The sequence below is a fragment of the Paenibacillus sp. FSL R10-2796 genome (genome assembly GCF_037965315.1).
In the GTDB taxonomy this organism is placed as follows: domain Bacteria; phylum Bacillota; class Bacilli; order Paenibacillales; family Paenibacillaceae; genus Paenibacillus_AQ; species Paenibacillus_AQ odorifer.
This window is the reverse complement of the sequence record NZ_CP150178.1, coordinates 865,071-980,413: the sequence shown is the minus strand read 5'-3', so window position 1 is coordinate 980,413 and position 115,343 is coordinate 865,071. Positions and strand designations below refer to the sequence as shown.

92 protein-coding genes and 3 pseudogenes (2 of these 95 cut by a window edge) are annotated in these 115,343 nt (G+C 42.0%); 23 read left to right on the top strand and 72 right to left on the bottom strand.

The annotated features are described in order from the left end of the window. The 6 genes from arcC to NST58_RS04405 form a co-directional block, all read right to left on the bottom strand. Positions 1-93: the start of a carbamate kinase gene (arcC, locus tag NST58_RS04430; protein ID WP_076128616.1), read on the bottom strand. 858 nt of this gene lie to the left of the window's left edge; 93 of the gene's 951 nt are visible here — the first part of the coding sequence; the start codon lies at positions 91-93; its stop codon lies off the left edge, out of view. A 36-nt stretch (positions 94-129) separates the two neighbouring features. Further along, complete coding sequence (locus tag NST58_RS04425; protein WP_339246459.1) at positions 130-1,395, bottom strand: tetratricopeptide repeat protein; 1,266 nt, start codon at positions 1,393-1,395, stop codon at positions 130-132. Between the two features lie 34 nt (positions 1,396-1,429). Next, positions 1,430-2,971, bottom strand: a complete 1,542-nt coding sequence (locus NST58_RS04420; protein ID WP_036684876.1) for a hypothetical protein — start codon at positions 2,969-2,971, stop codon at positions 1,430-1,432. An 89-nt stretch (positions 2,972-3,060) separates the two neighbouring features. Beyond that, complete coding sequence (locus tag NST58_RS04415) at positions 3,061-4,491, bottom strand: DUF1116 domain-containing protein (protein ID WP_076098692.1); 1,431 nt, start codon at positions 4,489-4,491, stop codon at positions 3,061-3,063. Between the two features lies 1 nt (position 4,492). Next, positions 4,493-6,037, bottom strand: coding sequence for an acyl-CoA synthetase FdrA (fdrA, locus tag NST58_RS04410; protein ID WP_339171412.1), 1,545 nt, complete (start codon positions 6,035-6,037; stop codon positions 4,493-4,495). Positions 6,038-6,040: 3 nt separating this feature from the next. Further along, the gene (locus NST58_RS04405) at positions 6,041-6,751 is read right to left on the bottom strand and encodes a DUF2877 domain-containing protein (protein WP_339246456.1); all 711 of its coding nucleotides are present in this window, start codon (positions 6,749-6,751) and stop codon (positions 6,041-6,043) included. Between the two features lie 541 nt (positions 6,752-7,292). Here NST58_RS04405 and NST58_RS04400 point away from each other — a divergent pair. Further along, on the top strand, positions 7,293-8,990 hold the full coding sequence (locus tag NST58_RS04400) for a PucR family transcriptional regulator (RefSeq protein WP_076305179.1): 1,698 nt from the start codon (positions 7,293-7,295) through the stop codon (positions 8,988-8,990). A 57-nt stretch (positions 8,991-9,047) separates the two neighbouring features. On the opposite strand, the gene NST58_RS04395 is transcribed toward NST58_RS04400, so the two are convergent. From NST58_RS04395 to NST58_RS04365, 7 genes are all read right to left on the bottom strand, one after another. Beyond that, complete coding sequence (locus NST58_RS04395; protein ID WP_038574107.1) at positions 9,048-9,704, bottom strand: SprT family zinc-dependent metalloprotease; 657 nt, start codon at positions 9,702-9,704, stop codon at positions 9,048-9,050. Between the two features lie 80 nt (positions 9,705-9,784). Next, on the bottom strand, positions 9,785-11,158 hold the full coding sequence (locus tag NST58_RS04390) for a hypothetical protein (protein ID WP_339246454.1): 1,374 nt from the start codon (positions 11,156-11,158) through the stop codon (positions 9,785-9,787). Positions 11,159-11,323: 165 nt separating this feature from the next. Continuing rightward, positions 11,324-13,231 (bottom strand): flagellin, encoded by a 1,908-nt coding sequence (locus NST58_RS04385; RefSeq protein ID WP_076220375.1) that lies wholly within the window; start codon positions 13,229-13,231, stop codon positions 11,324-11,326. Between the two features lie 203 nt (positions 13,232-13,434). Next, positions 13,435-14,088, bottom strand: a complete 654-nt coding sequence (bshB2, locus tag NST58_RS04380) for a bacillithiol biosynthesis deacetylase BshB2 (protein ID WP_038574105.1) — start codon at positions 14,086-14,088, stop codon at positions 13,435-13,437. A 23-nt stretch (positions 14,089-14,111) separates the two neighbouring features. Next, positions 14,112-14,456, bottom strand: coding sequence for a YojF family protein (locus tag NST58_RS04375; RefSeq protein WP_076128602.1), 345 nt, complete (start codon positions 14,454-14,456; stop codon positions 14,112-14,114). 233 nt (positions 14,457-14,689) lie between these two features. Beyond that, positions 14,690-16,570: a PAS domain S-box protein gene (locus tag NST58_RS04370; RefSeq protein WP_312148542.1), complete on the bottom strand. Its 1,881-nt coding sequence runs from the start codon at positions 16,568-16,570 to the stop codon at positions 14,690-14,692. Between the two features lie 112 nt (positions 16,571-16,682). Continuing rightward, positions 16,683-18,380 (bottom strand): hypothetical protein, encoded by a 1,698-nt coding sequence (locus NST58_RS04365; protein ID WP_339246448.1) that lies wholly within the window; start codon positions 18,378-18,380, stop codon positions 16,683-16,685. A 152-nt stretch (positions 18,381-18,532) separates the two neighbouring features. Here NST58_RS04365 and NST58_RS04360 point away from each other — a divergent pair, with 152 nt between their 5' ends. Both NST58_RS04360 and NST58_RS04355 read left to right on the top strand, forming a co-directional pair. After that, on the top strand, positions 18,533-19,243 hold the full coding sequence (locus NST58_RS04360) for a hypothetical protein (protein ID WP_248549440.1): 711 nt from the start codon (positions 18,533-18,535) through the stop codon (positions 19,241-19,243). 95 nt (positions 19,244-19,338) lie between these two features. Next, on the top strand, positions 19,339-19,944 hold the full coding sequence (locus NST58_RS04355) for a hypothetical protein (RefSeq protein ID WP_139329906.1): 606 nt from the start codon (positions 19,339-19,341) through the stop codon (positions 19,942-19,944). 114 nt (positions 19,945-20,058) lie between these two features. Here NST58_RS04355 and NST58_RS04350 read toward each other — a convergent pair whose 3' ends face one another. After that, complete coding sequence (locus NST58_RS04350) at positions 20,059-20,508, bottom strand: VOC family protein (RefSeq protein ID WP_339246446.1); 450 nt, start codon at positions 20,506-20,508, stop codon at positions 20,059-20,061. Between the two features lie 100 nt (positions 20,509-20,608). Here NST58_RS04350 and NST58_RS04345 point away from each other — a divergent pair, with 100 nt between their 5' ends. After that, positions 20,609-21,547, top strand: a complete 939-nt coding sequence (locus tag NST58_RS04345) for a YafY family protein (protein WP_339246444.1) — start codon at positions 20,609-20,611, stop codon at positions 21,545-21,547. 44 nt (positions 21,548-21,591) lie between these two features. On the opposite strand, the gene NST58_RS04340 is transcribed toward NST58_RS04345, so the two are convergent. Continuing rightward, positions 21,592-22,029 (bottom strand): Lrp/AsnC family transcriptional regulator, encoded by a 438-nt coding sequence (locus NST58_RS04340; protein ID WP_076185110.1) that lies wholly within the window; start codon positions 22,027-22,029, stop codon positions 21,592-21,594. Positions 22,030-22,167: 138 nt separating this feature from the next. Between NST58_RS04340 and NST58_RS04335 the strand changes: the two genes are divergently transcribed. The 3 genes from NST58_RS04335 (at position 22,168) to NST58_RS04325 (ending at position 24,649) form a co-directional block, all read left to right on the top strand. Beyond that, the gene (locus NST58_RS04335; protein ID WP_076302910.1) at positions 22,168-22,752 is read left to right on the top strand and encodes a carbonic anhydrase; all 585 of its coding nucleotides are present in this window, start codon (positions 22,168-22,170) and stop codon (positions 22,750-22,752) included. Positions 22,753-22,791: 39 nt separating this feature from the next. Continuing rightward, on the top strand, positions 22,792-23,235 hold the full coding sequence (cynS, locus tag NST58_RS04330) for a cyanase (protein ID WP_076302909.1): 444 nt from the start codon (positions 22,792-22,794) through the stop codon (positions 23,233-23,235). A 100-nt stretch (positions 23,236-23,335) separates the two neighbouring features. After that, positions 23,336-24,649 (top strand): purine/pyrimidine permease, encoded by a 1,314-nt coding sequence (locus NST58_RS04325; RefSeq protein ID WP_339246441.1) that lies wholly within the window; start codon positions 23,336-23,338, stop codon positions 24,647-24,649. A gap of 2 nt (positions 24,650-24,651) precedes the next feature. On the opposite strand, the gene NST58_RS04320 is transcribed toward NST58_RS04325, so the two are convergent. Then, the gene (locus NST58_RS04320) at positions 24,652-25,326 is read right to left on the bottom strand and encodes a winged helix DNA-binding protein (protein ID WP_339246438.1); all 675 of its coding nucleotides are present in this window, start codon (positions 25,324-25,326) and stop codon (positions 24,652-24,654) included. A gap of 168 nt (positions 25,327-25,494) precedes the next feature. Here NST58_RS04320 and NST58_RS04315 point away from each other — a divergent pair, with 168 nt between their 5' ends. Beyond that, positions 25,495-26,118 carry an NAD(P)H-dependent oxidoreductase gene (locus NST58_RS04315; protein WP_339246435.1) on the top strand — a complete coding sequence of 208 codons (624 nt, stop codon included), beginning with the start codon at positions 25,495-25,497 and terminating at the stop codon, positions 26,116-26,118. A 20-nt stretch (positions 26,119-26,138) separates the two neighbouring features. Here the strand turns inward: NST58_RS04315 and NST58_RS04310 are convergent, their stop codons facing one another. From NST58_RS04310 to lpdA, 3 genes are read right to left on the bottom strand one after another with little or no spacing between them, the layout of a single operon-like run. After that, positions 26,139-27,290, bottom strand: a complete 1,152-nt coding sequence (locus NST58_RS04310; RefSeq protein ID WP_339246432.1) for an ABC transporter permease — start codon at positions 27,288-27,290, stop codon at positions 26,139-26,141. Beyond that, positions 27,274-27,903, bottom strand: coding sequence for an acetyl-CoA carboxylase biotin carboxyl carrier protein subunit (locus NST58_RS04305; protein ID WP_076308495.1), 630 nt, complete (start codon positions 27,901-27,903; stop codon positions 27,274-27,276). Before NST58_RS04305 ends, NST58_RS04310 begins: the two co-directional genes overlap by 17 nt. After that, positions 27,900-29,294 carry a dihydrolipoyl dehydrogenase gene (lpdA, locus tag NST58_RS04300; RefSeq protein WP_339246428.1) on the bottom strand — a complete coding sequence of 465 codons (1,395 nt, stop codon included), beginning with the start codon at positions 29,292-29,294 and terminating at the stop codon, positions 27,900-27,902. Before lpdA ends, NST58_RS04305 begins: the two co-directional genes overlap by 4 nt. 194 nt (positions 29,295-29,488) lie before the next feature. Between lpdA and NST58_RS04295 the strand changes: the two genes are divergently transcribed. Beyond that, positions 29,489-30,055, top strand: a complete 567-nt coding sequence (locus NST58_RS04295; protein WP_076185118.1) for a TetR/AcrR family transcriptional regulator — start codon at positions 29,489-29,491, stop codon at positions 30,053-30,055. 44 nt (positions 30,056-30,099) lie between these two features. On the opposite strand, the gene NST58_RS04290 is transcribed toward NST58_RS04295, so the two are convergent. After that, complete coding sequence (locus tag NST58_RS04290; RefSeq protein ID WP_076190110.1) at positions 30,100-30,942, bottom strand: aldo/keto reductase; 843 nt, start codon at positions 30,940-30,942, stop codon at positions 30,100-30,102. A gap of 223 nt (positions 30,943-31,165) precedes the next feature. On the opposite strand from NST58_RS04290, the gene NST58_RS04285 reads away from it, so the two are divergent. Both NST58_RS04285 and NST58_RS04280 read left to right on the top strand, forming a co-directional pair. Further along, entirely contained in the window at positions 31,166-32,155 is a 990-nt protein-coding gene (locus tag NST58_RS04285) for a DUF4003 family protein (RefSeq protein WP_339246423.1), read from the top strand. 21 nt (positions 32,156-32,176) lie between these two features. After that, entirely contained in the window at positions 32,177-32,623 is a 447-nt protein-coding gene (locus NST58_RS04280) for a GNAT family N-acetyltransferase (RefSeq protein ID WP_076190108.1), read from the top strand. Between the two features lie 1,489 nt (positions 32,624-34,112). On the opposite strand, the gene NST58_RS04275 is transcribed toward NST58_RS04280, so the two are convergent. Then, complete coding sequence (locus NST58_RS04275) at positions 34,113-36,758, bottom strand: FtsX-like permease family protein (RefSeq protein WP_339246420.1); 2,646 nt, start codon at positions 36,756-36,758, stop codon at positions 34,113-34,115. A 13-nt stretch (positions 36,759-36,771) separates the two neighbouring features. Then, complete coding sequence (locus NST58_RS04270; protein ID WP_036684849.1) at positions 36,772-37,473, bottom strand: ABC transporter ATP-binding protein; 702 nt, start codon at positions 37,471-37,473, stop codon at positions 36,772-36,774. Between the two features lie 274 nt (positions 37,474-37,747). On the opposite strand from NST58_RS04270, the gene NST58_RS04265 reads away from it, so the two are divergent. Together NST58_RS04265 and NST58_RS04260 are read left to right on the top strand one after the other, a co-directional pair. Continuing rightward, on the top strand, positions 37,748-39,523 hold the full coding sequence (locus NST58_RS04265; protein ID WP_339246417.1) for an ABC transporter ATP-binding protein: 1,776 nt from the start codon (positions 37,748-37,750) through the stop codon (positions 39,521-39,523). Further along, positions 39,510-41,285 carry an ABC transporter ATP-binding protein gene (locus NST58_RS04260; protein ID WP_036684845.1) on the top strand — a complete coding sequence of 592 codons (1,776 nt, stop codon included), beginning with the start codon at positions 39,510-39,512 and terminating at the stop codon, positions 41,283-41,285. The genes NST58_RS04265 and NST58_RS04260 overlap by 14 nt, the downstream gene beginning before the upstream one ends. Before the next feature lie 82 nt (positions 41,286-41,367). Here the strand turns inward: NST58_RS04260 and NST58_RS04255 are convergent, their stop codons facing one another. The 6 genes from NST58_RS04255 to NST58_RS04230 all read right to left on the bottom strand — a co-directional run bounded on the left by NST58_RS04255 (position 41,368) and on the right by NST58_RS04230 (position 50,076). Next, on the bottom strand, positions 41,368-44,733 hold the full coding sequence (locus tag NST58_RS04255) for a HEAT repeat domain-containing protein (protein ID WP_339246414.1): 3,366 nt from the start codon (positions 44,731-44,733) through the stop codon (positions 41,368-41,370). Positions 44,734-44,908: 175 nt separating this feature from the next. Continuing rightward, positions 44,909-45,661 (bottom strand): peroxide stress protein YaaA, encoded by a 753-nt coding sequence (yaaA, locus tag NST58_RS04250; RefSeq protein ID WP_076305248.1) that lies wholly within the window; start codon positions 45,659-45,661, stop codon positions 44,909-44,911. A 96-nt stretch (positions 45,662-45,757) separates the two neighbouring features. Beyond that, entirely contained in the window at positions 45,758-46,006 is a 249-nt protein-coding gene (locus NST58_RS04245; protein ID WP_076185123.1) for a hypothetical protein, read from the bottom strand. Between the two features lie 31 nt (positions 46,007-46,037). Continuing rightward, positions 46,038-47,594: a glycosyltransferase family 39 protein gene (locus NST58_RS04240; RefSeq protein ID WP_339246413.1), complete on the bottom strand. Its 1,557-nt coding sequence runs from the start codon at positions 47,592-47,594 to the stop codon at positions 46,038-46,040. Between the two features lie 672 nt (positions 47,595-48,266). Continuing rightward, positions 48,267-49,088, bottom strand: coding sequence for an aminoglycoside phosphotransferase family protein (locus NST58_RS04235; RefSeq protein WP_339189564.1), 822 nt, complete (start codon positions 49,086-49,088; stop codon positions 48,267-48,269). Positions 49,089-49,188: 100 nt separating this feature from the next. Continuing rightward, positions 49,189-50,076, bottom strand: a complete 888-nt coding sequence (locus NST58_RS04230; RefSeq protein WP_339246412.1) for a hypothetical protein — start codon at positions 50,074-50,076, stop codon at positions 49,189-49,191. Between the two features lie 483 nt (positions 50,077-50,559). Here NST58_RS04230 and NST58_RS04225 point away from each other — a divergent pair, with 483 nt between their 5' ends. Next, on the top strand, positions 50,560-52,083 hold the full coding sequence (locus NST58_RS04225; RefSeq protein ID WP_036684833.1) for a flavocytochrome c: 1,524 nt from the start codon (positions 50,560-50,562) through the stop codon (positions 52,081-52,083). Positions 52,084-52,165: 82 nt separating this feature from the next. Here NST58_RS04225 and gnpA read toward each other — a convergent pair whose 3' ends face one another. Further along, the gene (gnpA, locus tag NST58_RS04220) at positions 52,166-54,328 is read right to left on the bottom strand and encodes a 1,3-beta-galactosyl-N-acetylhexosamine phosphorylase (RefSeq protein ID WP_248549421.1); all 2,163 of its coding nucleotides are present in this window, start codon (positions 54,326-54,328) and stop codon (positions 52,166-52,168) included. A gap of 12 nt (positions 54,329-54,340) precedes the next feature. Next, positions 54,341-55,360 carry a glycoside hydrolase family 88 protein gene (locus tag NST58_RS04215; RefSeq protein ID WP_076128555.1) on the bottom strand — a complete coding sequence of 340 codons (1,020 nt, stop codon included), beginning with the start codon at positions 55,358-55,360 and terminating at the stop codon, positions 54,341-54,343. A 425-nt stretch (positions 55,361-55,785) separates the two neighbouring features. On the opposite strand from NST58_RS04215, the gene NST58_RS04210 reads away from it, so the two are divergent. Next, the gene (locus NST58_RS04210; protein ID WP_076128553.1) at positions 55,786-56,727 is read left to right on the top strand and encodes an AraC family transcriptional regulator; all 942 of its coding nucleotides are present in this window, start codon (positions 55,786-55,788) and stop codon (positions 56,725-56,727) included. Positions 56,728-56,749: 22 nt separating this feature from the next. On the opposite strand, the gene NST58_RS04205 is transcribed toward NST58_RS04210, so the two are convergent. From NST58_RS04205 to NST58_RS04190, 4 genes are all read right to left on the bottom strand, one after another. Further along, positions 56,750-57,508: a hypothetical protein gene (locus NST58_RS04205; protein WP_139330128.1), complete on the bottom strand. Its 759-nt coding sequence runs from the start codon at positions 57,506-57,508 to the stop codon at positions 56,750-56,752. Between the two features lie 252 nt (positions 57,509-57,760). After that, positions 57,761-58,483, bottom strand: coding sequence for an MBL fold metallo-hydrolase (locus NST58_RS04200; RefSeq protein ID WP_339246408.1), 723 nt, complete (start codon positions 58,481-58,483; stop codon positions 57,761-57,763). 113 nt (positions 58,484-58,596) lie between these two features. Further along, entirely contained in the window at positions 58,597-59,166 is a 570-nt protein-coding gene (locus NST58_RS04195; RefSeq protein WP_339246405.1) for a hypothetical protein, read from the bottom strand. Next, positions 59,148-59,513, bottom strand: a complete 366-nt coding sequence (locus NST58_RS04190) for a helix-turn-helix domain-containing protein (protein WP_076282561.1) — start codon at positions 59,511-59,513, stop codon at positions 59,148-59,150. Before NST58_RS04190 ends, NST58_RS04195 begins: the two co-directional genes overlap by 19 nt. A 191-nt stretch (positions 59,514-59,704) precedes the next feature. Here NST58_RS04190 and NST58_RS04185 point away from each other — a divergent pair, with 191 nt between their 5' ends. Beyond that, the gene (locus NST58_RS04185; RefSeq protein WP_076185134.1) at positions 59,705-60,238 is read left to right on the top strand and encodes an NAD(P)H-dependent oxidoreductase; all 534 of its coding nucleotides are present in this window, start codon (positions 59,705-59,707) and stop codon (positions 60,236-60,238) included. A 73-nt stretch (positions 60,239-60,311) separates the two neighbouring features. Here the strand turns inward: NST58_RS04185 and NST58_RS04180 are convergent, their stop codons facing one another. Together NST58_RS04180 and NST58_RS04175 are read right to left on the bottom strand one after the other, a co-directional pair. Further along, positions 60,312-61,478, bottom strand: a complete 1,167-nt coding sequence (locus NST58_RS04180) for a DUF4317 domain-containing protein (protein WP_339246404.1) — start codon at positions 61,476-61,478, stop codon at positions 60,312-60,314. Positions 61,479-61,680: 202 nt separating this feature from the next. Next, positions 61,681-63,213, bottom strand: a complete 1,533-nt coding sequence (locus NST58_RS04175; RefSeq protein ID WP_339246402.1) for an MFS transporter — start codon at positions 63,211-63,213, stop codon at positions 61,681-61,683. A gap of 249 nt (positions 63,214-63,462) precedes the next feature. Between NST58_RS04175 and NST58_RS04170 the strand changes: the two genes are divergently transcribed. Further along, positions 63,463-63,915 carry an Lrp/AsnC family transcriptional regulator gene (locus tag NST58_RS04170; RefSeq protein WP_076128537.1) on the top strand — a complete coding sequence of 151 codons (453 nt, stop codon included), beginning with the start codon at positions 63,463-63,465 and terminating at the stop codon, positions 63,913-63,915. A 162-nt stretch (positions 63,916-64,077) separates the two neighbouring features. Here NST58_RS04170 and NST58_RS04165 read toward each other — a convergent pair whose 3' ends face one another. Then, a complete protein-coding gene (locus NST58_RS04165) occupies positions 64,078-65,202 on the bottom strand; it encodes an FAD-binding oxidoreductase (RefSeq protein ID WP_076128535.1) in 1,125 nt (374 codons plus the stop codon). A 169-nt stretch (positions 65,203-65,371) separates the two neighbouring features. Between NST58_RS04165 and NST58_RS04160 the strand changes: the two genes are divergently transcribed. Together NST58_RS04160 and NST58_RS04155 are read left to right on the top strand one after the other, a co-directional pair. Beyond that, positions 65,372-66,559, top strand: a complete 1,188-nt coding sequence (locus tag NST58_RS04160; RefSeq protein ID WP_339246401.1) for an ABC transporter permease — start codon at positions 65,372-65,374, stop codon at positions 66,557-66,559. A gap of 46 nt (positions 66,560-66,605) precedes the next feature. Beyond that, on the top strand, positions 66,606-67,145 hold the full coding sequence (locus tag NST58_RS04155; protein WP_076128531.1) for a helix-turn-helix transcriptional regulator: 540 nt from the start codon (positions 66,606-66,608) through the stop codon (positions 67,143-67,145). Between the two features lie 80 nt (positions 67,146-67,225). On the opposite strand, the gene NST58_RS04150 is transcribed toward NST58_RS04155, so the two are convergent. The 18 genes from NST58_RS04150 to NST58_RS04065 form a co-directional block, all read right to left on the bottom strand. Continuing rightward, a complete protein-coding gene (locus tag NST58_RS04150; RefSeq protein ID WP_162164281.1) occupies positions 67,226-68,212 on the bottom strand; it encodes an iron ABC transporter permease in 987 nt (328 codons plus the stop codon). Further along, positions 68,212-69,252, bottom strand: coding sequence for an iron ABC transporter permease (locus NST58_RS04145; RefSeq protein WP_076276960.1), 1,041 nt, complete (start codon positions 69,250-69,252; stop codon positions 68,212-68,214). Before NST58_RS04145 ends, NST58_RS04150 begins: the two co-directional genes overlap by 1 nt. 70 nt (positions 69,253-69,322) lie before the next feature. Next, positions 69,323-70,144 (bottom strand): alpha/beta hydrolase-fold protein, encoded by an 822-nt coding sequence (locus tag NST58_RS04140; protein ID WP_339246399.1) that lies wholly within the window; start codon positions 70,142-70,144, stop codon positions 69,323-69,325. Further along, positions 70,141-71,157, bottom strand: coding sequence for an ABC transporter substrate-binding protein (locus NST58_RS04135; protein WP_339246396.1), 1,017 nt, complete (start codon positions 71,155-71,157; stop codon positions 70,141-70,143). Before NST58_RS04135 ends, NST58_RS04140 begins: the two co-directional genes overlap by 4 nt. A 112-nt stretch (positions 71,158-71,269) precedes the next feature. Then, positions 71,270-72,382 (bottom strand): helix-turn-helix domain-containing protein, encoded by a 1,113-nt coding sequence (locus NST58_RS04130; protein ID WP_339246393.1) that lies wholly within the window; start codon positions 72,380-72,382, stop codon positions 71,270-71,272. 213 nt (positions 72,383-72,595) lie between these two features. Beyond that, positions 72,596-73,453 (bottom strand): hypothetical protein, encoded by an 858-nt coding sequence (locus tag NST58_RS04125; protein ID WP_339246391.1) that lies wholly within the window; start codon positions 73,451-73,453, stop codon positions 72,596-72,598. Further along, positions 73,446-74,024: a sigma-70 family RNA polymerase sigma factor gene (locus NST58_RS04120; RefSeq protein ID WP_081383426.1), complete on the bottom strand. Its 579-nt coding sequence runs from the start codon at positions 74,022-74,024 to the stop codon at positions 73,446-73,448. The genes NST58_RS04125 and NST58_RS04120 overlap by 8 nt, the downstream gene beginning before the upstream one ends. Positions 74,025-74,306: 282 nt before the next feature. Next, positions 74,307-74,840 carry an NADPH-dependent FMN reductase gene (gene ssuE, locus NST58_RS04115; RefSeq protein ID WP_339246388.1) on the bottom strand — a complete coding sequence of 178 codons (534 nt, stop codon included), beginning with the start codon at positions 74,838-74,840 and terminating at the stop codon, positions 74,307-74,309. Further along, positions 74,840-76,198 carry an LLM class flavin-dependent oxidoreductase gene (locus NST58_RS04110; RefSeq protein WP_339246386.1) on the bottom strand — a complete coding sequence of 453 codons (1,359 nt, stop codon included), beginning with the start codon at positions 76,196-76,198 and terminating at the stop codon, positions 74,840-74,842. Before NST58_RS04110 ends, ssuE begins: the two co-directional genes overlap by 1 nt. A gap of 137 nt (positions 76,199-76,335) precedes the next feature. Continuing rightward, positions 76,336-77,343, bottom strand: a complete 1,008-nt coding sequence (locus NST58_RS04105) for an ABC transporter substrate-binding protein (RefSeq protein WP_339246383.1) — start codon at positions 77,341-77,343, stop codon at positions 76,336-76,338. A 153-nt stretch (positions 77,344-77,496) separates the two neighbouring features. Beyond that, entirely contained in the window at positions 77,497-78,267 is a 771-nt protein-coding gene (locus NST58_RS04100) for an ABC transporter permease (RefSeq protein ID WP_248549469.1), read from the bottom strand. 75 nt (positions 78,268-78,342) lie between these two features. Then, entirely contained in the window at positions 78,343-79,152 is an 810-nt protein-coding gene (locus NST58_RS04095; protein ID WP_339246381.1) for an ABC transporter ATP-binding protein, read from the bottom strand. 263 nt (positions 79,153-79,415) lie between these two features. Beyond that, positions 79,416-81,830, bottom strand: coding sequence for a restriction endonuclease-like protein (locus NST58_RS04090; RefSeq protein WP_339246378.1), 2,415 nt, complete (start codon positions 81,828-81,830; stop codon positions 79,416-79,418). Next, entirely contained in the window at positions 81,802-84,039 is a 2,238-nt protein-coding gene (locus NST58_RS04085) for a DUF3578 domain-containing protein (RefSeq protein WP_339246376.1), read from the bottom strand. Before NST58_RS04085 ends, NST58_RS04090 begins: the two co-directional genes overlap by 29 nt. Positions 84,040-84,137: 98 nt before the next feature. Further along, positions 84,138-84,257: an NERD domain-containing protein gene (locus NST58_RS04080; protein WP_081387522.1), complete on the bottom strand. Its 120-nt coding sequence runs from the start codon at positions 84,255-84,257 to the stop codon at positions 84,138-84,140. Between the two features lie 400 nt (positions 84,258-84,657). After that, the gene (locus NST58_RS04075; RefSeq protein ID WP_339246372.1) at positions 84,658-85,680 is read right to left on the bottom strand and encodes a restriction endonuclease; all 1,023 of its coding nucleotides are present in this window, start codon (positions 85,678-85,680) and stop codon (positions 84,658-84,660) included. Then, positions 85,677-86,366 (bottom strand): nuclease-related domain-containing protein, encoded by a 690-nt coding sequence (locus NST58_RS04070; RefSeq protein ID WP_076185150.1) that lies wholly within the window; start codon positions 86,364-86,366, stop codon positions 85,677-85,679. Before NST58_RS04070 ends, NST58_RS04075 begins: the two co-directional genes overlap by 4 nt. A gap of 247 nt (positions 86,367-86,613) precedes the next feature. Continuing rightward, on the bottom strand, positions 86,614-87,111 hold the full coding sequence (locus tag NST58_RS04065; protein WP_339246368.1) for a hypothetical protein: 498 nt from the start codon (positions 87,109-87,111) through the stop codon (positions 86,614-86,616). Between the two features lie 151 nt (positions 87,112-87,262). Here NST58_RS04065 and NST58_RS04060 point away from each other — a divergent pair, with 151 nt between their 5' ends. Beyond that, the gene (locus NST58_RS04060) at positions 87,263-87,508 is read left to right on the top strand and encodes a helix-turn-helix transcriptional regulator (RefSeq protein WP_076276950.1); all 246 of its coding nucleotides are present in this window, start codon (positions 87,263-87,265) and stop codon (positions 87,506-87,508) included. 458 nt (positions 87,509-87,966) lie between these two features. On the opposite strand, the gene scfB is transcribed toward NST58_RS04060, so the two are convergent. From scfB to NST58_RS04035, 5 genes and pseudogenes are all read right to left on the bottom strand, one after another. Then, the gene (gene scfB, locus NST58_RS04055) at positions 87,967-89,361 is read right to left on the bottom strand and encodes a thioether cross-link-forming SCIFF peptide maturase (protein ID WP_339246366.1); all 1,395 of its coding nucleotides are present in this window, start codon (positions 89,359-89,361) and stop codon (positions 87,967-87,969) included. 122 nt (positions 89,362-89,483) lie between these two features. Beyond that, on the bottom strand, positions 89,484-89,633 hold the full coding sequence (gene scfA, locus NST58_RS04050) for a six-cysteine ranthipeptide SCIFF (protein WP_076098734.1): 150 nt from the start codon (positions 89,631-89,633) through the stop codon (positions 89,484-89,486). Positions 89,634-90,024: 391 nt separating this feature from the next. Next, positions 90,025-90,400 (bottom strand): annotated as a pseudogene (locus tag NST58_RS04045) (hypothetical protein); the annotation flags it as partial. 52 nt (positions 90,401-90,452) lie between these two features. After that, positions 90,453-91,235 carry a response regulator gene (locus NST58_RS04040; RefSeq protein WP_036684791.1) on the bottom strand — a complete coding sequence of 261 codons (783 nt, stop codon included), beginning with the start codon at positions 91,233-91,235 and terminating at the stop codon, positions 90,453-90,455. Beyond that, positions 91,210-92,796: a histidine kinase gene (locus NST58_RS04035; protein WP_051491355.1), complete on the bottom strand. Its 1,587-nt coding sequence runs from the start codon at positions 92,794-92,796 to the stop codon at positions 91,210-91,212. The genes NST58_RS04040 and NST58_RS04035 overlap by 26 nt, the downstream gene beginning before the upstream one ends. 272 nt (positions 92,797-93,068) lie before the next feature. On the opposite strand from NST58_RS04035, the gene NST58_RS04030 reads away from it, so the two are divergent. Further along, entirely contained in the window at positions 93,069-94,859 is a 1,791-nt protein-coding gene (locus NST58_RS04030) for a flavocytochrome c (RefSeq protein ID WP_339246363.1), read from the top strand. Positions 94,860-95,031: 172 nt separating this feature from the next. On the opposite strand, the pseudogene NST58_RS04025 reads toward NST58_RS04030, so the two are convergent. Further along, positions 95,032-96,390: pseudogene (locus NST58_RS04025) on the bottom strand (IS3 family transposase). A 143-nt stretch (positions 96,391-96,533) separates the two neighbouring features. Next, positions 96,534-97,094, bottom strand: a complete 561-nt coding sequence (locus NST58_RS04020) for a hypothetical protein (protein ID WP_076282538.1) — start codon at positions 97,092-97,094, stop codon at positions 96,534-96,536. Positions 97,095-97,261: 167 nt separating this feature from the next. Here NST58_RS04020 and NST58_RS04015 point away from each other — a divergent pair, with 167 nt between their 5' ends. Then, a complete protein-coding gene (locus NST58_RS04015; RefSeq protein ID WP_339246360.1) occupies positions 97,262-98,074 on the top strand; it encodes a recombinase family protein in 813 nt (270 codons plus the stop codon). A 680-nt stretch (positions 98,075-98,754) separates the two neighbouring features. Here the strand turns inward: NST58_RS04015 and NST58_RS04010 are convergent. From NST58_RS04010 to NST58_RS04000, 3 genes are all read right to left on the bottom strand, one after another. Continuing rightward, positions 98,755-99,882: an ATP-binding domain-containing protein gene (locus NST58_RS04010; protein WP_339246357.1), complete on the bottom strand. Its 1,128-nt coding sequence runs from the start codon at positions 99,880-99,882 to the stop codon at positions 98,755-98,757. Then, positions 99,879-102,407 carry a DEAD/DEAH box helicase gene (locus tag NST58_RS04005; RefSeq protein ID WP_339246355.1) on the bottom strand — a complete coding sequence of 843 codons (2,529 nt, stop codon included), beginning with the start codon at positions 102,405-102,407 and terminating at the stop codon, positions 99,879-99,881. The genes NST58_RS04010 and NST58_RS04005 overlap by 4 nt, the downstream gene beginning before the upstream one ends. A gap of 1,395 nt (positions 102,408-103,802) precedes the next feature. After that, entirely contained in the window at positions 103,803-104,240 is a 438-nt protein-coding gene (locus NST58_RS04000; RefSeq protein WP_339246353.1) for a hypothetical protein, read from the bottom strand. Between the two features lie 163 nt (positions 104,241-104,403). Here NST58_RS04000 and NST58_RS03995 point away from each other — a divergent pair. Further along, positions 104,404-104,568, top strand: a pseudogene (locus NST58_RS03995) (IS5/IS1182 family transposase); the annotation flags it as partial. Positions 104,569-104,688: 120 nt separating this feature from the next. Here the strand turns inward: NST58_RS03995 and NST58_RS03990 are convergent. The 7 genes from NST58_RS03990 to NST58_RS03960 form a co-directional block, all read right to left on the bottom strand. Continuing rightward, positions 104,689-105,078 (bottom strand): SMI1/KNR4 family protein, encoded by a 390-nt coding sequence (locus NST58_RS03990; protein ID WP_339246350.1) that lies wholly within the window; start codon positions 105,076-105,078, stop codon positions 104,689-104,691. Positions 105,079-105,094: 16 nt separating this feature from the next. Further along, positions 105,095-105,802: an HNH/ENDO VII family nuclease gene (locus tag NST58_RS03985; protein ID WP_339246347.1), complete on the bottom strand. Its 708-nt coding sequence runs from the start codon at positions 105,800-105,802 to the stop codon at positions 105,095-105,097. A gap of 2 nt (positions 105,803-105,804) precedes the next feature. Then, positions 105,805-108,942, bottom strand: a complete 3,138-nt coding sequence (locus tag NST58_RS03980; protein ID WP_339246344.1) for a DUF87 domain-containing protein — start codon at positions 108,940-108,942, stop codon at positions 105,805-105,807. After that, positions 108,939-109,589 (bottom strand): hypothetical protein, encoded by a 651-nt coding sequence (locus NST58_RS03975; protein ID WP_339246341.1) that lies wholly within the window; start codon positions 109,587-109,589, stop codon positions 108,939-108,941. Before NST58_RS03975 ends, NST58_RS03980 begins: the two co-directional genes overlap by 4 nt. Continuing rightward, entirely contained in the window at positions 109,582-111,651 is a 2,070-nt protein-coding gene (locus NST58_RS03970) for a dynamin family protein (RefSeq protein WP_339246338.1), read from the bottom strand. Before NST58_RS03970 ends, NST58_RS03975 begins: the two co-directional genes overlap by 8 nt. A 20-nt stretch (positions 111,652-111,671) precedes the next feature. Continuing rightward, complete coding sequence (locus NST58_RS03965; protein WP_339246335.1) at positions 111,672-112,598, bottom strand: WYL domain-containing transcriptional regulator; 927 nt, start codon at positions 112,596-112,598, stop codon at positions 111,672-111,674. A gap of 815 nt (positions 112,599-113,413) precedes the next feature. Continuing rightward, positions 113,414-115,343: the 3' portion of a helicase-related protein gene (locus NST58_RS03960; protein ID WP_339246332.1), read on the bottom strand. Its footprint extends 1,271 nt past the window's final position; only the last 1,930 of its 3,201 coding nucleotides appear in the window; the start codon falls outside the window, past its right edge; it ends in the stop codon at positions 113,414-113,416.

Below are 115,343 nucleotides of genomic sequence, written 5' to 3'. Positions count from 1 at the left end.
ACGTACTGCCTCAGACTGATCCTCTATAGAATCGCGGCCATTGTCTTTCACCAATGAATTACCGCCAATGGCTACAACTATAAATTTACTCATTCCATTCCTCCTGACGGATCAGTTGATCCTCATTTATTAGCGTTTAAGGGCCAGCTGAAATTGTTCCTTCGCGGAGTGAAAATCCGGATTGGCAGGATTATAGCTGATAGCAATATCTATTTCTTGAATGGCCATTTCATGATCACCAAGTAAACCAAGTGACTGTGCCTTATGATGATGATATAAAGGATTGCTCGGATCGTTAGCAATTGCGTTCTCAATCGCCTCAACTGCCTCTTGATGCCGGCCAAGTGATCTCAAGCTGTTCGCCTTATGAAACGAGAAATCATACCGTTCAGGCTGCTGTTCCAGAAGCTGATCCATAACTTTAACCGCTTCCTCATGCCTGCCCAACTCTCTTAAATAATTGGATTTATGATAGCGGAAGAAGCTTTCGCCAGGATCGCGTTCTATCGCTTTGTCATACTCTGCTAACGCTTGCTCGGATCGCTTCATCATTCGGTAGGCATTTGCGGTATAGAAATAGAAATCAAGGTCATCCGGTTCGATAGTAAGTGCCTGTTGATAGGCTGCCAAAGCTTCCTCATATCTCCCGAGTTCCCCTAAGAAGTATCCTTTATAGTAATAGAAGTCTGAATTATTACTGTCCTCTTGCATTGCATGTTCCATAACCAAACTTGCTTTCAGGAAATCCTCTGCCCGAGCTAGCTCTTGAGCGCTTTGAATACTTGGATGAATCGTTAGCTTTTCTTTATTGAGAATACGGATGACCCTCTCCTGTCCCAGCTCTTCTGCATGCTGCAACGATGATTTGCCGTCACGATCCGGCAATTGAACATCCGCTCCAGCATCCACCAACAACTGAATAATATCAGAGTATAAACGGCCACCATTCCCGAGAATTACTGCCTCCAACAAGGCAGACCATCCCAGATTGTTCATATGGTTAACTGCAACGCCTGCTTCCAAGCATTTCTGAACAGTTCTTAGATACCCCTTCTCGCTGGAAGGAAGCAGTGTAGTTCCCCCAAAACGATTTACACTGGTTGTATCCGCACCTGCGGCAAGAGTTAAAGACAGAATCTCATGGAATCCATTGGCACCGGCACACAGGTAGGGTGATAACATAGTGATATCTCTTGCATTCACGTCACTGCCTGCTTCAATCAGCTTTTGAGCGAGAGGAATATGATTTTTTTGCGTTGCCGCCATCAGCGCAGTACGACCACTGGCATCCTTATGATGAACATCGACACCACGAGCTAAAAGCTGTTCTACGGCAGCTAAATCCCCGCGATCCGCTGCTTGAATTAAATCTTCTGACAGAGTTTGATTAGTCATGGCTTTAGCTCTCCTATTTCTTTTTATCAATTATTTATTCGGATTGCAGCTTGTTCGCTGGGTCACGAAGGTCTGAAAAATGCTTATAAACAAATAATCCTGCAACCATCAAATAGGCGTATACGAACGGCATAAGTGAAGCTTGAGCAAATCCAACAGTCGGCGCGTGAATGATCCCAAATAAAGATAGGCCAGACGCGATTACAGCAAAGACAGCAGCCCGCAGTGGTTTATTCAGGATAGAGAAAATAGTGATGGAGCCCCAAATCAAGCTGCTAAGCGGTGCACCATTTCCTAAATGCATCAGGCCGTTGTAATAAACCCCTTTACTTAATAAGAGATCAATCCCCACCTTAGAAGCCGAAGTTTCAGCCGCATTAAAAATGTTGTTCGCAAGCGTTAAAGCCCAGTTAGCAATCCATGGGAACAAGGTGATAAAGATAACGGGAACTTCATTTTTAGGTGTCTCTCGAACCACCTGATTCGCCGTAACGACCCCGACATAGACCAGAATCGGAACAATCGCCACAACAGGTATGATAGACAACAGCAGTGCCCCTATACCAAAGAGACAAATAATTAACATGGAGAAACCAGAAGCTATGGTATAACCAAGTCCAGCCCCAATAGATTTCCAGCCTGCATGACCAATGTACACAGTTACCGGGAACGGATTACCTGTAAAAGCACCAATACTTGAAGCAACCCCGTTCGTTAGCATGACGTTACGAGTGTTATAAGGATCTCCCGCAGCATGTGCGCTCTCAATATTTTCAAGGTCAAAAATATAATTCGCCAGTCCCAATGGAATTGCAGAAGCCAGGTATGGCAAGGCATGCGGAATCCCTTGAATTAAGCTGGTAATATGCACCTCAGGTGGATTAAACCCCAGTGTTGAAAGAGCCGTTGTGATCGCTTCTGGATTCTGCAAGCCGAATATCCAAGCCAGCGCGGTTCCTGCAATCAGCAGCAGGAATCCTGTAGGAATTTTTTTGAATATCGGCGATTTGCCAAACCAGTTAATAAAGATGATCACAAGTACAACAAAAGCAACCACTGGTGTTTCGAAGGATTGCAGCATCGGGTTCATGGCCAGCAATAACAATCCAAGTCCAGATAAACAAGATAAAAGTACGGTTCTTGGAATAACCTTACGCAGCACATCTCCCAGAAATGAGCCGACAATAAGGATCAAAGCTTCGAACAGGCACCATACGAGACCAATTTGCAGCGCAAATGATGCATCATTGGTTTCTCTAAATACGGGAATTAACACTAGAAAAGTTACCGTAAAAATCGATGGAGCACTAGGTCCTGAAGGTAATGCGGTTATATCCGTTCGGCCTGTTTTTTTGGCTAGCTGATATCCAAACCAGCCATAAGCAATACTTGCGATAAAAATCGCGAGTCCAAACGCAGGAACGACTCTGCCGTAAACCATACCTTCCGGAAACCCTACTACAAAAATTAACAATGAAATCATCGTAAGCAGATTGGTTAAATTGTTAGCAAGCAGCCCGAAAAACGCGGCCCAATCTCCCTTTTTCCAGAACATCTTCATAAATACTTGATCCATAATAAATCTCCCCCTAGATCGTTAGCGCTTACATACCAATGGCTTATGAAGCCCTCAGGCCCTTGAATAGGCCTGAAGGGCGGGTGGTTCTATGAATGCATGCTCTGGCTAAAAGCGAGAATGGCTTGCTCGAAACACTCGATTGGAGGATGAGTGATTCCGGCTCCAATCATTCCGATGCCTGGATCCTTATGGGCAATAGCCGTGTTGATCACTGGCATAATGCTGGTTTGACCCACTTTACGAATATCGATTCCAGTAGGAATTCCGCGGAAGTTCAACAAAGGAATCGTCACATTTGGATTCTCCGTCGTAGTAATTTCCTTCATTTTCACAGAATAGTTCATGGCATCATCTACGGTTCCCCCAACTAATGCTACAATCGCCGGCGCGGTTGCCATGGCGAAGCCACCTATACCATACGTTTCGGTAATCGCACTGTCACCGATATCGAGACCCGAATCTTCCGGCTTATACCCTGCAAACATCGGTCCGACAACCTTTTGCGCAGGGCCGGTAAACCAGGTATTGCCTGGCATTCCACTGACACGAATACCGAATTCCACGCCATTGCGAGCCATCGTTGTTACGATGGTGCTATGCTCGATGCCATGGGCAGCATCAAGCGCACATTTACAAAGAGCCATCCAGGTTGGTCCGGAGAAATAATCACTCATTGCCACAAAATCGAACACTTCGATTTTCTGCTCATTAGTAAAATCCGTTCTCAGGATAAGCGGCGTTAATGCCTGAATCAAAAGAGTCGTTCCAGCGTTGTTGCGGTTATGGCATTCATCTCCCATATGGAGCGCCTGTGATAACATGAGCCGTAGATCAATGCCGTTCTCAGAGAACTTCATCGCCTCACGCAGCATCGGTCCAAGCACATCTCTCATCCAGATCAAACGGGCAACGACCGTTTCATCGTTTGCACCCATCCGCAAGATTTTCGACAGTTGCTCACTAAGGTTCGTATAAGCGATGTTGCCATACGTTTTATTCTCTACAATGTGCATGAACATAGAGGCTGAGGTTACCCCTGCCATGGAACCCACACAATTATGCTCGTGACAAGGGGAGAACGTAATCTCACCTGATGCCGCTAGTTCGGCAGCTTCATCCAGATCCTTCGCCAAGCCCTCAAAGACCAAAGCGCCGGTAACTGCACCTTTCATGGGACCACTCATCTTATCCCAGGTAATCGGAGGCCCTGCATGCAATATCGTAGTCTTAGTCATCCCTGGTACAACGTTGATCGCTTGATCAAAACCAACCAATACCGGTTGTGAATTCACGATTCGCTCTACAGCCAGCTTGTTGGCAGCCTCAATCTTTGCAGCAATCCCCTCTTGCTCTAACGCATCCAGTGCGGCAATTAATTCGGGCTTACCTCCACCAGGTGGCTTCCATTCCAGATGGGTTACGTTGCCTTTTTGCTTCAGGATATCATCCTTGAACATTTCTAGGCCGACATTGATTACGTGAAGTTCACTCTTAAATAACTCATTGATTCTGCTCATGTTATACTCCCTTCTCTACAAAACCTCTGGCAAGAAGTCCTGCATTCGTATTACTGCTTGCATAGGTAACGCCCGCGGATACCAGCTTATCAAGCTGTTCTTGGACGGAAGGTGTATCCAGATCGGTTCCAAGTACATAGCCGACAATCTCCAAATGTCTGCCTTCTTGTTCCGCTGCTTGCTTAGCCTCAATAATTGCAGGCACCATAACACCTACTGGATCCTCATGCGATCCATAGCCTAATACAAAATCCATAATGATCACGCCCACCGCCGGGTCCTTTGCTTCCTGCTTGAATCTGGCAATCCGTGAAGAAGGATCAATCATTGGATGTGGTTTGCCGTTGGTGAACCCATCATCCCCAAAGTCAATAAACGTATGCGCTTGGCTGATATGGATATCAGCCAGCTGATATTCCGGATCTTTTGGAATGTTGCTATAGACATCGTCGTATTTCTCCATCGCTAGATACATTGCTTCATCACATAAAGTACCGCCGCAGAATAACCCACGAATATACTTCTGTTCTGGCTTCAGCTTGACCTTAATCTCCTCAATCAGCGGAAGGTTTAGCGGATGCTTGTCAATTTGACTCTCATCAATGCCGGATAGAATTACCGCCTTTAGCGCGGCCTCTTTGGTTGTTTTGGCAAAATGTCCACCTGCTTCCAGAACAGCTTCCTCCGTTCCTCCGATAAAGCAGACCACGACAGGCTTATGCATATTTTTGATTTCATTCAGCACTTTTTGTTCCACACTTTTGGCGGGTGGCTTGGAAATCAACACAATGACCTTAGTGGCTTCGTCTTCGTTAAGCGCTTTCATCGCATCAAGCATCATTACTCCGCCGACACGTTCACTTAGGTCTCTGCCGCCTGTGCCAATCAACTGTGAGATGCCTCCGCCAAAATCGTGAATCCGCACGCTGATTTCCTGACTTCCTGTGCCGGATGCACCCACGATGCCGATATTGCCTTTACGAACCTTATTGGCAAAACATAAGGCCATATTTCCAATGATCGCGGTTCCGCAATCCGGCCCCATCATCAGCAATCCACGCTCATGTGCTATTTTTTTTAATTCAATTTCGTCTTCTACGCTTACGTTGTCACTGAACATCATGACATGTAGATTATTCTCCAGCGCTTTTCTTGCTTCTCTGGCTGCAAACGCTCCGTTGACTGAAATCACTGCAAGATTAGCTGCTGTCATATTCTTCACTGCCGACTCAATTGTTGGATATTTAAGCTCTGTACCGCCAACTGCACTATCTTTTTTAATAAACAGCTCTTCGATTGCTTCAAAGGCAACTTCAGCCAGCTCAGGGGATGCTGCTTTGATTACGATCATCAGGTCACTATTCTTAGCTTCCTCTAGCTCAGGGGTTATCAGCCCTACATTCGCTAATACCTCTTTATTCATTTGAGTAGCCATTGCGATAAAAGCTTGTTCGACACCCTCTATTTGATTCGCTTTGGTCGACAACGACATGAGCGAGACGGAATCAAAGTATGTGTTTCTTTTAATTACTATTTTAGTCGACATATCTTACCTCCAACGTTGTTCTAGATTAAGATTCAAACCGCTAATGATCCCCAAGGCAATATCTGTTCCGGAAGAAGAACCTATATCCAGCACTGCCGATAAGCCAAGAAGCATATTTTCCTTACTCTCATACATGAGCGAATGCAGCATCTGACCCATTGACTCTCTCACCTGACCCCAAGCCGCTTTTTTCAGAGCCATATAGCTTATTTCATTCGTTAATTCAGCTGCTTCGTTCACGACTTCCCTGCACCACGGCTGATATTTACTAATAGGACTCTGAGGCAGATGGATCGCAGCAAACAATCCAACTAAAAAATCATCTCCCGACGGAGTCAGCCCTGAGCCTAACCCCATTAGTCGAATTGCATAATGAGTAGCCTCTTCCATGCTGTCATTCGCCAAGGCATTCAGAAGACCTGAAGATTGCTCTTCCAGCAGCCGCATCGTTTCTCTCTCAAAGCTGCTAGAACCCGCAAACTGCTTTATACCGCCTGGTTTTCCATAGCTATTGATATAAGCCCTTGCCGCAGCCAAATTATCTCTTAGCGTCTTTACTTCTATTGGAAAAATAGATAAAGAGCTCTGCCAAACTGTCAGTTCCTTGATCGATATTGAAAGCTTAGTGCCAATATATAATTGATCATTCTCCGCAAAAACTTCATCTCCCACAACCAGTCCAAGATCCGAAAAACTACTAACCTCTGTGATCAAAGTATTAGGCGCATTATCTATCCTACTGCTCGCAATGGTATATAATTCATCAGTTGCCTTGCACCTTACATTTATCGTCCGCTCAAATATGCTGTGTACATTTCCGAAAAATCCTGATTCTCGAATCCGATGAAAGAACGCGCTATCACTGGATATCCCAGCTTTTAAATAAGAGGTACACTTGCTCTGAGAATGCTCCGTTTGATCGCCCCCTTGAGAAGGAAGTAGATAATGGTTTGGTCACTTACTGTCAGGTTATCCTATATAGAAAGCGTTCTCATAAAAAAACCGTAACGGTTGATGATGAATGATAGAAGATGTTACACTCAGTTCATAAAATTCCAAGAATGATGAAGATTGAGCTGCTTTCTGTGTGAAAAAGGATATTTTTGTGAAATATATCACAGTTTAACGGATAAACGTTACCTGACACCCTTATTGTAGTCCTCCGTACACTGGGGGTCATCATACAAGAACACTAAAAACAACAAGTAATCACTATGCACATTGCACAATGGGCGAAGATGAGAGGTGTGAATTGATGCTAACGATAAAAGATATCTTACAAATCAAATCCATCGAAGGCATAAAGATCGTTGCGGGGCATTCTGGCCTAAACAATCAAATCTCCGTAGTTAATATCATCGAGAATCCGGACGTATTTGACTGGCTGACCTCGAACGAGCTGCTTTTATCCACCGGATATATCTTCAAAGACAGCACGGAGCTGCAGAACAAATTCATTCATGAGCTGGTGGAGAATAACTGTGCAGGACTCTGCATCAAAATGAAGCGATATTTCGATGCTATCCCGCAGAATATGATCGAGCTTGCTGATAAGCATGGACTCCCGCTACTGGAGCTCCCTTTTGAATACACCTTGTCCAGAGTCATTGCGATCATTAACGAAAAGACCAACGCGGATTACGATGCTGTGAACCGACGCTCGCTCGACCTTCATAATGCGCTGTTCAAAATCGCACTCGAAGGAGGCGGTATTGAGCAAATATCGGCGGAATTGTCCGACACGATCCATAACCCTGTTCTTATATTAGATAGAGACTGGAACCTACTCTGCTATACAGATCATAAGGATAACCCATCTCCACTTCAGGAATTCCTGCCACTGGTGAAGAACAGGCCAGTTTTTCCACCAGAGTTCACGGTAGCTTTTCCAAAGTATATTACTGAAATCAAAAAATCCATCAAACGCACCTACTATTCTCAGGGACAGCCGTACAAGTGCTGCATTATGCCGGTTTCTGTATCCAGTAACGCTTACGCGTATATCGTCGTTCTGCAAACGGTACGCAAGCTGGTTGAATTTGACTACACCGCATTAGAGCATGTATCCACGATGCTTGCACTGGACCGGATCAAAGCCAAGGAAATCGAAGAGGTAAAGCATAAAATTAGGCAGGACTTCTTCGACGACTTATTAGCTGGCAATATTACTTCAACAGAAACACTGCATTCCCTATCTGCTATGCATGGGCTTAAAGTTAACTATGCGTATTACTGTACAGTTATCCATATTGAAGCTACACAGCTGGAAAACTACACGGACATGGTTTATAGAAAATACGAAATGGAGCATATGGTCAAAAAATGTGTCAATTTGATCTATGGCTTGTCCAGTAATGCAGGTGGAGAGCTAATCTGTTACTATCGCAATCAGCAAATCATCATCTTGATCGGAAAAAATGAAAATAAACCGCCAATTTCCGTAAGCGATACGAAAGCCTTTGCTCAAGAGGTGCTGCAGTTGCTGGCTCAGGAAATGACTAAAAATCATTTTCTCATCGGCATTGGCAGTCAGTATAAGACACTTGCTTCGCTCCATCGAAGCTTCTTCGAGGCCCAAGAAGCTATGCGGCTCATGCAGCGGTTTAATAAAGACAGCCGGAGCATTGCTCACTTCGAGGATTATTCTGTCTATCATTTTTTGGATTCCAATATTAAGCCTACGGAAATGGAGACATTCTTTAACAAAGTTCTGGGAGGCATCCATGAACATGACCAGACGATGAACACGAGATTCATGTCTACCTTGGAGTATTATTTTATGTACAATCAGAATGTAACCGAAGCCGCCAAAGCGATGTTTATTCACCGCAACACCTTTATTTACCGGATTGATAAAATCAAAGATTTGCTAAATATAGATCTGAAAAACTCAGATGAGTTATTCGAGATTCAACTGGCACTTAACCTCTATCGATTGCTGCAAAGGGGTTAAAATAACGAAGGGTATTCCCGGCAACCATTACTCTAGTTGCACTGGAATACCCTTTTTTCATAACGTCATAGCCCGTCCATATCTTGCTAAATATTCTTCCTTCTCCTTATAATCCGGCATTAGGCTTCCAACCCGTCGCCAAAAGGAGCGATCATGGTTCATATGCAGCAAATGACATAACTCATGGATGATCACATAATCGATAACCTCCACGGGAGCCATGGCCAGACGATAGTTAAAGGTTAGCTTTTTATCGGAGCTGCAGCTTCCCCATTTGGTCCTGGACTCTACAATCTCGATACTCTTAGGTTTTACTCTAAGCTGCGTCTGGTACCTAGTGATCCGCTCTCCTATAAGCTTCTTGCAGCTAGAGAAATAGAACTTTTTCAGCTTTAACTGAAGTTGTTCTTCACTTAGCTCCGCTGTCTCTATAAGCTCATGCAGAGAATAATATTTGCCTAGATACAGGAACTTTCCTTCATCTTCGTACGCTCTGATCATCTTTGGCGTTTCACGAGCCGCTTCGAGACTTTGCAGCTTCTCCACAATCATTTTTCCATTACGCTCAACCACACTTTTAATCGTCTCTTCAGATGTTTTCTTAGGTACCTTGAGTGTTATGCGCCCTGACGAATCTATATGAATGGAGATTTTTTTCCCGTTTCCATATTGAACATTAAACTCGATCACCTGATTGTCGTAATCAATCTTCATACCCACCATCGTTTCTATAAGATTATTCGCAATAAAAAAGAAGAACGCACCTAGGCGTTCTCCTATTTTAACACGATTCCTCAATACACCGGATATCCCGCTACAAACATTGCCAAGTACAGTATACTACCCACAACAGATATAACAGTGAGTGCAACATCCTTCGGCTTTTCATTAGTGAGCGCAACGGCAGCAAAAGCTAGCGGAAATGCAACAAGCAAATAACGCGGGGCTGACAGCAGCCAGGTAGCTCCCACTACGAAAGCAAAATACACGATAAAATAAGCAGTGTAGGATGGCCGTAGTTTTCTTGCTCCCATAAACATGATAATTAGTGCTGAGAATATAGCGATTAAATTAGGCAGCCACATGCCGAGAAAAGAACGGCTATCTCCACTTTTAAAGGTGCCCACCGCATATTCCATCTGATATCTTACGGTATCGAAAAAGAGATAGAACTTCTGTGACCAATGCTCCCTCTGGTAAATACTGAACTGAAAAGCATTTCCCGTAACATAGTAGTTGATGTAAAGATAAGCCAGTAAACCCATCGATATGATAGCAAGACAGCCAATGGCGGTGGTCAGTTTATGTATAAACGCTTTTTTATCTAGTAATTTATAATTCCCGATAAGTTCCCGTGCAAATTCAATCGCAACCGGTACAATCAACAGCACCCCTGGAGAACGCGTATACGCTGCAAGTGCACCGCATAAACATCCGATGAGCCATTCTTTTTTTCTCACAAAATATAAACACAACAGCGATAAGGCCAGAAATAGAGATTCGGTCATAGGAATAAAGAAAAAGAACGCAGCCGGAAATATAAAAATATACTTTACTAATCGCATAGCACTCTTTCGATGCATGTCTAGTGCGGCAAGCTCATAGGCGACCAAGGCAGCAACAAGCGAGCAAATATTAGAAACGATGAATCCAGCGACGAGATAATTCCCTACGAATACCTGAACTACTTTAATTAGATTTGGAAAAAAAGGAAAAAATACAATATGGTATTTCGGATCTCCCTCCGTCACATACCAATTCTCCGCGATGCCCAAATAATGTGAAGCGTCGATTCCTGATATATGCCAGGTCTCAGCTATTTTGTTAAACAAACCACCGGAATAGCCATTCTGTATGATCAAAAATATATAACCGATAATCATAAGCAAAATTCGACTAGCCACTACCCAGCCGATAATATATAGCCAAGCCTGCTTTCTGTCCCGTATTTTATTTTCCAGAGTTACTTCAGGTGCTGGATTTGTCAGAACAAAATCTGTCAAAACAGGTATAGTGCGGAGTCCCAATAATACAAAAAGTACGAAACAGGCCACGGAAGCAAGGGTACCCATCATAGACCAACTAGTGGTCGAGTTTACCCAGAAAATAGCCGTCACCATCATAATGAACATGAAGATGAAGGAAATGATTTTGTCGTGCTTTTTCATTTGAACCTCCAAAGATAAATTCTTACAATAATCTAGTTAAAAAAGGAAAATATTACGCATAGAAATATAATAGTCTCTGGAAATTTTTTTGTAAATCATTTCTTATATCATCATAGATTCTAAAAAAAGCCTATGCACTGAAATGCATAGACTGTATGTATAGCCCTATTTTAACAACTCTAACACGCCTTGAGGCTGTTGATTAGCTTGAGCCAACATCGCTTGCGATGCTTGAGATAAGACATTGTATTTGGTAAGCTTCATCATTTCCTTTGCCATATCCGCATCTCTTATTCGTGATTCAGCTGCTGTTAAGTTTACTTCGTAATTGGTTAGGTTATTATGGATATGTTCTAATGCATTTTGATACGCGCCGTACATTGAACGCCTGGATGAAACGGTATTTATAGCTTTGTCTATTTTCGAAATCGCTAATTCGGCACCTTGTCTAGTTGAAAGATCTATATCCGCAATTCCCAGAGCAGTAGTTCTAGCATCTGTTAATTTAACAGCGAAGTTATTCCCAGAGTTTGCTCCCACCTGAAGATTTACTGTTTTGTAATCATATGTGGTACCAGGGTTTGATCCGTAAGATACATTGAAATTGGTTATCCCAGTTGTAGTTGAAAAAGTGTAACTTCCGTCATCATTACTAATAATGTTATTTAGTCTATCCGTAGAGCCCCCACCATTTAGATTAACATTAGCCAATTCATTACCCTGTGGATCAAAGATGGAAAGACGATAATTATTATCTACTATTCCTCCAACGATGTAATTCCCATCTTTCATTTCTGTAATGCTAGTAAGTTGACTGGAGTTGGAAGTTTCATTTGAGATATTCTTCTCCCACAATACGTTTCCACTACTGTCTAGTTTATAGATTAATCCACTAGTTTTAGTAGAGTCGTTATAAGAACCAACAATTATGGCCCCTCCATCACTGGTTGCGATGGCCCGGTAACCTTCATCATCCCCAGCAGCACCGACTCGTGTGTCCCATAACGGATTTAAGTTACTATCATATTTCACAACCCAGCTTGACTTATCGGTATAAGAACCGTTTAGTTTGAGACTTGATGAACCAATAGCCAAATAACCGCCGTCAGCAGTTTCAATAATAGAATTAAATTCTTCGCTTCCATAGCCAACCGGATTGGATTGTGAAGAACCCACTATCGAGGTGGATTGTTGCACACCACTACTATTAAATTTAGCCATAAGGCCATCCCAATTTTGAATACCGGAACCCGTCCCTGCCACAATAAAGGAACCGTCACTAGTCTCAATTACTTCATTCCCCATAATGGAGTAGACACCAGATACCCCTGTACTCCACTGCTCATTCAAATTCGCATCCCATTTAATTATATTTATCCTTTGATCGGAAATTGCCCCTGCTGAGAAATCATTTCCTAATAAAATATAACCACCATCACTAGATTCCTTAATACTATACACATCCATATTAGGAATTGCTTGTGACCAAACCAGATTACCCATACTATCTAATTTGAAGGGATTATTACCGGGAATTCTTATTCCGACGTAACCTCCATCTGAAGTCTTAGATAAATCTCTGGCAGGTATGTTAGCGGTCCAGTTCGTACTTATATTGCCCTGTACTGGGGTAATATTCGTGTTTACTTCGAGGTCATTATTCAATAAATGAATTCCATTAAATTGAGTGTTATTAGCAATATCATTTATCCCAAGCTTTATCTGCTCAACTTCTTTTTGAATCAATGTTCGATCAAAATTTGTTAAGGTATCATTTGAAGCCTGTATTGCAAGCTCCCGTAGTCTTAGCAGATTAGGATCTTGTATAGTTCCAAGTCCACTCTCAGCAGTCTGAATTAGTGAAATACCATCCTGTGTATTCCTTGCTGCCTGAGACAATCCACGAATCTGTGCTCTCATTTTCTCAGAAATTGCTAATCCTGCAGCATCATCTGCCGCTATATTTATCCGAAGTCCAGAAGATAACCTCTCTAGTGAACTTGTAATAGATTTATTATTTTTATTTAATCTGTTCAAACTATTTAAAGACGTGATGTTGTGACCGATTCGCATTTAATCACCTTTCAATTGTTAGTATCTTCTATATCGGATAGTCCTTAGTAATTTTTTAGGTCAAATTACCCGTGTCTTAAGGCCTCGCCTTAAATTCCCACCGTCCCCCGCTGAAAAGTTGAATATTCACATACAAAAACGGCGATCTATCACCGGTTAAGCACCGACAACAGATCACCGCTAAAATTCTGACTAGATCATTATCATTCAAACGGATAAATCCAGAAATGTTCTGTTCCAAAACGAGCTTGGATCTCTTTATCATTTAAAGGTTTGCTTCCCAACAACTCAGCAGCTTGGAATTGGGAACGATGCGCCTGAATGGACGCCATCTTGTGCTTGAGGAAATCTCTCACATCATTGATAACCTTTGGCTCCCCAATCTCTACAATATTATTAGCAAAAGCTATACAGTGAACAGGAGGTCTTTCTTCCTTTGGAAGTCTTGCAACGGTTCGGATCACTGCGGCTCCAGTAGCATCGTGATCAGGATGAACGCTGTACCCTGGATAGAAAGTGATGATCAACGAAGGTTTAAGCTCTTTCAAGAGCGCATCAATCTGCCCATCGAGCAAGACTTGATCTTCGAATTCTATCGTCTTGTCGTGAAAACCAAGCATTCTTAAATCCTGTATGCCAATAGCCTCGCAGGATTCCTCCAGCTCCTTCTTACGTATTTCCGGGAGGGTTACCCGATTTGCGAAGGGCGGGATGCCCATATTGCGGCCCATTTCTCCAAGCGTTAGGCATGCGTAGGTAACTTGGGTCCCATTTTGTATATGCTTGGCAAGGGTACCTGATATACCGAAGGCCTCATCATCCGGATGTGGCAAAATAACAAGAATATGTTTTTCCACAGAACTCTTCATCTCCTCTTCCATTAGAACGGCTCTCGGCTTAATTGTAACGATACGATCAGTTTGCCTTGAGCATCATGTCCAGCCATAATCAATCTGCCTGTCTCACTCTCTTCATAGTGAGTTAGCCCTTCCGAGTAAACCCAGCCCTGCGACATTTTTAAGCCGACCCGATAAGGACCGTTGCCGGAAATCGAACCATGGGAATATCGAATAACAGCATTGGTAATAAAAGTAGCGGCTGGATGCTTCGAACTATCTAAATGGGCAGCGTAGGCTCCCGTTGTCATCTCAAGATGGATATATAGATCCTGATCTTTAAGCAGGTCGATCCTATCTTGTACTTCTGATTGATTGATTAGCTGCAATGTTGCGCCTCCGTCTCTGACTGAATATATACATACAAAAAATAAGATCCATACCTTATAGAAGGACGGATCTGTTATATGATAAGCGGGTCCGTATTTCTCATCAAAGTATAACGTGCAATGCTATGTAATTCAATGGATAGAGCGATCCCCTCCAAGTGTAACAGTAATGGACTGACTTTTTACTGTTCACCTGAAGGGGATAATATCACTGAGAGGTTATGCTGTTTATATTAGATCACAAACTGATCTAACATCTTTACGATGACTTCACGCTTTACAGGCTTGCTGATATACTCGTCCATCCCGGCAGCTAGACAGTTTTCACGGTCACCCTTCAAAGCATTAGCCGTGACCGCGATGATGGGCGGACATTTCTCTTGATGCTCATCTCTTAACATCTTCATAGCCTCTATACCGTTCATAATGGGCATGTGAAGATCCAATAAAATAAGATCAAAGGGTTCTTTCCGTGCTGCTTCAACCGCATCTATGCCGTTTGTGACGGCGATAACACTGTGACCCATTTTTTCGAGTATTTTGGTCAGCACTAGCGCATTGATAGAGTTGTCTTCAGCAAGTAAAATTCTTGCCTCACGTGCGGTATGAAGCTTGTTAATGTTAGCCTCTTGGCTAGGAATTACCACTGATTTCTTGGGCCTGATTGTGAAGGTAACCGACGTACCGCTCTTGCCGTCACTCTCCGCATAGATCTCACCACCCATCATTTCGACAATTCTGCGGCTGATGGCAAGGCCAAGACCCGTGCCTTCATGTCTCCGCATCATAAAGCTATCCACCTGCTCAAACGGTTCAAAAATATCAGTAAGTCGATCAGGATCAATTCCAATGCCAGTATCGGTTACCGTAAAGGCCAGCAGGAAGGGATCATCCTTTACAAGCCTCACTTTTACCGATATGCTGCCCGCGGGTGTGAATTTCACAGCATTCCCTAGCAGGTTCAAGAACACCTGCTTCAAGCGTTCCTCGTCACCGTAAATAAAGTCAGGAACATCATGATTTATGATGCTGGTGAGCTCCAGATGTTTTTGTTCAGCTTTTATTGCAATAACAGAAAAACTGTCCTTGAGGCAAGTTCGCAGATCGAATGTATCCTCTTGTAGCTCGCTGCGGCCTGCCTCAATTTTTGAAAGATCAAGAATATCATTGATTATATTGAGCAGGATTCCTCCGCTTTTGCGAATGATTTCTACATATTCACGTTGTTCTTCATTAAGCTCTGTTTCAAGCAGAATATCAGTCATGCCTATCACCCCGTTCATGGGAGTGCGAATTTCATGACTCATCATAGCCAGGAACTCACTTTTAGCTCTATTCGTGGATTCTGCGGCTTCCTTAGCTAGCGACAATTGCCTTTGCTCGGAAATGTCCTTGCATATAAGGTAAAATCCGATATTATGATTGTTCACATAAATGGGTGCAATGCTGGTGAGCACTTCAACGACTTCGCTGTCCTTAGTGACAAGCTTATTGATATACTGCTCAACTGTATTATCGTAAAGGGCTCTTTCCAGAATGCGCTGGACATTCTCTTCTCCAATCAGACTCGCAAGCTTCATCCCGATCAACTCGGACTCGATGGCATAGCCCGTTATCTTTTCCGCCATACTATTGGTGTTAATGATTCGACCGTCAAGGTCAAAAGAAATGACGGCGTCATGGTTATATTTTTTAAGCGACGTATACCGTTCAACAGACTCCTGAAGGCGTTGCTCGGATTCCTTTTGCTTTGTAATGTTAACGATTTGGCAAATGAAGTATGCTGGCTGGTTCGACTCGTCGCTGAATAGGTGGAGCGTGAGCTGTCCCCAAATATAATCTCCATTTTTTGTGATAAACTGCTTTTCCATCTGCACTTCTGTTTCCTCACCCAAAACTGCTTTTAAATCATGAAGGTTGCCGAAATCCTCGGGGTGAGAAAGGTCTTCTAACCGCATACCCTCAAACTCTTCAGTGGAATAACCAAAAGTCTGCTCAAAGGCCGGGTTTACGGTCAGAATCAAACCATTTGGCGATAAAAGGGCGATCCCAAAGGAGGCGTGATTAATCACCTGTTGGTTGAATTGTTCCTGGTTTAGATTTACGCGATGCATAGCGACCTCCATGGATGATGTGATTTTTGCGTGAAAAAATAGACCTTCTATTTAGAAGGTCCTATTTATAGCTTATAGTCTAATTTACCCACTTTGTTATTAATTGAATCCGTTAATTTAACGGGATCGAATAGAACACTCTGGATCCCTTATTGTTCGTATACCAAATGATTTTGTCCCCACTAATAATAGGACTGCACTCTGATAAGGCAAAATGCTTGATCGTTTGGATGTCGCTAGTAGCTATTCCCGCTCCATCTATAAGAACATATTTCAGATCACCCGGATGATTCTCTTTATCAAACTCCTGCCACAGCACCATCATTTTATCGTCTGTGATTTTTACTAGTTTAGGGATGGATGCGATCAGGTTCGTGCCTACATATTTAGCCAAGGTAATGTGATTCACCGAAGTACTGCTCAGGTTGGACTTGGGCAACACACTAAGTATGACATCCCTTTGGTCCGTTTCTAAACCCACCATCTCAAAAGATGTATACTCTTTGACTAGGGAATGATCTACCGAATTCATAGCGACTATATAGTTCGCCGGGGACATCTCAAATCCGCCTATAGAAACACCCGTCGCGTTCGCTCCGATTTTGCCGGGAATATTAAATAAGTCCACTTCGTTATAACTGGCTCCGTCTCCTTTATTCAGAACAATCGAACGGGGATAAGCGTCGCCATGATCGACTAGAACATGCGCAGTACCATCAAACAATACATATTGGTCAAAAGAGTGACTGACATGATTCTTCTGGAATCTTCCCAGATCATTGGTCACGGTCATGGTTTTAGTATTTACAATAATGGTAAGCTGGGATTGATGATTTAATTTATCTTCTGTCGTGTATCGTGTACGTGAAGTGTGAAATACAAGCGTATCTCCAGCTTCAGCCATCCTGCCGGAGCCTGAATCAAAAGGGCTAACGGTATAGCTCTCCCCACCCTTTATGGAGACACTGTCTACTCTATTGAAGCTTTTATCATAACGGACAATACGAATGACTTCCTTGCTATCATTCTCTTCGCGGTTCTCTTGGCCAAAAGCAATATAGTTATACTTCTCCCCACTAAAGAATCCACCAAACACCGGAAGCTCAAAAGGAATGCTCTTATTGCCTGTTAGTTCGTACTTCTCATTGTACGTTTCAATCGTAAACTCTTTGTTCGCCTCAATAACACTTACAGTCCCATCCTTATTATTCACAAGATAAGAAGAGGCCGTACTTTTCCATCTAGGAAAATAAGAAGATTCCGCATTACTCTCAGCTACAGCCGCCGTCTTTACCCGGTAAGCATGATCTGGGATTTTGGAGAATAACGATATGCGATCAGACTGAACGTCAAATTCAATATCGAACGGAATTTTACCCGCCAAATCTCTCAACTGGAAATAATTGTTATCATCAATATTGTACGCCGTAATAGACTGCAACTGTCCATTGACCAGCACCTTAGAATTTGAAAGCGTAGCTGCATAATTTCTATTGCGGCTATAATAGTTAATTGTTGTTTTCTTTTCGGGCGTATAAGCTTGTCCAGTTATGATCTCAATCGCATTGTTCGCTTTATTCCAAGTGATATCAAACTGGCTGCTCGTTCCCGAGAAATACTCTGCCAAATCGCGTAGTCTGAAATAATTGTTATTCGATATGTTGAACCCATTCAGGTTCCGCTGTTCTCCATCAAAATATGTACTGCTCTCGGTTACCTTAGCCTTCACCGTACTGCTCGCAAAGGTAGTAGTGCCGAGTGCTGGTGTAGCCAGTAATAACATCAGCAATATACTGAAAATCCTCTTCATCCGTCTTTCCTCCATTTAAACATAATTACAATGGCATGCTTTTGGTAATCACAGTATCCATCTATTATTCTTATCGGTAATCGCGCTTAACTTAATTATGAAAACGGGGTATGGTATATAATGGACATAAATTCAAAATACTGGAGGCGTATATGAGTAGAACAAATTATGGTTACTTACTGATCATTCTAGCCTTAATCCTACTGTTGACAGCTTGTGGACCAGGTCCAAAGTCTGGCAATCGATACGAAAAAGATATTCTGAACACACTCTCCCCAAGATACAACCTACAATTCAAAGTAGTAGAACGGACGGGCGTAACCAACAAAGACGGTTATGAGAAACTAATCTTATCTCCCATTAATGATCCGAACATTAAATTTTTTGCCAGTTCCATTTATGCGAAATCATACTATTCAATTTTTCGTTCGGAACAACATCAGGAAAGTTATCTAGACGGTCTTTTCTTTGCTTATGCCCCCTCATTGTACGCCAGACATTTAAATTTCAAGTTCCCTTCTGACTATTTCAGTGAAACGCTGAAGTATGGGGAGATTTACAAATCTACATACGAGAGGGATGGAACCGCACCATATATCATCGATGGAGTTACCGAAAAAGATTTCATTCCGTTATCCAAGGACTTTTATGAGATTATAAAGGGATTCTATCCGCACAGACCACCTTCTCCGAATTTAGTCAATCAGCTCGGTTCCACTATAGAACTTCCATACAGATTTGAAGGCAGTACAAAGCTGCAATTGATCCGCCACAATTTCGCTTCTGCTGAACCATACGACTCTTATGAAATCTATAGGCAATTTGTTAGCAGTTATGAACAGATGAAAGAAGGGAATGAGTGATGAGAGGCTCTTATAAAATCTCCATTCTGATGATCATTTGCTGTATTCTGTTGACAGGGTGCTTCTCGGGGAGTCACAAGTCAGGAGATAAATATGTGAAGAATGCTCTAGCATATATGAAGGCATACTATTTTATTGATTTTGAATATTCAAGAGTCATAGGAAAAAATGACGATGGATCCGACATTTTGGAGCTCTACCCTAAGCTCAATCCAGACATCAAATTTAACTACCAACAGTACATTATCCAGTATCCTCTTCACAAAACTGATAAATATAACGTTTCTAAGAATTACGAGGAAGTCCTCTGGATTAAAAAATATGCAGATGTCTATCAAAGGATTCTGGGTAAACCCGTGAATACCGATGCTATTTGGGAAGCTTATCAGAAAACAGATTTCACCCAAACTAGCTTTCTCGAGTTCCTGAGAACCACCGATTATGTGATTTCAATTCCACCAAATTCAATCCCAGAGTTCTCCCAAAAGATTTATGCAATGTCTCAAGCGATTGCTGAATTCCCAGAGATCAGCCGCGTGGGAGGAAGGCGCATTGATGAACTGCCTTACCAGTTTGAAAATCAAAAGGATCTCTCACGCGCTTACTTTTTATCGAATGATTTCAGTTTTAATGAAGAAACGACCCTTCAGCAGCTCACTCAGCATTATCAATATATGAAGGACACCGGGGAATTGAAATAATTTATATTCCTCAGATAGCACTCTCAAAAAAAGCCGGCCAAACTCAGGACAATACACCTGAAATTAAGTCGGCTGAATATTAAACTAAGTTTGTTTTAGAAGCAGGAAGCTTTTTTAATGTAATCTTTCATCAAACATGAGTTGGATTTGAATACCAAAGGGATCTTCAATGATACCGTAGGCTTTACTAAACACATTGCTAGATAACGGAGCAATAATTTTCACGCACTCGTCTGTGATTAAGCTTTTATAAAAACCTTCAATCCCCTCTAAGTCAGCACTTTGAATACATAATGAAGTGTTATTGCCCACTGTATATTTCTCATTCGTATTCATTGTATCTTCTGCTATCATTATTTTTGTTTTTCCGATTAACAGGACAGAGTGAGTAATATAATCCTTATTTTCATCCGTAAGCTGTATGGAGCTGTCACGCTCTGCTAGTTGTTGATAGGTAACACGTAACAATTCATCTGCATCAAAATGCTTCTTGTAAAATTCTATAGCTTCCTTAGCTCTTCCATTCATCGATAAAAAAATAGCTACTTCTAGGGTTGTACTCATAGTATAAATCTCTCCTTTTTATATATTTGATATCTGGCCTTAAACTTATTATCCTATATAAAGGCATCAAAACATGACACCTTTATAAGGAGTTTTATATATGAAAAAATCAGAACGGTTAAATGACATGATGAGGTACTTAAACAATCGAGAATTCTTTAATTTAAGTGATCTCATGGATAAATACGCTATTTCAAAAAGTACAGCTCTACGCGATATTAGTTCATTAGAACAATTAGGTATGCCTATTTTCGCGGAACATGGAAGACACGGACGTTATGGACTTTTAAAAAACAGATTGTTATCCCCTATTATTTTCACGATAGATGAAGTCTATGCGCTGTATTTTGCCATGCTGACATTAGAATCTTATCAATCTACACCCTTTCATTTAAGTGTTAACAAGCTAAACGAAAAGTTTGAGCACTGTCTATCGAGTACACAAATCAACCAGATTCACAAAATGAAAAAGGTCCTGCAATTCGAAATGTATCAGCATAAGCATGTCAGCCGTTTTTTAGATAAAATCCTAGCAAGTATTCTAAATGAGAGTGCCTGTAACATTGAATATACAAAAGAAAACCAAACAAAACGCTACCCTGTTCAATTCTTTAGGATTTCCGCTAAGTTTGGTCAATGGTATGCCACTGGAATAGAGCTTACGACGAATACATATAGAGTTTTTAGATGTGATCGAATAACCTTCATTGAAGAAAAGGAAAACAAAACTCGTTATTCTATAGAAGAACTTCTTAGTCGTTCATTAGAAATCTATCAGTCTGCGAAAAGTATTGACTTTGAAGTTGGGATTGCGGAACAAGCAAAGGATATTTTTTATAAAGAACATTATCCTTCTATGGAAATAGAGGTGGGTCCGAAAACAGTCATTAAGGGATTCTATAATCCAGGTGAAGAGGATTTCTTGGCTAATTATTTTATGCGATATGGTCATGCTGTTACATCCGTGAAACCTGAAGCCTTAAAACAAATGATTCAGAATAGAATAGAGAATCTCTTACATCATTATCAAAAATTATAAATTGGAAAAAAAAGAGGGGTCTACGCCCCTCTTTTTTGTATGGATTAAGATTTTATTTTTCCGATGGATAGACTCACTCGATAATTCCCATGATTCAAAAGTTGAGCCAGAAATGCCTCAAGCTCCTCATTAGAAGCAAAATGTCCGGTTAATACATAACATCCTTCTCCGCTAATTCGATGCACTTCGGTAATAGCATCCTCTGCCATCACGAACTTCTGAAATAAAGGATGATTGGCTGATTCCACAAAAAATGTAATAAAGGCTGTGATAGACAGACCTAGCTTTGCTTTATTAGTAACGATCGTATATTGCTCGATAACCCCCAAATCTTCTAAACGCCTAATGCGATTTCCGACCGCTTGGCCGGTCATATGTATCTTTTGGCCAATGTCCTTCCACTGAATTCTGGAGTTTTCTCTTAGTAATGCTAGTATCGCAAAATCGATATGATCAAAAATAAAAATCAATCCTTTCGTCATGAAAGCAAATGGACATATAGCGTTTCGCCAACTTATTCAGCATTTAAGCATGAATATCTATACTTAGTTATATCCTGATTCACTAGTTAGTAGCCATTGAAACAGTGATAACTAAAACACTTCAAAGGAGGCCCAAGAATGCTATTACAAGAAATTTTGGAGTATAACGATCAGTTCGTAGAAGACAAGGAGTATCTACCTTATGAGGGAACGAAATTCCCTAAAAAACGCATGATTGTCGTAACATGCATGGATGCTCGACTGATTGAGCTGCTGCCTAAAGCCCTAAACATACACAATGGGGATGCCAAAGTCATCAAAACAGCAGGTGGAACGATTACCCATGCATTTGGAAGCATTATGCGCAGTATCGTAACGGCTGTCTACGAACTGAATGCGGAAGAAATTTATATCATCGGTCACCACAATTGTGGTATGAGTCAAAGCAACCCTGAAGGAACACTTCAAAAAATAATGGATCGCGGAGTCGCGACACCAGAAATTCTTTCTTCACTTGAATATGCAGGTATCGATCTTCATAAATGGTTGTTCGGCTTTACGAATGTCGTAGATTCGATTAGAGGAAACATAGATCTGGTGCGTAATCATCCGCTCATTCCGAAAGAGATAGCTGTTCATGGTCTGGTGATTGCACCAGACACTGGTAAACTCGATCTGATTGTAAATGGATATGAACAAGTAACAGGCCACGACAAGCACTAAGCGATACTCATTATACTAAACTAAAGGGAGCAATGAAATATGAATAGAAAAGAAGCGACACAACAGATATTGGACGCTAAATTTGCAAAAGGATTAACTTGGGGCGAAATCGCAAAGGTAAGCGAGCATTCAGAGAGCTGGGTTGTAACTGCACTGTTGGGTCAAGCAACAATGACACGTAATGAAGCAGATAAAATGGGGGAATTGCTTGAACTCGACGAACAAGTGGTTCAAGCGCTCGCACAAATCCCACACCGTGGTGATGTCATCGATATGCCGCCTACAGATCCAGGATTGTATCGCCTATACGAAATGCTGCTTGTATACGGTCCAACGATTAGAGAACTTGTTTTGGAGAAGCTTGGCGAAGGTATCATGAGCGCAATCGATTTCCAATTCGACGTACAAAAGCAAGAAGATCCGAACGGTGACCGCATCATTCTGACGATGAACGGAAAGTTTTTGCCATATCGCAAATGGTAATAGATTAATAAGCAAGCCACCTTTTAACGATTTCAAATCGAAAGGTGGCTTTCATTTTCCGTATAGATTGTAAAGTTAACAATAGTAAAGGTGAGTTGATATGGAGAATAAACGCGTTACTAATAGTCTCAGTACTGTACAATGGTTTATTTTTTTGCTAGCCAATGCAGTGGCTCTGCCCATTGTCATTGGAGGTATTTTTCAATTGTCGTTTGAACAAATTTCAACCTTAATGCAGCGGACGTTTTTCGTTGTAGGAATCAGTTCGTTTATTCAGGGGTGCTTCGGACATAAATACCCTATTGCAGATGGACCTGCGGGATCATGGGTAAGTATCTTTGTCATATTAGGCAACTTAGCCTTCATTCAAGGGCAAGATCAGATGCATACATTACAAATTCTAGAAGGAGGATTAATCGTAGCCGGTCTTCTTCTCTTCGTATTAGGAACTACAGGGCTAGTTTATAGGCTTCAATTTTTATTTACACCCTTAGTTTCAGGTTCATTTTTGTTCATTCTCTCCTTGCAATTAAGCGGTGTATTAGTCAAGGGCATGCTTGGATTACAGGGAACAAGCGCCGAACCAGATGTTATGGCAGCACTCATATCCTTTTTTATTTTTGGACTTGTTATTTTTCTCTCTATTAAAGGAAGAGGATGGATTAGTAGTTACGCCGTACTGATTGGAATCGGCTTGGGTTCGGGACTATTTGCAGCATTGGGGAAAGTGAGGCTAACATTTACAGCTTCAACTCCCGTCTTGAAGTTCCCTCAAATTTTTGCTTGGGGAGTACCTCAATTCGATCTAGGGATCGTGATTACCTCACTGTTGTTTACGTTTTTGTTAGTATCCAATACAATTTCTTCTATTTCCGCTGTAAAACAAGTAGTTCTGGTTGTACCGAAAGATGAAAAAACAGCATTAAGTCGAGGGATTTGGACGGGAGGGATCTCTCATATACTAGCCGCCCTATTCTCAACGATAGGCGTTGTTCCATTGCCAGCCTCGGCGGGCTTTATGAAATTAACGGGGCAAAAGCGAATTCGGCCATTTCTTATGGCCTGTCTGTTACTAACCGTTATCGCGCTTATGCCGTCCGTTGTCAATGTGCTAGCGTTACTTCCAGCGCCAGTAGCCAGTGCAGCACTTCTAGCTACTTTTGTACAAATCGTAGGGATTGCATTCCAATCCTTTTTGCGGGAACAGCTTGATCATCGCCGATTAACGATACTAGGAATAACGTTGTTGGTGAGCATCGGACTTATGTTTTTGCCTCCAGCGGTATTTCAGAGTCTTCCTTCCACACTTCGATATATTTGCAGTAATGGTCTGCTTGTCGGCACTATACTGGCCATGCTTTTAGAGCAATTGTGGAAGGGTGAAAAGAAAATAAGCCATTATCAAAAAATATAAAGCTAATCAAAAGGGGTGAAAAACATAGCTTGGAGAACTGCCTTAGCCTTTTTGAGGTTACGCGTATCCAGTTGGTTAAGCATGTCTACGATTTGACTCATTTCATCGTTTTTCATTGCCTCAAGAGATTCTCCAGTGTTTAATAGTTCTTCTTCAGCAACCGATTCCGAATGAACCCATGACGCTTCCAAAGTATCCTCGAAGGCTTGGATTATAAATAACAATTCATCTGGGTTATATCTCTGTAGAAACCGGTTTATCCCTTTATTCATCTGCTTATGTAGGGCTAAATGCAAATCGAATATTTCTTTCCCTAGAGGTGTTGTAAGAAACAGCACTTCTTTTTTATTATCGGGGAGAAACTCCGTGCGAATAATTTCTTGTTGCACTAATTTTCTAGTGATTTTGGACACGCTGCCTTTCGGAATTCCGAATTGCTTCGAAATGGTAGTGCCATTCACCGGCTCAAGCTGTCCAATCGCATCTATTACATGCAGCATCATGACTGTGGAGTCTTGGAGGAAATCAATGATAAGGGGATTACTGCAGTTCTGAATCAACCATTCCTTCTCTTCATCATCCTCCGATTGAAATCGCTTTTGTAGTTGGGGAATCATCTCTATCAGTTTTTTTATCAAAATATCCTTATTAGGTAAGTTCTCGAAAGAATGCGTCACTGTTAAGTCTCCTCGTAAATTCATCTTATGCTCATTTTAACAAGACACAGATCATAAATAAAGTTTCCTAGAAATAATATTGACAACAAGGAAACTTAAAACGTATTATTGTTTCCATAGTTAATATTTAATTTCAAGGAAACAATAATACGAAAAGAAGGTATTTATATGAATGTCTTAATTATTTTTGATCATCCATACGGAGCAACAGCGTCCGAGAATGTCCCCCATCAGCGAAGCTATTCCGCAGCCTTATTAGCCTCCGTAATGCGAGGTCTCACCACCAAAGGCCATACGATTGATCTTATCGATCTGCATGCCAATGGATTTGATCCCGTCATGTCGCACGAAGAACTCACTGCTTGGCGGCAAAAGAGAACCACCGACCCGCTAGTCGCCAATTATCAGCAGCGTCTTATAGCAGCGGATCATATTGTCTTCATTTTCCCTATATGGTGGGAAGCCATGCCCGCTCTTACCAAAGGTTTTCTTGATAAGGTATTCGCAAAAGGCATTGTCTACAAAGAAACTAAACCTGGGCGGCCCTTCAAATGCTTGCTCCCGAATATTAAAGGAGTGTCCCTGCTGACCGTAATGAACACGCCCGACTTCTTTTATCGCTGGATTTTTGGCAACCCCATCACCAAAATTCTATTCAGAGGCACCTTCCGCAAAATGGGAATACGGAAGAACCTCCGTTGGTATAATTATGCCGGGATGTCAGATCGCAGCTTAGAAGAGCGGGTGAAGCATCTTGATAAAACAGAACAACGGTTTGCACGACTGGACTAAACTAGACTAGATCAAATTACTCAAGCGCTGACTGATTCTGAGAACTGAATCTCTGGTTTCTTCATCTCCCTAAGCACCAGCAATCCAATGAATAAGGATACAACGCCGATAATCATCAGCAGCGCCCCCAGCTCCTGACTGTAGGCTGTTAGCGCCCCATCCCGAAAAGCCATTCCACGTATGAGGCGATTAAGCCAGTTCATAGGTAATACCCATGCGGAAATTTGAAAGAACTCTGGAAAGGCAAGTGGACTCAGCTGGATTCCAGTAGCAAGAAACGACGGATACAACACGAAATTGGTTCGTAAATTAACTTTGGACACGTCTTTGGCAGTATAACCAATCAACAGACCCATAAGCGACAAGGCAAAGGCATATACAAACAGTGGAATAATAAACAGATAAGGCGCTGCTTCAAAGCGCATTCCCCCCACCTGCTTTAATAAGCCATAACATAGGAGCAGCGAAATAGTGGTCAAAACAGCGTAAGGTACACTGCGAACCCAAATCTGCCAAGGAGACTTCCCGTTTGCAAAGAGTTTCCCCTCCTGCCGCAACCGAGGGACAATTGAACCCGCTGCGCTTGTTGTAATCATCAGCACCACAATATTCACAAATCCAATGACCATAAAACCCACATAACTTGTGGTCGGGTTAAACAACATCCGCTGCTGGAGAGATAACGGAGAAGCAAGCCCTTTAGAGGTTTCGGCATCCACCCCCTTTTGGAGGAGCCGGGTCATAGAAAGAGTCACATTTTCCGTCTGGATGACTTCCTGAATCGCAGTCCGGATGCCGGTTAACCCTGATGGCATTGTATTATCCATTAAGATGCCAATATTCGTTGATATCCCCTGCTGCTGATGTTGCCCCAACTCTTTGGGAAGCATGATGACCGCTACAGCCTGCTCATTTGCTAGTAACGTCTCTGGGTTCAGGCGGCTGGAGTACACATTTGTTACGTTCATATATGGAGAGGCATTTATCTTTGAGATCAGCTGTCGTGAATACGAACTGTGATCCTCATCAATGACAACAACATGCGATTCGCTGATTTGGTTCTTCGAGAACATTAAGCCAAAAAATAGGGCCGCAATAAGCGGACCTATAAAAATCAGGCGTAAATACTTACTGCCCGCCACGTACTTCCATTCGTCAATCAGTGACTTCATCGAGCTTCACCTCCGCTGTCATCCCCGGAAGCAAATCAGCATTCCCATCCATAGTTACACGGACAAGAAACATGCTTAAATCGGCTTGCCCTTTTTCACGTGACATACGTAAGCTCGCAAATTGAGGCGCGGCTGCGATAGATGTAATTACACCTGTCACCTCCGTTGGGTGCTCCAAATATGGAAAATGAACGCCAATACTTTGATTCACCTCTAGCTTTTGGATTTCACTTTCTTGTATGTAGAGATCTGTATAAAAGTTGTTTTTTTGCAAAACCGCCATTGGCATTCCTAGCTGGACTAGATCTCCCGGCTTTACAATAATCTTGTTGACTGATCCGTCCTCCGGCGCAACTACATCCGTTTCTCCTTCAGCAGATTTAACCTTAAACAGCACCTCTCCCTGTTTTATAGAATCACCTGCAGCCACACCGACCTCGACAATTGACCCTGGACTATTCTGATAAAATATTGTCTTCTGCTCCGCATCCAGAATCCCTTGTTTCCTGCTCTCAGCCTGACTGACTGCATCCTTTCCTTTTACAGCAAGAAGCGCCCCTCCAACAATCAGCACAATCGCAATTCCTATATATAGCCCTGCTTTTATCTTCATTTTCCACTCTCTTTCATCACCATTTTTTTAACTGCATTTTCAGCAGCCTCCATAATTACTTCTCCCAATGTGGGATGAGGGTGAATGGTCATCCCCAAGTCCTCCACAGTGGCTCCCATCTCAATAGCAAGAGCAAGCTCCGACACGAGTGTGGATGCCTCTACTCCAACGATTTGCGCACCCACTACGACTCCTGAATTTAGGTCCGCTACAAGCTTGACGAAACCTTCCGTCTCCCTCAAGGCCAAGGCTCTTCCGTTAATCCCAAAGGAGGATTTGCCAATAACCAGCGAAATGCCTCTTGCCTTTGCTTCTGTTTCACTTAAGCCGACACTGGCCAGCTCTGGGTGCGAAAAAACAACGAGCGGGATGGCTCGATAATCAACTTCGGAGGAGAGACCTGCAATGGCCTCTGCCGCAATCTTTGCTTCGTACGATGCCTTATGAGCGAGAGTCGGGCCTGCCGTAATATCTCCAATTGCAAAAATATGCGGGATAGCTGTTCTGCACTGTTCGTCCGTCGCAATCAATCCCCTACTCGTCACTGGCAAGCCTATGCGATCTAGTCCTAAATTGCCGTCTGTATTTGGTTTTCTGCCCACAGTAACTAACACATATTCCGCTGTAACATGCTGCTGTTCCTGATTTTTTAAATAATGCAGTGTAATGGTATCTGCACTCTCCACTACGTCCACAGCTGTCGCTCCGGTAATAATTTTCATGCCATCGGCTTTCAGCTGCGTTCCAACAGGGCTCACAAGCTCCGCCTCAAATCCAGGCAGCACTTGTTCTCCCCCTTCCAGAATCGTTACCTTTGTTCCGAATTTGGCATACATCTGCCCCAGCTCGACACCAATATAGCCCCCACCTATAACTACTAGGCTAGTTGGAATCTCAGGGAGCGACAGTGCTTCTGTGGAAGACAAAATACGTCCGCCAACAGGAAAGGCTGGCAGCTCAATCGGACGAGATCCTGTAGCCAGGATAGCGTTTTTAAAGGATAAGGTTTGCTCCTGTCCAGACTGACTGATGATAGCTGTATGTTCATCAACCAAACTAGCCTCTCCTTCGAAAATGCTCACCCCAGCAGTCTTTAATAAATAACTGACTCCACCTGTCTGCTTATTCACAACTCCTTGTTTAAAATCCTGAGCATTTTTAAAAGATGCTGACGCATCTGCAAAATTGAAAGGACTGAGCAAATCATAGCGATGTGATTCAGCAATTAATGCTTTGGATGGGATACATCCAACATGCGTGCAGACTCCGCCAAGCTGGTTGCGTTCAACAATCGCCGTTTTCATCCCAAGCTGTGCAGATCGCAGCGCCGCCACATAACCTCCCGGACCTGATCCAATGACCAATGTTTCTACGGCTTCAAGCTTACTCATCTCCTGATACCTCCTGTTGAACTTTTTTAAAATATGATGATCGTAATATATTATTACCATCATATTTTAAAACAGTCAATAACCTTGCCTCGCCTTTCACAAGCTAACTTTCTCAGAATCGCTAAATTGACAGGCTTTATTATGACGCCTATAATATTTTAAAAGTAGAACTATGAAGCTGTGGAGTGATTACAATGCCGTATCCCAAAGGTCATAAAATAAAAGTTCGAAATAAAATCGTTGAAAGTGCTGCTCAGGCTTTTCGCACCAACGGTATTCACGATGTAAGCGTTCCGTTCATTATGAAGGGGGCCGGATTAACTCATGGCGGGTTTTATTCCCATTTTGACAACAAAGAACAGCTTGTCGCGGAAGCCTGCCGGTATGCCATCAGCGATACCATCGCACTTCTGCAGAAGGTCGCTGACCAGGAAGAGCAGAACCCCAAAATCAATGCTGTCATTGATTATTATTTAAGTCCGTATCACCGCGACAAAATGGAGATGGGCTGCATTATCCCTGCCCTTTCTAGCGAAATATCCCGTTCCTCAGAAGAAGTTCGGCAGGTATTCACGCAGGAACTGGAACGGATGATTGCTTTTATCTCTAATCTGGCGGGAATTGACGCGTCCAAAGGTAGTGCACTGTTCAGTACTATGGTTGGCTCCCTTGTTCTTGCACGGACGGTTAAAGATCCTGAACTGAGCGACAACCTACTCTCGTCTGGCAAACAGTATGCCAAAGCGCTAGTAAGAGTCTAATATAAAAAAACACGCCAATAAATGGCGTGTCGTAGTTAAATTTATTAAAATTCTTCATACGATGCGGGATCTTGATCAGCTATGCGACCTGTTGGCGAGGTTAATGCGGAAATAACGGTCATCTCAGCTTCCGATAATTCAAAATCAAAAATATTCAGATTATCACGCTGATGCTCTAGAGAAGAAGCCTTTGGAATGGGAATAGCCCCAAGCTGTATATGCCAACGTAAGATAACCTGCGATATCGATTTATTATGAACCTTGCCTATTTCCGCTATTTCCTCATTTTCCAGTACACTGCTAGCCCGTCCCAATGGACTCCACGATTCAATCACTACCCCATGCTCTTTGTTCCATGCACGTTGCTCTTCCTGATTAAAATGAGGATGCAGCTCAATCTGATTCATACTCGGCGCTATACCAGTTTCTTGTATCAAACGTTCAATATGCTCCGGCAAAAAGTTACATACACCGATGGAGCGAATCAAACCTTGCTTACGTGCCTCGATCATCGCCTGCCAGGCCTCAACATATAAATTCACTCTAGGGTTAGGCCAGTGGATGAGATAGAAATCATAGTAATCCAATCCGGCTCTGAATAAAGACTCCTGTATAGTAGACAACGCTTCTTTATAAGAGTGATGGCGTCCTGGCAGTTTGGAAGTAATGAGTAGCTCTTCCCTAGGCACAGAACTTTGCCGAACAGCCTGGCCTACAGCACCTTCGTTCTCATAATTAAACGCAGTGTCGATCAGACGATAGCCAACATCAATCGCCTTAGTGATGTTTTGTGCTCCCTCAGTTCCGTTTAACGCGTAGGTACCAAAACCAATCGCAGGCACCTTCACTCCATCGTTCAATACGATTTCAGGTATTCTCTCAGTCATCGTCGCTCTTCTCCTTTGTTGTCATTTAAACCTCTGTCGATCCATCTTATAATTATTATAACATCCTCATAGTAAACTCAATCATGGGGTCACCTGAACAACCTCTAGCCTATTAGTAAGCCGCTTTCGTGGGCATCCGATTTATTTTTTATAGTAAAATGAATCTACAACACAGGATTTTCGTAATGTTATGAATTAAAAGTAGAGATAAGAGGTGTATCCAATGAAGGAGCAATATCCAGCTAGGCCTGAATTGTTCGCAGACAACGCTCAGAGGATCAAAAAATCTTTTCCATGGCAAAATGCAATGGTTAATCGGTTAGCGGCACTATTGTATGCTGTAGAAGACAAAGTTGCAGATGACGAAGCCATCCGTGCCAGCTATGAGCTAATTAAGGAGAGTACCGGGATTTTCTCTCAATTTAGAGGGACTTCGGTGATCAGCATTGCTGCCCTGCTCTCTCTTTCTGACGAGAAGGAAACTCTGCTTGCAAACACACTTGCCGTGTATGATTTAATGAAGGAAGCCAAATTCAGAGCCTCTGATTATCTCGTCGTTGCTGCCTATCAAATCGCTGCTAATGCAACATCGGATCAATATCAGCATACGGTAGAACGGGCAAAGCTATTTTACGATAGTATGAAGGCAAAACATCGTTTCCTTACCGGACAGGACGATTATATCTTCTCCGCGATGCTTGGTCTTTCCGATATCGATGTTGAGAGTGGCGTGGACCGCATGGAGCAGCTCTATGTAACGCTTAAGCCCGAGTTTATGTCAGGCAACAGTGTGCAAGCCCTGACCCAGGTATTGGTTCTTGGGGAAGAAGCCCCTCAAGCAGCGGACCGTGTATTGGCATTAAGAGATGCATTTCGTGCAGAGGGTATCCGGCTAGACAAGGAATATACCCTCTCCTCACTGGGCGTGTTATCCCTGCTCCCTTGCAACAAGGAGGACATCGTTACTGATGTCTCGGAGACTTACGAATTTTTGCGTACAAAAAAGGGCTTCGGGAACTGGTCTATTGGCAAGCAGGAATTACTGCTCTTGTCTTCTGCACTGGTAGCCTTCAGATCTGTGGAGGATGTGCAAAACGGCGTATTAACTACGATGCTTTCTACCAACATTACCAATATTATAATTGCGCAACAGGCTGCTCTTGCCGGGGCAGCGGCTGCATCAGCTGCGGCTGCAGCTTCTTCTTCGAATTAGATTGAATCGTGAGGGAAAGATATGGACTCAATAAAAATCTTCACAACTAGAAATGAAGAATTGTTAAACCGTCTACTGAACATTTGGGAATCATCCGTGCGGCATACTCATCTTTTTCTATCCGAGCAGGATATTGATGCTTTGCGGCCGCTGGTCACGCAGGCGCTTGAGGGCATAAGCGATTTGTTTGCTTTTACAGATGATGAGGAACAGTTGCTTGGCTTCATAGGGGTTCAGAATAAAAAGATTGAAATGCTGTTCGTAGAACCTGCTGCAATGGGAAAAGGGGTTGGAAAAGCGCTAGTAGCTTATGTCATGCAGAAACTCGCCGTACACCTCGTGGATGTGAATGAGCAAAATCCCCAAGCTTTAGGTTTCTATGAGCATATGGGATTTCAGGTTTTTGAGCGTTCAGCACTCGACGAACAAGGTAATCCTTTTCCTATCCTGCACATGTCGCTTAAGTAGCTTTTTCCTATGCAGGAGACAGTTCAATGCATTTTAATATTGTAAAAAAGACAACAGAGCAGCGATTCTCTCGTTTGAGAACGCAGCTCTGTTGTTTAGTTGTCTGCAGTTTAGGTTGGCGAAGCTAGGAGCGGATAGGAGAAGCTAGGCGTAGATAGGCGTAGCGGCTCCGAGTATTCGGTTCAGCTGTATCTACTTCTACTTCCACTTCTACTTCTACTTCTACTTCTAAATTCACTTCTAAATCTACGCATATACCCTCATGCACATCGCCAAATCAAAGCTCTCTGTTGCTTCCGGACTCAGATGACGCTATTTGCTCATTTATCACCTTTGAGGCATAGTTTCGGACTCCAGTGTCGCTATTCTATAGAAAAAGCATCATTTCTGGCGTTTTTTATGCCAATAGCTGCTATGGAGTCCGATATCATTCCAAATGGCGGATAATCCGGCGTTTAAGGTCATCTGGGTCCGTTAGCGTACAATATCGTCAGAAATCGTCCAATAGCGTCCGATAGCTTCGGGTCCTAACCATCCCCTGTTCCTTACGGACTCAGATGACGCTATTTGCTCATTTATCGCCTTTGAGGCATAGTTTCGGACTCCAGTGTCGCTATTCTATAGAAAGAGCCTCACATCTGGCATTTTTTATGCCAATAGCTGCTGTGGAGTCCGATAACATTCCAAATGGCGGATAATCCGGCGTTTAAGGTCATCTGGGTCCGATAGCGTCAGGCATAGTTTCAGATAGCATCCAATATCGTTAGAAATCATCGGATGGCAGCGATAACGAACGATAGCGTCGGGTCCTAACTATCCCCTGTTCCTTACGGACCCAGAGGACGCTATTTGCTCATTTATCGCCTTTGAGGCATAGTTTCGGACTCCAGTGTCGCTATTCTATAGAAGGAGCCTCATTTCTGGCGTTTTTTATGCCAATAGCTGCTATGGAGTCCGATAACATTCCAAATGGCGGATAATCCGGCGTTTAAGGTCATCTGGGTCCGATAGCGTCAGGCATAGTTTCAGATAGCATCCAATATCGTCAGAAATCATCGGATGGCATCGATAGCGAACGATAGCGTCGTTTCCTAACCATCCCCAGTTACTTACGGACCCAGATGACGCTATTTGCTCATTTATCACCTTTGAGGCATAGTTTCGGACTCCAGTGTCGCTATTCTATAGAAAGTGCATCATTTCTGGCGTTTTTTATGCCAATAGCTGCCATGGAGTCCGATAACATTGAAATTGGCGGATAATCCGGCGTTTAAGGTCATCTGGGTCCGTTAGGGTCCGATAGCGTCCAATAGCGTCCAATATCGTCCGATATCGTCGGTTGGCATCTGATAGCGTCAGTTCCTAACCATCCCCAGTTACTTACGGACCCAGATGGCGCTATTTGCTCATTTATCGCCTTTGAGGCATAGTTTCGGACTCCAGTGAAGCTATTTCATAGAAAGAGCCGCAGCTCTGGCATTTTTAGATGCTATTCCACCGACTTCAAAGCCTCTATCATATGGATTCGTTTGAGCTTAATATGCATGAACGCCATGACTATACCGGAGAACAATAGGGTTAGGAGCGCCGCATAAATATAACTTGGCCACTTGATGATCGGAGCGAACATCGTCGCATCCAGCTCGGCCGTCTTCAGGACGAAGCTATGCAGCACTATGCCGAGACCCGATCCAGCCACAATACCGAGTAGGCTAAGCAGCATATTTTCGCGGTAAATATACATGGTTACTTCCTTGTCGTAGAAGCCCAGTACCTTAATGGTTGACAGCTCCCGGATCCGCTCGGACACATTGATATTGGTCAAATTGTAGAGGACGACAAAAGCCAACGCCGCCGCTGAAACAATGAGCACCAAAGTTACAACGTCCATACTCTTCATAGTCTCATCGAAGGCGGAACCTACACTGCTGGAAAAGCTGATAGCAGCGACGCCCTCATTAGCCGTCAGCTTCTCACCAAATTTGTCTTCCCATGTTTTATCATGTGCGGTGTAGTTCAGAAGTTCTGTGTTGAATACTGGTTTTTCTCCGAACACAGAAGCATAATACGCCGGTGTCATATAAACATAGTGCATTACATAATTCTCTGTAATCGCCGCGACCTCAATCTCGAATGTTTCATTATCTTTGTCCACCACGGTCAATTTATCGCCAGACTCCAGCCCATACAGCTTAGCTAGCTTCTCTGAGATAATAGCCCCATCATCCGTAAGCATCCGTCCTTCTCCACTTTTTCGATCACGCAACTCCACGAAATCGGATAAAGAGTTAACGGAGGTAGGAACGAACAGATGAACCTCTTGGTCATTTACACCACTAGCATGTGCGGTCATCCGTTCTTGCGCCACACTCAGCGTCCCAGTTACTGCAGATTCACCAGTGATTAGTTGGTCGTAGGCCTTTAGCACATCGGCAGACACATCTTCATGCAGCGCCACAAGTGCATCATATTTCATAATCGTGCCGAACTGCGACCCGGCGATGCTGCCAATTGAATCCTTGAGACCAAATCCCGTCAGGATCAGCGCTGTACAGCCAGCCACGCCGAATACAGTCATGAACATCCGCTGCTTATAGCGGAATATATTCCGTGCGGTAACCTTTTGGACAAAGCTCAATCTCTTCCATATAAAAGTGATCCGCTCCAGTAAAATACGCTGGCCACTCTTTGGTGCCTTCGGACGCATCAATACGGAAGCATTGCTGCGCAGTTCTACCCGTGAAGCAATCCACGCCGTCAACGTAGTACATATTAACGCTACGATAACGGATATGATCGAATACGAAAGATAGAAGTTCTTCGTGATATCCGGTAAATTATAGATTGCACTATACGCATCGTAGATAATACCCGGAAACAGGGTAAAACCAACCGCAAGACCCGCAATTGAAGCCGCCAGACTGGCAAGCGTACCATAGACCAGAAATTTGGCCATAATGTCGCGGTTGCCATAACCAAGTGCTTTCAGTGTCCCGATCTGCAGGCGATGCTCCTCAACCATCCGTGTCATGGTCGTCAAGCTGACCAGCGCAGCAATCAGGAAAAAGAACACAGGAAACGCACTGGCAATCGCCGACAACCGATCAGCGTTATCTTTATATTCGGCATATCCCGGATTAGCGCTTCGGTCAGTAACGTAGACCTTAAGCTGCTCCAGCTCTGCAAGCTTTTGCTCCCCTGCCGCCAATTCCTCCTTGGCAGAAGCAAGTCCGGCAGCAATTGCCTTCATACTTGCAGCCTGTTCCTGCTGCACTTCCTCCGGCTGGCGCTGCAAATCCGCAAGCTGCTGCTCGGCGGCGGTCACCTTTGCGCGGCCACCAGAAAGCTCTTTCTCGCCTTCCGCCCGCAGCTCAGCAAGCCGTGCTTCCGGCACGCCGGACATCGCCTGCTCTACAGCATGGGTATGCTGTTCGATCAGATCTTCATATTCCGGCGAATAAGCCTTCACCCCGGTTGTATCCTTAAAGGACAGATAGACTTCCGTATACACCGGAAGCTTGAAATCTGACTCCGGGATCGCGGCGAACGCATCCGCCGTACCTTTGCCGATCCCACTGGTGCCCCGGGTACTTTGCTCAATAAACTGTGGACTTCTAACAAAGCCAACTACGGTATACTCCAATGTCTCGAAGCTGTTCGACAACTCCGCATCCGTACCGTTTCCACTGAAAGATACCTTGTCACCCAACGCATATTCTTCCGCTAGCTTATCGTCCAGCACGATTTCACCGGAATGCTCCGGTAGATGGCCTTCAATTATACGGTATTGATTAAGTGGTTTATCCGTGTTGTAAGAATTGACTTTAAGTATTAAGGCATTATCACCTATGAATACATCTGCACTATAGCTCGGTTGAATCTCATCGATCCCCTGTACATTTCTGAGTAATCCAATGTTGTCTTCGGTCAGGCCGTAGTTAGTCTGCACCTTCAGATCCATCAAGCGCTGCTCTTTGTAAAAGGTTCCAGCTGTATTCAGCATATCTGGCCCAGTAGCCTTGATTCCGGCAAAAAAGCTGACGCCTAACATAATAATTGCAAAAATCGAAATAAACCGGGCTTTGGTATGCCCAATTTCACGAAAAATATCTTTCCACAATGCTCGCTTTTTCATAGATGCCTTCTCCTTACCATTCAATATCGTCAACGGATACCGGCGAAGGATTGATCACCATCTTCCGTACCTTAGCGTTGTTAATCTCTATAACCCTGTCAGCCATCGGAGCGATCGCCAGATTATGTGTAATTACGATGACCGTTGTCCCGGTGTTACGACAAGTATCCTGCAGCAGCTTCAGCACCTGCTTGCCGGTGTTATAATCAAGCGCCCCTGTCGGCTCGTCGCAGAGCAGCAGCTTCGGCTGTTTAGCCAACGCTCTGGCGATAGCGACACGTTGTTGCTCACCACCGGACAACTGAGCCGGGAAATTATCTAACCGCGCGCCCAGACCCACATCCTCCAGCACCTTACGTGCATCTAGTGCACGCGGGGAAATCTGCGAAGCAAGCTCAACATTTTCCAGTGTGGTCAGATTAGGTACTAGATTATAGAACTGAAATACAAAACCTACGTCATTTCGGCGGTAGCCTGTCAGCTCCTTGGCACTAAACTTGGCGATATCAATGCCATCCACAATGACCTGACCTTCATCGGCGGAATCCATGCCACCCAGAATATTAAGCACCGTAGATTTACCCGCACCACTTGGGCCGACGATCACGGCAAATTCACCTTTTTTTATCTCAAAATCAATCCCGTCATTCGCGACAATTACATTCTCGCCCATCTTGTAACGCTTGTACTCCCCTTTTACAGCAACAAAACTCATTCCTCTTCCTCCTGTCCCTATCCGAACTAAGTCTAATTACTCTACATTGTCTCAGTTTATCATAATTAGAACGCCCAAGCCCGAATGGCAAACCCTCATTACACAAGGTGAAATTCACATCATTAATAAGTTCATTTTTTTGTAACAATAATGTAACAAGGAAATTTTACCGTAAACGATACTTAGTCATTTGATAATGTTATAATCACTTTGTTTTATTTACTCTTTTCAGGCAAGAGTGAAAGAACAAGAACAATCAGAAACAGGTGATCAGATGTTCGAACTGAAATGGCTATGGCAGAACCTAGAGGGAAACCGGACGCGATATATTCTGGCACTCTGCCTTTCGGTGGTGGGCTCAAGTCTTACAATCGTGAATCCGTACATCAGTCAGCGCATTGTCGATACGTTTATAGCCGGTGACAACGCCCTGCAGAATCTTACACAAGAACGGCAATTATTGATTATGCTCTGTCTGGGCATGATCGGATTTTCTCTACTGCGCACAGGTCTCGCATATTTCACGACCATGCAGTACGAGATATCCTCGCAAAATATGATGTACCATGTCCGCATTTATTTGTACAACAAAATTCAGGGACAGGACAGAAAATACTACGATCATAATCGCACCGGCGATCTCATGACCAAGATGACAGGCGATCTGGACATGGTCCGTCACTCTATGGCCTGGATTTTTAAGACGATCATTGAATCGCTAACGATCTTCCTTGCCGCCGTTATCTATTTTTTCACCATAGATGCGGAACTGACGCTGTGGATGCTTATCCTGTCACCGCCCATTTTTATCGTGGCTTACATATTCGCTAAACGCGTCCGTCCTATGTATATTGACCTGCGTGAACGGCTGTCCCAGCTTAACACGACTACACAGGAGAATATCTCAGGCAACCGTGTGGTCAAGGCTTTTGCCCGTGAGGAATTCGAGGTCGAAAAATTCACAGAGAAGAATGTCAACTATTCTACAGCGAACAAAAAGGCCGCCCTTGTATGGCTTGATTATTTTCCTTATCTGGAATCCTTCGCTCAGGGCTTCAACGTAATCCTTATGTTGGTTGGTGGTTTGTTCCTTATGAACGGCCGGATCACCTTCGGTGAGTTTATGGCCTTCTCTTCGCTTATTTGGGCTATATCCAACCCTATGCGCAACATCGGTATCATTATCAACGACATTCAGCGCTTTTTTGCGAGCTTGTCCAAAATCGTAGATATCTATTATGCCCGGCCAAATATTGTTAATGAGCATACTGTCACTGACAAACGCCGTTATGAAGGCCGTATTGAATTCGATCATGTCCGCTTCAAATATGATAGCGCTATCGTACTGGACGATATTAGCTTTACCGTTGAACCCGGTGAAACTGTAGCAATCATGGGCGCGACAGGATCAGGCAAAACAACAATCATCAACCTCATCCCTCGCTTCTACGATGTAGCAGAAGGGCGCGTACTCGTAGACGGTGTTGATGTTCGGCAGCTGGAGCTTGATGAACTTCGTGGAAATATCGGCATGGCGACCCAAGATGTACTCTTGTTCTCTGATACCATTGATGGAAACATCGCCTATGGCGATCCTGATCTTCCGGAAGAAGATGCAATGGGTTATGCAGAGCTCGCAGCCGCACACGACTTCATTACCAAAATGCCTGAAGGTTATGATACCGTTGTCGGGGAACGCGGAGTCGGACTATCGGGGGGACAAAAGCAGCGTATCGCCTTAGCGCGTGCTTTGGCGGTACACCGTCCTATCCTGATTCTCGATGATACGACCTCTGCGGTCGACCTTGAGACGGAGGAGCACATCCAAAAAAGTCTACGTGAACTGGACTATCCTTGTACGAAAATTATTATTGCGCAGCGTGTATCTACTACCTCGCAAGCCGACCGTATTCTCATTCTGGATGGCGGGAAGCTAGTTGAGGAAGGGACTCACACTGAACTGCTAGCGAAACGTGGTTACTATTACGAAGTGTTTAAACTGCAGAACGAGGGTATTGGAAGGCAGGTGACCGCAAGTGGCAAGGAATAAATTTGACGTCGATGAAAATCTTGAATCGCCGTTTAATATAAAACACTTCCGGCGTGCGATGGTATATATCAAACGAAAGAAAACGCCAATGATTGTTGCGTTCGTGCTCAGTGCACTTTCAGCAGCCATTTCACTGTCGGCTCCGCTGATCATGCAACATGTCATCGACGTGACCATTCCGGCAAAAGAGAAGCTTGCACTGCTGGGTTGGGCTGCACTGATGCTTGTGACCATCGTGGTCAGTGTTTATCTGGCTACGATACGCTCGCGCATCATGACGAGTGTTGGGCAGGATATTATTTTTGACATCCGAACGGATTTGTTTAAGCATCTGCAAGAATTGCCTTTTAAATATTATGACGACCGTCCACAGGGCAAGATCCTTATCCGGGTCGTAAACTACGTCAACGCCGTTTCAGATGTGCTGTCCAACGGGATTATCAACTTTATTCTAGAAATCGTGAATTTGCTCTTTATCGCAGCCTTCATGTTCGCTGTCGATGTACGACTCTCATTTGTCATCCTTGCCGGACTGCCAGTCTTCCTTGGCATCATGCTGCTGATCAAAACCCGGCAACGCCGGGCATGGCAAGCAGTGTCCAACAAAAGCTCTAACCTGAACGCCTATCTGCAAGAGAGCATCAGCGGTATTGGTGTGACACAAATGTTCTCCCGGGAACAACGTAACGAAGGAATCTTCACACGTCTCGCGGGTAATTTCCGTAAAGAATGGATGAAGGCTCAACGTTACAACTTACTTATTCCGTTCTCTGTAGACAACTTGTCTACAATCGTTACATCATTAATTTTCCTTGTGGGCCTATTAACACTGAGTCCTCAAGACATGACCCTCGGTGTCATTCTGGCGATGAGCAGCTACGCTGCCCGCTTCTGGCAGCCGATTCTGAATCTTTCGAACCTGTACAATAACTTCATCAACGCCGTTGCCTATCTTGAGCGTATCTTCGAAACGCTGGATGAACCGGTTACCGTCAGTGATATCCCGGATGCAAAAACACTGCCATCTGTACAGGGCCATGTCACCTTCGACGATGTAACTTTCGCCTATGACCCGGGGCTTAATATTCTGGAGAATATCTCCTTCAAGGTCAAAGCGGGAGAAAGCATCGCGCTGGTAGGACCCACAGGTGCGGGCAAAACAACCGTCGTCAATCTGATCTCACGCTTTTATAACATTTCCAGTGGTCAGATTCTGATCGACGGCCAGGATATCTCGCAGGTGACGTTAAAATCTCTTCGCAGTCAGATGGGGATTATGTTACAGGATAGCTTCATCTTCTCCGGTACCATTCTGGACAATATTCGGTACGGCCGACTGGATGCGACCGAAGAAGAAGTAATCGCCGCTGCAAAGGCCGTTTGCGCCGACGAATTCATCCGTGAATTCGATCAAGGCTACATGACAGAGGTCAATGAACGTGGCTCCAAGCTGTCTCAAGGACAGCGGCAGCTCATTTCGTTCGCAAGAACACTTTTAGCAGATCCGCGCATTCTCATCTTGGATGAAGCCACTTCTTCCATTGATGCGAAGACTGAGCGCTTATTGCAAAAAGGGCTGAATGAACTGCTTAAGGGACGCACCTCGTTCATTATCGCGCATCGCCTCTCCACCGTAAAAAACTGCGATCGTATTATGTACGTATCTAACAAAGGCATCGCGGAAAGCGGCTCACATGATGAGCTTATCGCACAACGGGGCCTTTATTACCGCCTCTACACAGCACAGAAGATGGAAGCTTAATTGAATAAACACCAAAAGAGCTCAGGCCGATTTGCAGCCTGAGCTTTTTTGATGCTTTATATTTTCAAAAAAATATCAAAAACTAATCTATCGCCGTCCAAATATTTAGCGCAAGTGAGCGAACCGCAAGGTTCGTGTGATTTCTGTACAACCGCAGACGCTCTGCAGGCTCTGGACTCCACAATAGAGCACTTCCGGCAACTTCAAGCAACGAAAGTCCAATATACTGAGATTCATAACGGCTCTCAGACCCTAGAACATCTACAATTTCCAATAAAGTTTCCGGACTCCAGTATCCCGTGCTCTCTTCTAAATTATACGCGACCTGCTTATAGACATCGCTTAATAGCTGGGGCTGCTTTGAAATAGTGGTAACCATCCGATTGAGATAATTGGCGGATTCCTTCATATTATTCCAATCTATTGCTGCTATATACAATTTCATCACAGCTTGCTGTAAGGTCTCATCAGATGCCAGACAGTCAATCAGGTCCGTATACAAAGGGATAAGGTGCATCCGGGTGATTTTTGGCAAAGCTATCAGCTGGTTGACTAATTTCAGTAGACGTTGCCGATGAGGCAAATCTCTTTTGGCAGTGGCGTTCCATTCATCCCTTATCGCTGCACTAACCAGTCTCTGACATACACCAACTACAACCTCATTGATCTTACCATCGCGACAGGTTTCTACCAGCGTGTTCATAGCAGTTTCCCATCTAGTGCTGTCTTCCAAATCCGTAATAGACCGAGCGGTGGCAGCTGCAACAATCCCTTCATTTCCATTTGTCCACCGCATCATAGAAATGAAAGCATATCTGCCAATATACGCATCTTGGTGCCTGGCAATTTCAAGGATTAATCCTAGATAACGTGGTCTAAAGTCTAGCGGAAGAGCATTAGGCTGTTGAGATAATAAACTTCCTGCGATGTCACTTTCTGATGAAGAAGCCATTGTACTTAACATATCCCAAGCGCGTTCATCATCTAAAAGCTGTTTGGCAGCATGCCCTATGGCTATGATTACATCCTTGTGTGCATTGGGTTTCTCGAACTCATTCATCAATAGCGGAAGGCTGTCATCCCTTCTATAAGCGCCCAGTAAGCGGATGGCTTCTTTTCTGACAGTGATCTTCAGCTTATCCCGATTCAGAAGCTCTTTCAGCATGGTAACCAGTAACACCGGATTCACCCTGCGGATGCATCTGGGTATTGAGTACATGGCTACACGGGCCCGGTCCCCATCCAGATTCTCTAGCAGAACGGGAAGTGCCTTCTCCGGTTCTTCCATAAGCGAAAAGGCATGAAGTGCAGCTTCTACTACAGTTACTTCCTTATCCTGCATAAACCCAAGTAACCTATCCGAACCGAGATCAGGCATGCTTGCCATGATCTTAATAACGCTTGCACGCTCCCAAAGATTACGTTTGGCATCGTATGCAATTTTTTCTAATAAGGCACTTAAAGCTTGTTGCTGACGTGGCAGCCATCTGTAGAATCCATCCGCGGCCGGCACAAGATAGATAGTTTTGCCTGATAGGAACTTGCCCTTAATGATAGCTCCTGAAATAAAAGGATCGAACCATTCCTGACGCTTCAGATGCAGATGCTGGAACACTTCATGGATCGTAATATACGATTTATCTAAAGCTAATAATTCCTTAACTCTGGCATCACGCGTTGTACGAGGCGCAAGCCAGTATCTGGCCGCTTGTATGGCTGTAGAATCTGCCTTTGCCCTCGTTGCTTCCTTTAACAGATTCTGAAGTTTTATGATACCGTAACCTCTTTTACCGAAAGAGCTAGCTAGGCTTAACACCAGATTGTAATCTTCTCTTTTGTTGGCCTGTACAGCTAATGTATAAATTTCGTCGAAGATAATCTCTTCTACTCCCCGGGGTAAATTCTTCTCCAAGGATGGAAGGGAAAGCTGCCCATTCTGCTTGGCCAATTTCTGAATCGTATTTAAAGAAAACTTAAACAGCTCACCGTGAGGATGTAATGCGTTATGCCGGAGAATAGCAAACGCCAGTTGTTGAACGGAAAATTTTGTACCATATGAAGTATCTCTGGCCTCTATAACACTATCAACAAGCAAAGTAAGCTCTTGTACATGGGCATCCGTGAACACAGACGCAGGACTTTCCGATAGCTCTTTAAACACAGCGCCCCGGACGGGATCCTGATCATTTTTAATCCGGCCCAGATACACCAAAGTTTCATTCATGCCCTGTCTCGACAGAACGGTACTTCTGATCAGCTGCATAAGCGCCGTGGCACGTTCGTCTGCACTGGATACCTGTGTTGCTTGTTCAAGTCCCGCTCTTGAATGAAGAATAGAACGGCAAGCAGTAAATCTGACTGTTCTCTCCCGGTCATCATTGATTTCACGAAGGCCAAGCATCCGGGTGGCTTCCTTGTCACGCAAGGCATGTGGTAATACATATAGTAATCTTTCCGGAAAAATGCGTTCATTGCGTTTATCTTCTTCATACACAGCATCGAAAATGACCTTGCGGTTAGAGGGTGCAATATTCTGAAGCAGCTTTGCTATGTGCATAGGGTGATCTGCGAGTAGTTTCGCTATCTCAATCCATTGATCCATGGATAAATATTTTTTCCTTTTAAGAACAGCTTCAGGAATACCATAAGAAATCAGATCGCTCCGCGACTCCGTTCGTGTTAACAGTTGATATACCTTATTAGGATTTTGGCGTACAAGCGTGCCAAGCTGTTCTTTTAACGCAGGATGTATGATGCCCATAGGTCCATGATTCAGCGCACACTCCAGCACCAAGTCTGCCTTCAGATTGCATAGGATCTCCAGAGCTGATGAGAATCTCCACCAGACATAGCCTTTTTCCCTGAGTGGTGTGCTTTCCAGTGTTGTTGCAAAGTATTCTGCTACTACGTTAAGATGCCGGCTGGATAATTTCTTCCAGTCTTTTATGGCATACCCGATATCAGCAAGCCATTTACTTACCGTAGCCGAATAACAGGCCTGCAATATAATCGCGGCTTCCTCCGCTCCCCATCGGGCATACACTACAGGCAATAAGCGTTCTGCTAATTCCTGACGGTTAATCTGTGAAATACTATGCAGCAGCTTGCGGCGGCAATCATGGGATAAATGGGGGAGCTCACGTTCAATATCAGCATCCGAAGCCACCTTTGCCAAAAGACCCGCAGCCGTATTTCTGATACTTGCCTTGGGATGCCGCAGTGCTGATAGAATAATAGCATCATCTTGTGTTGCAATGGCGCCGATTAAGGCAAGTCGTGCTTCATAAACACCATCCTCCAGCAAAGAGGCTAGTAATTGGGAGTACTGGACAGATCCGAGATGATCACGGCCTAGGATTGCTACTTTTTTGATTCTGTCGGAATAGCCTAGCGAATCCAATTCTTTAAGTAAGCTCTGTTTATCCAATGGATCTCTTTTGAAAATCATAAGTCCTCCTCGTTAACCTGTTCTTATTCCACCCGAACTTTATTCTCTATACCCTAATCTATCCCCTTTAAAAAAACTAGAATTCAGCATCTGGTTTCGTTGACCAAAAAATAAAGGTAACCCTGAAGCAGGTTATTCAACCCCCTTCAGAATTACCCATCATGTACTGCTTGCTCTATTCATTCTTTTTCTGAATAAACACATACGTACTCTCATCCGACAGCTCATCAGCAAAGCTGAAATCAAATCCGTCGAAGCCTTTGATATCCTCCACACAGCTGATTTGCCGCTCAGCCATGAAGCGTACCATTTCACCTCTGGCCATCTTGACCAGGGTCGCTCTCTCTACTACCTTACCGCCGATCTCCTGCCCGAATACACAACTAACCATTCGAACATTCCCGCCAATGTAAGGGGAGATGCACTTGCTGTATTCCTTAGAGGCCAGATTCAGAATGATGTCAGTCTCCGAAAACAGCTGATCTGCCAGCTTCCTGTTCCAGAACTCGTAGATAGACTTGAAACCAGGTCCGCTAAGCTTTGCCTGCATCTCCAGCCTGTACGGAACAACGCCGTCAAATGGCCGGACAATTCCATAGAACCCTGATAATATCCGTAAATGCTGCTGAAGATATTCCAGCTCCTCCATTTGAAGTACCCCTGGTGCCATGTACTGGTACTGGATACCCTCATAAGAAAAGATAGCCGGTGTAAGATCCCGTGTTACATCCATATCCCGAATCCGTTCCACATTCAGCGTGGCGATGGCATCATTGCATTTCCATAACGATTTGGCTTCTTCATAATTCAACTTTTGTAATAAGGCCAGAAGAGTCTGCGACTCGCTTATGAATTGCGGCATCTGGCGGCAATCCAAGAAATCCGTATCCATCTTCATCTTCTTGGCAGGCGATATAATGATTCTCATGGTGCTCCCTTTTCTTACCCCCGCGGGGAATTTAAATGTAACCTTATCCTATCACACTTAATCTTCGTAGGCTTGGGGCAAGTTCATGAAATTTGTTCACTGCCGTCCACCTTGTGCGCCACCGCTATCTGTACCTGGGTTGCCGTTTCTCCTTGTCCCACCATTCATGCCGGGAGATCCGCCCCCATCTTTACCCCGCCCGCCAGTGAAGCCCTGTCCCCCGTTCGCTCTTGACCCGGAGTCAGTACTCGTTATCTTCTGTGCGGTAATAGCATCGCAGGAGACGAGCACCATGGAACAACTTAGCACTGCTATGAGCAAAGCGAAATATCGCTTGATCCGCATCTTTGAATCCCCTCTTTCCGAGCGAACATAGTTAACGTGGAAAATATCTTTTTAACATATAATCGTATACGTCCTTAAAACCCATATAGGATAATACGATCAGCAGCGGATACACCGGGTAAATATACCGGGACTTGATCTCCCATAAAAGATAGAATCCGATAAAGCCCAGCAGTACAAGAATCAAAGAGGTCTCTTCAAATCTTTTGGCTCTTATTCCACCCATTAAGCGAACGAGTATAAATACATACATCAGAAAATTCAGAACATACAGCAGCCACAACATTCCACTTCTATAATTGGAGTCTGCCTTAAACAAATCCGTAGCAGCATTAGTGTAGCTATAACGGTCCATGACAAAGCCCATTCTTCCCCCGTTACTGGATGATCCGTCATTTCCGAGCCCATATCGTTCCATCTGGTAGGTTCCTTCCGTCCAGGTCCAAACGATTTTTTTATAATACATCTTCACTAAGTCACTTAGGCCCGCCTCGGAGAGTTTATTACTGATTTCTTCTTTAAATAACTCCGTACTTTCTGCCTTATTATAATTTGCATCCTGCTGATAGATAGCGTAGCTCTCCCGGTTGTCCCAGAACCCAAACGTCTCCAGATTGATCCCCATATTCAGCCACATGTAGACAGGTGCGGAATTTTCGTTCATCGGTTCATCTACAACATTCGTCGCCTGCAACACAGCATTTTGCGTCCAGCCGGGGACATTAAACAATATGGCCGTGATAACCAAAGCGCTAAAAACCTTTTTCACCCCGATAGAACGTATGTTGAATAAAAGACCCGCCACCACGGTAATCAGAAAAATAACACCGATACTGCGGAAATAGTTGCCTATTGCCAGTAAGAGAGCTGCGAAGAGAATATCCTTAATGGACCTTCTTTTGATAAATCTTATGGCAAAATATAAAGCACTTGTCAGAAAGGCGGTAGCGATCACATCGTTATAGATAAAATTACTCATAAACAATGAAGGGATATAGGTTGCAGCAAACACGAGGATGCCATAATCCTTATCCTTGGACTTATAATTGAGCTCTTTATACAGCATGTAAATCATTAATGAGGTTAAGAGTGTAAATAGAATATTAAATATTTTGATTACCAGATAATTATCCGGAAAGATCAACAACAACGTCTTTAAATATAAAACGATCGAAAAATTAAACGGAAACATATGCAGATAGCCGTTCGTGTCAAACGACGAATAATCATTCCTGTACAGCATGTCGAGTGCCAATGAAAGCACTGTCTGCGAATCATCCGTCGGCAAGCGTGGAAACAGAAAGATAATCACCATCTGGATTGCAAAAGAAAACAGCAGTATGGCTGGAATGACTATTTTCCAACTGTACTTATTAAGCTTCAGGCACATTTTATACAAAATAACGCTTAATGCCAGCACCACTGCGATCACTAGAATAAAAAGACCCAGCTGTTGTCTCTCCAAAATTGGCGTGTCCCCATATACGAAATAATTATATTTCGCCCTAATAAAAAAGGAGGATGCGATAAAAAGACCGATAAAGAATGCAAGTATGAGATACAATGTTTTTTGAATTCCTCTTATCATGGAAAACCTCCTTTGCGCAATCGAAAGCCCTTTACAATCCGCTGCCCCGATTCATAAAAAGCATTATAAACACCCAAACTGAAAATCCAATGAAAATCGGAAGTTTGGGAATTCGCAAAGAAGAGATTTAGAAAGAGAGGTACGTCCTACAATTGGGAATCAAAAAATCGCAAATGTGATACGGAAGTTTCAAAATGGAGAGAGTTGCGGAGACAAAGAGAGGAAATGGAAAACTACTCCAATCCTAGGGAGTATTATGACAAGAGTCTTAATTCTCTTTCAAACGATTATGCTATACTGGTGGAGCAAATAGAATAGGCTTAAAGGGTCGGTCGGCTACCTCTCACCGAAGGGAGGGACGCCTTGTGACAGTGTTTGAAGCAATGATGCTTATGCTAACCTTTGGTTCGCTTATCGTAGCGCTGCTGTCCAATAAACGCAAATAGACCGCCCACTCACAAAGGCATGCGGTCTATCTGTCGTGTCCTATTTGCTGAAGCCTACCGCCCTTAAAAGCGGCTATTGCCTTGGGAGTCGTGTTACAGCACGGCTCTCTTTGCATTTTACGTCTTTTCTACCTTTAATATACCACAAATAATTTAATAACGTAATAATGTACGGTGTTACATTACATTTCCAATCTCCCAGAAAATCCATCCATCCTTGCGTACATCAGAACAATTTACTATCCATCTTTTTTAAAAACCGATTATTAGCGATTAAGCCTATCACTCTCTTCGTTGTATTAGGCCCTTTCGGTGTGCTACCTCTTCTATTCAGCAAAATCCACCGTAGACATGCCCAAGCTTCAAAGATCTCAAGTTCTTCCTGATCCATATCATTTTCCAATAGATAAGCAGTTCGGAACACATCAGCATAACGCTCAGAGATATATATTTTCAGCAGAATAAGTGACCAGGCAAAATCATATCTAGAGTCTCCCAACTGGCCGTTCGTCCAATCGATTATGGTATATCGCTCTTTATCCTCCACTATATTTCCGATATGAAAATCCCCATGAATGATACAGTCTTGCTTCATTGGAGTTTGCTCAACAAGAGCAGTCAACACATTATAAATATCAGATTGTTCTTTGGCTTCAGGGAAAAAATAGCCGATGAAATCGTATTTTGGCAGTTGTATATTTCCAATCTCTTCAACGCGAATCTTATGTATTTTTGCTAATAGGCTTGCGAGTTCCTTCATTTTCCTGGTATTCATTTTATGAATAGGGGTTCCGTCAAAACTTGTTAACAACACCTTATGTCCCTCCGGATTGATTCCCCAGCCCACTGGTTTAGAGACGGCTACTCCTCGTTCGGATAGAACATCCAATAAACGATATTGAAACTGGACATCCGGTCTGGATTCCTTATTCCATGTTTTCAGTACATAGCTCTCTTGATCAGAATTAATCCTCATGACCTCAGCTTCAAATCCTTGATCCATTGTATGCGCAGTTAAGCTGTCTTCCTGATTTAATAAGTCGTTCATGATTTCGTTGTGCTCTAGCCAATTTATGATAGATATAGGAGTTTTCAAAAATGGGTTCTTCCTTTCGGAGTCAGCTACAACAGATTAACGCAACTCAAAATTACAAATAACATAAAATAGATTGTTCTATCCAGTACATAAATACAGTATCCGGGCTTTTCTTTTCAAACTTTTTCATTTTTAAATACATGTCCATTCCATCAGAAACATCATGCCATAAATCCGTAAATACAAAATCATATTTTTCCTTAGACATATGTTGTTCTGCATATTCGAAAGCATCTTCTTGGATAAGCCTGATCTTGTGAGCATTACTGAATTGTGGCAGTACATATTTATTAAATAAATCAATGACATCTTGATTTTTTTCAACAACCGTTATGCTCTCAACATTAACTTTTTCAGAAACCATATAAGCATAATAGCCAAGTCCAAGCCCAAACGTAAGAACATTCCCAAACGCTTTATCAACAGCTTCTTTCATTGTTTCTATTTCATTTGGCGTGATCGTCATCCAGATTCTGTCATTCTCCAAGACAGCCGGGAACATGAATTCAGTTTGAAAAAAACCAACCTGAGGAATTTGTCTTCCCTCTTCTGTCCGGATGATATCATTGCAAACAAAACCTTCAAAAGGTTTATATTTTTCATATTTTAATTCACTATTATTAATCTTTATAGTTGGTATCTTGATATTTTTATAATATGGATTGTCATAATATTCATTTGCATCAAGCTTATGAAGCATATTGCTAAAATATTGGTTGAACAATTCCTTATCATCAACATTATCAACCGTATCCATCCCAAAAGCAGCAGCCAGCATTAAACCAAAAGCGTATTCATAAGATACACCACAGTTTACGATTTCTTCAATTTCTTCTTTGTTAATAAAGTCGGGGGTATTATTCAAATAGCGGCTTAGTAAAGCAAACACTTTATAGTTATCTTCTTTTACTTTTTCTTTTATTACATTATTAAATTCCATATTCTCACCTATTAATTAGAATTTGTTTCTATGTCTCATGTTAGTCTTTCCGGATTGACTAGTAGGCAATACTCTCATTTTACCATTTAAAAATCCAGAAGAACAAAAACCGCTTTACTAATCCGTGACAGTTACCACTTCTACAGTGAGAAAATCTCACGCCAAATCTTCTAGTTATATGGTTTATGGTCCATTTTCCGCCTAATCCGCTCAATATTTCGTTACCCTATGTTAGAATAGACGACTTGTATAATTTGTGAAAACTTTCACTAATAGTCATGATTGATGGTATACTTAATAAGAAGATGAACTAAAGAGAATAACGATGGAAACTGTGGACGTAACCGTAGAAGATTTGAAGTTTGGAGAACAACAGCGACGCGCGCGCTTCTCCACTTCCAACTCCCTCTGATACTTCCTTTCTTTTTTGTCGGGTTCTTTTGGTACATCTTAATAGAGAAATATAAAAGTGGAGGGTTAACAATGAAAAAGAAAGCAGCTGGTGCTCTGAGTCTCGTCCTCTCTGTCATGCTCGTTACCGCAGGTTGCGGTAATGGAAACGACAAGGTGAACGAGAGCAAGAGTAATAACAACGAGAAAAAAGAAGTTGAAGCCGTCTCCGGGGCATCTGAAGCAAGCTACACACCATTCGATCAATTAAAAGATAAATATGATATCATCATTGTCGGTGCGGGTGGTGCGGGAATGTCCGCGGCGCTTGAGGCCAAAGAGAAAGGCATGAACCCTGTTATTTTGGAAAAAATGCCGGTTGCCGGCGGGAACACAACCAAATCCTCTTCGGGGATGAACGCTTCTGAAACGAAATTCCAAAAAGAACAAAACATTGAAGACAGCAATGATTTATTTTATGAAGAGTCATTAAAAGGTGGCCATGACACTAACGACAAAGAAATGCTGCGTTTCTTCGTTGATAATTCCGCGAGTGCGATCGATTGGCTGGATTCCATCGGAATCCGCTTGAACAATATCACCATTACAGGCGGCATGAACGAAAAACGTACACACCGTCCTGAAGATGGCTCTGCTGTGGGTCAATACCTTGTCAAAGGTTTAGTAAAAAACGTACAAGAGAAAGAAATCCCACTTTTCGTGAATGCTGATGTCAAAGAAATCACTGAAAAAGATGGCAAGGTAAATGGCGTCAAGGTCCTCTTTAACCAAACAGAGGAAAAAACAATTACGGCAGATGCTGTCGTTGTAACCACTGGCGGATTCGGTGCCAATATGGATTTGATCTCCGAAGTAAGACCTGACTTGGAAGGCTACGTTACTACTAACCAAATCGGCAGTACCGGAGACGGCATCAAGATGATTGAGAAACTCGGCGGCACAACCGTCGATATGGATCAAATCCAAGTTCACCCGACTGTGCAGCAAGAAAAATCCTACCTCATCGGCGAAGCTGTTCGTGGGGAAGGCGCTATCCTTGTTTCCAGTGAAGGTACACGGTTCACCAACGAATTGGATACCCGTGATAAAGTAACAGCTTCCATCAATACACTACCTGAAAAAGCAGCTACGCTGGTCTTTGATTCCGGTGTTAAATCCCGTGTGAAGGCTATTGAACAATATGACAAAATGGGCTTCGTGATTCAGGCGGATTCCATCGAAGCTTTGGCCAAAGAAATCGGTGTTCCAGAGGATAAGCTGGCAACAACGCTTGATACTTGGAACAGCGCCGTTAAGAATAAAAAGGATGCCGAATTTGGCAGAACTACAGGAATGGACAATGACCTGTCCACTGGTCCTTTCTACGCTATTAAAATTGCTCCTGGGATTCACTACACCATGGGTGGCGTGAAGATCAATACGAACACAGAGGTTCTAAATAAAGATGGTGAAGCTATCCCTGGTCTGTTTGCGGCAGGCGAAGTTACAGGAGGCTTACACGGACAAAACCGGATTGGCGGCAACTCTGTTGCAGAAATCATTATTTTTGGTCGTCAAGCTGGGATCAAATCTGCTGAATTCATAAAAGCAAAATAAGTAGATAACAGATACTATAGGCCTCACAGCAAAAAGCTCAAGCATCGGCAAGTTAGCCCTGGCTTGAGCTTTTTTAATGGGATTAATCGCCAATAGTTCGGATAATAGTATCAAACGGATCTAATTCCAGGGTTTGTTGTCCATATTCCGTATCGATCGTAGTTTTTTGAAGCTGGTCGCTATTGTTAATCACGACGAGTATTTTACTTTCTGGATAATAAGCACACTCTGTATATAAATTATCCGTAATATACTTTGTTTCCTTTAACTCATTGCCGGCAAAACGGATCACATTTAACAGCAATCTTGTATTTTCAAAGCTTAAGGTGAAAGAAGGCAGGTAGATCCCCGTTCCTTTACCAAAGGCATGGGTGGACAATGTTATCATCCCACTCTTTTCACACAATACCGCTGCTGAGCCATCCGTAAGATAGATGTTATTTTTAGGTGTTATGCTGGCTCCTTCAGGCACTAAACCTTGCTCATCTCTAGCCTCAAATGTCCATCTTCCATGAGCTACCTTGGAGCCTGTATCCTCATCCAGACCAAGCACATGTGCCATTCTGAAAAAGCTGTCATAACCATCAAGCGCCGAAGGCTGATTGATACCTATAAAAGTACCGCCCTCATAAACCCATTCTGTCAGTAAGTCCACGCACTTATGGTCACTCCAATATTCTCCACCACTCCATGCTGAACCTGCCGAGCCGGCATTGATCACTACATCACACTCTTGTAATACTCCCTTACGGATATCTTCAAAATCAATGAACTGCACCTCAACCGGCAACCCGGACAAAGCCTCGTTGATATGAATCAGATCATGCATATACGTTTCATGGAAATGCCCGGACAAGGTCCACGATCTCAATTTGCCCCAAGCGTGCAAAATGGCTACCTTCGTCTTAATGTGATACGGTTTGCCTTTATGATGCAGCTCTTTAATTTCTCTGAATTCATCCGCGATCTTTTCGATATAATCACAAAAATCCGGATAAGGCTCTACAAGATGCAAATATCCGCCCAGTCCAATCCGATCTATAGGCTCTCTGAGCAAGGCGCGCCGGATATTAATCCAATACTTTTTGGCATCGAGCGTAGGGTTACCTCCCTCCATAAACGTAGGAAGCCCTCCCAATCCAACCGGAAATAAATAGGGATGCAGCCGAATCTCATGGGTATCTACTTTTACACCAGAGCAAAGCCTTGCCTCATACCCTGAGAACACACATTTAATCATCCCGTCAAAACCAAACTCCTCAAAACGGTCATTGTAAGGCTCCATGCCAACCCAACTATCATCATAGAAGACATACGCCAGCTTATCGTGCTTATGCACAATATCAATTAATTGCTTACCAAATTCGATGACAAAATCATTGATAAATGCCATATAGTCCAGCTTCCGCTGCTGCGCCGGGATATGACTGACCCGATATTTCCCACCATTCACAAAATCCTCGGCCGTGAGCGAATACCCATATTTCTTGGCAAACAGATCAAGCGCCCTTGAGCTTACCGTAAAATCATATGAACCCCAGTCCGAGAACAAATGGCGATTGCGCTCATCGCTGCCCCAGATCCAGGCGAAATTATAAAAGAGGGAGGTGAACCGAACCACTGTTGTTTCCTTATGCTTATGACACCAATCTTCTATCCAATGGAGTAAATATTTTTGCGTTTCTACATAGATGGGATCAATCTGCATCAGATGCTCTTTTTCCCAGTGATTCGTGGTGTGATTGTACATGGAGATCTCTTCCCAAATCCGGTAGACCATGAAGCTGACTGTGTATTTATGCCAAGGCGTTATTCCAGTAATGACTACATTTCCCGATTCCCGCTCATAATTCCACAGTTCTCTTGGAACCTCTTCGCCCGTCGTTCGGTCAAAAACCTGCCAGTACTTAAACGCCTCTTTGGAATCATTCACTCGGAATTGTTCAGCAAAAAAATCCTCCATCAGATAGATGGATAAATAATCTTGTACCGCTACCTTCGGATTAGTTATTAAAAAGCTCTGCTGCAGTTTGTCTGAATTCTGTGACGCCCATTCGTTATGATCTCTGATGATGCAGATTGTAGAATAAATGCCGTATCCTGCGTTGATAATCTCATCGGACAACTGTGTGCCGTCACTGTCACGGATGACATCGGCACCCCAACGTTCAGCTAATTCCAGGGTCAATGCCTCATAACCGGATTCTCCCGGCAGTGTAAAGGCCCCCGTTGTTTGTTTGGACAACTTGGATCCCTCCTATTTAAGCATATCGGATAGAAAAGCTAATGCTAAGCCTTGCCCCCAGCCTTGAATCCAGTCTTTTGGAATATTGCGGTATCCTTCCCGGTCCTTCATAACCGCTGTTCCGCCAGAGACACCCAGTACCCGTCCATCTTCGCTGATATTGTTCAAAATACCTTTTAGGGCTTTTTGCACATATTTGGTATGCAGCGGATTGCCGTTATTGATCATAGCAGCCGCAATGCCGCAAGACGCGGATACTTCTTCATAAGACTCCTCGTCATCGAGTACTGTCCGCCACAGGCCGTTCTCCGTTTGCACCAGCTTGAGTGCGGCCAGCTGATCGCGCAGCGAACACTCCACGTCCATACACTGCGGATACAGATACCATTCTTTCAAAAGCTTTTTAACTTGCGACATGGTGTATGCGCCCCAAGCATTCGCTCTGCCCCAGAATAGTCCAGACATGTGATCCTGCTTCACATTATTGTAGCCATGGTACCAAAACCCGCTGCTAGGATCTTGCAGGTATTTGATATGCCAATAATATTGATTCAAGGCATCTTGAATCATTTCCTGATCCTTTAATTTGCTTCCTACACGGAGCAGGAAAAATGCCGCCATAAACAAGGTATCCGCCCATGCCTGTTCTGGAAAATCATTAGAAATAGAGACGGTATGCTGCAACACATGATCTCCGAATCTAAGCGCATTGTTCTGCAGATAATCTACTTTGCTCATCACAATATCCCAATATTTCTGATTGCCTGTTTCCTCATACAAAGTGATCAGCATATGGCCCATGGCACAGGTATTTACCGTCCAATCCGGCAGACCCAGCTCGATATATTCATCTGCCCACTGGACAAGCATATCCAAATACTCTTTATTTCCTGTAGTTTCATAAGCTCTGGTTACCCCATAATAAGCCACACCACAAGGCCAGTCCCATGTTAAATCCATCGCCATTGTTTTTCTGACCACTTTGTCGATGACCCTTAAAATCTCTTCTCTGTCATAAGTTAATTGAAGCATCTTGTTTCTCCTCTCTTTCGCACACGCCCCCAAAGGCGCTTGAGAGCTGTCCGTCCATATTGTAAACGCTTTACTAACTCTATTGTAAGTAGTAAAATGGTCTGATTCTAAGCATATTCATAACTAAACTGTGCAATTTCAACCATTAACTAGTAGTTCTTATATTTCGGGATTGTTCGTGACTACAGAGAATGTTTGGACTTCCGGCCGCTGTTGTCGTAAGAATTTCTTGATTTTATACCGCTCTTCGCGGTGGAAATCTGCAGACAAAGGCGGACGCTAACGCTCCTACAGTTCCAAACTTCACCTCCGCCACTTTTTTCCTAAATTGTATAATATCAAGTTCTCTTTATATAGTTGAATTTGATATAACGTTAACCTATAATCTACTCAACCTACGTAATAAGAATGGGAGTATTGAGAATATGCCCAGAAAAAAGAAACCCATCATTGAATACCGCCACTACAGCTTACCGATAAACTTTCCTATCTTGCTGTTAAGCGGTGAACGTTGGAAGATTTCTGATATTAAAAGTGAACATCTGCATTTCCATAATCATTTGGAGATTGGCATTTGCCATTCGGATAGCGGCATCATGGAGATCAAAGGAGAATCTGTGCCTTTTAAAGCCGGAGATGTGACCTTCATCCCTAGGTATCTCCCTCATACAACTTATAGTTCGCCGAATGAAGCCAGTCTGTGGTCTTATATCTTTTTTTCGCCTGAGGATCTTTTTCAGCAATCCTTCAAGAGCGCTTACAGCAACTTTGAGCCGAATCTGTGGGCTATAAAGGGAACAAACTGTATTTTGAATAAAGAGGAACATCCCAAGGTTTATACCCTTGCGACATCGGTCGTGGAGGAATTGAAACAAAAAAATCCTTACTATCAAGAAAGTGCCTACGGCTTATTGTTATCGCTTTATATAGAACTCCTAAGAATTCATTCCCGGTATGAACCCTTGGTTGATCAAGAAACAGAGCATAGCCTGAAGGGCGATTTTGTCATCTCACCCGTTCTGGAATACATCACTACAAACTACATGATGCCGATTACCATCGATTTTTTAGCTGATCTGTGCCACCTAAGTACCACTCATTTCCGCAGGAAATTCCATGAGATTATGGGGTCCGCACCTCTCGACTTCCTAAACAGTACCCGTATTGAAGAGGCCTGTAAGCAGTTAAAAAGTACGGATGATTCCATTCTCTCCATCTCTGAGCAAGTCGGTTTTCAGTCCATATCCAGCTTCAACCGATGTTTCTCCAAGCTTATGGGTGAGTCACCTAAACAATGGCGTAAAGGCGCACAATCCGAAGCACAATCCGCTAAAGCGTCTATATTGGAGTTTACGGGGTGGGTATGATCCATTGATCCATTGATCTATTCTAGATCATCTTTCTCCCGATTGTTTTATATAACATGGTTCTTATCTTCTTTAACTGCGCAAAGTTTTCTTCAAATGAAATGCTGTGGGTCAGTGCCAGCCCTTTTGAGAAATCTTTTTTATATAGAAAAATTGATTCCAAATACAAACCTATGACATGAATCTGATTCCAAGTAGGATAACTTGAATGATGATAGAAGACAGTCAGCGTTTCTAATGCATAAAAATTATGACACCATCTCGCTTCCTCCATTATGTACTTCATTGCCGGTCCGTTATTGTTAATCATTATGTCTCGGAATTCATCTAAATGATTAGGCTGAACATCGACATATTCAATTGCATAAAATGGCTTTACATGCCGTTTTCGCGCGCCTTCCCCTGGTGTAGGGTACGTGCTGTTTGGTGTGGTTACAAGTAACTCCATACGGATTGTTTCGAGCACGAAAGGTATATTCACATTTTTTAAGTTAGGTAAAATGATTTCGGCATCTTCTTTTTCCTTGATCTGCATTAGGATAAGATAATCCCATATAATGAATTCTCCATGTTTTTCGGCTGTTTTGTTATGACTGTAAACTGAAATATCCTCCACAGCATTATTTTGAGTCATGGATCCTAGAACGTCTGTGAGTTGGCTCTTTATTTCTTTTTTCATATGCTTTTTATACTTCTTATCGACTCCGATACTCCAAGCAATATAATAAGTATCATTTTGTGGTGTCAGTTTTAGATTCTCTACGCTTATTTTCTTATCCATTTCTGTTTCCCTTTCTGTACAAGTCCCCAGCCATCGATGTATAATTCGTCTAAGATTTCTAATAGCTCGGAAGGGGTCTGAAGCAAGGCTGCTTATGGTTAATCGTAACGCTGCTTCCCAATAAACGCAAATAAGCCCCCTCTATGAACTGCCCCATCAGGCACAACAAAAAGGCATGCCTCCGGTACACTACCGAATTCATACCTAACAAGTCGCCAAATAAAATAAGCTGTTATGTGGTAAGGCTAGCCTTTACTTTACCTCACAAAATCTATTTAACAAGGGAATGATTTGTTCCTTGCTCATAGGGGCGTCGTGCCCCGGGATATACGTAGTAAATGAAAGAGTCGATAAAAGCTCAATATATTCTTTCATTTTTATCGGATCAATTTTACCTTCTCCATGATAATAATCCCCGCTATGTGCATCGCCTGCGAATAATACTCCCGCTTCTTTTATATATACAACACAAGAATCGTCTTCATGTGGCCCTCCTACCTTTATAATCTGGCAAGTGGTGCCCCCTAAATCCAGCGTTAAAGCATTCTCGAACATAATATTTCCTGTGCTAACCTTAATCTTATCAAACGTATCATATTCTTTTTTCATACAGTTATAGGCGAATGCTATTTCTTCTTTGGTCTCTAAGCGTTTTACCACAGCTTCTTCATCCCATTCCCATTCTTTCAGGCGCTTTAGTGCCTCATTCGTTGCTGAAGAGACTATAGTTCCCCCGTCAAAAGCATGCATACCAAAGGTATGATCCCAATGCCAGTGCGTGATCAAAGCATATTTGGGACGTGGCAGATTGTTATCATCTAAACACTTTATAAAGGCATCTAAATGCGATTTTGAATTACCACAATCAATCATAATTGAAAAGCTGTCACCTACAACATATCCCAAAACAGGTCTGTCTGTTTCTCGGACACTTTCCAAATAATAAATAGAGTCATTTATTTTTTTGAGTTCCATCCTATTTTCTCTCCTTTATGGATACAGGTAAAGATACGCTCTATGGGGGAGATGATTACCTATTTATAATGGATGAAGCAGGTCCCATTGGGCAAGGGAGAGTTTAGTTATATTCACAATGTACTACGCCGTAGTTCATAAAAATATTGCACAATCGGATGCTTTAACTGCATCTTCTCGCTCATGTTTAAAATCCGCTTTTTCCCAACCCGTCTGTCCACTAAAGCCAGAATATTCAATAAGATATCATCGCTCTCTATGCTTTCCTCTATAGAAGTAGATAAAAACTTATTAGCTATAACAATAAAATTCGATTTACTTAATGACGTCTGTGCTGATAAAAGCTCCTTTGCAACTTCTGATATCTTTCTGCTTCTTGCAATGACTATTAGACGATCCTCCGGGATGATCCCTTTACTATCTTTTCTAACCGCTTCGATGTCTTCAGGGTGGATTGGAATTTGGAGTTCTGAATCATTCTTAATCTCCTGCTCCGTCTGATACCATCTGATTGAGTTAGTTCTATCATTCATATTGAGTAGGTTCTTTTTATCTACCGAAATATAACAGCTCCCTGATTTATCAGGTAAATAACGGTAGCTGCTTGCGCGATATTCAACCTTGCCAGATAACGCAGGACAGAGAAAACTCTCCAGTTGTTGCTTTAATTTGCTCCAGGACATGTATCCTCCAACAAGACGATCTCTTCTCCTCGTCTTTGTCTTATTTTTATATTTTCTTTCCCCCAAGCACACATAACATCCACGATCTTATTGGCTGTAACGCCATATTCCGTGAGGCTGTATTCAACTTTTGGCGGCATCTGCTGGTACACGAATCTTTTGACAAGCCCATCCCTCTCAAGTTCGCGAAGCTGCTGGATCAGAACCTTTTGTGAGATGCCTTGAATATTACGCTGTAATTCACTTGTTCTTTTGGCACCGGACATCAAAAAGCAAATGATCAAAGCTTTCCACTTTCCGCCGATGATTTCTAGTGTTGCCTCTATCCCTAAATGATATTGTTTCATAGAATAACACCTCGTTCATGCTGATCAAATTAAGCTTACTCAAAACTTCATTGTTGCATATATTTTTTTCGGAGTCCAGTACACACCTCGAAGTAACCATCTTACTTTATTGTGTGTATTTTCTTTTTTTACAACCTGCAAGATAATAATAATATTCATAAATAATATAGGCCCGAGAATGGAGATTCATCATGAAAACACTAGTGATTTTGGCGCATCCGAACCTTGAGAATTCGAGGGTCAACCAGCGCTGGAAAGAAGAACTGCTGTTATATCCCAACGATATTACCCTTCATGAGATTTATAAGGAGTACCCTGACTGGAATATTAATGTTCCTAGAGAGCAGAATCTAATGGAAACATATGACCATGTGATCTTTCAATTCCCGTTGTATTGGTACAGTTATCCGCCGCTATTGAAAAAATGGTTTGACGATGTGTTGGCTTACGGATGGGCTTATGGATCAAACGGGAACAAGCTTAACGGGAAAAAGTTAGGGCTGGCCCTGTCCATCGGTGATAAAAAAGAAAATTATCAGCCAGCGGGCTCTGTTTCTTTTACCGTAGACGCAGTGATCGCACCCTTTAAAGCCAGTGCCAAACATGTAGGCGCAGAAGCCCTACCGTACTTTGCTGTTTTTGGAGCTTCATTCCAAGCTAGCGATGAAGAAATTAATACTAGCGCAAAAGAATATATCGAATATATCTTTAATCACCGTATTTGACACAAAACAAATTGGGCTATCCTTAGTCTTGTTCAAAGACTTCAAGGATAGCCCATAGCATTGTTGAAGCAGTCTAAAGATTCTCTGTAGTAAGGGTGAATCCTTCGATCACGGCATCTTCGTCAACCTCAATCAAAATGCAGCGTCTCCCATGATAATTCACTTGCTTCACATATTTTAAATCCTGCGGGCTGACCGAAATCGTAGCTACCTTTGTATCGATCTTAATCGATTTGGTAGTGAATTTCGGCATTACGCTGCTCGCCTTCATCTCATAATGCTTATCGTCAACGATCGTTTCAAACGCCCGTTCCACTTTTTCCATTGTCACGTTCTCTACGCCACTTACCGTCAGTACACGTTCCAGATCTCTATAATCGAGCTTTGGAGGTTCTTCCTTATCGTCGTTGGTTTCGATGACCTGATGGATCTCCTCGTACACCTGTGCGAGAGTGGTTGCATCAAGCTGTTCGCCCGCCACTTCCTTCACGATGTCTTCGAATATAGCTCTCTCTTCCAGGGCCGTCATGGATCTTTCGGCATTCAAGACCTCTCCGACAAAATGCGGATCTGGAAAGTTCGATTTCCCCGTACAATACAGAATGCGGTTCACATCGGAATAATTGTCCGTCACGCTTGGGTAAAAGAAACCTTGCTCCGGTGTGCTTAACTTGACGATCGGATCTACAATGACATTGTACTTGAACTCCCGCTCCACGTAATCAAACAAGAGAGCCTTCCGTTGTTTCTCCGTGGAATTCACGCTGCATAGGATAAAAGGATGCGCGAATAATTCGTTTTTCTCACTTTCCTCGGCTTCATCGTTTCTATCTTTAGTCGGGCGGAAATACTGTCCTCGAACGAAAGTGATCACCGTATCCCGTTCATAATGAGTATCCGCCATCATTCTGTCCACCAACAGTAGCATCAGGTCCTGCCATTCATCTGGATTCCCTGTCACCAAAGCTTGATGAAGCATCACCTGCGCTGGCTCCTCCGCTTCCGCTTGAAACTTCAACTCGAACAATTTCTGATCCAGTTCACCGGTCAGGAGTTTTTTGAAATTGCCCATATACAGCTCCTGCTTCTCTCTGTCCACCATTCCAAATGGCTGGCGCTCCCAATGATAGATCTCGTTGCTTTCCTTCATAATATACACGTTGAGAATATCGTAAATACTCATTAAATCGTGATCCAGCTTAAATTGCTTGCGTATATGCGCGACTTCTTTCTTTATCATGATTCGTTAGACAACTCCTAGGAAGATTAATTGGTCTTTTCAGTATAAAGGATAAAAAAAAGCTTCGCTAGAAGGGGTTTTTAACGTTACTTCTTTTCAGTTTTGTTCCAAAGCAATAATACAACGACTTTACGTGATAATACTAGGCGGCTTAATCAGTTGAGACTCACGAATCGCTTGTGGGCGCGATAGTCTTCACTCTCTACTTTTGCAACAATGCTCTCTTGGGTCCAAAAATTATAAAACTGATCGCGGCCAACACCCAGACACCAATACCGCCATAGAGCATCACCAAACCAAAGCCGTGTACAAGCGAGGCATGGACGATAGCTCCAGATGCATCCAGTGAGGATAGTTCTGGAAAACCCTGATTGAGAGACGAAGTGTTTCCGGCAGCTGTTTTTTCGGCCAAAGATCGCAATTGTAAAACATCGACAGTCTCAGGAAAAGCTTTCTTCAAATAAGAAAAGATGCCTTCCTGTAAAATGAAGCCCATTACGGCAATGTTGATGGCTAGACTGATTAATCTGGCACTCATGTCTATGCCGGAAGCCATACCTGCACGAGTACTAGGTACCGAGCCGGTAGTCGTGTTGGTGACAGGCGTGTTGGTTAATCCCAGCCCAATACCAGCCAACAGAGAGCCGGGGAGCATAGTCAACCAGCTGGCGTGATCACCGCTGCTGCCATACTTCATCAAAATGAAGCCCAAGCCGATAACGAATAGACCCAATGGGATAACTATGCGCGGTTGGTAGCGGAGCGAAAATCGCTCTGCCAGAGGCGGAATTACCAGGGTGGGCAGTGCATAAGCCAGAACAGACAACCCGGCACTTACGATGTCGTAATCAAGCCCGCTCTGGAAATAAATTGGAAGATAGATCATGAATGGCCAAAAACTGAAATTCATCCCGACGGAGCCAAGGAGAGCACCAGAAAAATTACGTATCTTGAATACGGAAAAGTCGAACATTGGATGAGCACTGTGCTTCTCCGCAAATAGAAATACTATGAAACTTATTGCCACTGCAACAAGGATGCTGAGGGATGCTGTACCTCTAAAACCAAGTTCCGACCCTTGTGTGATAAAATAGACCAGGCCAAAAACCGTCAACGAAAGCGTGACGATGCCGATAATGTCCAGCTTTTTTGCCTGTGGATCGCTGGACTCCTCCACGCCGCTGAAGACAAGGATCAAAGTAAAAAGGGTCAGCGGGACATGGACCAGAAAAACCCAATGCCAGTTCAATACAGCCACGATCATACCGCCAATGATAGGTCCAAAACCGAGACCGATACCAAACACGATCCCCCATGTGCTAAAAGCTTTGCTGCGTTCTTCTCCTTTCTGAAACCGATGTGAAAGAATGGCTATCTGGCAAATCTGCATCGCGCCAGCACCCACGCCTTGAAGGAACCGGCTGGCGATCAGAACCGATGTGCTTTGCGCCAAGCCACAAATCAAAGATGTAATACCGAACAAGATAAGGCTGATAATAAAAATACGCCTCCTTCCATACCGGTCAGCCAGCGTTCCAACAGCCATCAGAACTGTCGCACAGGCAATGGTGTAGGCGTTCATAATCCATTGCATATCCTTGAGGCTACCGTGCATTACCTTTTCCAGGGTAGGCAGTATCACAGGCACACTGGAAATTTCGAGGCCAAACATCAATGCGGACAAACATATAGCAGCTAATGTGATTATATTTTTGCGGGAGTGGGAGAGTCTCATTGGGAGTTTCCTCCAGACTCATCAATACGTGCCTGTAAATCTTCTGTACCTACTTTATTTAAATCAAATTTTCTCAATGGTAGCCATCCTCTCTAACTTTCCAAGTGTAGATCATCATTTTGGTGAGAGTCATATTATATAATGTAAATTATTCATTTTACATATTATAATCAATCAATTATGATGATTTAACAAAGTAATTAAAGGAGTTTTAATGAATTACCTTAAATATAAAGGAGGCCATCCAAAGTGGATCATGTAGACAAACAAATTCTCTTCTATCTTCAAAATCAAGCGAGGATTTCAATGACAGAACTGGGGAAATCCGTAGGTCTGTCTCAACCTGCGGTTACGGAACGAGTTAGAAGAATGGAAGAGAAAGGAATCATTGAGGAATATCGCACCATCATCTCCCCTGAAAAAATCGGGAAAAATACGGCAGCCTATATGTTGTTTCGGACTAGAGACTGCCTGGCATTTCTTGACTTTGTCCATGCCTCTCCCCAAGTTGCCGAGTGCCACCGTATAAGTGGAGAACACAGCTATTTATTAAAAGTAGTGACCGAATCTACACATGCTCTTGAAGAGTTTGGCAATCAATGTGATAAGTATGGAACCTATACGATCCTGATTGTTATGTCTTCACCGATAGATCATAGATTTCTCATTCATTCTCTCGAAGAGGCATCTAAAGTAGACTAATGCCAAGCAGAAGGACAACGAGTTTACAGAGAAGTAGCTTTATTAAGAGCGTCTTACAATAAGCAGGAATAAATGTTTAGTTAAAAAAAACGACATCTCTGTCGTTTTAAGGAATACGTATGGTGGCACTTTAGCGGATCGAATCGCTGACCTCCTTTTTTACTACTCATTTATCGCATGCTCTAATGCATAGTCTTCAAGCTGAATATCTACCTGTTGATTCATGGCCAGCTTGGCTAGCTGCTCACCAAGAAAGGGCCCCATCGTTAATCCGGATGACCCTAGTCCATTAGCAACAATTAGTTTATTCCATCCTTGAACCCTGCCCAACACGGGAAGAAAATCTGCTGTAAATGGACGGAACCCTACTCTTATCTCATTTAGGCTACAATCCGCAAGACCGGAAGCCGTTTGCAGACCTTTATTTAGAATTTCTTGCATTCCTCCTGCGGTTACAGCAGTATCATAACCTACGACATCATTTTCGTGAGTAGCACCTACCACGATATTTTGATCCGCAAATGCGAGTATATATTGATCTGTAGGCGGCATTACCACAGGCCATTGCTCTGTACTCGCTTGTTGAGCAAGCTTCAAATGCATAATTTGAGCTTTTTGATAACGCACCTGAAGCATGATCCCAAGCGGATGAAGCAAAGCGTTAGACCAAGCCCCTGCGCACACAATCACTTCATCCGCTGTGAATGTCTGTTCTCCTACACTAACCCCTTTAATTTCATGTTCATCATGTTCTAAAATAGCATCTCCCTCAATCATTTGCGCACCATTACGCTGAGCAGCCCTTAGCAAAGCATCACGTAATTCACGTCCGTTCACTCTTGCTGCACCGGATACATGAAGCGCATGATAACCTTCCGACAATAATGGAAACTTCTCTTGCGCTTCAAGATCCGTCAGCATCGTAAGTTCCCCTATTTCAGGGGCGTCCTCTCTGCGCAGCTCCGCTCTTTCTTTCATCGCGAGTAACTTTTTCAAATCCTCATGGATACATATCGCTCCAACTTTTGCGTATCCAGTCTCGGTTTCTCCAGCCTCTTCCAACTCTTGAATAAGTGCCGGATAAAAGCTTGCTCCCGCTTTAGCAAGACGATACCATGCTTTGTTTCTGCGTTGAGACAACCATGGACAAATAATCCCTGCTGCTGCATCCGTTGCTTGTCCAACATCCTTACGATCTATAATGATGACCTCAGCACCTAACTTACTTAGCTGATAAGCTGCTGAAGCCCCTAATATGCCTGCACCAATTACAATAACCTTGTTCATATTCGAAGTCCCTTCAGTTATTCATTTTTTTAATCATTCACTACTTACCCATTGTATCTTAAATTTGACATTTATAATGAATTATCGTACTATAAATCTCACTCAGTTAAAAGTACTTTAATTGGAGTACTAAAATAAAAGTGTTATTCAGAAGAAAGAAGGAATACAGTTGAAGTTTTCACAGTTTTTGAAGTCCAAAGGGGCCATTGGTTCTATTTTTATGGGTGTGTTCTATGCCATTGCGATGCTTGGTATTTTCTTACCAGGGTATACAGCACTTCCAGGGAACATGGATGATTTAAAAATTGCTATTGTCAATGATGATGCAGGTCAATATGGGGCTCAGATTTCGAGTCAGTTCTCGGAGAGTTTACCATTCAAAACGATAAAAACCGATGTATCGAATAAAAAAGCGATGGATGAATTAGAACATAATAAGTTAGCTCTAGTTGTCCATATTCCAGAAGAATTTTCAGCCAACGTTCAAAGCGGTAAGGTATCCGCAAGTATTGATTTCACAGTCAACGAAGCTTCTGCCACCATGGTATCTTCAGCCATGTCTTCCGTTGTAGGAGAAATTAACAAACAATTAAGCGCGAACTTCTCAGAGCAAACCGCAAAAGGTGTGTTAATGAACTTTAACGTACCAGAAGAACAAGCCACCGCAATGGCTACACAAATTGAAAATAGTTATGTCGGGAATTATGTTGTCATCAATGATGTTCCGGACGGCATGCACAACAACATGTTACCTATGTTCTTAACTATGGCTGGTTATGTTGGGGCAATGATTGCCTCCATGCAATTAGTTGCTTCTTTTAAAGCGAACCGCGGGAAAGCAAGCAAAACAAAACTGTTTATGTTCGTTCAATTCACAGCTTTATTAATCGCTGTATTATCAACAGTCGTTGCTTTAACCAGTGCCTTCTCTGTTGCAGATGTAGACCTATCCTTACTGTTACCAGTTGCTGCTCAGCAAATTCTAATGTATATGGCTGCATTCAACGTGTGTGCGATTATGGTCTTCCTAGTTGGCGAAGGCGGTATGGTCTTAAATATTCCAATCCTGCTCATGCAAACCATCGCCAATGGTGCTACCATGCCTCGTGATATGATGTATACACCATACGATTGGTTCGGCCGCATCACCCCGATGTATTATTCTGTGCAAGCTTATTTGGCACAAATGTTTGGTTCCATTAGTCCAGCCCCCTTCTTATGGGGATTAGCAGGCGTATTTGCCGGGGCTATGATGATTAACATTGTAATCGTCCGGTTTGTTCATAAACCTGTACCTGTAACTAAAGAAACTATACTGCCCGTTGAAGTTAAAAATACAGCTGAAATAACCGCCTAGGTTTGGTAAGATAGAGTTTAGCCAACAATTAGGAGTGGGTTCTGTGATGTCAATTCAAATTTATATCTTAAGTAAGTTAATGGATGAAAATAATTATCCTTATAAATTAAAAAAAGAACTATCCACCCCTATTCCTTTTGATAAATTGCTCAATCTATCTGAAAGCAAACTGTATTATCACTTTGAATCTCTTACGAAACAGGGCTTAGTTGAACAGGTAGAGATTATCAAAGAAGAACATCGTCCAGACAAACAGGTGTTTTCCATTACCGATAAAGGGCGCAAGCAGCTCCCGCTCAAAATTTATAAGGTAATAGAAGATGCAGAATCTATTTCAGATATGATTGTCGCTCTTGTGAATCTTCGTTTTGTAGAGACTGATAAAGTGATCCCGATTATCGAGAAGAAAATTGAACAGTCACTTATAAAAAAAGATCAATTAAATCAAATCTACCAGCAAATAGATGTAGATAGCTCCACTCGTGAAAGTGTAGATTTCATGGAAAGCTACTACGCTTCTCAACTTGAGCAATCTATACACTGGTGGAAAGTTCTTTTAGAAAAGCTGAAAACGAAAACGATATAAAAAAGAATGCCTTGGATTATTGCATAATCAAGGCATTCTTTTTTTATTTCCAGCATCAATCACACAATAGCTTTTTTCAGTTATTCACTTTTAATTAATAAATATAAAAAGTATGGAGCACCGATTAAAGCCACGATTACTCCTGCTGGTATTTCAGTATTGGCTACTACCATTTTACCAAGCGCATCTGCAATAACAACTAATCCGCCACCGATTAATAAACATGCGGGAATCATTATTTTATGGCCACGAAAGAGTCGTCTAACTAAATGTGGAACTACTAGTCCTACAAATCCAATGCTCCCACTGACAGCAACCGCTGGTGCCGCCAATAATACACTACATACTAAAAACCAAACGCGATACTTATTTAGAGATACCCCTAAACTAATGACTACAGGATCGTTAAGCCTTAGTACATCCAATATAAGATGATTCCGAATTAATAAAGGCACAATAAGAAGTAACCAAGGCAGCATAGCATACACGTGGCTCCAATTACTATTCCCTATGTTCCCTGCCAGCCACACCTTAATCATCTGATATTGCGAAGGATCTAGTACGAAGGTTAACACAATCATAAATGCACTAATCGCAGCCGCAACAGCAATACCAGTATAAATTAATCGAATGGGAATAATGCCTTGATTGCGATCATAGGAAAGCATAAATAATAGAGCGACAACGATAAATCCGCCCAATAAAGCATACAGTGGCTGAACATAAGTATGTAAGCCGGTTGAGCTATTTTGTAAGAGTAAAAATAACATCATGGATAATCCAGCACCAGCATTTATCCCCAGTATGCCCGGGTCGGCCAAAGCATTTCGGCTTATGGCTTGCAGCAGCATTCCTGCTATTGCCAACGCGCCACCTACTAGAAAACCCAAGATCATACGTGGAATACGGAACTGAAAAAGTACAAGCTCCTGCCTCGGTGTTCCATTTCCCAATACGGTTTGCCATAACTCTTGTAAGCTTAAGCTGCTTTGACCAGTAGATACACTATATATAAAGCCTAGCAGTAAAATGATTGCTATAATTATAAACTTCCATCTTAGCTTCACTATAGCTCCCGCCTTTCTTTACGAGCCAAATATAGAAAGAACGGAACACCAATAACCGCAATTACAGCACCTACAGGGATTTCATAAGGGGCATTTACGATACGTGCCACTAAATCAGCAAGCACAACAAGGATGGCTCCCAGAATTGCGGATAATGGAATAATATAACGATAATCCACACCCACTATGTAACGTACCAAATGCGGAGCAATTAAGCCCACAAAGCTTACAGATCCGGCTAAAGCACATGAAATCCCAGCTAACATAAATGCGGCTAAAAGCGAAAGATTTTTGATAAGTTTTATATTAACGCCTAACCCTTCCGCTGTCTCATCCCCTACAGAAAGTATAGTAATCGACTTTGAAATTACGATGGCAAGTAATAGCGCAAGAAGCATCCACGGCAACATTTGCTGTAGATGGGCCATGCTAATGCCACTTAAACCTCCTCCATACCAAAAAGCCACCTGCTGAGCCACTGAAAAAAAGATACTTATTCCTTCACTTAGGGCAGTTAGCATAGCAGAGATGGCAGCACCCGCCAATACAAGCCGAATAGGCGTCATGCCTCGTTTACTTAATAAACCCACACTAAAGACTAAACCCGCTCCCAATCCCGCACCTAGAATACAGAGCCAAAGTGTACCTGTGAATGAAATCGTCGGCAGGAAAACCATAGCAATAACTAACGTGACCCCTGCCCCAGCATTTAATCCAAGAATCCCCGAATCGGCTAAAGGATTGCGACTAATCCCTTGAATAATCGCTCCACTTACTGCAAATCCAGCGCCTGTTGCCATAGCGGCAAGTACCCGGGGTAAACGAATCGACTGGATCACCTGATGAGTAGACGCCTTATCATCAAAAGCGATGATCGACATGAATACATCTGCGAAGGGTATTTTTTTCGCGCCAAGGGCCATAGCAAGCACTAATACGCCAATTAATAGGAGGAGCATGAGGATTAGCAATAATAAAAAGGAGAACTTTTTTTCTCCTGCTAGTGATGATTTCTGAACATTTGCGGCCAATGTTTCCAACCCTTTCCCTTCACTTTACAAAAAGAGCCAGCCAAGGGCCAGCTCAGATGCAAACGAATATGATTTCTATCTAACTTAAGTCAGAGGATGTGGTAAGCAAAAATTTGACGGACCGACTAATCGCACCCGAGATTACGCTCACATGCTCCTCTTGCTCAAGCAATGCCCAGCTTACTTCGAAGCTTGGAAGGTGTAAGGCCATCATGCTGTTACATAAATCCAAGCTATCCTTGACCATATAATCCAGCTCTTCTCCACCGGCAATCATAAGCGTTTTAGGTAACTGACTTAGCGTATTGCTGTGTAAATCAGCTTTAAAATTCTCATATTCCTTTAAAAGTGCGTAATCATTCCACCAGATGGAAGCACTGCTTGCAATATAATGTGAGAACAAGGTGGGTTGTGTAAACAACGCATGCAGAACAAATAATCCGCCAAAGGAATGACCAAACAATGCTTGCTTCTGCTTATTGATAACGAACCGCTGGGCAATGGCTGGCATTAACTCTTTTTCAAAAAAAGCTAGCAGCTCATCTGCCCCGCCAAATTCAGGCCAAGGCTCCCCGTTGGGACGTTTCGGTAAATTCGCGAGCTCGGCTGGCATGGTTAAATCATAGGTTCGACGCACGGTATCAAACGCCTCACCCCCAGGATAACCAATGCCAACAACAATCGCGGGTGGATAGCCTTTAGGCTTACGCGTCAGCAATCGGGTGATTTCAGCAGCGGTTTCAAAAAGCCCATTGCCGTCAAGAACATAAATGACACCGTAGCCATCTTTTGCAGGCTCATCCAAAGGTTTGGCAATAAAAATTTCATAGTCCTTATGATTAGCTTTACTCGTGATCAACATCGTTTCATAGTTTGGTTTTACGTACGGTTTGATAATCATGGCAGCAGGAACGCTACAATATCGTCCATCGTTTTTTGATAAGCAATTAATCCACTGGATCTCCAGTGATCGCCATCCACCTCGAACACTTTACCTGCTTGAACTGCAGGCAGCGCCTTCCATAAAGGACTAGCTTTAATGTCTGCCAGGAAAGCATCTCCCAGACCATCATTATCGTTAATAAAGATATAATCCGCGTCTAAATCAGACAACATTTCCAGCGAAATATCAGCGGACATTTCACCTTCTACAAGAGCACTTTGAGCAAAGCCTAGCTCACTCAGCACATAACCCCCGTAATGGAAGTTACCCACTAAAAAGATTGCACGGGCATTCGCATTAATATAAATTGCTTTTTTACCGGCAGAAACGCTGGCTAACTGTGCTTTAGTTGCTTCTAGCTTTGTATTGTAAGCAGCAATAGCTTCTGTTGCTTTATCCTCTAAACCTAGCAATTTCGCAATCGTCTCTGTGGCCTCCACTACATTGCCGAGTGCATTCTTAAACACGTAAGTTGGAGCAATTTGCGAGTAGTTTTCATAAACACCATTTTGTGCATAAAAAGCAGTGGGGAATATAATTAATTCCGGCTCCAAATCTACTACAGATTCTGGAGAGGGAACACCATTAGCGAAGCTGATTTCTTTTACACCACTTAACGTATCCTGTAGATACTGCTGCGGTCTTTCACCCGTGGACCATTGGGCTACTGGGGTTACACCAAGGGTAACTAAGTAATCCTCTAGACCAGGGGCATACACCTTTTGTACAGTCCCCGGAATGTTTACTGTATTGCCTACTTGGTCAGTTACTACAAACGCTTCTCTAGCCGCTACTTCCGGTTCTTGTACAGCGGGTTCCTCCGTTGCAGTTGCGCTCGCTTCACTGGTTGTTACTGGAGTATCTGTTGCTTGCTGATTAGCTGTATTATTGCCGCCGCAAGCTGTTAGTAGAATGGATAATAAAGCAACCATTACAACATAACTTATTGTTTTTGTATTAAACCCCTTCATGATAGACCTTCCCTCTTTCCTATATTCTCAATAATAATCATTCTCAGTATTGAGTGTATAAGAGATAGGACGCATTGACCATGTAACATCTTATGATTAGACATGTACATTTTCAAGGTATCATCATTACTGCAACTTCCTCTAGCATTCGTTTTAAAGCCACAGGAGAGTATTCAAACCAAGGATCGGAGTGAATAACATAGATTTGTCCCTGTTCGATAGCCTCTAACTGTCTAAACCCAACATCTCTCTGCAAATGATGCCAAGTTGCTCGTGACTCATCATCGGGGCAAATAATCGTAAACAGCTTATCCACCTTCAATCTACTTAACTCTTCAAAAGTAATCTCTGCATTATATAGACCGGGCTGCTCATAACTAGATTCCGCTCCCAAATCCTGAAATAAAAGATGCTGAATGCCTGTATTACAATAAGCAAAGATTTGCTGCTGATAGATACGTATAACTAGAACTTTAGGTGGTGTAGAGGTCCAGTCTAACCTGCGCCGAACGTCTTCCAATCTTGCCCTATACTGTGTGATCCACTGTTTCGCTTCTTCTTGTTTATTTAGTCGGGCAGCAAGTTCAGTTAAGGCTACTAAACAATCTTGCTTATCATCCAGCCAATAGATTGGAAAATGATCCTCTATCCGTTTTACCAGCTCTGACGACAAATCTTTGGGAGAAATTAGAAGATCAATTGGCAAATGCAATAGCTCATTGGGGCTGCAATAATTTTTGTTTTGCGTCAAGGTTACCTTATGCTCGATTTCTTGCGCCCACAAATTATAGTAGTACGGTGTCCATTTTGCACTTAAGGGTGCAGCAAACGGAATGACTCCTGCCGCATGTAAATACCCCATCATGTTCCCAGTTACAACACCGATATGAGATTTTTGCTGGCTGGAATACATCGTTGGCGAGATCCCTTCAACCTTTTTGAACACTCGGCTAAAATAAAACTCATCACTATATCCAACCGCTTCTGCTATAAACTTCAAGCGAACGTCTTGTTTTTGCAATAATTGTTTAGCCTTTTGAATCCGCAGCTGGGTAACAAACTCCATTGGACTTTGTATATATTCCTGTTTAAACGCCGCGGAAAAATAACTGGAACTAAGACCAGAAAGATTAGCTAAATGTGCTAAAGACAAGTGCTTCGTGAAATTCTCTTCTATATATTTTCTAACCTCAGTTAAATCTGTCTTTTGAGATTGCTTTTGCATGCTGTCACCTCTTTACTGCTTATATAAATACACTTAACTCTTTATTCATTCATTAATTGATAATCATTATCAATTATACTTTTGTTTTTGGGGGGTGGCAATGGTTGGGGAACGTTCTATAAAAGTGTGCTCAAAAAAGAAGACGCTCAGGGGACTAATCCCCTCGCGTCTTCTGTGTGTAACTATAGGCTGCTGCTGCCCAGAGTAAGTCTTTTATTTTGAATCTACAGCCGGAGCCGGAGCCGGAGCTGCAACTGCTGCGCCATTCTTTTGCGAGTTCTCCTTCACTTGACCTTGCTCTAAAGGCTGAACAGGAGCACCAATGTTAAAGCTATCAATGATTTTCCCTAGTGTAGCTTGGTCAAAATCTACTTGGGAATACAACTCTACTGTATAGCCATCCTCTTCCCATATCACAATTCCATTTGCATAATAAACCTTAGTCCCGTTAATTACTTCTGTCTTCACTTCTTCCGTAGTGCTGATCCCATTGTCCCCGCCCTTGGAGATTAGAAAATTCACAGCGTTCTCTCCAGAATTATACTGTACTTCAACCATGCTGGTCCCCTGAAGAACACAATTCACAAACTCATAGTCTCCCATCCAGTCGGGTGCCGGGAAGTTCATGCCAAGTGCTGCACGTGCTTCATCTAGGCTCAACTTAGCTGCAACCGGCAATTCAATGGCAACATTCTCCCCGCCTTGGGCATCTTCAGATGGAGTCATTGACTGTGCAGCCGAAGGGATTTCCTTATCGTATTGCGTGATTTCTAGATTTCCCACTTCAAACTTTGCCATGATCGATTGGAACATATCCTGTGCATAGGAGGTTGCAGAGAATGCTCCACCCAGACAAATTACTGCACTGCCAATCACTATTGCATTTCTCCAGCTGCTTTTTTTCATCGTTATCCCGTCCTTTATCTCTGATTGGGGGCTAAGAGCCCCATGGTCCAATTTGTATATCAAGCGGTTATAGATTCTTTCTTTGGCGGTAGTGCTGCCCTGTTCGGCATTCTCAAGCAGTTCTATGGTTTTGCTGAATTTGGTGAGATCATCTTTCTTATTCATTTTTGAACCCTCCTGCCTTTAAGGAAATATGCAGTTTTTTCAAGCTTCTATATACTACGACACCGATATTGGACTCACTAACTCCCATGATCTGTGCAATTTCGGAATTTTTCAGCCCAGCCCCATATTTCATTGCAATGATATTTCGTTCCTTCTCACGCAGCTTGGAGAGCGCCTTGAACAGTGCTTGATTATTATCCTCACGGATCGCCAGCTCCTCAGGAGACGGCTTGGGAAATATAAGTTCCAGCAACGAATCCAGTGAGGTATAGCTTCTTTTCTTCTGCGCCCGAAAATAATCCGTTACAGCGTTTCTTACAATGGCAAACAGCCACACCTCAAAATTGGATTTTTCTTGTGAAAAACTATAATACTTACACATCACGGTCTCAAAAACCTGACTGCATATGTCCTCTGCCGCATGGTGGTTATTAATTCGATAACAGATATATTTGTAAACACGTTGGTAGTACGTATCATACATCCGGGTAAATTCCTCTTTGGACATGATAGCTTCACGTGATCTTTCGGTATTCATGTAACGCTCCACTTTACCTTGGATAACCTCCATCTCCACCCTCCTTCCACTCACCTTCATCGAAAAGCTAAACAAATTGCGCAATTTGTTGTGAAGAAACTTACATATGTTAATACGGAGAAACGCCTAAACCATTAACAAATCTTTTGATATAATCGTGGGATGGCAAGAAACCATCATACAACTTATAGTTCACCAAATGGAGACTAGGGACCTTTTTCAACGTTGGTTCATGAGATTAACAATCACAACACAAAAAACGCAACCCCGAAAGGCTGCGTTAATGTTAACCCCTAACTTCCTGTTCTCCCTAGTCTAATTAGTTATTTTTGCAGGTACAAGCTTTAGTAATTCCACGGTTAGCCTCTGCTCCGCTTCCTCATCAATACGATACCCATCAGCTTCTAAGCGTTCAATTTGCCGATCCAAGAAATAAACCGTATTTAAAATCTCAGTAGCACCCAGTACAGATAAGACGGGTTTTAATGCATATTCAATCGCTAGAAGATGGCCTAACGAACCCCCAATAGCAATAGGTACAATTCGCTTACCAACCAGCGCTTTTTGCGGAAGGAGATCTAAATAGGTCTTCAAGATTCCCGTATAGGAGGCTTTATAGATAGGCGTTAATACGGCGACAATATCCGCTTCTTCCACTAGCGCATTGGCCCGCAGAATCGCCTCACTGGCGAAATTGGCCGTAAGCAAATCGTCCGCTGGTAACTCATGTACATAGATCGAATGATGCCAAATCCCCTCTTGCGTTAGAAATCTTTCAACCTGCTGATGAATAGCAGTTAATCGAGATTTTCTAGTATTTCCTCCATTAATAATGACTGCTTTGCTCATTACACATTCCCTCCTATACTCGCACTTGTTAGTGCTTTTTCAAGTGTTGTTACAACAGGTACAGATAGCCCTAAATTTCCTCGAAGCGTATAACTCTCATATTCAGTACGGAATAAGCCTCTACGCTGTAATTCAGGAATCACTAATTCAACAATATCGTTAAAGCCCTCCGGGAAATGGGGAGGCATCACATTAAATCCATCTGCACCATCGTTTAAGAACCATTCTTCTAATTGATCTACGATTTGTTCAGGGGTTCCAACGATTTCCCGGTGTCCGCGTGCTCCAGCGATGCGCTCATAGATTGCACGAATAGATTGCAGATTCTCACGTTTGGCGATATCACGAATAATGTTGTAGCGGATCCGCGGATTGGTGTCATCTTCAATTGAACTGAATTCCGGAAGTGGTTCTTCGACATCATACCCTGACAGATCAATGTTAGTGAAAGACGACAAATACGATAATCCTACTTCAGGTAAAATATAGCTGTTTAATTGCTGCTGCTTCAACAAAGCTTCTTCCTCTGTTTTCGCTACAGTAATAAACACACCCGGCATGATCTTCAAGTCCTCCGGTTTACGTCCATATTTAGCCAACCGCTCTTTCACATCACGATAAAAGGTTTGCGCTTCTTCAAGCGTCTGCCATGCTGTAAAAATAACTTCTGCGGTCTTCGCAGCTAACTCTTTTCCAGATTCCGATGATCCAGCTTGAACAATCACGGGATGCCCTTGTGGTGTAGTTGAGGAATCCAGTGAACCCTGTACCTTAAACCAAGCTCCCTGATGATCAACAGGATGTACCTTTTCTACATCTAAATACCGACCTTGCTCCTTGTCGATGACCAGCGCCTCAGACTCAATAGACAACCAGAGTTGTTTGACAACCTCCACAAATTCCTCAGCACGTTCATAGCGGGACGCATGCCGCAAATGTTTATCTTTACCAAACAGGAGAGCTTCACCCTCATTGGCTGATGTTACTACATTCCAGGCGGCACGCCCCTTGGACAAATGATCAATCGCTGCGAATTTACGCGCTACATGGTATGGATCGTTATAGGTAGTAGTCAAGGTCGCCGTTAGCCCGATATGCTTAGTCACTGCTGCAAGTGCTGAGATAATAATAACGGGATCTAGCTTTAATGATGATTGTGCATTTCCGGACAGCTTTTGACCTAATACATCTGCAAAAAATATCATATCGAACTTGCCGCGCTCCGCCGTTTGTGCAATCTCCGTTAAATACTCCAAATCAAATGCCCGACTTGCCCCTGAAGCAGGGTGACGCCAGCTTGCTACATGATGACCAGGTAGATTAATGAATGCCCCTAATTTCATTTGTTTTTTTGTCATGTTAACCACTCCTATTGTTTGATTTTCTATTAAGGAAATCCGTACACAAAGGCGGATGCTCACGCTCCTACAGTTCCAAACTTCCCCTCTGCCACTCTCCCTTTTTAGATTGTTGTAGAGTCAACTTATATATAAAATTATTTAGCAAATGGATTAAATTCGTTCGTATATAACTCTTCCGGCTTCACTTGGCCTTCTTTTAGCTCCCCATTTGCCACAAGCCAATCAATCCAGACATTGTATTCCGAGGGTGTAATCACGCCGCCTTTTTCAGAGATGCCCGTACTCTTCCAAAACTTAAGATTATCTGTGGTTTCCTTTCGTTCACGCTTATTAATAATTTCCTCGAATCGTTTAATTACTTCCTCCCTAGGTGTCGTTCGGGCCCATTCAATGGCTTTAGCCACTCCATCTACAAATTGCCTGACGGTATTTGGATTATCCTTGATATACTGATCTGTAAAGAAATAATCACCCGCAGTAAACTCTGTGCCAAACACATCAATATCCTTAAAAATTTCTGCGACCCCACCTGTTGTTAAAGCCCGATCCCGGGCAATCCCGCTTAACATAACCACATCGATCTGATGATTTCGCAGAATCTGTTCTGCACTAGAACTTGGAACTGTCACTAAGGTTACTTGTTCAATTTCCTTTTCGGTCAAGTTGCCTTGGCGTAAATAATCTTTAATGACGAATTCCGAATGGGCACCGAGAATATTCACCCCTACTTTTTTACCAATAAAATCTTTAGCCGACTTTATAGCTCCCCCCTCGAGGGCATATGCACCTACATACGTATTTTTATCACTGCCGTAGGAGCCAATGACGGACTTTATTTTTACGTTCTTGGCGTAGGATTTAATAATGGCTCCATTGAATGCTGCACCAAAGTCAATTTGTTTCGTCGCGGTTAATTGAATACTTTCCGGACCACCCACGCTGTCACCTATAGACTCTAACTTCAAATCTCCTAGGTAACCTAAATCGGCGGCCAGCTCTGGGAAAGAGACACTTCCAGGTGCAGATTGATATTGCAGGATCTGATCTTCTCCACTTTTGGCGGAGGACTTCCCCTCTGAGCAGCCAGATAAAATACCACTAACCAAGCCTACAAGTATAAGCAGTGCTACTGTTTTGTTCATCTCGCTTCTCCTTTTCCAAATGAATTGTATTTTTCTGAGCTACAGTTCCAAACTTCCCTCCGCCACTCTTCCTTTTTAGATTGTTTTAAGTACAATTAATTCAATTTGTTTAGTTGGTATTATTCCAAAAAAATATCATTCAAAATCATCCTTCTATTCATTCACCGGTTGCTTCCATTTAGAAAATTTACGCTCGAGCATGGTCAAGCCTTGGTTGATTAGCAAACCCAACAAAGCAATGGTTAATATACCGGCGTACATTTGAGGGATCTGAAAGTTATATTGAGAATAAGTGATTAAATACCCTAAGCCTTCTTTTGCCCCTACCATTTCTGCCGCAATCAATACTAATATCGCCCCTGTTCCTGCCATTCGAATCCCTGTAAAAATAGTTGGCACGGATGCCGGTAAAATGACCTTCAGAAATAATTTGAACGACTTAATATTCATGGATTTAGCCGCTTTAATAAGTAAGGGATCGACGTTACCTACAGCAGCAATCGTGTTTAGAAGAATAGGCCATGTGCAAGCAAATAGGACGATTGTAATCTTAGAGGTTTCACCAATCCCTAACAGCAACATAAATACCGGAAGTAAAGCGAGCGCAGCCGTATTTCGGAACAATTCCAACACTGGATTTAACAGCTCTCGGGCCAATGGATACCAGCCAATCAGTAATCCTAACGGGATTGCAATCAATAAGGCTAATGCAAATCCACTGAACGAACGAATGATACTTGCTAAGAAATGAGTGAAAAGCTCACCTGAGACAATCAAATTCCACAAAGCAGTGATTACCTCAGAAATAGGCGGGAAAAATGCTGCATCAACTAAGCCCGTCCGTGGTGCGACTTCCCATAGTAAGAACAATAAGACTAAGACAATGGACTGTTTGAACACCTTAAGCACGCCGGAAAAAGAAATAGGATTTCGTTTCTTAAGCTGTAACGTTGAATGAACAGACTTAACGGATTCGATGGGAATCCCCCCCTTTATAGATTAAATATATGCACCTTTGTATTCAGGCTCATGCAAATAACCCCATACCTCATGTCGAGCCTTCACAAAATCAGGATGTGAGCGAATATCCGCATCTTCCAATCGTGATGTTAGCGGAATATCTACAATTTTCCTCACCGTCCCGGGTCCTTGTGTCAGGACGACTACCCGCTCCCCAAGATAAACGGCTTCATCAATGCCATGCGTAATAAAAATGATGGTTTTTTGGGTCTTCTGCCAAATCCGTAAAAGCTCACTTTGCAGAGATTCACGTGTTTGGGCGTCCAGTGCGGCAAAAGGCTCATCCATTAACAAGACATCTGGGTTAAAGGCAAGACTTCTGGCAATGGCTACACGCTGCTTCATCCCCCCGGAAAGCTCATGTGGATAACGGTCTCCAAAATCACTAAGCCCAACTAACGAAAGAAAATGCCCAACCTGCTCGCTACGTTCATGCTTCGGAATCCCCTTTGCCTCTAACCCAAATTCAATATTGCCACGCGCCGTCTTCCAAGGAAATAAAGCATACTGCTGAAACACAATACCTCGATCAAGCCCTGGACCTGTTATTGGGTGACCATCTATTAAAATGCGACCCTGTGTGGGGAATGATAAACCACTAATCAAATCAAGCAAAGTTGACTTACCGCACCCGCTTGGCCCCACTATCGTCATGAATTCACCTTTTCTTACGGAAAAGTCCAACTCTTTTACCGCCGTGAATTGCTGCGTTCCCTCCTTTTGCTTAGAATCTCGGACACTGAACGTTTTGGTGACACTCTCAAATCTGATTTTTTCAGCAGCAGCCATTGACTTCACCTCTGTTAGTTATTATTACGGCAAAGTGACCGTTCGCCAAAAAGGCTCAGATGACAACGACTAGCGTTTGTCCCCTGAGCCTCTGGTTGAACCAGTCAGCATATTCCGTTTCGTACTCCCAATCACTAAAATTTAAACATCAATAATTTGTATTAATCTGATGGGATTACTATATTTTAATCCGCTGGGGTTGTCAACAATAAATTCATAATTATGGAATTCATTAGACAAACCTTACTTCATGTTCACTAACCTTAAATATTCCGAACTTCAACAACCTTCCCCAAGTCCACATACTGCTCATGATCCAACTTCACCTTCACTCTGCCCCTTCGGCGTTTCTCACGCCATTCACGAAGATCTCCCTCCGTTTCTAAGCGAAGCTCCGCGATTTCCAAGGCACGATCCAGAATATATTTACTCGTATAGAGCACCGTTTGTATTCTTTGACCACCTAGCATGATAGGAGACGTAATTGCTTTCCATTCCTCAACCGTAAATCGTACATACAGATCTTCTTCAGTACCCGAGCGACAAGGAACCTCTTTAATCTCATTACGCCGCAGCACCTTCCAATCCGCTACTTTCCCTACCCAGTGAATCCCCGTTTTTGCAGGATCAATGAACTTTTTGCGGGATTGGCACATCGCTACGTATTCAATTTGCGTTAGGATCTTCTGATTTGCAAGATTCCTTAACGGCATGTGATAAAAAGCTTTCTGCAGCGCCACTTCCACTTGTTCGGGTCCCCGGACAGAACCAACAAGAACATTTTTACCCGCGAGTTGGTTGGCATAGTATTCTTTCGTGCCGCGCGGACGAGTCGAGCGTTCATAAGCTTTTTCCGGACTATCCTGAATAATCTCTTCCAAGAATCGCTCAACTAGGCTCGTAGAATTCGGTAGGAATGGCAAAGCGCCAATGTTCAATAGCTCGATGCTTTTATAGAATCGGTGGGTCTTATACCGCTCCTCATCCGGGTAGGGGAATAACACATAGGCGCCAAACATGCTTCGCTCATATTCTCCCGATCCCTTCTCCTGATACACAATGGCATCCCGATAACGGTGCATGGTGTTGATGTCATCCTCTTCAGGACCAGGCTGCCTATAAGTGCGGTGATAGGAAGTCCCTTCATAAGCCGGATTTAACCGATATTTCGCATCAAAAACATACTTATACTCTTTGATTTTGCCAGCATCCTTCTTCTTCAGTGTCAGCACATTATCCGGACGCTGATTGAGCGTCGGTGCCTTATCCGAGCTAGGAATCGCATTATAATACAGGATGAACTGCTCTCCGTTAACTGGATTCTCGTACACCATCTTAGCGCTCTGCGAGCGGTCAAGGGTAACAAAAATACCATTTCGATTCACCTTAATAATATCCTGCTTCACCAGTTTATACTTCTGCCCCAGGAGCTGATTCAGCTTCAAGAAACACCAATACTCATAGAGCTGCGCGACATCCTTCATAGACAGTCGCAGCAGATCACCTTGGATCGACAAGCCTTTGAGCAGCATTAGATAACAGCGATAGACCTCGCGGTATCCAGGGGCCATCTGCAGCACCAGTGTAACGGACATCTGCCTCATTACTCCAGCCTCACGCAAAAAATCCATCTTGAGCACCCGCTCTAGTTGAGTGAGCATGTTGTCTAACCTTTTTATAAGTAATGGATCTGGGGTTCGGTTTTTAATCTTCCAGCGACCCTTGAGCTCTTTCAGCTTTCCATGAATGCGTTCCAGCATCCAGCGGATGAACCGGTTCTCATTAGTATCATAGGCGAGGCGTCTTCGTGTTTCCATTAAATGTGTGGCTGTGTAATTTCGGCTGCCGATGGTCAAGAATCCATGGTTCATGTCTTCTCTTAATCGTTCAGGATGCTTCGCGAGCTCACGGATGTTCTCTCTTCCGGCCTTTTTGACCCGATTGGCGTCCACTAGTCGGCGGTCCTGGAGCAGAGCGTAATGGGGATTCTTGTTAATCCGCTCAACCGCATCCAAGAGCTGTCTAAACACATGCTGAAGTATGGTGAAAAACTCCGTCAGGCTCTGATGCTGCGTCTCCCGCAAGCCTGTTAGTTGGTAGGTTTTGCGCAAAAAATCAAAAGCCAAGTTATAAATCTGCTCATTCACTTCATTTAAAATATTCTGGTAATCCAGCTTGTAATCCATTTTAGAGGGGAAGATCTCCATCTCTACCCGCAGCAAAGCCTGTCCCGAACTGCGGATCTCCCATTCCGTCAAACCGACCTCATTCCCAAAGTTCAGCACACCCGCAAGAATAGACTCCCCTAGGGGCTTAATTGCCTGCCGAAGCAGCACATTGTCATGATAAAAAGAGAGGTTAGCAGCGGTCTTCCTCTGAATCACCAGCTCATACGACTGTGTCTCATAAAAACAAGGAAAGACCGACTCCCCCGGCTGCCAGTCCACCATCCCGTGAGCTTCAGGAGAAAACACTTTAATCTGAACATTACCAAGCCGTTCGGAGCATGTAATCCCAAACTGAGCATTTACCCACTCCTGACTAGAAGAACGATGAAGCTGCAAGGTCTCCACAGTAGGATGATATGGCCTTCCTTGAAGAAAAAGCGTAAAAAGCTCCGTTTCTACACGGAGCAATTCTACCGCCTGATTAAGAGAGCCAGTATGAGGTGAATCCATCTTCTTCCAGCCTCCTAAGCATAAAAGCCAATTTACGCGCACTTTGTGGATGTTTGGCTGTAGGGGGAGTTTGTCCAGCAGCCCATTTCAGGTAGAGTGGAGAAGCATCATCCATAAAAGCTTGGAAGTCTACTGTAACACCAGATCCGGTACCAAGAGCCCCTTTCATCAAGTTCAACAATACCCGGCGAACCGAAGAATGGCTCCCTTGAATGCGCGGCAGTATCTTTTGCAGCAGTTGCCAGTCAAAAGCTTCTTCCTCATTCATCAGCTTGTACCGTTCGTTATAGATCATATAGAAGCAAATCGCATCGCGTACCCGGAAACCTACATGAGCATGGACATCCTCAAGCAAAGCATTGATCATAACCAATCTCTCTGTCGTCCGGACAACTAGCTCTTTGTTGGCATCATAGGCATCCACTAGCTGCAAATAATCGGAGCGCAGAAAAAGATGATTCAGTTCGGCAAGATCAGCGGGATCTTCCGTCTCTTCCTGCTCACTCATGTCCGGATACTGCTGCAGATTGATGTAATTGAACTCCAGTGTGTTGGCTCGGTCCAGTACCTTTTTGCTAAAAGGATGTGTCGTTTCGTCCATGTTCACAGTCCCGATTAAGAACACATTCTCCGGGATACCGAGGCTGCCAAACTTCACTTGATCCTCAGGCGTATCCAGCATGGTAGAAGATATGAGATCCTGTGTCTGGATCTTCCCCTCCTGCCAGTCCTGCGTTTCCAGCACACTTAACAGGTCACTGAAATAATGCTCTACCCGCGCCAGATTCATCTCATCCATACAGATAAAATATGGCTTATGTCCATTCTCCGGCTTCCGCGCCTCTACTAATACTTCCGTAAGCGGACCCGGTTTGAACCTGCCCGAAAGATCCTTGTACCCCAGCAGATCCGCAGGATCACTCCAATCCGGCCGCACTGGGATCAAGGTAAACTGTCCGTTATTCCCCGTTGCACCAAGAGCTTCTGCAAACAGCTTCACCAACCGAGTCTTCCCTGTTCCGGATATGCCTGCCAGAATGACAAAAGGCTTAGTCTTTAGCGAGAGGTAAAAATTCTCGATAAGGTGCTCAGGGAAGAAGAAACCTTTGCGACGGATGTGAGATTGGATTTGGTGGAGGATCCCTGTTACTTGTTCATCCTGTAAGGGCTCCGCTTCTTGCGTCACTACTTCCACTTCCTCATTATCAGCTACATTACCTGTAGAAGTCACAGTGTCCACATATAGACGGTAATCCTCCATCACATTCTCGAGATCTTGGATTAGTTGCTCGTCATTCGGAACGGCTCCTCTTTCATACTTGATGTAAGCGACAGTAGACACCTGATAATCTTGGCCTAGACCGCTGTCTACCAGGTGAATATTCTCATCCTTATTCATATGGGCAAGAGAAAGGAGCTCTCGAATCTCTTGTGTTCGGTTTCGTAGATAAGCATAGCCTTCTCTGCGCCCTTTATCTTGGATAGGTGTTGTTACTCCTTGGATAAACGTGAGGTACACAGCACTCATATCCGAAGCGAACAGATACACAATATACTCTCCACGTTGTGTCGTTTCCGTGATCCGTTTATCCAGAATTGCTAGCCAAGGAACCGTTGCCCAATTCCCTTGTCCAACCGAACCTTGAACTTTGTATTGCTCATCTATGAAAGGTAATACTTTAAGCTCGGAAGGAAGGGTCTGACGAAACAATGTACCCAGTGAATGGCCTGCGAAAGCTTCCTTTTTGGCAGAGCTGTAATCCGCCATGATTTTCTCCAAATAACCTTGCAAAGAGAAATGCTGCAAAGCGGCATTATAAGACTGGAGTTCGTCATTAGCTAGTCTCTCTAATTGCGATAGCTCCTCTTCCCCTAGCTGTCTTTGAATCTGGCTATGAAAACCTATGGTGTTATCCTCCGAGTTCACAAACAAAATATGCGAGAGCGCATTAATTGGACTGTTAATAATATCTTTCAGCTGGCTTTTGGGTGCATCACTCCATAGTTCTCGACCTGGTGGCAGATCTACCCGGTTTCCACTATCCTGTTCAGCTATAAAGTAGTTAAGAAACCGCTGCTTCACGTGATCGTACGATACGCGCTCCTGATGAAAGGCTCTCAGCTCTTCGATTAAGGATAGGATGAGGACCATTTTGTATGATTTTTGCTTACGCTTGAAAATCTGCGTGACTGATTCCGGTAATGGCATGTTGACCTCCAAGACTAGTTAACGATTTCTAGTAGTCATATTTTTTTACATGAAGTTTGCGAATCTTTGAGTCTGTAATATTTGCTTGGCTCAGTTGGTCATAGATCGATTTTACCTGTAATTGAGGCCTTAATATAGCCATAGTTTTGCTTTAGTGGATTATACATCTTGTAACGGTTACCTACTAACCATTGTTGATCCGTCCGCTTACCTTTAATTTCTCCATTGTAGTTTTTCGTCTTTCAATGACAAATAAGCAATACGGAGTCATCTGGATTTACAATATATTTGGTAATTCGACAATATGGGAATGTATTCCTTCCAATCATGCATATAAGAAAAAGGACTGTCGCATGGACAGCCCCAACATATAGTTAACGTATACCTTTTAATTCCGTCTTAATCCGAGAGAACAGATGGAGCAAATGCATTAGCAAGCTGCATGCCATCCTTAAGCCCCTGTAGATATAAAAGTTCATAAACAACAGATTACTTTAAAGAAACTTTATCCTCCCAATTTTCAAACTCTGGCTTACGTGCAATATCCATGGAGACAAATAACGCTTGGAAGGCCTTGCTCTTCTTCAAAAGAATGTCTATATAGAAAAACATTCAAATTTATAACGGCCAATATATTTTTCTTAACGGTATTAATGTCCGTGTCTCTGAATCAAATTGATCATAGTATTGTGTTACTAACTCCGCGAGCAGATCCAAGTCTATTAACGATAAAGGAATATTCGATCTTTCCGCTTCATATTTTGCTTCCTTTGTGAATCCACCACTAGATACATAAATCCCCCGATCTCCTACTCTTAATCCTCCGGTAAAACTACGTATTTGATTAGATCCCATACTGCCTGAACGGTGCTTTACTTCCACTATAATTCTGGGTTCTTCAAGCCCTAGACCATCTGGGGATGCAAAAATATCTCTTCCCCGGTCCGGCCCTTTGGGTGATATTCGTGTCTTGTAGCCCATTCCTCTAAGGATGCCCGCAACAAGTTCCTGCATTTGCTCCCAGTCTAACTTAGCAATCTTATCTTTGATAAATTCATTGGACTTCTCAATGACGTCTTCCTTAATTAGCTCTAATTCTTCAGCTTCTTCCTCCGTCTCAGCTTGCACAGACTCTATGGGTTGACTTGGTTGATTACCATCGGTCTGTCCGATTACCATTTGTTTGAGCAATTCCTTCTGAACATCATTCGGGATAGATATAATAGTCATTATGGAACCAAGAGTATTCCGGGCGCTTGCCGTCAAAACATCTCTAGATACAGTCCCCTCCCAATCTATTCTGCGAATATGAGGCTTATCCGTAATATAATTTGGCTTAAATTCATAATTCGACTTGATTCTTCCTATGTAATAGAGTCGCTCTTCAGAATTATATGTGATTACTTGGTCGTCTATTTTAAATTCACTTACAAAACGAAAAATCTGACCAGCAGTAATATTGATCTTACCCTCTTTATATCCAGGATACCGTACCTTCAAAAGCCTCTTCATCTCTTGCAGTGTATTTACCCCACCGATATCTCCCAATGGAGCCCAACCAATCGCTACAGCTTGCTTATCTTTAAATTCATTAATAAGATATGCCCTTTCTCCTGCTCGAACAAGCCACATACTTTTCATAGTGGACCTCCCTTTATTCTCTGTACATGAAGTTTGCGAATCTCGGAATCGGTAACATTAGCCTGAGCCAAACGATCATATATGGTTTGGACCTGCGCCGCAGATATAGGAGGTTCAGGGGTTCCCGTTTTTAAACTAATCAGCTTCCTAGAGATAAACTCACTTAGTTCCACATCATAGACAACCAGTTCGTCCGAGTGGATTTTCCGAAGATCCGGATCAATACTGAACCGACATCTCATAGTGAATGAAATCATAGAGATAAATTTCACTGCAGCTATACCTTGTATCAGGTTCTCAATGGCCTTTATATGTCCATAGTTTTGCTTCAGCGGATTATACATCTTGTAACGGTTGCTCACTGACCATTGTTGATCCGTTCGCCCACCTTTAATTTCCCCATTGTAGTTTTTTGTCTCAATGACAAATAAGCAATACGGGGAAATAACGATATGGTCAATCTGGGTGTAACCTGTTCGAGACTTGGGATTAGGGAGCATTAGATCGCTTAACGATTTACACTCCTTAGGTAGCTGGTCAAGTTGGATATTGATTTTATGCTCACCTAACTCTCCAATTCGTGTGGAAACAACTTTCGGTTTCGACTTGGGAGTTTGTGTCTTACGCACTGCCTGTGGTGGCTTAGTTTCGGATTTTTTAAAGAAGGACTTTACCGCTTTAAGCATAGCAAAACCTCGTCTGATATAGATTTACAATATGTATGGTTATTCGACAATATGGGAAGATATCCCTTTATTCAAATCATGAATGGAGGTCTGCCCTCTTTTGGATGAACAGCATCTAAAAAAACAAAAATTCCAAATATATACGCAATAAAAAAGACTGTCGCATTGACAGTCTGAAGATAAGATATACATATATCCCCTTTGGTTCCGATACCTATGTGCTACTCCGCTACCCACAGGGCATGTCTTAGTCCGAGAGAACTGAAAGGGCAGTAAGGGCATTTGCAAGCTGCATGCCATCCTTTAGTCCTTGAAGATATAGACGTTCATAAAGAACGGCTTGCTTCGATTGAAGCTTATCCTCCCAGTGCTCAAACTCTGGCATACGTGCAATGTCCATGGAGTCAAACAACGCTTGAAAAGCTTTGCGCTCTTCTTCAAAAACATATCTAGGTTCGGATTGATGTTCAATCTGTGCGGTCACCTCATCCAATCGACCTTGAATCGTCTGTAAAAACCATGCCGGAAAGTCCACCATATCCCCTCCAAGATAGAAACTCAAACGAAACGACACTGTATGTCCGTTTTTTTCTTGGTACATCCGATTAATCAGTTCGTCAACCTTACGACTCTGGGCCTGAACCGCTTCATTGCTGCTTAACGGAATTCCCTGCTCCAGTGATTGCTGTCCGAGTTCATTCAGCTTGCGCTTTTCCTCCTCATATTTGTACATCAGATGTTGCATTGCACCCCCACCTTCCGGGAAAAGCTATATCTGTAGACGATGTATGGAAATTTTAATGCGTTTATCGGTTTATTTCATTTTAATTCGATATCCGCATTAAAACAATACTTACCTCGCATACAATTTGGTTAAAATGTGAGGTGACACCAAAATGAGGCATCGCAAAGAGCCCCCGGGTGACAAAAACATTATCGGGACCCGAGTTATAGCTATTCGAAAAGCTAAGCGAATGAAGCAAAAGGATTTCCTTGCCAAATTGCAAACCTTTGGCTTGGACATTAGCCCGACCAGTTTATCGCGATTGGAAGGTCAATATAGACTTGTGCAGGATTATGAGGTGGTTGCAATTGCGAAAGCATTGGAGGTTTCTGTTGGGGAGTTGTTGGGGGAGGGTTAGTGAAGTGATAGTGGGAGATAACTCTCTGTTCTTGGAAGAGATCGTTATTTTCATTTAAATAGATACTACATAAATCTGCAAATTTTTATGCAGAATCCCTGAGGGGATTTATTATTCAGACTTAGGCACGTACCTACGACGTCCAATAAAATGGAGGACTGAGGCAATATCTGACCCTCAGCTTTTTATCCTTCGGTCCGCTTTCAGGTAACATTCATCGTGCTATGTATGTAGACATCAAATAATACATAGCTATAACAACGATATACCAACCTATCGCACGGAATTCATTCCATAGATTCAGATTAAAAGACGATCATTGATCTGCACTTTGCAGAAACTGATCGTCTTTCTTGTCTTACAGTCCTTCTTCTCCGAATTCATACAAAAAACCGAGAAAGAGCACTTCATTTAAAAGTGTCGATTTCTCGGTTACCGTTACCCACCCGTTACGTTAACTAGTTAGGTTGCTCTTCCATCGCTCTAATAGATTCATCCACCTTCACCATCATGGAACATTCGACTCTTTTGCGGAAGACGTCACAGCTGAAATCATAGGTTCCGACCAGGGAACCCGTCGCGTGCAGTGCATTGGCTGGACAACCACCGCTGCAGTAGAGTTTAGCCCAGCAGTCCTTGCATTCCGGCTTCGAGTAGCAGTTGCTCTCTTGGAATTGACATTGCAGCTCAGGTTTTGTGATGCCATCCCAGAGGTTCCCCATGCTATACTCTTCATCCCCTACGAACTGGTGGCAAGGAAAAAGCTCTCCCCAAGGGGTGACGGCAAGATATTCGGTTCCTGACCCACAGCCAGTGATTCTCTTCTGGATGCAAGGTCCTTCCGAGAGGTCTAGCATGTAGTGATAAAAGGTAAAACCCTTGCCTTGTTCACCGCGACCGATCATTTCCTTCGCGAGAATTTCGTACTGGTTGTATATCTCCGGCAGGTCCTCCTCGGTAAGTGCATAGGGCTCCTTTGGATCACAGATGACCGGTTCCATCGAAATTTTGTCAAAACCAAGGTCTGCGATATGAAATATATCGTTGGTGAAATCGACATTGTTACGAGTGTAAGTTCCTCGTACATAGTACTCTTGGTCTCCGCGCTTACGAACGAATTCCTGGAACTTCGGAAGAATATGATCATAGCTGCCTTTTCCGTTAACCGTTTGGCGAAGCCGGTCATGAACCTCTTTTCTTCCATCCAGGCTTAATACGACATTGTACATTTCCTGATTTAAAAACTCAGTGACCTCATCGTTCAGCAGCATCCCGTTCGTCGTGAAGGTGAAGCGGAACTTCTTTTTGTATTCTTGTTCTTTGCTTCTTGCATAAGCTACGATCTGTTTAACCACTTTCCAAGCCAAGAGCGGTTCCCCGCCGAAAAAGTCGATGTCAAGATTACGATGATGACCCGAATTTCCAAGCAGGTAATCGATAGCTTTTTGTCCAACCTCATAGCTCATGATTGCTCGATCTCCGTTGTATTTCCCCTGGCTAGCGAAGCAATAGTCGCATGACAAATTACAGGTATGCGCAACATTGAGGCAGAGTGCCTTAACATAAGTTTTCCGTTTTTTTAAATCGAGCGAGAGGTTCTCATACTCATCTTTTGTAAAGAGCTGTCCATCATTTATAAGCTCCTCGATATCCGCGATGGTTTCTCGAATGTCGCTCTCGGAAATGCTGGAATCATCTTTATATTTATCCAACAGCGTTGTCACGATTTTGTCGACAGAAGTTTTCTCATAAAGCGCTATAATTTCATATGCTAGGTCATCAACAACATGCACCGAGCCACTATAGGTATCGAGCACGATATTGTATCCGTTTAGTTTATATTGATGAATCATACTTACTAATCAAGCTCCTTTTGCACACAAGTAGAAACGGCTTCGCCATCCTTTAGGGATAGTATCCATTTCTTAAAAATAGCCGCCCATCAGCAGAGCAATGGGCGGTAAAATTCCGAATCCTATCTGTTCATTGCATTTTCACACTTCTGGTTTGCAACGCCGCAGGAAGTTTTACAAGCGGACTGGCAAGAGGTCTGGCATGCGCCGCATCCGCCGTGTTTTGCGGTATCCATCAGTTTGCGGGTGCTCAGTGTTACGATTCTTTTCACGATAAATAACTCCTTCTGTAATTTCTTGTGATCACTTTCGCTTAATTTCCATGGAACATCGTAGCAACATCACGCAGGTACGTCTATGATGCCTGTCACCTAGCAGAGCAGAGAGGGGTTAAACATAAGCATCAACACTAATTTTCGTGCAGTCTTTCATGCTTGTGATCGTAGGATGCGGTAGCGGGAACCAGAGTCAGTGCAATACTAAAAAAGTGAAACAAAAAAGAGACGGCAATGAAGCCATCTCTTTAACAATGATTTTTTCTCATACTTGTCCGTAAAGTCCAATAAATATAAGGATCTCATAGCACTGTATCCTTCCTTACCAGTAGAGCGACACTCTCCACATGCGTGGGTGGACAATGTGAACAAACTTATATGAGGAGTCCTAAGACACTTCCGGACAGTTTATCTGCTCTTGACGGCTTAGTTCATAAAAATATTGCACAATTGGATGCTTTAACTTCATCTTCTCGCTCATGTTTAAAATCCGCTTTTCCCCAACTCGTCTGTCCACTAAGGCTAGAATATTCTATAAGATATCGTCGCTTTCTAAGCTCTCCTCTATGGAAATAGATAAATACTTAGTAGCTATAACAATAAAGTTCGATTTACTTAATGATGTCTGAGCTGACAAAAGCTCCTTTGCAAGTTCTGATATTTTCTGCTTCTTGCAATGACTATTAGACGATCCTCCGGGATGATCCCTTACTAACTTTTCTAACCGCTTCAATTTCTTCATGGTTGTTAAGAATTTGAAGATCTGAACCGAGCATAACATCTATGGCGTGCTGCAGAGGGACGAGAATGGCCCTCCTATCCATAACCGAACGGATGCTTTTTGTACTCTAAGGGGCTTGAGCCGACTCTATTTTTGAACACACGACTAAAATAGTACTGGCTCTTATACCCTACCTTCACGGCCAGATCCCCGATTTTGATATTCGGCATTACGTCATCCAGAATCTCCTTCGCCTTCGATATCCGAAGCTCAGTGACATAGTCAAGGAATGAAGCACCGATTTCTTGCTTCATACGCTTGCTAAGATAGGTTTGGTTGATATGAAATAGTGCTGCTACTCGAGTAATAGACAGCTCCGGATCCTGATAATGACTGTCAATATACTCGGTCACTTTTTGGATAAGCACTGTTCCATCCCCTGTATACCCGGGAAGCTCCCGCTCCTTATCCACCCTGCCTTCATGTGAATGCAAAGGATATTTTACCTGAAGATGCTCATCGATCCGATGAAGCAGCTTGTTCAGATCACTCTTCGGCACAGGTTTCAATACATAATCGAATGCTTGCAGTTGCACGGCTTGACGCGCATATTCAAAGTTATCGTACCCGCTGATGATGACAACCAGAACCGACGGGCAGCGTTCGCGCAATATGTTCATCAGATCGAGCCCATTCATATTCGGCATGTTGATGTCCACAAGACATACATGTGGTGGGGCTTCCTCCACCATATTCAATGCTTCGTTTGCACTTTTCGCTTCTCCTGCAACCTCAAAAAGATACGGACTCTCCTCAATGTATTGTCGCAAGCCTTTGCGAATGATCGTTTCATCATCGACGATGACAATCTTCCACATCTTCATTCCACTCCCCGTCCAAAGGTATTCGAATGACCATAACGGTAATGCCATCTTCGCTCTTCACTGCAAGGCCATATGGCACTCCGTAAGCTAGTCGAATGCGATGGTTTACACTGTATAGCCCAAAGCCTGTGGCAGAACGATCATATGTATCATCAAGAAGGGCTTGATTTATCTGCTCAAGCTTCTCTTCCGGAATCATAACCCCATTATTTTCAACCTTAATGACCAAATAATCGGCCTGTTGATATGCTGTAATCGAAATTTTGCACTTTTGATCCCCAAGTGGCTTAATCCCGTGATAAATCGCATTTTCCACCAAAGGCTGCAGCATGAAGCGAACGACTTGGCACTGAGCAAGCTTTTCATCATATCGAAGCTCGTAGTCCAGAATCTCCTCATATCGCACACCTTGAATATGAAGATAACTCTCGACATGGTACAACTCCTGATCAAGAAGAATGTAGGGACTGCCTGTGCCAAGCCCTAATCGGAAATACGCGCTAAGCGCTTCCACCATCTCCACCACATTGTCTGCTCCATGTTCCGTTGCCATCCACTGGATCGTATCCAATGTGTTGTATAAAAAGTGCGGCTTGATCTGCTCATGAATCAGTCTGAGTTCCATCTCCTTTCGGTCCTGCTCCACAGCGTATAATTGAACAAGCATGTCATTGAAGCTTCGTCCAAGATCGCCGATCTCATCCGAGCGCGTAACATCTGCTCGTATGGTTTGGTTGCCGTTCTGCACATTTTCCATTACCTGGCGAAGCGACTGAATTGGACGAATAATGGAAGAAGCAAGCAGCACCAGAAAGACGATAAACGCACTACCGATAAGAACGCCTACCAGCAATGCAGTCCGCTGGGTTTTGATCACCGCTAACGATAGACTTGAATTCGGTACTTTTAGTACTAACTTCCAGCCTTCCACATTTTGAATTGGAGCCTCAAATACACTCATGTTCTTCTTATCTGCTGTATCCTCCGCTCCATCTTCTTCACCCAGCTCTCTGCAATCGACGATAAGCTGGCCTGACTGGTCATATAGCATTACATCTTGAGCAATCTCCCTCATCTTCTTGACGGAGACGGCTGCGGCAATATAAGCTACCTCATCATTCACCGATGGATTCACGCGATAAAGAATGACGACGATTTCGGCTGCATTCGCTTTGGATACGATCGGATTGCTTACCACATAATTGGAATCTGAATTCAGCAGTTTTCGATAGTAGGGTCGGTTTAGTATCGAAAAAGGCTTGTCCCTTGCTGACCAGGAATTTCCGTGAATATCCACCACGCGTATGGATTCGTACTCTACTTTCTTCTTCGCCTCGAACTTATCGAACTCTTGCAGCAATTCATCTCGTGTCCACTGATGGTCCGAAGCTAGAGAAGCAAGCATGTCTATCTCTCCAATGCGCTGATTAAACCAATAATCAATCTGGTCGCTGCGTGCAGTAACCACTTGCTGCGTTAAGTTCTTATTCAAAGGGACAACCGTATGGTTCATCTCCAAATATATTGTTACAAGCAATGCAACGAACAGCAGCAAGAAGCAGCCTCCTGCGATTAACGTAATTTTTAAGTGAATTGATTTCATTGTAATCATAGCCCTTCACAATATCCGTTTCTTACATGCCCGAAAAAGACAAAAAAACACTAATCTGTGCAAATACATAATGCTGTACTAAATCTATAATAGGTCTTGTGCATATTTTCACATGAAATAACATTCATGTCTAGGCTAGAGATAAAGGATTTGCCTAGCAAATCTTCCTCTCCCTAGTGTATGTAACCAATCCACAACAGAATGAAGGAGATATTATGCGAACTCACACGAAAAAGCTGTTATCTATTCTACTAGTCCTCAGTCTTATGTTCACGCTTGCTGCTTGCGGCAGTAAAGATGCAGAGCCCGCTGCAGATGCAAACGGAGTTCAAGTCTTTGAAGGAGTTGGGCAAGGTAAACATGGCGATATTAAAGTACAAGTCTCCTTATTAGATAACAAGATCACTGACATTAAAGTGACAGAGCATAAGGAAAATGAAGTACTTGCAGAACCTGTTTATACACAGCTCAAGCAAGATGTCATGGCAACTAACAGCGCAAAAGTTGATGCCATTAGCGGATCTACAGTTACAAGCAAAGGATATCTCGAAGCCATTCAAGATGCAATTACGAAGTCTGGACTTACCCTTGTCGCTGGCGCTGCAGTCAGTGGAAGCAAAGACAAAGAAGAAGTCGAGCAAACCTATGATGTTGTCGTCATCGGTGCCGGGGGTGCTGGCTTTAGTGCGGCTATCGAAGCGAAGAGCGCTGGAGCTAATGTAGTTCTGCTCGAGAAAATGCCAGCTGTTGGCGGCAACACATTGATCTCCGGTGGTGAGATGAATGCGCCTGACAACTGGGTTGAACGTGCTCTTGGCATCACAGATGACACGGCTGACTTGTTCTATAATGATACGATGAAAGGCGGAGACAACCTCGGGGATCCAAAGATGGTTCGTATTCTTGCCGACAATGCTCTAGCATCTGCCGAATGGCTGCGCGATGATATCAAGGTAGAGTTCTTACCTGATCATCTGTTCCAATTTGGTGGCCATTCCAGAAAACGTGCGTTGATTCCTGTAGGTCATACAGGTGTTGAATTGATTACTAAGTTAAAAGCCAAAACAGACGCTGATCAAATCACGATCAAAACGAATATGAAAGCCGAAACCTTGCTGAAGGACGAAAGCGGCAAAGTAACAGGTGTAACTGCGACTTCGGGTACTGGCGACAAGATCACATTCCATGCGAACAAAGGCGTCATCATCACTACCGGTGGTTTTGGATCCAATGTAGAGATGCGTAAGAAGTATAACCCTACAATGGATGAAAAATATATGACTACCGATACACCAGGATCTACAGGTGACGGTATCGTTATGGCAGAAACGATTGGCGCCAAACTGACAAACATGGAGAGTATTCAAACGTATCCAATCTGTAATCCTGAGACAGGTGTTATTTCCCTGGTTGCAGACTCCCGCTTCGATGGTGCGATCCTGATTAACCAAGAAGGCAAGCGCTTCGTTGAGGAATTAGAACGTCGTGACGTTATTTCTAAAGCAATTCTTGCCCAAACGGGTGGATATACGTATCAATTATGGAATCAAGGCATTGAGGATATTGGTAAAACGATCGAAGTTCATCAAGACGAATACGATCAACTCGTTAAACAAGGCTTGCTCTTTAAAGCCGATACGATTGAAGAGGCGGCTGATTTCTTTAAAATTGACGTGAACACTTTGAAAGAAACGATTAATAAAGTAAATGATTATGCGAAAACAGGTAAAGACCTTGATTTCAAACATCGCGGTGGATTGAAATCTCTTGAAAAAGGCCCTTACTACATCGAAAAAGCTGTACCCTCCGTTCACCATACAATGGGCGGCTTGGTGATCGACGAGAAGACTCGCGTTTTGAATGAAAAAGGCGAAGTCATCCCTGGGTTGTTCGCTGCAGGTGAAGTAACAGGGGTCATTCATGGTACAAACCGTCTTGGCGGTAATGCCATCGCTGATATCTTCACATTCGGCCGGATTGCAGGCCAACAAGTTGTAGCAGAGTAATCTTATTTTTTGTGTAACTGCTCTATTAATAAGTTAGCCTTAAAAACGTGCAAGATAACTTGTAGAGTGCCGGTTGACTGCTAACTTTCAAGCTGCCCTCTATGACATAGCAAACCGCCCTGTTCGCAACATTGCGAATGAAGTGCCCCCTTAAAGTTAGACAGGTATATAATTAAGCGACTTGTTGGGCCTGAGTTCGGTACTGTACCGGACTCAGGCCTTTTAGTTTTGCCTTAATTCGCTTGTTGTTGTAATAATCGATGTATTTTGATAGCTCTTGTTTGAAATGTGTGATACTTTCGAATTCCTTTAAATATAGAAATTCAGATTTCATGATACCAAAAGAAGTTCTCAATGACGGCGTTGTCGTAGCAATTACCTTTACGGGACATACTTTGCTTGATATCTCGTTCTTCAAGGGCATGACGATACTGCTTCATCTGATAGTGCCAGCCTTGGTCAGAATGAATAAGGAGGTTATCTTCATCGGTTAATCGACGGAATGCTTGATCTAACATCGTTGAAACAAGCGAGTAGACCGGCCTTGAACCGATTGTATACGTAATAATCTCACCATTATATAGATCTAGAATTGGAGATAAGTACAGCTTTTCTCCAAATAATTTGAACTCTGTAATATCCGTAACCCACTTCTCATTTGGATTCTCAGCGTGGAAGTTACGTTCTAATATGTTCGGTGCGAGTTTGCCAATCGTCCCTTTATAGGAACGATATTTCTTCATACGTACCACACACTTTAAACCCAATACCTTCATCAGGCGTTGTACCTTTTTATGATTCACATGGTGTCCTCGATTCACTAACTCGTCACGAATACGACGATAACCATAACGACCCTCATGCTCCTCGTAAATCGCTTGAATAACGTCTTTTAGCTCCTTATCTCTATCGGGCATACCAAACGTTTTTACCACGAAATAATACGTACTACGAGGGATATCTGCTAGCTGCAGGAGTGCTTTCACCGAAAATTCGTTCCTTAGTTCATAGACTACTCGTGCTTTGTCTTGTTTGGTGATTTTTCCTTGTTTTGAACTAAGGCATTCAACTTTTTTAAATATGCATCTTCCATTCTCAAACGCTCTACCTCTGCTTGTAATGCCTCAACAGACCCTTCTTTTAACGTTTGAATCTTTCGTTTATTAGGTTCTTTTTTCATGGATGGACGCCCCTTCTTCTTTGGTTGTAGGGCGTCCATTCCATGTAACTCTAAGCTTCTATGCCAGCTTAAAATGGTACTATGACTCGCAATATTAAATATCGCAGCCGTTTCTCTAACAGACGTCCCGAATTCGTTCATATAATTAAGTACGTCTAGTTTAATCTGTGCAGGATATGATGTATAGCCCTTTTTAAAAGCTTCTTCACCATGATGCTCATATTGACTAATCCAGTTTGAAAAGACAGAATGGTGAATCCCGATTGATTTTGCAATGGTTTTCAAGCTCTCGGATCCCTTTTTATAACGCATAATAGCTTGGATTTTTTCGTCTGTACTGTACCTGGTCATAAAAAAACTGCACCTCCAAATGTTAGTTATGTCTAACAATTGGGGTGCAGTTCATAATTAGGCGGTCAATTTTGAACTATCGTGTCCCATTAGCGTAATAGTTCTTTTTAATTTGTGATTGAGCTATAAATTCTTTTGCCTAATTACTTTAAACTTAACTTATTTAATATCTCTATAAATTGACTTTTAGTTTCAGGCTTCTTATCATTTTTTGTGAAGTTTAACATATAAATAGCCTTTCCTTTTATAGGTAGTGATGCATAATAAATATCATGTGTTCCTGTAATACCTGAGGCAGCAGAACCATTATCGGAATCTAATGTAATTAATCTAGATTTACCCAAAGGTAGATCAATATATTCATCATTAGTTACACTACTATGATTAGGCATTTGTGTTAGAAAATTAAAGTTATCCATGTAGTTAATTGCACTAACTGTTCCTCTATTCTCGTCGTTTTCATCTAAAAAATTATATACAACAGTTTCACTTTTATCAAGCTTCCAATCTTTAGGTAACACAATATTTAACAATGTTAAACTATCTTGATTGTTTACAATCTCGTTAGAAGACTCTCCATTATTTTGTTTTGCTTGGTTGGTTGAGGTTGATATTCCTTCCCGCTGCAGAGCTTCGACATTAGAACAAGCCGAACAGATCAGCATAAAAATTAAAAGGCATGAGCTAATAGCTTTGTTTCTCATAAATACCTCCTGTATTTGTTATTATTGCTTTAGACTATATATACGCTTATAAAGTTTTAAGTTTGTGGAAGTAATATGAAGAAGCTACCAACTTTATTCAACAATCCTGCCAGTTAGCTTAACGTGAACATCTATAGGAGAACGCTAAGTCATCCGAACGTATAAAGTTGGGACTACAATCTAGTGCAAGACAGGGTACACGTCCAGTTTCAATTCCGCCATACGGATACACGTTCAACGAGACGACAAACGCCCTTGAAATTGATGAGAATACCGCCCCAATCGTGCGAGAAATATTCGAGTTATACTTACACAAAGGTCGGGGAATATTCACGATAAGCAATGTCCTAATGCGTAGGAGTATTCCGACACCAAGGGCTAGCGCGGGTGTTTCAAATGCAGGCACCAAATGGCAACAGAGCACGATTAAGGGCATTTTATCCAATCCCGTATATCTAGGTAATCTTGTTTATCGGCGTGAAGAAACGACAGGAACACTTGCAGAATCGGAACTATATAAAATTCGCAGAAAAGTCGAAGCGGATAAGCAAATTATTACCGTAAACACTCATCCTGCATTAGTGTCTGACGAAGATTTCGAAGCGATTCAAGTACTCATACGTAAGAAGGGTACGCATAAAAGCAACGGTAAAGAAAGCCTGTTTTCCTATATCGTTGTTTGTCCTGCTTGTGGTAGCGGAATGCACTTCAAGCTCGATAGACGTAAAGGGGCGTATGTTTGCGGCGGATACGTTAAATATACATCTAGTTACTGCTCGTCGCATATTATCGCAGAAAAAGAATTACTACAAGCAGTTAAGGACGACCTAGCGGCGTTGGTTAGGGATAACGTAAGTATGGATAGGCTATACGGTATTGCCGAGGAAAAAGCTAATTCGGTACACACTAATACCAAAAAGGAATTGGCGCGTATTGACAAAGAATTAGCCGAAATGGATAAACGCTTTGACAAGCTGTAAAGTCTACACGTTGATGATAAGATTACGTCAGAGCAATTCAAGCAACAAAACGAACGAATAGTAAAGCAACAACAAGAATTATCGAATAGAAAAGCTGAACTAATTGTATTGTTTGAAGCAAGGCAAGACCTCACCGAACAATTACAAGTTTTCAAAAAAGAAATAGAACGGTTCTCGACCCTCGACATTAGCGATGTACAGGTCGTGAAACACGTTCTAAAAAGGTTAATACAGAAAATTGAAGTATTCGAGGGCGAAAAGATTAAAATTCACTATAATCTCTCTAACCCTCTTCCACAGAACTAAGATACAGTTTAATCGGCTGTGTCTTTTCTTTCAAGTCTTACTGTACACTCCACATGCACCGTATGCGGAAACATGTAGCACTAGGATGTGAGCTGTTGCAATCCGCAGAAACCTTGATTTGAGGGGATTTTTGCCAATTGGCTTGCGATCTGTTTGGCTGCAATCCGATGGTTTCTGTTGATGTTTTACATCAATTTTACATCAACAGAAACCCGTCAATGTCCTTTTATTATAAGGGGGCATCCACTTTGGTCTATCATTCTGACATTGGAAAAATGATTTTGAGACTACACGCTCAAACCTAGTAGTTTTATATCTTTAGGTCTGAAACAATTTAGTATTGTGTTAGAACCTGCATTGTTGATGGGAACAAATCACCTATTTTTTATCCATGTTTGAATTTTACTCTCTATTAACGTTGCATCCAAACTTCCGTCTAATCCATCCTCGGTAATTATCAAATTTCCAAGAGTCTCTGAAATTCCCACACTTTCATAATTTGCCTTTTTCTCGCCCCAACGCTCTTTGTATGATCTATCTCTTAGCATTCCAAGATGCTCTAAATAAGCAATTTTGCCTTGGTAGCGTAGAGTAAAATCAGGAATATAGGTTTTACCACTAACATTTAAAGGTTCTTCATAGAAATACTCAATTTTCATCTTATCGAGAATATTAGCCACAATTACTTCGGACTTTGATCTAACCATTTCACCACGTATCGTTTTATGGATCAACTTTTCTTCAAAGTACCGTTTTTGTTTACTAGACTCTATCTCAATGATGTTTGGAACTTCAAATAAGTCTGTATACCTTTGTTTGGTATCCGAGTACCAGTCATTCGCATACTGAACTAATTCTTGAATTAACAAATCACTTAATACAATTAGTTTTTCTCTTTGACGAGAAAACGCTGTATACAAAAGTTCTTTTGTAACAAATGAACTTTTACCATTTATGACTACTATGGTTTTACCAAAGCTAGAACCCTGCGATTTGTGAACTGTAAGAGCATAAGCAAGTTCTAACTTAGAGTCGCTATTATCACCACCAAAATCAGCTTTAGTATATGAAAATACTTTTCCCTCAAATGAGCCAAAACGAAATTTATACCAACTAGTATTCTTATCATTCTTGCCATAGTGGCTTGGATAATCCGTCATAATACCAATTTCACCATTTGCAATATATGCTTTCCCCGATGAACCATCCCAGTAATCCTTCTCACCATTTACATTAGATATGACTTTATCCCCGTAAACAATGTTTTGAACAGATTGAGGACTGTTTTTTGACCATGAATATGTACTCCATTGCTCGACAATGTCCTGACGATATTTTTGGTGAAGTTGATTATTCAAATAATAGCTTCCTGCACCAATAAATTTAGTTGGAGATAAAACTTGCCAGTCTTCTATATGTTCACTAGTTGGATAATTTGTATATTTGCCTACAGTAGCTCCCAAACTTTTATTGAAACCATCAATATCATTTTCATTTGTCATATTTGTAATTTCCACCAATTCTTCAAAGAACACTTTTCTAACTCGTCTAAATCGGTGTATTGAATGTATTTAAGACGATTATCTGTTTGATTGTTTTGAATACGGTAAATTACATCTTTATCGACTGAATCCGAATTTGAGAATATTTGAGCAAATGATAAATCATCACCACCTGAGCCTTGTCTCATCTCAGTTTTCAATGTTGCGACCTTTTCAGGATAAGCACTCACTAAATAACTAATCAAATCGACAAATGGGCGTCCTGCTCCTATTGGAGGTAATTGATTTGGATCCCCTATAAAGATAAGTCTTTCAGCATGAGAATCAACAAGCTTTAATATGCCAGCAAACATATCTTCAGTCAGCATTGAACTTTCATCGATAATAACTGTTTTGGCAATACTCGAACTAGGTTGGCTTGGCAGTTTATAAGCCATTGTGTTCCTACTGAATCCTTTTGAACGAATTAAAAATTGTGCCACGGTCATAATCTCAGCTACAACACTATTCTTCTTAAATGAATTCTCAAGTTGAACTCTTGCTTTCCCAGTAGGGGTCAATGCTAATACTCCACCAGCTTTAATTTCTTTAGAAGAAGCAAAAATTCCCAATGCTGATGTTTTACCCGTCCCAGCTCTCCCTAATAAGACAGATATTCTAGACGATTCAAGTATTTTTAATGCTGTCGACTTTTCATCACGAGCCAATTGATCGTTTTCTTCATTATTTTCTTGAAGCTTTCCAAATTGGTTATCAATAATTTTTTTCCAGTTTTGTTCACTAGATAAACTAGTTTCTAAACGGCTATTTACTATATCGACTACCAATTGTTTATAATCTTGATATTCTTTCAGTTTGATGTAAGAATTTTCGACATCAACGTATAATTCACCTTCCTGCAAAAACTCTAAAACACCTTCAATTTTTTCAGTTTGAAAATCCGTTTTTTGATCTAATGGTAATTTATTAATTTCTTCAATAATTTGATCATAGCTGAGTAAAGTATGGCCTTGATTTGCGGCTTGAACTAAAACAAATATTACCATAGCTCTAAATCGTCGCTTATCACTTTCAGTTCTCATTTTAGTTGGTTTATTTAGAGGATATTTATTATCCACCAATGGATTCACAAACATTGCATTATCGATTTGGGAAATAGTAACTTGATGTTCGTCCTTTTCTTTTCGTGTAAGTTCGAATAATATGTATGGGTTTTCAACAATTTCAGCTGCATAAATTTTCAGCTCACCCCAAGCATAAATTGCTTGTTCAACAGAGAGATTCAATCGAGACAAAAGTTCGAAATATCGAGTTTTGTTTTCATCTCTTAGTAAGCCAGAAAACTCATCCTCTTTGTCAGCCAATCCGTCATCCAGTTTCTCATTGCCAGTTTCTTTCTCACCTGAAAAATATAACTTCAACTCAGAAATCAAGTCGTTTTCAGAAGTATCAATATGATGAGCAACATCGAAACCATATCGAACACCGAAAGCTGATAAAATTGAACCTACTCCTGGGAAAATACCACGTTGATTCCAAACGCTTTTTAATTGTTTATCAACATACTCAAGTTGAACATTAACCCATTCATGATTGGCTTCTTTTAGCTTGAGGTTAGCTATATTTTTCAATGCACTTTTCGCTTGATTTAGAACATCAATAGCCGCATCGTAGCTGACCCATTCAGCTGCATATGAAAATTCCGATCTAAAACCTACCGCTTCAAACAATGTGACACTCGATACATCAAAATCAGGATGCTTTTTTATATACTCTGAAATTTCATGATATGGCATTAAAAAGCCATCTTTACCATCAACTCTTATTGAATGAGCTGCATTTGTCTCCCAAATGTAGTTCTTTTCGTCACTGCCTCCATTAGACTCATACTCATGAATTTCTACATTTGATACTATATTTCCTATTCCAGCAATTACACGCCGATTATCTTCGATAAATGGAACTTGTTTGTAATATGGAAAGATCAATGAATTGTGCGGACTACTTCCGGAAAAGAAGTAATCGAAAATCCCCTTTTGAGATTCTCCATGCGATACCCACGCACTTGACCAGTTCAGCATTTGTTCTGTTTTTTCTAAGTCAAAATAAAAATTGTAATACTTTTGTTTCTCAATAGCATTATCCTTTAAAGTCCATGAAAAAGGGCGCAATAAGAATGAATAAGGTTCCATCCCAAAAGTTGTTTCTTCAAAATGCTTGAATTTAGCATTTCCTTTTTTATATGGATGGTTGATTTTAAGGTAAAGCTTGGTATCACTCATGAACGCAGCATTCTCTGTAATCCAGTTTTGCATCCTTACTGGTCCTACTTGTTCGTAACTTTTACCTCTATTTGCTTCCTCAAACTCTAAGTCCCGTGATGATGCAATGTTAGGGATTACTTGAGCAGCTACATTATACCTAGGATTATTGTCAATTCGCCCAGTATACTCGTTATCCTTCCATGGAATTCTTGTTGAAAAGTGCTGCACATAGTTTGTTTGTGGTTTAGCTTTCTTACTCATTAGCCTCTCTCCTCCTAAACCTCTATTACGTAATACCTTCTACTATAATAAACTGGCCTCCAAAAAAACTCGTAATTACCTTATAACGTAATTAAGTCTTTGTTTTTCAGAGGCCCTGTTGTTTTGAAACCATTAGATTTTCCAATGCTGAAGCAAAGTTTATTAGCTTTGATAGAAGCATCAAGTAGGTTACTTCATATGTTTTATTTCTATTTTTCTTTTAGGTATGTCATTTTCTCTAATTAGTTCTATTATCCCAGATAATTCTCCTGCATGAAAAAAATTCTCAGTGATGCTGTAGAACCTTAACTCGAATCGCTTATTTCATGATTTTGACCTTGCATTCTACACACCTCCTTCTAAGCGGAAGTGTCCTCATGATATTTGAAGTATACATGAAAAAGGTACACCCCTCATTTTTCCGAAGGATGTACCTTTTCTTTGACAAAAGGACTTAAAGTTCGATATATTCAATCTAACCTACCGAATTCGTCAACAATCAGTCAACTCTATTATTTTTGTGTCTATGTTTCATCTTTCCATCCCATCTGTACTACTCCCCAAGCCCGCTCTACCACTGCAATCCCAGCTCTCTGTACCATTGTGCATTTCCTAAATAGTCGTCTCACGCCCCCTTCCACATGCACCGTTTCACAAAGCCTTGCCCTACTTGGCTTTAACGCCTCTAGCCCTCACTTTCCTGTTTCAATCTGAGCAAATAAAGTCGTCCTACAAATTGGAGTAAAATCGGGGGGGGGAAGCTTGAAAGGGACTGAGGAGTTTCAGATCTTCCCTTTCCCGTAAAACCTATCCCCTGACCTCCCCCCTGATTTACGAAAGAAGCCTAGGAAAACAGGAGTGGATACCTGAATTTCGCTTGGATTTTAACACGACTTTATAAGCTTTAACAAGACTATTTAGGCTTTAGGTCAACTTTTTGAGATGTTCACAGTACCCTTCCTCACCAACAAAGCTACCGATTCTACGTGCATCGTATGCGGGAATCAAGGTAAGTTGGTTTGTCTTTGTTGGAGTACTGTAAAGTATTGATTTATAAGGGGTTTCTTCATCTCTAGTTGGTTCTCTTTGGTTGCCTTATATTCAAAACTGATCGTTTTCGTCCCCAATCCGTCCCCACTATTATTTCAAGTCACTATAGCGGTAGATTGAATTCAATACGTTTTGAATGTTATTTAAAGTTCTGCTAACAATCTAGGTTCTTATTGATTATTTTGACCCATCGTATATTACCTTATCTTACCTCCTATTATTGCGTAGGTCTATATTGTGTCTATAAAATTAAACAGGAGTTTCGAGATATTAACGGATAATATTATTTGATTTTATAGCTTCTCAATCTGATTGCACTTCAATTGTATCCTAGGAAAAAACATACTATGCTATAACGTTACCATTCAAGGAACTCAACAGTTTATCTCTAACTGCATTTTTGGCTTTCTCGAGATTATCAGTATAGTATCGATCATAATTACAGCCCTTGCTCTCAAAGGAGCTATCTAAATGATCTCTAATTAGTTTTTTACCTATATCACTATATTTATCACCGTCTTGTTCACGCTTTTGATAAACTTGATCCCATAAAGAATCCTGATCTAAAATACGTTTCTTCAATTCAAACTCAAACTGCTTTTTAAGTTCATTCATCAAGTTATTTTTTACTCTACCAATTAGATCAATATTAAGATATTCTAAGAAAATTGCAATTTCTTTATCAGGCACTAAGTCTTTCATGTCTGATTCTAAAACTTGTTTTGATTTTGTTAAGATCAGCGTTATTTCTCTAGATAGATCTTCAATGATTTCTCTTCTCACTGTAATAGTATCTCCTACTATATCGCCACTTCTTGAAATTACAAAACCTAAGCTATAGGTGGGACGTTAGAAAGCTCGTTAAGATTATCCATTGGAACGATCACGGTTTTAGCCCCATTTTCAGATAACATCGTAACCTTGTCCGCAAAATTTATCACGCACTCTATGGCAAGCAGGTGCTCATGACATTATCGCCTATAATCGTAGACGATAAGCTGAATACGTAGGATTCAATGAACACTTTGCCCCAACCTGTGTGCGAGAACATGCCTATCGTTACGAGAGCTACGAAGCGAAATACAAAACACTAAAGTATGTCCGTCCAAAGGCGTTTGAAAGCTGTTCACTACAGCATGATAGCTTGTTCACTTGCTAACATCAGCGAAAACAATAAAGCACTAGGGTGCACCTTCAACTTGAGGATATCTTAGTGCTTTATTTCTATCTTCTATCGTGTCAAATATTGTGTAAGTGAGTCAGCAATTTTAACAGGTTCACTATTCACTATAGATTTGTAGATCGTTCCTTGACTATCCTGCCATATAACTATCCCATCAATCTCAGCATTTTCAACGACATATAGGTTATGTGGAATCTTGGTATTCAATTTCTTTTCTTGTGTTGTTACATCTACCACATGTCGTCGCTTAGATTTTGCTATACCAGTCAACTCTACTCCATCTGCAAGTATAGCTCCAAATTCGGCAAGATATGCTCTGTACTCCTCGGAGAAACGCAAGCATAATTGGATTTCCGCATCAGAAATCTCTACTTCTGAAGCTGGAGTAAGTGATAGAAGCTCAGGTAGCTCCTTAATCGTTGAAATAATATATGACATAACATCCTCCTAATATTTAGCTTGAGCTGACACGAGCCTTCCAATGTTGCGTCTTTTCACTTTTCCAGATACTTCCTGGACCGTGAACTTCAGTTTCTTTTGATTTGTCATGTAGTATTGTATCATTTCCTCCACCACGATGCTCACTCTTACTTAGCTCTGCTAAAGGTGAATCTGCCTTCTGACCAATATGATGAAGCTCGATAACTTCCCCACTCTCAGTCAATGGTGATAAACCACGCTTCATTCGTTCACTATTAGAAATTCCATCCTCATCTTCATAATCAGGGTTAATATCCTCTCGTATGAGACACTTTCTTCCGTTAACCTCTGCTTCCTGCAATCCTGCCTTTTTGTATATCTCGTATTCTTCCATTGAACCTATAGCGTCAATAATTTCATCCGACCAGCCGGTTTCTTCTTTAATCTTTTCCTTTTCTTCGGCAGTTAAATTTTTAATCTCTTGTTCAGCATGTTCTTGATTAGCTTCATGAAAAGGAATTTCGTTTGAAAGCATGTTGTTTTGTTCAAGTAATGACAGATAAGAAGTTTGCTCAATAAACTGAATATCAGGAGGCTCAATTAGTTTACCGTTAGCATCTTCACTGTTGAGCTCCGAAACATGGAGCTCATCCCAGTTCTCAACAGCATCATGCTCCTTTAATACATTCAGTCGTTCGGATTGTGACTGTAAGTTTTTTAATTCCTGCCCCGATAACATCATTATTACCCTCCAATTAGCGTCGTGATGCTTTGCTTCGTATGATCAGAAAGTTTTGCAAAATATGAATCTATCGTTGCAGATATATTAAGATCAGAAGATAGCCTTTTCTTTATTAGCTCAGATACTAGACGCTTAGCATGCATCTCAGGATTGCGACCATATAAAGCTGCAAGATGCTTCTTTAACTGCAGCACAATTTCTTGAGAAGGTGTAACAAGTAGAATCTCTATCATACGAATTGTATCATCATCAGGAAGAGACTTAACCGCATACGTTCCTCGAAATAAGAAGTTTTGTAGCATTTCTGAGATAATAACAGCACATATCTCACTAGAATCCTTACATTGAATTAAAGCAACATCCCTAACTCTTAAATACTTAGCTAGTTCAATCATCATCTGCTCAGACGCCTCAACTACCAGCTCTGCTTCTTCTACTAGTAAGGTATTAAGTAGCGTAAATGCTTTAAGCTTAATGTAATCACCTTCATACATTACACTCCGTGCGATACTAATATTGATCCTTTTTATTCTTTCTGCAATCCCCTGATTATATAGTGCTTCGTCACTTACATATATATCATCATCACTCTTTATTCTCATAGGTACTGGCAATGCCATTCCTTCCCTATGACATAACGCGTACCCCGTCTCAAGCGTCCCGAGCAATAGGGCTTCGTCAGGAGATATTCCAATCGTATTAGCGATAATTTGCTGATCGTCAGCAGCTACGATACGTTGAATAATTTTATTGGATGAATTTTTAATGACGTCAGGAGCTAGTTTACTAGGTATCTGTTCAGCAACAATTACTCCTTGACCATAAGATCTCATTTCAGCAATCATATTGGTAAAATGCTCTACTGCCTTTCCTTTTGGGTTACCCATCGTTTCACTTGTTCGCTCAGTTTCTACATTTTTTAGAAGCCTATGTGCTTCTTCAATAACGAGTAGATGTTGAAGCTCCAACTTACGATTACCTTGTGACTCCTTAGCCACCTGTCGATATTCATTAATATAAATTAATATCAAGCCAACACAGAAGGCTTTGTCCGAATCATCTGTAATTCCTTCTAGCTCAAATACAACATTATCCTGTAGTAGCATCTCAAAATCAGGGTGCTCATACGTATTAAACATATACCCCTTCGATCCACTACATAAATTTTCAAGGCGAATTTTCATTGCTGTCTTAATGTTCCCTGCAACTTCACCCTCGTAATCCATCTCTTCCTTAATGTAGCGCTCAACCTCCGCTTTAAGCTCCTGCATTGTAGGAAATAGCATACGATGTGCTTGCAATGCATACTTCTTTCTTATGTAATTCACATCAAAAAAATCAACGTTACTACGCTCGTTCACTAGCATTGGATGATAGCCCAATGTTAAATTCCAACCCTTATTTTTATACACATTATGAAGGCATTTTTCCAAAATATACGGCATAGGTCCATAAAACGAAAAAGACGCATTGAATAAATCCTTTAAGTAATCAATATGTACACCTGGACTCACCCCTGGCATAATATAGAATGGATTGATCCGTGGGCTATTAATTTCTGGCTTGCCTAATGTATAAACCGTCGGATTGAGCACCATATTACGATATTCTTTTTTTGCCGATTCTATCACTAGAAAAGGCTTTTTCGCTTCGTTTAATATCCGTTTAACCGTCGTTGTTTTTCCACTTCCAGTAATCCCACATACAAAGGTATGCTTATTAAGATCGCTTAAGCTCAACAAAAATGGCATATTTTTAACGATCCGTTTGCCCTCCACAACATTACCAACCATAATTGCAGCTTTATCATCCCTACTTTTAATAAGAGGAAATTGTTTAGCAATACGCAGTTCAAAGTCAGGAACGCTTTCTGTTGGAAACGTACAGAGCAGCCCGAGTTCCGCTGAATTAATATTCGAGCAAAATGGATTCTGTAGGTTGTCGTTCAAAAAATCAGGAATTAATAGTTGTTGATTATTCTCTAATTGTAATCTCGGTGAAAACGTAAGTACCGGAAGCTTGTTAGGATCTGGCTTCGATAACTCACCACACAGACACGCTTGAATGATATTTTTGGAAAACTCTGAATCAGCAGAATAGGTAATTACACTCTGCCATATTCCGTTATTTTGACCACCTTTAAGGCGCTCTATCGCATGATCCGCATAATTCATTAATTCTATCGCAAAGCCGTTCTGCACATCTATTGAAGTGGCTTCACTATCCATAATCGCTTTGGAAATAGCCTCGCTATGCCCTTGGCTATGATTATTTCCCCCAATAGCAGAGCCGATAGCCATACCTAAGCCCCCACCAAGTGCTGAACCAGCCATTGTTCCGATACCTGGAGTGACAAAGGTTCCTATAACACCACCTACCACCGTGCCTACACCAGCGGAAATCCCACTAGCTTTACTATTTTTAGAAACACTTTCATTCGTAGTAATCGTTTCTGATTCAGTTGAACTCATGCTTCGTGCTACATTTTTCTTACTTATAGCAAATGCACTATCTCTTACTTGAATTAATTCTTTAATCGTATGCATAACAGTCGGTGTTGACACTGGTTTAGCAAGGAACAACAATGTATAATCTGAACCATTTAGACTTCGCATAATCGAAGATAGACTAAAGGTTTGCTTTTGATCTTTGATAGAAACGGTTGGAAGCCCTGACAACATGCCATAGCTTCGTTCAATATCAGGTCTAGTACTAAAGCTTGGAGTATACGGTTCTAGCACAACACCTGTAAGCATTCCCTCAACTATATTTTTAAGAGGTTCTACATCCTCTTTCAAGTTAACACCAAGCACAAGGTTAGTCGTTCCCTCGTAGCTAATAATTCCGTAGGCGATCGCAACGTTAATAGAATGAAGTGCTGTAAATAGCTTTTCAATTTGAGTATTCAAGCTGGTAAACAATTGATCTGCATTTTCAATCGTACATTGACTAATACGAAAGAATGTCATACTGTCAAGCATCACATCTGCATTCCGTTCAAATAGTTGCTCGGATAATTGACTATTATTTATGAGATAACCAGGATAAACAAGCTCTAACAGCTTACTCGTTTGTTGTCCTAGCACAACATTATCCGTTTCAAACTCATTGGATCTGTGCGCGATTACGTTATGACTCATGCATTGCTCTCCACTGTACGAATTTGTTGGACTAATTCATTCACGCATGTAATGTAATACTTCTCAACCTTATCAAACCACTGTATAAACTCCTGTTTCATGTCGGCAAGATACTGAGTAACTGCTTTGTTAAAAGCAACTTTGTTAGCGTTCGGTGTGATCTTGTAATAGGATACACAAAATACAGCAATCGACGTAGCAACAACGAAGCCAATAGGTACAACTGCATTCGAAGGTGAAAGTGCCCCAATTAAAATAGCTCCTAACGCCGCCGTCCCTGCCGTAACAGTTAGCGAACTAGCTACAGAGTTAGTTTCGCTATACTTAATTTTGCTAGATGAACGATCGAAGATATATTTATCTGATATTTTTTTTGAGAGATTCGCTCTATAAAACTTATTTTGTCTTGCAGTATAGCTGAAAAACGACAATTCTAGTACTTGTTCGGATAGATATTCACTCATATCATTAAGCATTAAGGAACCGAACATCGTCATTTCTGTGGATACCGTTTCGACGATTCTTTCTACTGTTTTATTCTGATCAGTAGAGAAGCTAATAATCTTATCCGTTTTTTCTGTTAATTCTTGAAAGACCTTGTCAACTTCAGGCTTGAGCGTTGGAGCATACGAAGCAAGATTAATCATATCTCTTAATCCCACCATTCAATCGATTATTTTCATTCACAGCTGATGACAATGTTGTTCTTAATGTTTCCAGCTCCGTGATAACCTTCTGGATACGTTCTGCGTTCAGCTTCGCTTCTTTAATTGCTCTTAATTCTGTTTCCTTCTCCTTAAAGTTCTTTTCCAATTCAGATTTATAGCGTGCACCAATATTACTAGCGAATTTAAGTAAGTTTGGTATCAATTTATTAGCGATATTGCCTAAGCGATCCACAATACTACTAGAAATAATTTTGTAATGTAGATGTTGAGAATATTTCGAGTATGTCCTAGTCTTCTTAAATGTAACTCCTTCTTCAATCGTAACCGTCTCTTGTGATTCTTTCTCAGTCTCCGCTTTAATTTCATCAAAAACCTCTGGTGAAAAATCAGGCTCGAATGAAGTGTACGGAATATCACTCGCGTCACTTAGCTTAATTAAAAGCTCATTACATTTCTGTAAAATCTCATCTTGGAGATCCTTCTTTAACAATTTAAGCTCATCTATTTTTTGAAATGAATGGCGCTTTAGATCCTCGAATACCTCTTCCGAGCTATGGTCTATGTTTTCGATTTCGCTCTTAAATTCTCGAATCGCTACGTCAACTTTTTTTTTAATGATACCGTTATTACCTTGGTAGCCCTTTATAACTTCATTGACACCAATATGCATTTTCTTCTCAATATCACCAAGCTGATTGATTATACTCGCAATTTTTTTATTAAGCTCAATAGGATCCTCTGCTTTTTGATGCAGCATATTAATGTGTACTTGTAAGTCACCAATAACACGGTTGTATAGTTTATTCATAAGCACAAGTAATTCACTTAAAGCGAGATAATGCGCTTTTCTACCAAATGTCGATAGAACTTCATTCATGTATTTAAAGCGAGACTTTTCACGTAGCCCCTCTAAAAAGCCTTCCTTATCTCCCATATAATCAAACCATGTGCCTTTGACAAACTCATCTAGTGTTCCTGTTTTATTGAGCTCTCTTATTCTATCTGCAATATTTTCTTCATCAGCGAATTCATTCACGTAAAGCTCCGCTTTACTATCTACGATAAGAATATTGTGCTTCTGAAGCACACCAGAACCAAACTGCTTAAATGCTTCTACTTCAAGTCGCTTAAGATCGCTAGGAGGCACATTCGTAGCACGGGTTAGTACTAAAAACAACGCTTCACAATTACGATCCAAGCTGGAAGTTTTTAAGAATTCGTTGAACTGTGACGATTCCAGAGCCTGCCCTGAAATAGGCTTAAGAAAGATAATCGCGTTAGCTTTTTCAATATAGTCCGACGTTATCTCTGAAACTCCACCTCTGGCACATACCCCTGGACTATCAATAATCTCTATCCCCCTCAACTCTTCGCTTAATGGGTAATAGATTTCAATTTTAGTTACAATGTTTTGCCATGCATTTTTTCTACTCTCAATGTAACTACGAATTTTCTCATTGTAATTAGTAATATTATGAATATTAGCAGCCTGTACTTCTGGAGCTTTTAGCAAATCCTCGATCCATTCCTTTGGAACCATCGTTTTCTTATCCTCTTTAGGAAATTTGCGACCCGCTTTTACTAAAATCTCTTGATTAATGGTAGGCACTGGAATGTCTCGCCAATCATCATCAAGTGCAGCATTTTCCTTTAAAAATCCACGAATAGTCACTTCTTCTTTAAACTCTTTGATGGTTTCGTCTGCATAGGTTGCAATCAGCTTTAACTGCTCGCCATATTTTACTTCAATAATGGAACTGGTACATTGCTTAACATCCATCGGCAGCAATTCCACACCAAGATATGCGTTAATGAACGTAGATTTTCCGCTTTTTGCTTCACCAGCTATCATTAATCGAAAACGATCCTCACGAATGTTTTCAGCTTTATCTTTTGCTTCATTCCAGGACTTGCTCCATTTAGTAGTAAAGTCGGGAAGATCCGCTTCATTCAATACGGTAACTAAGTTATCAATACACTTCTGAAATTGTTCATAGGAAGCTAACACTTCATTTTTACGACTTGTATAATCTGTAATCATTACTATTACCCCTTTATCTTTTATTCAACGATTCTGACATACTCTCCTTGACTTCTCAGCCACATATCAATGCCAGTGCCGTATACCTCGACACTAATGATATATTTACCATCTGTCTCACTTAATACTTCAGCAGTAGGTAGCCGATCCAGTACTGCTTCTAGTGAGCTGCCACTAAATTCAAATTTCACCCTTCTAAGTTCGCCTGAATACATAAACTGCACCCGCTTGCGAAACTCACCTTCATTAAATTTATCTCGATAAGGAATTGTGAATCGTTCTCCTGATCTGTTAATACTTTCTAGTCGATCAATACGAAAAACCGTTGGATAATCCTTCATGTTTTCTGCCATATATGCGATTAAGTAAAAATAGTATTCTGAGAACATAATAGAAACCGGCTTTACTAGATGTGTTCTTGCTACACCATCCTTACGAACATAGCTGATATGCAGCAACTCGGTTCTTGCTATGTATTGGGACAAATCCCATAGAATTGAGATTAGTTCCTTATTATGACGAAGTGGAACATAATAAAATTGCTCATTACGAATCACTTCCTCCACCAGCTTACGATCATTAGAAGAAAGCTGCACAACTAGCTTAAATAGCAGCGTATCTACCTCACTTTTACAGAATGCACGACTTTCTAGCAATATCTTGCTGATAGCCATTACTTCCATATTGTTCAGCTTTGTATCAGTGGATTCATCCAGATGATAGACATTTTGTCCCTTGTCATATTTAATCGTTTTAAGCTCGTTATAATAGGAGTTATCAGCAAAATATGCACGCAAATCATCAATATCACGTTGAATTGTTTTTTTTGTTACATTGAATTCTACTGCAAGCTTTTCTTTACTAATCCATTCACCTTTATTCAATCGCTCGTGCATGCACAACAACCGAAATGCTTTATTTCCTTTGTAGTCTAGCTGACTTGGCATTGTAATCTCCTTTCACATGACTAGTTAAATTATATCAGATAAGATAGACATATATTGGGTATTATTAACTTCTCTCGAATAATTATCATTCATTAGACCTATTTTTCTATAACTTATTATCATATATAGATAGAATAACCTTCATAAAAAAGTAAAAGAGAGCTTAAAAGAGTTTAAGAAAATACTTGAATCAATTGTTCAGAATTAAAAAGCACCTAAAAAATAGAATTTTCTCTATTTTACAGGTGCTTACTGTCTGCAATAATCCGTCTTTAGGCATATATATTTTATCATTTTCAAGCCTATAAAGCTTTATCATTTGAATTTTATAAGTTCTTTATCTCTTTTATATTTAATTTAACGTTACTATTTAGGTGAATTAATTTCATAAATTCAAAGCCTTGCTATGACTAGCTTCTTAAGGCATAAAAAAAGCTAATACTTGTCAAGGAATTTGTATTGGTGATTCGTGCTATTTAGCCTCCTAAAGAAGTTGGACACTAAGAGTATATATCCATTACACTATTAGTAACAGGAGGATGGTAACGATGGTACGCAATAAACAAGTATTTTATAGTCTTCCGATTAATAATAAGCTTCATCTGTATCTCCTTGTAGTTATATTTTTCTGATAATTTTCATAAAGAATAAGCCGCCCGAAAACCAAATTCCTAGACTGCTTTTTACAAAACAATAAATATATTAACTGTTTACTTCCTCATATACTTCATTTCGGGGTATTACAATTCAAGCTAATGCGGTTTAGTTCCTTTTTCCAACCTTTGCTGATTCGGATAATATGCTGATTTATTTTATTACTTCGTATTTAATTTCTGCCATTCCTCTCCTCCCACTAATTGTTCTATTTTCATTTCTTTAACAATCTGTCCATCAACTAATATATATACATACACAGAACCATTTAATTCTTTATAATCCTCTACTATTATCTGCTCATCTAATGCTTTTAATGATGACGTTACTAAAATAAAGCGCGTATTACCATCTGCTTCTTCACTTGTGAAATCGATTAGTCCGTATGCTTTCTTTTCACGGATATTTAATCGACCATTATCATATTCATATTGCTTCACAACATCGATATAATCAGCTGGTATAATCCGTGCAACATTACTAATCGGTTGAACATGTAATTGTGCAACCAATTTAATCGATTGTAGTTGGATACTTCGTTCACGTTCGATATCCTCTAATCGTTCTTTACTGCGTTCTTCTAAATCTTCAATTTGCGTGTATGTCTGATTGATTAATGCGCTATTTTTATTGTTTAGGTTATCTTCTAAATAGTTTGTTAGACGTTCCTGTAATACGTGCATTTGTTCATCAAATGAGTGACGTAAATAGGTGATTTTACGATTTAGATAGTCATCCCGCTTCATTTGAACGGATTGCAGCACTTTTTTCGCTTGAATAATTGACTCTCTTTTAAACGACTGATCTTCGTTGGTTACACTATTTACATACGTTAATGGCTGTTGGAATAAGAAATAAGGATCAATTTGAATAAATCCCCCTGTTTCTCTTTTAGCAAGTAACATCAATTCCTGCTCTAATTCTCGACTATTCCCATCTACCACACTTATACGACTTATTTCAATAATTAACGGCTCGCTGACAGTTGCTTTTACATGACAAACAGGTAAGGCAACCTGTTGCAACTCCAGACTTGCTAGTTCCATCGCTAGCTTATTAATAGGATGATCATTAGGCAATAGCAATACATCTTCTGTCTGTTTAGAAGCACTCAATGAAAATCTTAACGATTCATCTGTTCGTAATGCATATCTCTTTCTCTTGATTAATTCACGAATGTTTTTAGGGAAACGATCTATTCGAACTGTTTTGTAATCATTTGAGAAATTCATTTTAATTCGAGTCGTTTCAAATTGCTTTACTGCAAACTCGCCGTATACACGCGGTGGCATACTATTAATTGAAATTTCTTGATAGGCCCTTCTCGCACCAGGTAAATCAAAACTAGAGTCATCTAGCCGCTCTTGTTTCGCAATTTCTAATAAGCGTTTATGTTCGTCAGATAACGTTTTTTCCATCGTTGCTACAAGCTCATCGAGATTTTCACGCCCACTAATTGCACGTTCCATTAAATTCGCCAAATCTATATTATTTTCTTCAAGTACTTCACCGATAAAGTCATATACTTGATCTTGTCCTAAGTCTTCACGCATTTGGTCCATTTTTGTTAATAAACGAATAAGAACGTCACCTTCTCGTGTATTGCTCGCAACTAGATTGAAAATAAACACTTCATTCTTTTGCCCAATTCGATGAATACGGCCCATACGCTGCTCTAAACGGTTTGGATTCCACGGAATGTCATAATTAATCATTTGATTACAGAACTGAAGGTTAATAGATTCCCCACCTGCATCTGTTGCTAGCATAATTTGCACATCATTACGGAACTTTTCTACCTGTTCGCGACGCTGGTCCATTGAGAAATTACCGACGATTTTTGTAATTTCAGATACGTGATTTAATAACTTTCGTTCAAGATAATACAACGTGTCCTTCGACTCTGTAAAAATTAAAATTTTCTCGCCTTTAGAAAGCAATCCATACTCACCAAATAGCGTATTTTCTAGTTCAGCATACTTAACCTCTACATCTTGATATACCAATCTTTCTGCCTTTTGAACTAAATCACTTAATACAGCGATTTCCAAACGAAGTTCCTCAATATCAATGACATCCGTTTCACCTTCG

Coding starts and splice junctions, on each gene's coding strand:
- NST58_RS04425 (WP_339246459.1), bottom strand. CDS start 1,395: ATGACTAATCAAACTCTGTCAGAAGATTTAATTCAAGCAGCGGATCGC.
- NST58_RS04420 (WP_036684876.1), bottom strand. CDS start 2,971: ATGGATCAAGTATTTATGAAGATGTTCTGGAAAAAGGGAGATTGGGCC.
- NST58_RS04415 (WP_076098692.1), bottom strand. CDS start 4,491: ATGAGCAGAATCAATGAGTTATTTAAGAGTGAACTTCACGTAATCAAT.
- fdrA (WP_339171412.1), bottom strand. CDS start 6,037: ATGTCGACTAAAATAGTAATTAAAAGAAACACATACTTTGATTCCGTC.
- NST58_RS04400 (WP_076305179.1), top strand. CDS start 7,293: ATGCTAACGATAAAAGATATCTTACAAATCAAATCCATCGAAGGCATA.
- NST58_RS04395 (WP_038574107.1), bottom strand. CDS start 9,704: ATGAAGATTGATTACGACAATCAGGTGATCGAGTTTAATGTTCAATAT.
- NST58_RS04390 (WP_339246454.1), bottom strand. CDS start 11,158: ATGAAAAAGCACGACAAAATCATTTCCTTCATCTTCATGTTCATTATG.
- NST58_RS04385 (WP_076220375.1), bottom strand. CDS start 13,231: ATGCGAATCGGTCACAACATCACGTCTTTAAATAGTTTGAACAGATTA.
- NST58_RS04370 (WP_312148542.1), bottom strand. CDS start 16,570: ATGCATCGCGTAAATCTAAACCAGGAACAATTCAACCAACAGGTGATT.
- NST58_RS04365 (WP_339246448.1), bottom strand. CDS start 18,380: ATGAAGAGGATTTTCAGTATATTGCTGATGTTATTACTGGCTACACCA.
- NST58_RS04360 (WP_248549440.1), top strand. CDS start 18,533: ATGAGTAGAACAAATTATGGTTACTTACTGATCATTCTAGCCTTAATC.
- NST58_RS04350 (WP_339246446.1), bottom strand. CDS start 20,508: ATGAGTACAACCCTAGAAGTAGCTATTTTTTTATCGATGAATGGAAGA.
- NST58_RS04345 (WP_339246444.1), top strand. CDS start 20,609: ATGAAAAAATCAGAACGGTTAAATGACATGATGAGGTACTTAAACAAT.
- NST58_RS04340 (WP_076185110.1), bottom strand. CDS start 22,029: ATGACGAAAGGATTGATTTTTATTTTTGATCATATCGATTTTGCGATA.
- NST58_RS04335 (WP_076302910.1), top strand. CDS start 22,168: ATGCTATTACAAGAAATTTTGGAGTATAACGATCAGTTCGTAGAAGAC.
- cynS (WP_076302909.1), top strand. CDS start 22,792: ATGAATAGAAAAGAAGCGACACAACAGATATTGGACGCTAAATTTGCA.
- NST58_RS04325 (WP_339246441.1), top strand. CDS start 23,336: ATGGAGAATAAACGCGTTACTAATAGTCTCAGTACTGTACAATGGTTT.
- NST58_RS04315 (WP_339246435.1), top strand. CDS start 25,495: ATGAATGTCTTAATTATTTTTGATCATCCATACGGAGCAACAGCGTCC.
- NST58_RS04310 (WP_339246432.1), bottom strand. CDS start 27,290: ATGAAGTCACTGATTGACGAATGGAAGTACGTGGCGGGCAGTAAGTAT.
- NST58_RS04305 (WP_076308495.1), bottom strand. CDS start 27,903: ATGAAGATAAAAGCAGGGCTATATATAGGAATTGCGATTGTGCTGATT.
- lpdA (WP_339246428.1), bottom strand. CDS start 29,294: ATGAGTAAGCTTGAAGCCGTAGAAACATTGGTCATTGGATCAGGTCCG.
- NST58_RS04295 (WP_076185118.1), top strand. CDS start 29,489: ATGCCGTATCCCAAAGGTCATAAAATAAAAGTTCGAAATAAAATCGTT.
- NST58_RS04290 (WP_076190110.1), bottom strand. CDS start 30,942: ATGACTGAGAGAATACCTGAAATCGTATTGAACGATGGAGTGAAGGTG.
- NST58_RS04285 (WP_339246423.1), top strand. CDS start 31,166: ATGAAGGAGCAATATCCAGCTAGGCCTGAATTGTTCGCAGACAACGCT.
- NST58_RS04280 (WP_076190108.1), top strand. CDS start 32,177: ATGGACTCAATAAAAATCTTCACAACTAGAAATGAAGAATTGTTAAAC.
- NST58_RS04275 (WP_339246420.1), bottom strand. CDS start 36,758: ATGAAAAAGCGAGCATTGTGGAAAGATATTTTTCGTGAAATTGGGCAT.
- NST58_RS04270 (WP_036684849.1), bottom strand. CDS start 37,473: ATGAGTTTTGTTGCTGTAAAAGGGGAGTACAAGCGTTACAAGATGGGC.
- NST58_RS04265 (WP_339246417.1), top strand. CDS start 37,748: ATGTTCGAACTGAAATGGCTATGGCAGAACCTAGAGGGAAACCGGACG.
- NST58_RS04255 (WP_339246414.1), bottom strand. CDS start 44,733: ATGATTTTCAAAAGAGATCCATTGGATAAACAGAGCTTACTTAAAGAA.
- yaaA (WP_076305248.1), bottom strand. CDS start 45,661: ATGAGAATCATTATATCGCCTGCCAAGAAGATGAAGATGGATACGGAT.
- NST58_RS04245 (WP_076185123.1), bottom strand. CDS start 46,006: ATGCGGATCAAGCGATATTTCGCTTTGCTCATAGCAGTGCTAAGTTGT.
- NST58_RS04240 (WP_339246413.1), bottom strand. CDS start 47,594: ATGATAAGAGGAATTCAAAAAACATTGTATCTCATACTTGCATTCTTT.
- NST58_RS04235 (WP_339189564.1), bottom strand. CDS start 49,088: ATGAACGACTTATTAAATCAGGAAGACAGCTTAACTGCGCATACAATG.
- NST58_RS04230 (WP_339246412.1), bottom strand. CDS start 50,076: ATGGAATTTAATAATGTAATAAAAGAAAAAGTAAAAGAAGATAACTAT.
- NST58_RS04225 (WP_036684833.1), top strand. CDS start 50,560: ATGAAAAAGAAAGCAGCTGGTGCTCTGAGTCTCGTCCTCTCTGTCATG.
- NST58_RS04215 (WP_076128555.1), bottom strand. CDS start 55,360: ATGCTTCAATTAACTTATGACAGAGAAGAGATTTTAAGGGTCATCGAC.
- NST58_RS04210 (WP_076128553.1), top strand. CDS start 55,786: ATGCCCAGAAAAAAGAAACCCATCATTGAATACCGCCACTACAGCTTA.
- NST58_RS04205 (WP_139330128.1), bottom strand. CDS start 57,508: ATGGATAAGAAAATAAGCGTAGAGAATCTAAAACTGACACCACAAAAT.
- NST58_RS04200 (WP_339246408.1), bottom strand. CDS start 58,483: ATGGAACTCAAAAAAATAAATGACTCTATTTATTATTTGGAAAGTGTC.
- NST58_RS04195 (WP_339246405.1), bottom strand. CDS start 59,166: ATGTCCTGGAGCAAATTAAAGCAACAACTGGAGAGTTTTCTCTGTCCT.
- NST58_RS04190 (WP_076282561.1), bottom strand. CDS start 59,513: ATGAAACAATATCATTTAGGGATAGAGGCAACACTAGAAATCATCGGC.
- NST58_RS04185 (WP_076185134.1), top strand. CDS start 59,705: ATGAAAACACTAGTGATTTTGGCGCATCCGAACCTTGAGAATTCGAGG.
- NST58_RS04180 (WP_339246404.1), bottom strand. CDS start 61,478: ATGATAAAGAAAGAAGTCGCGCATATACGCAAGCAATTTAAGCTGGAT.
- NST58_RS04175 (WP_339246402.1), bottom strand. CDS start 63,213: ATGAGACTCTCCCACTCCCGCAAAAATATAATCACATTAGCTGCTATA.
- NST58_RS04165 (WP_076128535.1), bottom strand. CDS start 65,202: ATGAACAAGGTTATTGTAATTGGTGCAGGCATATTAGGGGCTTCAGCA.
- NST58_RS04155 (WP_076128531.1), top strand. CDS start 66,606: ATGTCAATTCAAATTTATATCTTAAGTAAGTTAATGGATGAAAATAAT.
- NST58_RS04140 (WP_339246399.1), bottom strand. CDS start 70,144: ATGATTATCAAACCGTACGTAAAACCAAACTATGAAACGATGTTGATC.
- NST58_RS04135 (WP_339246396.1), bottom strand. CDS start 71,157: ATGAAGGGGTTTAATACAAAAACAATAAGTTATGTTGTAATGGTTGCT.
- NST58_RS04130 (WP_339246393.1), bottom strand. CDS start 72,382: ATGCAAAAGCAATCTCAAAAGACAGATTTAACTGAGGTTAGAAAATAT.
- NST58_RS04125 (WP_339246391.1), bottom strand. CDS start 73,453: ATGAATAAGAAAGATGATCTCACCAAATTCAGCAAAACCATAGAACTG.
- NST58_RS04120 (WP_081383426.1), bottom strand. CDS start 74,024: ATGGAGGTTATCCAAGGTAAAGTGGAGCGTTACATGAATACCGAAAGA.
- ssuE (WP_339246388.1), bottom strand. CDS start 74,840: ATGAGCAAAGCAGTCATTATTAATGGAGGAAATACTAGAAAATCTCGA.
- NST58_RS04110 (WP_339246386.1), bottom strand. CDS start 76,198: ATGACAAAAAAACAAATGAAATTAGGGGCATTCATTAATCTACCTGGT.
- NST58_RS04105 (WP_339246383.1), bottom strand. CDS start 77,343: ATGAACAAAACAGTAGCACTGCTTATACTTGTAGGCTTGGTTAGTGGT.
- NST58_RS04095 (WP_339246381.1), bottom strand. CDS start 79,152: ATGGCTGCTGCTGAAAAAATCAGATTTGAGAGTGTCACCAAAACGTTC.
- NST58_RS04090 (WP_339246378.1), bottom strand. CDS start 81,830: ATGGATTCACCTCATACTGGCTCTCTTAATCAGGCGGTAGAATTGCTC.
- NST58_RS04085 (WP_339246376.1), bottom strand. CDS start 84,039: ATGCCATTACCGGAATCAGTCACGCAGATTTTCAAGCGTAAGCAAAAA.
- NST58_RS04075 (WP_339246372.1), bottom strand. CDS start 85,680: ATGAAAAGTATGTGGCTTGTTCGAGCAGGAGAAAGGGCATATCTTATT.
- NST58_RS04070 (WP_076185150.1), bottom strand. CDS start 86,366: ATGCTTAAAGCGGTAAAGTCCTTCTTTAAAAAATCCGAAACTAAGCCA.
- NST58_RS04065 (WP_339246368.1), bottom strand. CDS start 87,111: ATGCAACATCTGATGTACAAATATGAGGAGGAAAAGCGCAAGCTGAAT.
- NST58_RS04060 (WP_076276950.1), top strand. CDS start 87,263: ATGAGGCATCGCAAAGAGCCCCCGGGTGACAAAAACATTATCGGGACC.
- scfB (WP_339246366.1), bottom strand. CDS start 89,361: ATGATTCATCAATATAAACTAAACGGATACAATATCGTGCTCGATACC.
- NST58_RS04040 (WP_036684791.1), bottom strand. CDS start 91,235: ATGTGGAAGATTGTCATCGTCGATGATGAAACGATCATTCGCAAAGGC.
- NST58_RS04030 (WP_339246363.1), top strand. CDS start 93,069: ATGCGAACTCACACGAAAAAGCTGTTATCTATTCTACTAGTCCTCAGT.
- NST58_RS04020 (WP_076282538.1), bottom strand. CDS start 97,094: ATGAGAAACAAAGCTATTAGCTCATGCCTTTTAATTTTTATGCTGATC.
- NST58_RS04010 (WP_339246357.1), bottom strand. CDS start 99,882: ATGACAAATGAAAATGATATTGATGGTTTCAATAAAAGTTTGGGAGCT.
- NST58_RS04005 (WP_339246355.1), bottom strand. CDS start 102,407: ATGAGTAAGAAAGCTAAACCACAAACAAACTATGTGCAGCACTTTTCA.
- NST58_RS03990 (WP_339246350.1), bottom strand. CDS start 105,078: ATGTCATATATTATTTCAACGATTAAGGAGCTACCTGAGCTTCTATCA.
- NST58_RS03985 (WP_339246347.1), bottom strand. CDS start 105,802: ATGATGTTATCGGGGCAGGAATTAAAAAACTTACAGTCACAATCCGAA.
- NST58_RS03980 (WP_339246344.1), bottom strand. CDS start 108,942: ATGAGTCATAACGTAATCGCGCACAGATCCAATGAGTTTGAAACGGAT.
- NST58_RS03975 (WP_339246341.1), bottom strand. CDS start 109,589: ATGATTAATCTTGCTTCGTATGCTCCAACGCTCAAGCCTGAAGTTGAC.
- NST58_RS03970 (WP_339246338.1), bottom strand. CDS start 111,651: ATGATTACAGATTATACAAGTCGTAAAAATGAAGTGTTAGCTTCCTAT.
- NST58_RS03965 (WP_339246335.1), bottom strand. CDS start 112,598: ATGCCAAGTCAGCTAGACTACAAAGGAAATAAAGCATTTCGGTTGTTG.